This is a genomic window from Carnobacterium sp. GW821-FHT04C06, from assembly GCF_059420345.1.
The window spans coordinates 112,891-228,233 of sequence record NZ_JBWKTN010000003.1 but is presented as its reverse complement, the minus strand read 5'-3'; the positions used below and the strand labels follow the sequence as shown (position 1 = coordinate 228,233).

Sequence of the window (115,343 nt, the reverse complement as noted above, 5' to 3'; positions counted from 1 at the left end):
ATGCCTACTATTAATCAATTAGTACGTAAACCTCGTAAAGCAAAAATGGAAAAATCAGATTCTCCAGCTTTGAATAAAGGTTACAACAGCTTCAAAAAATCACAAACAAACACTAGCTCACCTCAAAAACGTGGTGTGTGTACTCGTGTAGGAACTATGACTCCTAAAAAACCTAACTCAGCGTTACGTAAATACGCGCGTGTACGTTTGTCAAACTTGCTTGAAGTAACAGCTTATATTCCAGGTATCGGACATAACTTACAAGAACACAGTGTGGTTCTTATTCGTGGTGGACGTGTAAAAGATTTACCAGGAGTTCGTTATCACGTTGTACGTGGTGCTTTAGATACTGCCGGTGTTACAGATCGTAAACAAAGCCGTTCTAAATATGGAGCTAAAAAACCAAAAGCTTAAACTAAAACTTATGAACTATAAAATGACTATTATCGAAAGGAGGAATTTGGATGCCTCGTAAAGGTCCTATTACTAAACGTGATGTGTTACCTGATCCAATGTATAATTCAAAATTAGTAACTCGTTTAATTAACCGTTTAATGGTTGATGGTAAACGTGGAAAAGCTGCTACTATTCTTTATAGCTCTTTTGATGTTATTAAAGAACAAACTGGCAATGATCCTATGGAAGTTTTCGAACAAGCAATGAAAAACATCATGCCTGTTCTTGAAGTTAAAGCTCGTCGTGTTGGGGGTTCTAACTATCAAGTCCCTGTCGAAGTTCGTAGCGATCGTCGTACTACTTTAGGTTTACGTTGGTTAGTAAACTACTCTCGCTTACGCGGAGAAGATACTATGGAACAACGTCTTGCTAAAGAAATCATGGATGCAGCTAACAATACTGGTGCTGCAGTTAAAAAACGTGAAGATACTCATAAAATGGCAGAAGCGAACAAAGCGTTTGCTCACTACCGTTGGTAAAATTTTCTCTTTAAAAGGTCTCTGCTATTGTAGTAGAAGGCCTTTGATTGAGAATTTTATAACATTATCGAGTCTTCCTTCTTATCAAGTTACTAAGATATAGAGAGGAGTTAAAAATAATTATGGCAAATAGAGAATTTTCTCTAGAAAAAACTCGTAATATCGGTATCATGGCTCACGTTGATGCAGGTAAAACTACAACAACAGAGCGTATTTTATACTATACTGGTAAAATCCATAAAATTGGTGAAACGCATGAAGGTGCATCACAAATGGACTGGATGGAACAAGAGCAAGAACGTGGTATTACAATTACATCTGCTGCAACAACAGCTGAATGGAAAAATTACCGTGTAAACATTATCGATACTCCTGGACACGTGGATTTCACAATTGAAGTTCAACGTTCTCTACGCGTATTAGATGGTGCTGTAACTGTTCTTGACTCACAATCAGGAGTAGAGCCTCAAACTGAAACAGTTTGGCGTCAAGCAACTGATTATAAAGTTCCACGTATTGTTTTCTGTAACAAGATGGATAAAATTGGTGCAGATTTCTTATATTCAGTAAATTCATTACACGAACGTTTACAAGCCAATGCACATCCAATTCAATTGCCAATCGGCGCTGAAGACGATTTCACTGGTATTATCGACTTAGTTAAAATGAAAGCTGAAATCTACACAAATGACTTAGGAACAGATATCCAAGAAACAGATATCCCTGAAGAATATGTAGAAGCCGCTACTGAATGGCGTAAAAAATTAATCGAAGCAGTTGTTGAAACTGATGAAGAATTAATGATGAAATATCTTGACGGTGAAGAAATCACTGAAGAAGAATTAAAAGCGGGTATCCGCCAAGCAACAATTAACGTTGAATTCTTCCCAGTAATGGCTGGTTCTGCCTTTAAAAATAAAGGGGTTCAATTAATGCTTGATGCAGTTCTTGATTACCTACCATCACCACTTGATGTTGATGCTATTAAAGGAATTGATGTTAAAACAGAAGAGGAAACGACTCGTCCTGCTGACGACTCAGCTCCATTTGCTTCATTAGCATTTAAAGTAATGACAGACCCATTTGTTGGTCGTCTAACTTTCTTCCGCGTGTACTCTGGTGTTCTTGAAAGTGGTTCATATGTTTTGAACGCTTCTAAAAATAAAAAAGAACGTGTTGGTCGTATTCTACAAATGCATGCAAATACACGTAAAGAAATCGATAAAGTTTATTCAGGAGATATCGCTGCTGCTGTTGGTCTTAAAGACACAACAACTGGTGATACATTATGTGCGTTAGAAGCGCCAGTTATTCTTGAATCTATCGAATTCCCAGAACCAGTTATCCAAGTTGCTGTTGAGCCTAAATCAAAAGCTGACCAAGATAAAATGGGTATTGCATTACAAAAACTTGCAGAAGAAGATCCTTCATTCCGCGTTGAAACAAACGCTGAAACTGGTGAAACTGTTATCTCGGGTATGGGTGAATTACATTTAGATGTATTAGTAGACCGTATGCGTCGTGAGTTTAATGTGGATGCTAGCGTAGGTGCTCCTCAAGTATCTTACCGTGAAACATTCCGTGGTTCTACAAAAGCAGAAGGTAAGTTCGTTCGTCAATCGGGTGGTAAAGGTCAATACGGTCACGTATGGATTGAATTTACACCGAATGAAGAAGGAGCAGGCTTCGAATTTGAAAACGCAATTGTCGGAGGGGTTGTTCCTCGTGAATACATTCCTGCTGTTAAAGCTGGTTTGGAAGGTTCATTAGACAATGGGGTTCTTGCTGGATATCCATTAGTAGATATTAAAGCAAAACTTTATGATGGTTCTTACCATGATGTCGATTCAAATGAAACTGCCTTTAAAGTTGCCGCATCAATGGCCTTAAAAGCAGCTGCTAAAAAAGCAAATCCTGTAATTCTTGAACCAATGATGAAAGTAATTGTTACAGTACCAGAAGATTACCTAGGTGATATTATGGGACACATTACTGCTCGTCGTGGACGTGTTGAAGGTATGGAAGCTCATGGTAACTCACAAATCGTTAATGCGATTGTTCCTTTAGCTAACATGTTTGGATATGCGACAACATTGCGTTCATCAACACAAGGACGTGGAACATTCATGATGGTATTTGATCATTATGAAGATCTACCAAAATCAATTCAAGAAGAAATCATCAGCAAAAACGGTGGCAACTAAGCTCTGCTTAGTCTTTCGTTTCTAACGGTTGATTTTCTTTGAAACAACCTATATAATTTCTTATAAACAGTGAAAAGAGTTTGCTCTATTTGTTGTTTATAACAAAAATAAAAATCTATAACTCAATACGAGGAGGAAATATTAAAATGGCAAAAGAAACCTTTGATCGCTCAAAAGCCCATGTTAACATCGGTACTATCGGACACGTTGACCATGGTAAAACAACTTTAACAGCTGCAATTGCAACTGTATTATCAAAACACGGTGGCGGTTCAGCGCAAAACTACGCTGATATCGATAACGCTCCTGAAGAAAAAGAACGTGGTATTACAATTAATACTTCACACATCGAGTATGAAACTGAAACTCGTCACTACGCACACGTAGATTGCCCAGGACACGCGGATTATGTTAAAAACATGATCACTGGTGCTGCACAAATGGATGGAGCTATCTTAGTAGTATCTGCTGCTGATGGTCCAATGCCACAAACTCGTGAGCACATCTTACTTTCTCGTCAAGTTGGTGTTCCATACATCGTTGTTTTCTTAAACAAAGTTGACATGGTTGATGACGAAGAATTATTAGAATTAGTAGAAATGGAAGTTCGTGATCTATTAACAGAATACGATTTCCCAGGTGATGACACTCCAGTTATCGCTGGTTCAGCACTTAAAGCTCTAGAAGGCGACGCTTCATACGAAGAAAAAGTTCTAGAATTGATGGCTGCTGTTGATGAGTATATTCCTACTCCACAACGTGATACTGAAAAACCATTCATGATGCCAGTTGAGGATGTATTCTCAATCACTGGACGTGGTACTGTTGCTACAGGCCGTGTTGAACGTGGTGAAGTACGTGTTGGTGAAGAAGTTGAAATCGTTGGTATCACTGAAGCACCTACTAAAACAACTGTTACAGGTGTTGAAATGTTCCGTAAATTATTAGATTACGCACAAGCTGGAGATAACATTGGCGCATTACTACGTGGTGTTGCTCGTGAAGATATCGAACGTGGTCAAGTATTATCTAAACCAGGTACAATCACTCCACATACTAAATTTAAAGCTGAAATTTATGTATTATCAAAAGAAGAGGGTGGACGTCACACTCCATTCTTCACTAACTACCGTCCACAGTTCTACTTCCGTACAACTGACGTTACTGGTGTTTGTGAATTACCTGAAGGCGTTGAAATGGTAATGCCTGGAGATAACGTTACTATCGACGTTACTCTTATCAACCCAATCGCTATCGAAGCAGGAACTAACTTCTCAATCCGTGAAGGCGGACGTACAGTTGGAGCCGGCGTTGTAGCTGAAATCGAAGCATAGTCAAAACTTAAGCAATTAAGTTTTCAAAATAAGATGAATCAAACATCTCGAAAAATACTCTAGTCATTGCCTTTGTGCAATGCGTGCCCATCCGAGAAAAAGACCTGCTATTGTATAAATAGCAGGTCTTTTTATTTTTAAATTAAAATAGTTCACATTTAAATTTCATTTATTTGTCATAAATGTGATAAACTGGTACATAGAACAAACAACTAGGGGGATAAGATATGAATGAAGCGAAAATTGATTGGGATAATTTAGGATTTAACTATATCAAAACAGATGAACGCTACTTGTCTTATTGGAAAGATGGTCAGTGGGATAATGGCAAGCTAGTGACAGACAACCAAGTCCATATTAGTGAAGGTTCAACAGCTTTACATTATGGTCAAACATGCTTTGAAGGCTTGAAGGCATATCGATGCAGAGATGGATCAATCAATTTATTTCGACCAGACGAAAATGCGAAACGAATGCAAGCGAGTTGTAGAAGATTGTTGATGCCAGAAATCCCTGTAGAAACATTTATAAATGCGTGTAAGCAAGTTGTTAAAGCAAATGAACATTTTGTACCTCCTTATGGAAGTGGAGGTACATTATATTTAAGACCATATATGATAGGGATAGGGGATAATATTGGAGTACATGCAGCACCGGAATATTTATTTTCAATATTTTGTATGCCGGTGGGGGCTTATTTTAAAGGGGGCATTGTTCCGACTAATTTTATTGTTTCAACGTATGATCGAGCTGCTGGAAACGGGACGGGAGCTGCTAAGGTTGGTGGGAACTATGGTGGAAGTTTACTACCAGGTAAAGAAGCCCATGATCGGGAATTTAGTGATTGTATCTATTTAGACCCTCAAACACATACAAAAATTGAAGAAGTCGGCTCAGCTAACTTTTTTGGAATAACAAAAGAAAATCAATTTGTCACACCTATTTCTCCGTCGATTTTGCCAAGCATTACAAAATATTCATTGCTTTATTTAGCGGAAAACAGACTAGGTTTAGAGGCGATAGAAGGAGACGTGTATTTAGATCAGTTAAATCAATTTAAAGAAGCAGGAGCATGTGGGACAGCAGCGGTGATTTCTCCGATTGCGGGTATCCAAGCAGGAGCTGATTTCCATGTTTTTTACAGTGAAACAGAAGTTGGCCCTGTAACTCAACGATTATACGAAGAGTTGACGGGGATACAATTTGGTGATATCGAAAGTCCGGCAGGTTGGGTAATGAAGGTATAAAAGTTAGAATTAGCAAAGAAGTTTTCTTTGCTAATTCTTTTATTTAATAAAAGGTTTGTGGAAGCTTAAGTAAATTTAAAGAGTTTTACTTGTATAATACATAAGATGAACAAACAAGGAGGCTTCTTTATGGTAAATAAAAAATGGATTTATCGATTAATGGTTCTTTTATTCTTTTCTCTCGTTTATTTTACGGAAAATAGGTATCAATTTTTAATCTTAAATGTGGGGCTTGCTTATATCCCGCTTGAAATCGCTTGGCTATATGCTAAAAATAAACAAAAAATGGTTTCAATTGTTTTGCTTATTAGTTGGCTCTTATTTTATCCAAATGCATTTTATATGCTGACAGATTTCTTTCATCTGTCAGCAGTGGGGATGACAATTAGTAGTCCGGATGTCTATTTTCATTTTTCATTATTAACAGCTGGAATCATGTTAGGCGTTTTTATGGGATTTGAAAGTTTAACAGCTGTTGCTACGAAATTAAAAGAAACTATATTTGGAAATAACCTTCTTCTTTTGAGTGGCTTTTACGTTATTATATCTCTATTAAGTGCTTATGCTATTTATTTAGGGCGATTTTTACGCATCCATACTGTTTACTTGCTTACAGATTTTATAGGTACAATGCGGACTGTCGCTGAAACAGTGGATTCAGAAATGATTCATTTTGTTGGTGTCTTTACGCTGTTGCATTTATTTGTTTTATTTTTATACCAGATGGCAAAAATAACTCCTTCTAAAAAAGGGGAATAACATTCCAAGTGGAACCCTTTTCAAAATGAGGAATAAAGAAATTAGAAAAAACCTAGATAAATCAACAGAAAAAGCTTGTAATTTATGTGTGTTCTTTGTATAATGATAAAGGTGCTGAATTTGTAGAGCAAATCGCACTGAGGTAATTCGAAAGAATACCTGCGGCTATGAAACGAGAGGTTGTGACACACCCGGCCGCTTTGTCACGGAAGGGCGTGCCAGAAATTTTCGTGGAGCAATGTCTAATTTCTTAAGAATAGGCGAAGGAGGGAAAACAAAAATGGCAAAACAAAAGATTCGTATCCGTTTAAAAGCGTATGAACACCGTATTTTAGATCAATCAGCGGATAAAATTGTAGAAACAGCAAAAAGAACTGGTGCTAGCGTGTCTGGTCCAATTCCATTGCCAACTGAAAGAACACTCTACACTGTTATTCGTGCGACTCATAAATACAAAGATTCTCGCGAACAATTCGAAATGCGTACTCACAAACGTTTAATCGATATCGTTAATCCAACACCAAAAACTGTTGATGCATTAATGAAACTTGATTTACCAAGTGGCGTAGACATCGAAATTAAACTGTAATACCCCGCAAGACAAAAAACTAAACTAATTATAATGGAGGTGTACTCATGACCAAAGGAATCTTAGGAAGAAAAGTAGGAATGACGCAAGTCTTCACTGAAAATGGTGAATTAATCCCAGTAACAGTAATCGAATCTACTCCAAACGTTGTTTTACAATTAAAAACAATGGAAAACGATGGATACGAAGCAGTTCAAGTGGGTTACCAAGATAAACGTGAAGTATTGTCAAACAAACCTGCTAAAGGTCATGTAGCAAAAGCAAATGCTACTCCTAAGCGCTTCATTCGTGAATTTAACGATGTAGAGCTTGGAGAATACGAAGTAGGACAAGAAATTAAAGTTGATGTATTTGAAGCAGGAGACATCGTTGATGTCACAGGGACTTCTAAAGGTAAAGGTTTCCAAGGCGTTATCAAACGTCACGGACAAAGCCGCGGCCCAATGGCCCACGGTTCTCGTTACCATCGTCGTCCTGGTTCAATGGGTCCAGTTGCTCCTAATAGAGTATTTAAACGTAAATTATTACCAGGTCGTATGGGTGGAAATCGTATTACGATTCAAAACCTTGAAATCGTCCGTGTTGACGTAGAAAAAAATGTTATCTTAATTAAAGGTAATGTTCCTGGAGCTAAAAAATCGTTAATCCAAATCAGAACTGCTCTTAAATCAGCAGCTAAATAATAGAGAAGAGAGGAGGAACTAAGGAATGGCTAATGTAGCATTATTTAAGCAAGACGGTACACAAAACGGCGAAGTTACTTTAAACGACGCGATTTTCGGTATCGAACCAAACGAAAACGTTGTTTTTGATGCAATCATCATGCAACGCGCTTCATTAAGACAAGGAAATCACTCGGTTAAAAACCGTAGTGCTGTCCGCGGTGGTGGACGTAAACCATGGCGTCAAAAAGGAACTGGTCGTGCTCGTCAAGGGTCAATCAGATCTCCACAATGGCGTGGCGGTGGCGTTGTCTTCGGACCAACACCTCGTTCATACAGCTATAAACTTCCTAAAAAAGTTCGTCGTTTAGCGATTAAATCTGTTCTTTCTACTAAAGTAGCAGAACAAGACCTAATCGTTGTTGACGCATTGAACTTTGATGCACCAAAAACAAAAGAATTTGCACAAGTGTTAAAAAATCTTAACGTTGATTCAAAAGTATTAGTTGTTGTTGAAGACACTAACGACTTTGCAACATTATCAGCACGTAACATTCCAGGAGTTACAGTAGTAGCTCATGACAACGTTACTGTACTAGATGTTGTTTCAAACAAAAAAATGATTTTAACACAGACTGCTCTTACTAAGGTAGAGGAGGCTCTTCAATAATGAATGTACGTGACATAATTTTACGCCCAATCATCACTGAGAAATCAATGCTTGTTACAGATGACAAGAAATACACTTTCGAAGTAGATGTTCGCGCTAATAAAACGTTAGTAAAACAAGCAGTTGAAGAAATTTTCGATGTTAAAGTTGAAAACGTAAATATCATGAATGTACGTGGGAAATTAAAACGTATGGGTAAATACGCTGGATACACTAAAAAACGTCGTAAAGCTATCGTAACTTTAACAGCTGAATCTAAAGAAATTCAATTTTTTGAAGCTTAATTAAAAGCTTAAAAATAAATATCGGGAGGGAAAACACTTGGGAATTAGAAAGTATAAACCTACCACAAACGGTCGTCGTAATATGACTGGTTCAGATTTCGCTGAAATCACTTCAACAACGCCTGAAAAGACTTTGTTAGAATCAACTAAAAAAACTGCTGGCCGTAACAATAATGGTAGAATTACTGTTCGTCATCATGGTGGTGGTCACAAACGCCAATACCGTGTGATTGACTTCAAACGTAACAAAGACGATATCGCTGGTATCGTAAAAACAGTTGAATATGATCCAAACCGTTCAGCTAACATTGCCCTAATTCACTATACTGATGGTATTAAAACTTATATCATTGCACCAAAAGGAATTGAAGTAGGTCAACGTGTCTTCTCTGGTAAAGACGCAGATATCAAAATCGGAAACGCATTACCATTGGAAAATATTCCAGTAGGTACTGTTATCCACAATATTGAAATGAAACCTGGTAAAGGTGGACAATTAGTTCGTTCAGCTGGAACAAGTGCTCAAGTACTTGGTAAAGAAGGCAAATACGTATTAGTTCGCTTAAACTCTGGTGAAGTTCGCATGATCTTAGCAACATGCCGTGCAACAATCGGTTCTGTTGGTAACGAACAACATGAACTAATCAATATTGGTAAAGCAGGTCGTTCACGTTGGATGGGCAAACGTCCTACAGTTCGTGGATCTGTAATGAACCCTAACGATCACCCACACGGTGGTGGTGAAGGTAAAGCTCCAATCGGACGTAAAGCTCCAGTTTCTCCTTGGGGTCAACCAGCTCTTGGTTACAAAACTCGTAACAAAAAAGCTAAATCAGATAAATTTATCGTTCGTCGTCGTAAAACTAAATAAAAATAATGTTAACTGGCGACAAGCCAGTTAGCAACCGAATAGAAGGAGGTTCAACCATGGGACGTAGTTTAAAAAAAGGACCTTTTATTGATGAGCACCTAATGAAAAAAATGGATGCTCTCGCTGAAAGTGAAAAAAAACACGTTGTTAAAACTTGGTCACGCCGTTCAACAATTTTTCCAAGCTTTGTTGGATACACTATTGCAGTATATGATGGACGTAAACATGTGCCAGTATATATTCAAGAAGATATGGTAGGCCACAAACTAGGTGAATTTGCACCAACAAGAACATACCGCGGACATGCTGCGGATGACAAAAAAACTAGACGTTAATATCGAGGGGAGGATTACTCATGTCAGAACAAATTACAGCAGCTAAAGCAACTGCAAATACTGTTCGCATTTCAGCTCGAAAAGTTCGTTTAGTTATCGATCTTATCAGAGGAAAAAGCATAGGAGAAGCAATTTCAATCTTGAAATTCACTCCAAATGGTGCTTCAGTACCTGTTGAGAAAGTACTAATGTCAGCAGTAGCTAATGCAGAACACAACTACGATTTAGACGTAGAAAACTTAGTGATTAGCGAAGCTTATGCAAACGAAGGACCAACAATGAAACGCTTCCGTCCACGTGCAAAAGGTTCAGCTTCACCAATTATGAAACGTACAAGCCACATTACAATCGTGGTATCAGAAAAAAAGGAGGGGTAATCAGTGGGTCAAAAAATTAATCCAATAGGTTTGCGTGTTGGCGTTATCCGTGATTGGGATGCTAAATGGTATGCAGAAAAAGAATATGCTAACTATTTACACGAAGATTTACGTATCCGTAAATACATTGCTAAAAACCTAAGCGATGCAGCTGTTTCAACCGTTGAGATTGAACGTGCCGCTAACCGCGTAAACGTATCAGTACACACTGCTAAACCAGGAATGGTTATCGGTAAAGGTGGTTCTGAAGTTGAATCGTTACGTAAAAACTTAAACCAATTAACAGGTAAACGAGTTCACATCAACATCGTTGAAATCAAAAAACCTGATTTAGATGCTAAATTAGTAGGCGAAGGAATTGCACGTCAATTAGAAAACCGTGTAGCATTTCGTCGTGCTCAAAAACAAGCAATTCAACGCACAATGCGTTCTGGCGCTAAAGGGATCAAAACGCAAGTTTCTGGTCGTTTAAACGGAGCAGACATCGCACGTGCGGAAAGCTATTCTGAAGGAACTGTACCTCTTCATACATTGCGTGCCGATATCGATTACGCATGGGAAGAAGCAGACACTACTTACGGTAAACTAGGCGTTAAAGTTTGGATTCACCGTGGAGAAGTACTTCCTACAAAAAAGAACGCTGAGAAAGGAGGGAAATAATCATGTTAGTACCTAAACGTGTTAAACACCGTCGTGAGTTTAGAGGTAAAATGCGTGGTGAAGCAAAAGGTGGAAAAGAAGTAACTTTTGGTGAATGGGGTTTACAAGCTGTAGATTCACATTGGATTACTAACCGTCAAATCGAAGCAGCCCGTATTGCCATGACTCGTTATATGAAACGTGGTGGGAAAGTATGGATTAAAATCTTCCCTCATAAATCATATACTGCAAAAGCAATCGGAGTTCGTATGGGTTCTGGTAAAGGAGCACCTGAAGGTTGGGTAGCACCAGTAAAACGCGGCAAGATCATGTTTGAAATTGACGGCGTATCAGAAGAAGTGGCTCGCGAAGCATTACGCTTAGCATCTCACAAATTACCAGTTAAAACTAAGATTGTAAAACGTAAAGAAATTGGTGGTGAATCGAATGAAGGCTAATGAACTTAAAGAGTTATCCACTGCTGAAATGGTTGAAAAAGAGAAAGAATATAAAGAAGAATTATTCAATCTACGATTCCAATTAGCGACTGGTCAATTAGAAAATACTGCTCGCTTAAGTGAAGTTCGCAAATCGATTGCACGCATTAAAACTGCGTTACGTCAAAGTGAATTACAAAAATAGTTGAGACTAGTAAGCAAAGGAGGCCACATCTAAATGAGTGAAGAACGTAACCAACGTAAAGTTTACCAAGGACGTGTTGTTTCTGACAAAATGGATAAAACCATCGTTGTTGAAATTGCAACTTATAAAAAACACGGCATCTATGGTAAACGTGTAAAATACTCTAAGAAATTTAAAGCGCATGATGAAAATAACGCTGCAAAAACTGGAGATATCGTAAAAATTATGGAAACTCGTCCATTATCAGCTACAAAACGTTTCCGTTTAGTAGAAATTGTTGAAGAAGCAGTAGTTATCTAAAACAAATTTTGATGAGACAAAGAGATTTCTAATTCCGAAAGGAGGATACTGAAGTGATCCAACAAGAAAGTCGTTTAAAAGTTGCTGATAACTCAGGCGCTCGTGAAGTCTTAACTATTAAAGTTTTAGGCGGATCTGGCCGTAAGACTGCGAACATTGGTGATGTAATCGTGTGTACTGTTAAACACGCTACACCAGGTGGCGTTGTCAAAAAAGGTGAAGTTGTACGTGCAGTAATCGTTCGTACTAAAACAGGAGCTCGTCGTGCAGACGGTTCTTACATTAAATTTGATGAAAATGCTTGTGTTATCATCCGTGATGACAAGAGCCCACGTGGAACACGTATCTTTGGACCTGTTGCTCGCGAATTACGTGACAACAACTTCATGAAGATCGTTTCACTAGCTCCAGAAGTTCTTTAATATACAACCATCCATGAAGGAGGTGCGAGAAAAACATGATCGTAAAAACTGGTGACAAAGTTAAAGTTATTACTGGTAAAGACAAAGGTAAAGAAGGCGTAATTTTAAAAGCTTTCCCTAAAAAAGATCGCGTGATCGTTGAAGGAATCAACATGATGAAAAAACATCAAAAACCGAATTCAGCAAATCCACAAGGTGGAATTCTTGAAACGGAAGCTCCTATCCACGTATCAAACGTAATGCTTATTGACCCTAAAACAAATGAACCAACTCGTGTTGGCTTTAAAGTTGAAGACGGCAAAAAAGTACGTGTTTCTAAAAAAACCGGTGAAGTTCTAGATAAATAATACTATTAGGAAGGAGGTACTAACTTCATGAACCGCCTTAAAGAAAAATATATCAAAGAAATTACTCCATCAATGATGGAAAAATTTAGTTACAAATCAGTAATGCAAGCTCCTAAAGTTGATAAAATCGTTATTAACATGGGTGTGGGTGATGCTGTTTCAAACGCTAAAAACTTAGACAAAGCTGTTGACGAATTAACTGTAATCTCTGGTCAAAAACCATTGATCACTAAAGCTAAGAAATCAATCGCTGGATTCCGTTTACGTGAAGGAATGCCAATCGGCACTAAAGTAACTTTACGTGGCGAAAGAATGTATGAATTCTTAGACAAATTAGTTTCAGTTTCATTACCTCGTGTACGTGACTTCCACGGAGTTTCTAAAAAAGCTTTCGATGGACGCGGTAACTACACGTTAGGAATCAAAGAACAATTAATCTTCCCAGAAGTTGACTACGATATGGTAGACAAAGTCCGCGGAATGGATATTGTTATTGTAACAACTGCAAACACAGACGAAGAATCACGCGAACTTTTAACACAACTTGGAATGCCATTCCAAAAATAAAAAAAGGAGGCGAACTACGTGGCTAAAAAATCAATGATTGCTAAGAATAAACGCCCTGCAAAATTCTCAACACAAGCATACACACGTTGCGAACGTTGCGGTCGTCCACATTCAGTTTATCGTAAATTTAAACTTTGCCGTATTTGCTTCCGCGAACTTGCCTATAAAGGACAAATTCCCGGCGTGAAGAAAGCAAGCTGGTAAAACGATACTTGCAAAAAGGAGGTAATAAGTACAATGGTCATGACAGATCCGATTGCAGATTTTCTAACGCGCATTCGTAACGCCAACATGGTGCGTCACGAATCACTAGAATTGCCTGCTTCAAGAATAAAAAAAGATATCGCTGAAATTTTAAAACGTGAAGGTTTTATTAAAGATGTTGAGTATATTGAAGATGACAAACAAGGTGTTATCCGTGTTTTCTTAAAATATGGAAAAAACAACGAACGTGTTATCACTGGATTGAAACGTATTTCTAAACCTGGTTTACGTGTTTACGCTAAAACTGGTGAAGTTCCTAAAGTTCTTAACGGACTAGGAATTGCGATCGTTTCAACTTCTGAAGGTGTTATCACTGATAAAGAAGCAAGAGCTAAAAACATTGGTGGCGAAATCGTCGCTTACGTTTGGTAATATTTAAGATTAAACAAGGAGGTGCATTGCTGTGAGCCGTATTGGTAAAAAACCAATCACAATTCCTGCAGGAGTAACTGTTACTGAAAATGGTAACGATATTACTGTTAAAGGACCTAAAGGTGAATTAACTCGCTCTTTCAGCCCTAACATTACAATGCATGTGGAAGGTAACGAAATTACTTTTACTCGTCCAAACGACGATAAAGAAAACCGTGCTTTACACGGAACAATGCGCGCTAACCTAAATAACATGGTTATCGGAGTAACAGAAGGATTTGAAAAAGCTTTAGAATTAATCGGGGTTGGGTACCGTGCACAATTACAAGGTAAAAAACTTGTATTGAACGTTGGTTACTCACATCCAGTTGAATTTACACCAGAAGAAGGAATTACTGTTGAAGTTCCTTCAAATACTAGTGTAATTATCAAAGGAGCTAACAAAGAACGCGTTGGCGAATTAGCTGCTAACATCCGCGGAGTACGTCCTCCAGAGCCTTATAAAGGCAAAGGGATTCGTTACGTTGGAGAACACGTTCGTCGTAAAGAAGGTAAAACAGGTAAATAATCGCCTGCGAATAGCCTAAATAAACTATTAAAGAGGTGACAATTGTGATTACGAAACTAGATAAAAACAAAATGCGTCAAAAGAGACACGCACGAGTTCGCTCTAAGATTTCAGGTACTGCAGAGTGCCCACGCTTGAACATTTTCCGTTCAAACAAAAACATCTACGCTCAATTAATTGATGACGTAGCGGGTGTAACGCTAGCAAGTGCATCTACATTAGATAAAGAAGTATCAGGCGAAACTAAAGTTGAACTAGCATCTGCTGTGGGAGCTTTAGTAGCTAAACGCGCTGTTGAAAAAGGCGTTAAAGAAGTAGTCTTTGACCGTGGTGGTTACCTTTACCATGGCCGTGTACAAGCTTTAGCTGAAGCTGCTCGCGAAAATGGACTAGAATTTTAATAAAAGGAGGAATACCATTCATGGTTTATATCGATCCAACACATTTGGAATTAGAAGACCGTGTCGTTGCTATCAACCGTGTTACTAAAGTTGTTAAAGGTGGACGTCGTTTACGTTTTGCTGCTTTAGTAGTTGTAGGAGATAGAAATGGTCACGTAGGTTTCGGTACTGGGAAAGCCCAAGAAGTACCTGAAGCTATCCGTAAAGCAATTGAAGATGCTAAGAAGAATCTTGTTGAAGTACCAATGGTAGATTCAACAATTCCTCATGAAGTTATCGGACGCTTTGGCGGCGGAAACATCTTAATGAAACCAGCCGTAGCCGGTTCTGGAGTCAGTGCTGGAGGTCCCGTTCGTTCGGTCCTTGAGTTAGCAGGTGTTGCTGATATTACAAGTAAATCATTAGGCTCAAGCACTCCAATTAACGTTGTTCGTGCAACAGTTGACGGTTTAAAACAATTGAAACGTGTTGAAGAAGTTGCAAAACTTCGCGGCAAATCAGTTGAAGAAATTACAGGTTAAGGAGGACAATAAGAAATGGCTAATTTAGAAATTACTTTAAAACGTAGCGTTATCGGACGTCCTCAAAATCAAAAAGATACTGCGAAAGCTCTAGGTTTAAACAAACTGAACAGCACTGTCGTGAAACCAGCTAATGAAGCAATCAAAGGTATGGTTAACACAATTTCGCATTTAGTGGACGTAAAAGAAGTTTAAAAAAAGAATGAGACTTATTATTGAAGGAGGTGCCCAATCTATATGAAACTTCATGAATTAAAACCTGCTGAAGGTTCTCGTAAAGTGCGTAACCGCGTTGGACGTGGAACTTCATCTGGTAATGGTAAAACTTCAGGTCGCGGTCAAAAAGGACAAAACTCACGTTCAGGCGGTGGAGTACGTTTAGGCTTTGAAGGTGGACAAACACCTTTATTCCGTCGTTTACCAAAACGTGGTTTTACTAACATTAACCGCAAAGAGTTTGCAATCGTTAATTTAGAAACATTAAATCGCTTCGAAGACGGAACAGTAGTTACACCAGCATTGTTGGTGGAATCTGGTATCGTTAAAAATGAAAAATCAGGGATTAAAGTTTTGGGTAATGGTCAAGTTGAACGTAAACTGACTGTTAAAGCAAGCAAATTCTCCGAAGCAGCAGAAAAAGCAATCGTTGCTGCTGGTGGTTCAATCGAGGTGATCTAATGATCAAATTACTGAGTAGTGCAATCAAAGTAAAAGACATTAGAAACAAAATATTATTCACTTTAGGTGTTTTAATCGTTTTTCGCCTAGGAACTCATTTAACAGTTCCGGGCATTAACGCTAAAGCCGTTTCTAACATTTCAGATTCTGGAATTTTCGGCTTGCTGAATACCTTTGGTGGTGGCGCGTTAAGTCAATACTCCATCTTTGCGATGGGTGTATCGCCTTATATCACGTCTTCAATCGTTGTTCAATTACTTCAAATGGACATTGTTCCTAAGTTTGTTGAGTGGTCGAAGCAAGGGGAAGTTGGTCGTAAAAAATTAAATCAAGTAACAAGATATTTAACGATTATTATGGCATTTGTCCAATCAATCGGTATCTCTTACGGGTTTAACGCTTTATCTGGATTTGGCTTAGTTAAAAATCCAGGGACAATGACTTACCTAAGTATTGCATTGATGTTAACAGCAGGTACAATGTTAGTTATGTGGATGGGTGAACAAATCACTGTTAAGGGATTTGGGAACGGCGTCTCTATGATTATCTTTTCAGGTATTGTGGCTCGTGTACCAGATGGGATTATGTCCTATTACAATACACAAATCAAAAATGCGGGATCAGAACTTTGGAAAGCAATCTTGTTTACTGTTGCTTTAGTTGTTGCAATTCTTGCAGTAGTTTTACTAGTTGTGTTTTTTGAAACAGCAAAACGAAAAATTAAAATTCAATATTCTAAGCGTGCGACTGGTTCCGACCAAAGCTCGTTCTTACCGTTAAAAGTTAACTCTGCTGGTGTTATCCCAGTTATCTTTGCAAGTTCATTTATTGTAACTCCGCAAACGATTATGGGATTCTTCGCTAAGACACATGCTGACGATCAATGGTATATCATTATGAATAATATTTTTAATTATCAAAAACCAGCAGGTGCGGTTTTATACACATTGTTAATTGTTCTTTTCACATTCTTCTATGCATTCATTCAAGTGAATCCAGAAAAAGTTTCAGAAAATTTACAAAAACAAGGTGGATATATTCCAAGTGTGCGTCCTGGTAAAGGGACAGAAGATTATATCTCAGGCGTATTAATGCGTTTAAGTACAGTCGGTGCAGTTTACTTAGGTTTAATTGCAATCTTACCTATTATCGCGCAAAACTTATGGAACCTACCTCAGTCTATTGGTCTTGGTGGAACAAGCTTACTTATCGTAGTAGGTGTTGCATTAGAATCAACTAGACAATTAGAAGGCCAAATGATTAAGCGTAACTATCTAGGCTTTATACAATAAGAACAGTAGTGTTGAGGGATTTCCTTCAGCACTCATTCTTACATTTAAGGAGGAAAAACATGAATCTCATTTTAATGGGTCTTCCTGGTGCAGGTAAAGGCACACAAGCTGAACAAATTGTGGATACTTATAAAATTCCACATATTTCAACTGGTGATATGTTCCGAGCTGCTATCAAAAATGAAACAGCCTTAGGTTTAAAAGCTAAATCCTTTATGGATAAAGGCGAACTCGTACCAGACGAAGTGACAAACGGGATTGTAAAAGAACGTTTAGCTGAAGCTGATACAAAAGAAGGATTTTTATTAGATGGTTTCCCAAGAACGCTTAACCAAGCGGAAGCCTTGGAAACAATCCTTAATGATCTGGGAAAAAAAATCGATGCCGTTATCAACATTCATGTGGATAAAGACATCTTAATGGAACGTTTAACTGGGAGAATCATTTGCCGCACTTGTGGGGCTACTTATCATAAAGTATTTAATCCTCCAACAGTTGAAGGAACTTGTGATCGCTGTGGCGGACATGATTTCTATCAAAGAGATGATGACAAACCTGAAACAGTTGAAAACAGAATCAATATTAATCTAGAGTTAACAGAACCTTTGTTAGACTTTTATGAAACGCGCCATGTTTTGAACACTGTTAAAGGTGATCAAGACATTCACGATGTTTTCAAAGAAGTAAAAGCAATTATTGAAAAATAAAAGCTTAGTTCTTTAATGACGAAAATGAAGCCTCGTTTTATCCAAATTGTTGAACGAGGAAAAGCGGTAGTCTCATGAGGGGCTTGTCACTATTTTAATTCTATGGTACAATATTCGGGGTCTTGACTTTTCAATGCGTCTATATTGTGATAGAATTAATAGGTTAAGATGAAACAGAATGGTGGGGGCCAAGGTTCTCGCTAAGTTTATCGCATTGATTTGCGAAACAATTTTAAGGAGGTACTAGGCGTGGCTAAAGACGATGTCATTGAAATTGAAGGAACAGTCGTTGAAACTTTGCCGAATGCAATGTTTAAAGTGGAACTTGAAAATGGGCATGTTGTATTGGCTCATGTTTCAGGAAAAATCCGTATGCACTACATTCGTATTTTACCTGGAGACAAAGTAACAGTAGAATTGTCACCGTATGATTTAACTCGCGGTCGCATTACCTATCGCTTTAAATAATTGTACTCCGTCAATAAAATGGGAGGTATAGTTCATGAAAGTAAGACCATCAGTAAAACCAATTTGTGAAAAATGCAAAGTTATCCGTCGTAACGGACGTGTTATGGTAATTTGTGAAAATCCAAAACACAAACAGCGTCAAGGATAATAACTAAAAATATACAGGAGGTGTAATTGTAATGGCTCGTATTGCAGGTGTAGATATTCCACGTGATAAACGTGTAGTAATCTCTTTAACTTATATTTATGGAATCGGTAAAAACACAGCTATCGAAGTTTTGAAAGCTGCAGACGTATCAGAAGAAATTCGTGTACGTGAATTAACAAATGATCAATTAGATCGCATCCGCGCTGAAATTGACTCGTTGAAAGTTGAGGGTGACTTACGTCGTGAAGTTAACCTAAACATCAAACGTTTAATGGAAATCGGATCATACCGAGGCATGCGTCACCGCCGTGGTTTACCAACTCGTGGACAAAACACGAAAAACAACGCGCGTACTCGTAAAGGCCCAGCTAGAACAGTTGCAGGCAAGAAAAAATAATTAATTAAGTTAGGAGGTAACTCTTCATGGCAGGAAAAAAAGTCGTTCGTAAACGTCGTGTGAAAAAGAATATTGAATCTGGTGTAGCACATATCCGTTCAACATTCAACAATACTATTGTAATGATTACTGATACTCATGGGAATGCAATTTCATGGTCATCAGCTGGATCATTAGGCTACCGTGGATCTAAAAAATCAACTCCATTCGCAGCTCAAATGGCAGCAGAAGTTGCAGCTAAAGCGTGTATGGAACATGGTATGAAAACTGTAGAAGTTGCTGTAAAAGGTCCTGGTTCAGGACGTGAAGCTGCAATTCGTTCATTACAAGCTACTGGTTTAGAAGTTACAGGTATTCGTGATGTAACTCCAGTTCCTCATAATGGATGCCGCCCTCCAAAACGCCGTCGTGTTTAATTGAGAGCTGCTACATTGAACTTGTTTGCACTCAGTAACATGAACTTAACGTTTTGAAAGGGGTATGTATAGAATGATCGAAATTGAAAAACCAAGAATTGAAACGATTGAGATCAGCGATGATGCCAAGTTTGGTAAATTCGTTGTAGAACCACTTGAACGTGGTTATGGTACAACGCTAGGGAATTCTCTACGTCGTATATTGTTGTCATCTCTTCCAGGTGCAGCAGTAACTACTATCCAAATTGATGGTGTTTTACATGAATTTTCAACCGTTGATGGCGTTGTTGAGGATGTAACTTCAATCATTTTGAATATTAAAAAACTTGCACTCAAGTTATATTCTGGTGAAGATAAAACGATTGAAATCGATGTAAAAGGTCCAGCAGTTGTAACAGCAGCCGATATCACTTATGATAGCGATGTTGAAATCTTAAATCCTGACTTGTACATTTGTACAGTAGCTGAAGGCGCACGTTTCCACGTTCGTTTAACTGCAAAATCAGGAAGAGGTTATGCAAGAGCTGAACATAATAAACACGATGATATGCCTATTGGTGTATTACCAGTCGACTCGATTTACACCCCAGTTAGTCGTGTGAACTATCAAGTAGAAAATACTCGAGTGGGTCAAAAAGATAACTTTGACAAATTAACGCTTGATGTATGGGCAGATGGTTCTATTAGCCCAGAAGAGGCTGTGAGTTTAGCAGCTAAAATTCTTACAGAGCATTTAAATATCTTCGTAAATCTAACTGATGAAGCCCGTAAAGCTGAAATCATGGTAGAAAAAGAAGAAACGCATAAAGAAAAAATGCTTGAGATGACAATTGAAGAACTAGATTTATCTGTACGTTCATACAACTGTTTGAAACGTGCTGGTATTAACTCCGTTCAAGAATTGACAGACAAATCTGAAGCAGAAATGATTAAGGTGCGTAATCTTGGTCGTAAATCACTTGAAGAAGTGAAATTTAAACTAGCAGAATTAAGTTTAGGTCTACGTCAAGACGACTAGTACCGTATCAAGGGAGGAAAATCACAATGGGTTACCGTAAATTAGGACGTACAAGTTCACAACGTAAAGCAATGTTGCGCGATTTAACGACTGATTTAATCATTAACGAACGTATTGTAACAACTGAGGCTCGTGCTAAAGAAGTTCGCTCTACAACTGAAAAAATGATTACTTTAGGTAAACGTGGCGATTTGCACGCTCGTCGTCAGGCAGCTGCATTTGTTCGTAACGAAGTTGCTTCTGTTAAAGAAGATGGCGAAAAAATTGTTACTGAATCAGCTTTACAAAAATTATTTGGCGATGTAGCACCTCGTTACGCTGAGCGTCAAGGTGGATACACTCGTATCATGAAAACTGAACCTCGCCGCGGAGACGCTGCACCAATGGTTATCATTGAATTGGTTTAATTTCAATTTAAACATTACAAATGCTTCACTTTATCGATGTTTGTAAAGAGTGTTACGATGATGGAAGTTTACTTCCAAGTCTAGCTCGAAACTTCCCCTGAATGTTTTCAGGGGAGGTAAATTCATCAAAGGTGATTATTTTTTTTGTTTTCTAGCAGTTTTTACGAAACTCTTTTGAAAGAGCTCGTAAAAACTGTTTTTTTATTTGGATTAGAATCGTAAACTAACGCTTGTTTTAAAATAAGGTTGCAATTCAAATGGTTCTTTTGTATACTATTGTAAATCAGAATATTCTGACAATAATACGAAATGGGGAATGTTTATGTCGCAAATGTTAGCTTTTACTTTATTGATGGGAATTTTATACATAGGAGATATTATATCTGCTAAAACGAAAGCTTGGGTATCCTCTGTCTTTGTTTGTGCAGTCTTGTTTATTATTGGGTATTGGACTATTTTTCCAACGAATATTGTTGAAGTCGCAGGTATTCCAAGTGTCGTAGCTACGTTACTGATGTACTTGCTAATTACCAATATGGGAACATTACTTTCTGTGAAGGAGCTAATCAATCAGTGGAAAACGATTGTCATCACACTGTCAGGAATTGCTGGAATTGTTGTCTTACTTTTAACAGTTGGGATGTTGTTTTTTGATTTACAAACGATTTTAGTAGCGATCCCTCCATTGGTGGGTGGAGTTGTTTCCTCTTTGATTATGTCTGAAGCAGCACAACAGGCTGGTTTGATGTCATTATCCGTGCTTGCAATTTTGATCTATGTGATGCAAGGTTTTGCAGGGTATCCTTTGACATCGATTATGTTGAAAAAGGAAGGCAAACGAATGCTAGCCAACTATCGAAGTGGCGAATGGATTCCTACAAATGAGCAAGAACAGCAAAAAGCAATAAAAGAAGAGGATGAAGAAATTCCTAAATTATTTGCCAAAGTTCCAAAACGATATCATACAAATTTTTCTAGATTTTTTAGATTGTCCATTGTTGGAATGTTCGCTTATTATGTTTCTGTTTGGTTGGCTCCATTTGTTTCAGTTAGCCCGTTTGTTTTGTGTTTATTATTTGGAGTTATAGCTTCAAGTAGTGGTTTCTTAGAAAAACAACCACTTCAAAAAGCAAATGGTTTTGGTTTTGCAATTTTAGGCTTGATGTTGTTTATCTTTGATGGATTAAAAAATGCGACACCAGAAATGCTAAAAGAATTATTGTTGCCGATGGTAGGAATTATTGTCATTGGAGTATTTGGAATGTATGTATTTTCAGCAATTATAGGAAGGCTACTAGGTGTGAGTAAAGAAATGGCTTTTGCAGTTTCGCTAACAGCGCTCTATGGTTTCCCAGCAGATTATATTATTACCAATGAAGTGATCCAAGCTTTGACAGAAGACAAGAAAGAGCAAGAAGCATTAACAAGTCATATGCTGCCTCCGATGCTAGTAGCAGGCTTTATCACGGTTACAATCGTATCTGTTGTTTTAGCAGGTATTTTTTCAAGCATTTTATCAAATTTATAGAAATGAGGTCTTAATTGATGGGGAATTTAAAAGCTAGTGTTAAAAAATACGAAGAAGAAATGATTGCATTTAGACGAGATTTACATCAACACCCAGAATTGCAATGGGAAGAATTTCGTACGACTCAAAAAGTAGCAGATGAAATGGATAAGTTAGGAATTCCTTATAGAAAAACAGTTCCTACTGGTTTGATTGCAGAGTTAGTAGGAGGGAAACCTGGTAAGACAGTAGCGTTACGTGCTGACATGGATGCATTACCTGTTCAAGAATTAAATGAAGGATTAGCTTATAAATCTTTAGAAGACGGTAAAATGCATGCCTGTGGACACGATGCCCATACAGCGATGCTGGTAACGGCTGCTAAAGCTTTAAAAGAGATTCAATCTGATATTAAAGGAACGATACGATTTATTTTTCAACCGTCTGAAGAAAATGCAAAAGGGGCTAAAGCGATGGTGGAGCAAGGTGCTGTCGAAGAGGTAGACAATGTTTTTGGCATTCACATTTGGTCACAAATGCCTTCGGGAAAAGTTTCTTGTGTAGTAGGTTCTTCATTTGCTTCTGCTGATATTTTCACAATTGATTTTACTGGACGAGGAGGTCATGGGGCGATGCCAGATGCATGTATTGATGCAACGATGGTGGCTTCTGCTTTTGTAATGAATGTTCAAGCAATCGTTTCAAGAGAGACACATCCGTTAGATCCAGTAGTAGTGACGATTGGTAGAATGGATGTTGGAACGCGATTCAATGTCATTGCGGAAAATGCACGTTTAGAAGGAACCGTTCGTTGCTTTAGTATTGAAACAAGAGAGCGAGTAAAAAAAGCGATTCAACGATATGCAGAACATACAGCGTTAATTTACGGAGCAACAGCAGCAGTTGATTACCAATACGGGACGCTTCCAGTTGTAAATGATGAAAAAGATGCCTTGTTTGCGCAAAAAATTATTCAAGATAGCTTTGGTGAGGACGCATTACTTCAAGAGCCACCAACTACTGGTGGGGAAGATTTTAGCTACTATACAGAATATACTCCAGGTTGCTTTGCTTTAGTGGGCTGTGGAAATCCAGATAAAGACACAGAATGGGCGCACCATCATGGGAAATTCAACGTTGATGAAGACGCAATGAAAATGGGAGCAGAGATGTATGCTCAGTACGCATATAACTATTTAAATAACTAATAAAAAAACTAGTCTAAGGGAAAATTTTAGGCTAGTTTTTGAATTTCAGAAACATTATAATAGAGGGAGTTAAAACAAATAATATTGCATAAGACTCTCTTTTTTGATAGTCTTATAGGGATTGAATTGAATCAATATGGAGGTTTCGTCAGTGGAGAAAATTATAACATTAAATGACATATCCTATAAATATCATCCAGATGCAGAAGGTTTAGCAATTGACGGTGTCTCACTTGATATTGAAGCAGGAGAATGGATCGCAATTATTGGACATAACGGTTCAGGAAAATCCACCTTAGCGAAAACCATTAATGGGTTACTAGCTCCAACTCAAGGAACGGTTACCGTTGGCGGACATCTTTTAACGGAAGAATCTGTTTGGGATATTCGAAAAATGGTTGGAATGGTCTTTCAAAATCCAGACAATCAATTTGTAGGTTCAACGGTTCAAGATGATGTAGCTTTTGGTTTAGAAAATATAGGTGTTCCCCGTGAAGAAATGATAGAACGCGTAAAAGACGCAATTGATAAAGTGAAAATGACAGATTATCTTGAAAAAGAGCCGGCCAGACTTTCAGGTGGACAAAAGCAACGAGTGGCCATTGCCGGTGTGGTGGCACTGCGTCCAGATATTATTATCTTAGATGAAGCAACAAGTATGCTTGATCCTCAAGGCCGAGAAGAAGTACTTGCGACTGTGCGAGCAATCAAAGAGACTGCTAATTTAACGGTGATTTCAATCACTCATGACATCAATGAAGCGGCTAGTGCAAATCGTGTGTTAGTGATGAAAGAGGGCAAGTTGATTAAAGAAGGGACTCCAGAAGAAATTTTCTCTTATGGGGATGAACTGATTGAAATGGGCTTAGATTTGCCATTTCCAGAAAAATTAAAGTCAGCATTGAAGGCTAGAAATATCACAGTACCAGAAGAGTATTTAACTGAGGAAGGGATGGTGGATTGGCTATGGACATTACTTTCGAAAAAGTAGGCTATACCTACCAAAAAGGCACTCCTTTTCAAAATCGCGCCTTATATGATATTGATTTAGAAATCAAATCAGGCAGTTTTACAGCGTTAGTGGGGCATACTGGTAGTGGAAAATCGACTGTATTACAACATTTAAATGCGCTAATGAAACCTACTGAAGGTGTTGTAACGATTGGCGATCGTGTGATTACACCTGAAACCAATAATAAGAACCTAAAAGGCATTCGTAAAAAAGTTGGTATTGTGTTTCAATTTCCAGAAGCGCAGCTTTTTGAAGAGACCATCGCAAAGGATATTGCATTTGGTCCTCGAAATTTTGGCGCAACGGAAGAAGAAGGCAAAGCGCTAGCAAAAGAAATGCTTGATTTGGTGGGCTTAGACGAATCTTATATGGAACGCTCACCATTTGATCTATCCGGTGGCCAGATGCGCCGTGTGGCGATTGCAGGTGTCTTAGCGATGGAGCCAGATGTCTTGGTCTTAGATGAACCAACAGCAGGCTTAGATCCAAAAGGACGTCTAGATATGATGGAAATGTTTCACTATCTCTATAAAGAAAAGGGACTGACAATCGTTTTAGTAACCCATCAAATGGATGACGTGGCAGATTATGCGGATCAAATGGTTGTTTTAGAAGGTGGCACAATTGTGAAAAAAGGATTGCCAAGTGAGATTTTTAAAGAATCCGATTGGTTAAAGGAAAAACAATTAGGAGTGCCAACGGCGGTTGCTTTCAGTAACTATTTTGAAGCACGAACAGGTGTTGACTTAGGCGAATTGCCATTAACGACAGAGGCTTTAGCTGATTTGCTTGTGACGAAAATTCAAGACAAAGCAGGTGACGGCAAATGATGGACAAACTGATTTTTGGTCGTTATATACCTGGGGATTCGATTATTCATCGTTTAGACCCGCGAGCAAAATTACTAGCAAGTTTTTACTTTATTGGTATTATCTTTTTAGCAAACAATTGGCAAACATATTTATTTTTATTTGCCTTTACAATGGCAACAATCGCTCTTTCTAAAATCAAGTATAAGTTTTTTATTAACGGCGTAAAACCACTAATTTGGTTAATCTTGTTTACCGTTGTCTTACAAGTTTTATTTAGCCGAGGTGGCGAGGTCTACTTTGAGTGGGGACCAATCGTCATCTCACAATTTGGGTTGTTAAACGGTGTATTTATCTTCTGTCGTTTTGTGTTGATTATTTTTATGTCGACCTTATTGACGTTAACTACGGCGCCTTTAGCATTAACCGATGCGATTGAATTTTTATTACGCCCATTAAATGTAGTTAAATTTCCAGTGCATGAAATTGCGTTAATGCTATCGATAGCATTGCGATTTGTTCCGACATTGATGGATGAAACGGAAAAAATTATGAACGCTCAACGGGCTCGTGGAGTTGATTTTGGTGAAGGCAATGTCTTCCAACAAATGAAATCCATCGTCCCATTACTAGTCCCGCTTTTTGTCAGTTCCTTTAACCGCGCGGAAGAGCTTGCAACAGCAATGGAGGCTCGAGGCTATCAAGGTGGGGAAGGTCGAACCAAGTATCGCTTACTAAAATGGAAACGCAATGATACACTCGTCATTTTAGTATACGCAGTGGTAACTGTTTTACTTGTATATTTAAGAACTTAAACAACTTGAAGGACTATTTCTAATTGAAATAGTCTTTTCTATTAGCAGAAACAAGGAGAAATCGAATGAAAACAACACGCTATAAAGTAACTCTTCAATATGATGGCACGCATTTTGCTGGTTTTCAGATTCAACCAAAGTGTCGAACGGTTCAAGGAGAAATCGAAAAAGCTTTAAAAACCATGACGAAAGGCACTGTCATCAAAATCCAAGCGTCGGGTAGAACAGATGCTGGTGTCCATGCATTAGGGCAGGTGATTCACTTTGACTATCCTAGTGAGATTCCACCAGCTAATATGCTTCGGGCTTTAAATAGCTTAACAACAGATGAAATTGCCTTTATAGAAGCAGAGATTGTGGACGATCAGTTTCATGCCCGCTACTTTACAAATGGTAAAAGATACCAGTATCGAGTCAATATCAGCAAAGTTGCTGATCCATTTTTAAGAGATTATACGTTACACCATCCCTACCCCATTCATATGGAGTATTTAGAAGCAGCGTTAAAGGACATTGTAGGAACTCATGATTTCACAAGTTTTTGTGCGGTGAAAAGTGGACGTGAAAATAAAGTTAGAACAATCTATGAAGCAACCGTAACGAAAGATGAAACGCGTGATGAATTGATTTTTGAATTTTATGGCAATGGTTTTTTATACAATATGGTTCGGATTTTAATAGGGACGTTGATGCAAATTGCAAACGGACGTCGACCTGTCACCGATATGAAACGCATCATTGAAGCAAAAGACCGACAACAAGCAGGACCGACAGCCTTGCCCCATGGACTCTATTTAAAAAAAGTATATTATTTGAATGCTGCTGAAATCGCTGAAAAAATTGCTGAAAAGGAAGCTTGGGATCGACAAAAGGAGCTGAGTGAAAATGGAGATTAGATTAAGTTTAGTAGAAGATTATCCCGGAATGGTAGCCATTGAAAATAGTATTTGGAATGATTTAAACACGCCATCTGTGACGACCTATAATAGTGTTGCTGAATTTCAACTGCGCTATCCTGCAGGTTCACATTTAGTTGCAGTTGAAAACGGAGAAGTTTTAGGCTTGTTAGGCTTTCATCCCCCAACAGGCTTAGCAGCGCATCAAAGAACCTTGTTATTAGACATTGGCGTTTTGCCAAGCGCACAAGGTAGAGGTGTAGGGAATTTGCTGGTGTCAAAGCTTAAAGAGCTTGCTAAAGAACGCGGTATTCATAAATTATCACTACGGGTATTAGGGACGAACGAAGGAGCAATTCGTTTTTATAAACGCCATGGATTTGTTAAAGAGGGCGTTTTAAAAGATGAATTTTGGATCAAGGATCGATATGTAGAGGATGTCTTTATGGGGTATTTACTAAACAAATAAATTCTGGTAAAAGTTTGAAATAAGATTGACAAAATCGATAAAAAACGGTAATATGTTAGATGGTATTGTTTGCCCCCACGATGAGCCCCGGAAACTTATTGTGCATTCAAACAAACAGATAAGAATATGGAGGAAATTAACGTGCGTACAACTTATATGGCTAAAACAAACGAAGTAGACCGTAAATGGTACGTAGTAGACGCAACTGATATTCCATTGGGACGTCTATCTACAGCAGTAGCAACTATTTTACGTGGTAAAAATAAACCAACTTTCACACCTCATGTAGATACAGGGGATTTCGTGATCGTAATCAATGCAGACAAAATTAAATTAACTGGTAAAAAAGCAACTGACAAAATCTATTATCACCATAGTGGATTCCAAGGTGGTTTGAAACAAGTATCAGCTGGCGAATTACGTGCGAACAATTCTCGTAAATTAGTTGAATTATCAGTAAAAGGTATGTTACCAAAGACTTCTTTAGGTCGCAAACAATTTACTAAATTAAACGTTTACGGTGGAACTGAACATGAACACCAAGCACAACAACCAGTATTATTGGACATCAACAACCTAATTTAAGGAGGGAATTTCATTGGCACAAGTACAATATATCGGCACAGGCCGTCGTAAAAACTCAACTGCTCGCGTACGTTTAGTACCAGGAACAGGTAAAATCATCATGAACAAAAAAGATATCGTTGAATACATTCCATTTCCATACCTACACGAGGTAGTAAAACAACCTCTTGCAGCTACAGAAACTCTAGGAAGCTACGATATCCACGTTAACGTAAATGGCGGAGGATTCACTGGACAAGCAGGCGCTGCTCGTCACGGAATCGCTCGTGCATTGTTACAAGTTGACCCAGAATTCCGCGCACCATTAAAAGCGGCTGGACTATTAACTCGTGACCCACGTATGAAAGAACGTAAAAAACCAGGTCTTAAAAAAGCTCGTAAAGCTTCACAATTCTCAAAACGTTAAAACCTTGTTATCAAGGTATTTACAAGACTCTCAGATATTTTATCTGGGAGTCTTTTTTTTGAATCCCCATCTATTCCCCACCGCTACATTCAGAAATATTATCAAAGATGTAATCTGCAGGCGTAATCCTAACAGTAGGCTTTATATTAATATAAATTTTCGTTGTTTCTTGGTCACTATGAGTCAAAGCCTCCATAATATCGTCTAACGACATTCCGTGCTTACTAGCTAAACTTGCTGAAGTGGGTCGAAGTTTATGGGGTGAGGCATGTGTGAGCTCAGGGTGTCGTTTTTCGACTACTTTCATTCTGTAATTTAAATAATCCGTGTGAACCCGTTTGTTAATATTTCCTTGACTATCACAGAAAGTGAAGAGGAACTGATTAGGGTCTTGAGAAATTCCAAATTGTTTCAGCTCTCTTTTCTGTTGCTCATTCCAAGCGATTAAAATAGCTTTTAAATTTTCTGATATTTTAATCGTTGTTTTCTTGCGTCCTTTAGTAGCTTTTACAGTTCCTTTTTTATCCAATGTTTGATCTAAATGAATACAATTATGTTCAAAATCAATATGTTTCCATTGAAGTGCATAGCATTCACTTTTCCTACAACTCAAAAAGAATGTTGTCCAAAATAGCGTATATTCTTGTGTAGTTAAATCGCCATTTTTGTAGTCTTCATTAATTGCTTTGAAGCAGTAATTCAATTCATTTTCGTTTAGATACTTGTCTTCATCAAGTTTGCTTTCTGCTAGCTGAATCTTTTTCAAAGCTTTTATTTTTTTAAGTGGTTCAGCAACCCTGTTGTATTCAATATATTTATAGTGAACAGCTAAATCAAAAACCTGATTCACGTAACACCTTAGAACTTTAAAATTAGCGTATTCTTTAGCTTTCTCAGTCATTCTAGGTGTAACAAATTCAGGGTGGTTATTTAAAAAGTTTAATGTCTGTTCTCCGAGCATTGGCAAGATATGAAGTCTAAACATATCTTTAGTGTTCTGTATAGCAGGTGGGTTGGGTAGGATAAGAACTTGTTGAACCATTGATATAAGCATCATACCAATATTTGATACAAAAATCCTCAAATATCATATTTCCACCAAGCTCAAACTCATTCATATGTTGTCTCCTTCGTATTTCTTGAATATAATTATCAAAATCTAAATCAGCTTGTTTTGCTTGTTGTAGAGTTTTAAACGTTTTGTCATAGTATGGATGTTTCAGGTTACAAAGTTATTATTGACAGTAGGGAATGGAATTAGCTATTCCTCAATATATAGCTGACTGGCTAAAAAAACATCTGAAAAGCAAATCAAAATTTTTTGGTGTACAGACCCGTCCACCTATACTTGGTTCGTTAATTGAGAGGACTATAGGTTTTAAAACGGAAGGACAATTACAATTCTATAATACAAAAGCTTACGAATGGAGTAAACTTTACGGAATCATAGAATTTTGTAATGAACTTGAAAATGACTTGGTAGTATTAGTTGACAGTCTTGTGGAAAGAATGACTAAGGGAGTAGAATTACCCAGTAATTTGAAAACTGTTTTACCGTCAGATGCGACATTGACTATTGAAGATTTAAAATTAATTGATAGCTTGTAATTTATATGCTTTAGGAAAACTATATGTATGTAATTAACTATTATATCTCAATATTAAAAGCACTTCTTATTTGTAGGGTGCTTTTTTATTGTCTTGAGAAAAAATTCACAATAAGGTAAGATGTATATATATTCTAAAGTTTGGAGGAGTTTCAGAGTGAGAATTAAAACTGTGTATATTGAAAATTTTAGAGGTTATAAAAATAGGGTGGATATTGATTTTGAAACTCTAACAACTTTTGTTGGTAGAAATGATGCAGGAAAATCAACTGTGCTTGAAGCATTGGATATTTTTTTTAATGAAGGAAAAAACATTATAAAGATTGAAAAAGACGATGCTTGTATTTATGGAGATTCTGATGTTTTTACAATAGGAGTATGTTTTGACAATTATCCTTCCAAAATTATAGTTGATAGTACAGTGGAAACGTCTTTGGAAGAAGAATTTTTATTAAATAATGAAAGTATGTTAGAAATAAAAAAACAATTTAAAAATGGTAAAAAAACTGGTACTTTTATTGTTGCTAATTATCCGGTATCTTCTGAATTACAAGATATTCATTTAAAATCGATTGCTGATTTAAAAGAAATATTAGAGAGTCATAATTTGGAAGTAGAGGATTACAGAAAATCATCATTAATTAGGAAAAAAATTTTTAACAGTGTAGAAAATGAAGGTTTAACAATAAAAGAAATTCCTATTGATGTACAGGGAGCAAAACAAATTTGGTCTAGTTTAGAACAATACATGCCACTTTATGAATTGTTTCAATCAGATAGAAAAAACTTAGATCAAGATGATGAGGTACAAAGTCCAGTAAAATTACTTATAAAAGAAATACTGAAACAAGATGAAATGGAAGAAAGATTAAATGAAATATTTAATGAAATACAGACAAAAACTAAAATATTAACTGATAGAACAGTTTCAAAAATATCAGAAATGAATCCAGAAATTGCAAGTGAACTAATATCAGAATTTTCTAAACCAAACTGGAGTAGTGTATTTAAGTTTTCTCTTGATACTGATCAAGGAATATCATTGAATAAAAGAGGTAGTGGTGTTAGAAGATTAATATTATTAAATTTTTTCCGAGCAGAAGCAGAAAGACGAAGTTCAGAACGAAAAGTACCAACAATAATATATGCATTTGAGGAACCTGAAACATCACAACATCCAGAACATCAAAAAATGTTAATTGAAGCTTTTAAAGAATTGGCTCAAAGTGAGGTTAACCAGGTGATATTAACTACTCATAGCCCTGCTACAGTAAAAATGCTTCCTACTAATAACTTGCGTTTTATAACTAAAAACGAAGATAATGAAACTGTTATTTTTACTGCTTCAGAACATAGTGATATTCTTAGAGAAATTTCATTGGATTTAGGAATTTTACCAAGTATTGAGCCGTTTGATATGAATAGAGTAAAATTAGCTGTTTGTGTTGAAGGAAAAAATGATATAGAATTTCTAAAAAATATAAATAGAGCCATACCTATGTTAAAACAGATAATTGATTTGGAAAGTGATCAGATTATTTTTATTCCTATGGGAGGAAGTACTTTACAATTTTGGGTTAATGAAGATTATTTAGGAAAGCTTAACTTGGCTCAATTTCATCTTTATGATAGTGATATTGGTTCTCGAAGAGAACATAAATATATAGATAGTATTAACACTATTAACACTAGAGGTAATTGTATCGGACTTGAAACTACAATGAGAGAATTTGAGAATTATATACCCATGAATACTTTAAAAAGATTTTATGAATCTCAAGTGCTAAACAGCATAGAGGAATGGGGAACATGTGATATTCCAGAATCAATCGCTAAGAGTATTCATAATTCAGCAGAATCCAGGACATGTGATTGGGATGATGTTACTGATAAAAAGAAAAAAGATAAAGTGGGTAGAGTAAAAAATAAATTTAATACTGAATATATATTGGCAACAACAGAAGAAGACTTCCAAGGGCATGAATTCTTGCTAGATGAGATTATAATGTGGCATGAGCGAATTATGTCATTACTTGAAGCATAAATTGTGTCGATAATCAGGGACGAAGCATTTAAAATAAGTATTAATAAAATCAAATTATAGCAATCGGGTAAGTAAACAAAGTAATAAAAATAAACAAAATCAATTGATTTAGATTTGCTCTATATCAAACCAGGTCTTAAAAAAGCCCGTAAAGCTTAACAATTCTCAAAACGTTAATCTTTGGTATATCAAGGATTTCAAGACACTTTCCAGTTTTTGGAAGGTGTCTTTTTTATTGTAATACAGACTGTAATATTACATTAAATACTATAATAAAACTCGAATTCATCAAAAATTAGGCTATAAATCACCGATAGAATATCGGGAATTTATAGCCTAACAAGCGCTTTTTTTGATTATGTTCCATTCAATGGGGTTAGTTCCAAATGGAAGGGACTCTTTTTGTCTATTTATTTTGATATTGATGAACTCTCCGTAAAGTACTAGTTAAGATGATCATTATAGGTCGCTGATATTTTTATCTGCTAGATGTTGTCTAACGTTTGTTGTTGCTTCTCAAAGACTTCAGTTACTTTCGTTCCAAACTGTCCTTTAATTGAACTTTCTAATGTTTTTGAAGAGGAATCAAGTGCCTTTTTCGCACTCTTTATCGCTGTTTCCCCTTGTTTTTGGGCATCCTGTTTACTTGTATAAGACTTTTGTATTTTTGCTCCTCCAATTGCTAGAACACTTATTTTTTCTAAATTCTTTTGCAAATCTTTTAATAAATTCTTTGTGAATTCTTCCAATTTGTCAACTCCTTATTCTTTATTTACTTTCTGAAGGTCATTTCGATACCTTCGTTCAGCTTCTTCTTGTTGCTGATAGACTTGTTTTTTTGCTCTTGCTATTTCCTCATAGTAGTCATGCTCTAAGCGCGTAATAGACTGTCTCGCCTTATCAAAAGGTTCACTGTTTACAGCAGATTCTTGAACTGTTCGGTAGATATCAGACAACGTTTCTTGTATCAACTGTTCTCCTTTTTGTTGAGCATTTTTTAATCTATCTTCATCTGCTTCCAATTCACGACGTTTTCGTTGATAGTCTGCAAGGATTTGTTCTTCTTTCATTTTCTAATCCCCCTTACGACCTTAACTGTTGTGCTAATTCTTTATCTCTTTGAATGAGCTCATCAATTTTATTTTTTATTTCTTTAGATAAGTTCTCAAATTTTTCATCCATCGTTTTTGTCTTATTGATTTTTTTTTGAAAATATTCTGTTGGCTCATCCACCATTCGTTGCTGGGTCGCTCCTACAACTGCTAGACTATCTTTTATTTCATTTTCGGACAGTAACTCTGTTTGTCTACGTGATTCTCTCAGTGTCTCTTGCCAGCTATCTTCTGCGTCTGTCATCCCTTTTTGATACGCTCTTATTGCGTTTGCCATTGCATTTTGATAGGCAAAACGCCCTGTATTTACTGCTATCAGTGCTTGTTGGTCATCTAAATAGAGCTGTTCATTCTTCGAAAGTCCGCCACCACTTGCCGTTAGTTTTATTTTTAGTTAATCTAGCGCTGTCAAGTGGGCAGAAAATTCACGCATAATATAATGACTTGCTTGTATCATGGCTCCTTCTGAGTTACCTGAGCTATTCGGAATTTTTAATTGTCCAGTTTTTTCATCAAAATCCCAACTGTCTAATTTATGGCTACTGCCATCTATCCACACAATCGTTCCAAAATCGTCACTGTTTCCCCAACTTGAATTAAAATCATTCCACTTAGTGACATCATCATTCTTTTGACGGTAGTTCAAAAATAAATGTGGATTATTTTTCATAAAGGTTTCTTCTTCTTTTGACAAAGAACGATATTGAAACCAACCACTAAATACTGTTGTTGGTATTTTAAAATGAGCACCAGCTTTCAATATGTACGCAGATTGAGAGTAGCCAGACAACTGCGTAATCGTCCAGTCAGGATTCTTGTCAATAAGGTTTCCAACATAGTCTACAGCTACATCTGCTTGGGGTGAACCGTTTGGAGACAGCCCTTTTAACGCAGCTTTAAAATCTATCCCATCATCAGGATATGTTCCAGCTGCCACAACTGTTACGTGTGATACATCAGCCACGCCGTTCACCAGTGGCGCTACTGCCATTCCTTGAAACCCATAATCACCATCTTTCACTGAAAGAACCTTAAATTTTTGATTCCCCGCCTTGACTATATTCCTCTCGTTACTCTTCAGTTGATTATCAGCTTTATCTGTATATTTAATTTCACTTTCCTTATAATCAGGGTCAACCTGGTAAACCCTATTGTTTAAATCTTTTAATTCTTTTTCTGTTGCCATTATAGACTCCCTTCTGTCTTATTAGAAAAAATAACTTTGACTTTATTTTCTGTCGAGCCTTCTAAAAGATTAGGGTCTACTCCATAAGATTCTAACTTTTTAGATTTATCATTCAAAGACATACTGACATCAAGTAATGAGGTCACCCCATAACTAGTTGTTATAGTCACATCCACTGATGTATAGCCAGTTAGTTTATTTTCACCATATTTTTCCGAAAACTTAATTTCCGTCACATTAGCAAAAGTATTTTTTATTTGTTTTGCATTTATTGTTTCCATCTTCACAATTTGTTGTTCTTTCCGTTGCGTCTCGTTTTGATTAAACACAAACAAGCTAACACCTCCAATTAGAATAAATATAAGAATCCCTACTAATACCCATGTTTTCTTTCGCAAAATCACACCTCATCTCAGTTCACTACTCATTAAGTAAGCTACTTTATTTTCTATTTTACCATATAAATAAAAAAAGCATGTTTTTTATTGTCTGATATTTTTCAAAATATCAGACAATTCCTATTTTTTAAATAGTTAATTGAATAGATTTTTTTACTAACTTGGGGCTCTCTATTAATTGTCTTACTATATCTAAGGATTTGATTGCTTCTGTAGAAAGTAATCAAAAAATAAATGCTACAGGGGCTATTATAAATATGCTCTCAAAAATTTCGTGTTGTTTTTACTTGCCTCGTTGTTTGTATCCACTAGGCGGACAATTTCAAAACGCATATTTTTATAATAGTGTTGCTTGCGTTTTGAATTATCATATTGATTTTGAGAGAATAATTTATCATAGTTTTTTTCTTGGGGGTAATAATTGTTTCGTAGTCATAAATTTCAATATACGTGGAAGTTTCGATGGTTTTTTTGATTGTAGCATTTCAAAAATCATTCATTCCTTTGTTGCGAAGCGTCTTTTTATTACACGAATCACCAATACTAGATTGACATAAGAGAGTGAGCAAGTGATAATAGTATTAAAGGTGGTAGAAGAAATGAACGCAAAAGAAAAAATGTTAGAAATCATTAAAAATAAACAATCTGGTGGCAGATCAAACCAAGTGACAGCGCCAAAAAATGACCGTAAAAACATGCGAAAAGGTCCGAAAATTTATAATAAATAATTATTTAAATGAGAATAGGGCGATTTAAAAACACTTTCCAAAAAATGGAGAGTCTTTTTTTTACCATTTTTTATCTAAAATAACGACTACATAGTAAAAAGCTTTTTCGCAAATCATCTTTAAAACAAAAAACACCTCCCATTTCTGGAAAGTGTTCAAAATGTGCAACCTATTAAATCAAAGAATCATTCTTGTTAAAATCAGTCAAAATCTGACGAACTTCATCTGTCGATTTGGTCGTCATTAATTTAACACGTAAATCGCTAGCACCAGGAAAGCCTTTTACATAAATTTTAAAGAAACGATGCAAGCCAACGATGGAGCGTGGAGCTAGCTCTGAATAGTGATCTTGTAAATCTAGTTGTAATTGTAGTAAACCAAGTAGCTCTTTTGAAGAATGCTCTTGAGGTTCTTTTTCAAAGGCGTAAGGATTTTTAAAGATCCCTCGACCAATCATAATCCCGTCCACTCCATATTTTTCAGCAAGCATCAAACCTGTTTGACGATCAGGAATATCGCCGTTGATTGTGATAAGTGTGTCAGGTGCGATGCGATCGCGAATCGCCATAATTTGAGGAATAATCTCCCAATGGGCATCCACCTTACTCATTTCTTCTCGTGTTCGTAAGTGAATGGACAAGTTGGCAATGTCTTGTTTCAGCAAGTGAGTAATCCAGTCTTCCATTTCAGCCATTTCCTTGTATCCGATACGGGTTTTGACGCTAACGGGTAAGCCACCTGCTTTGGCAGCTTCAATCAACTCTGCAGCTACATCTGGGCGTAAAATTAGGCCACTGCCTTTTCCGCGACCAGCGACATTTGGAACCGGGCAGCCCATGTTAATATCAACGCCTTTAAAGCCCATTTCGGCTAATCCAATACTCATTTCTCTAAAAAATTCTGGTTTATCTCCCCATATATGAGCGACAATCGGCTGCTCGTCTTCGGTGAAAACTAAACGGCCACGTACGCTTTCGATTCCATCTGGATGGCAATAGCTATCCGAGTTTGTGAATTCCGTAAAAAAGACGTCAGGCGAGCCGGCTTCTTTAATCACATGGCGAAAGACGACATCCGTCACATCCTCCATTGGTGCTAAAATAAAAAAGGGCTTTGGTAAATCTGCCCAAAAATTAGTTGTCATATAGCTAAACTCCATTCTATTTCGCGCAATTACTTTTCCAAAAGGCACAATTATTATACTAAGAATAGGCGAAAGAATCAAAGGAAAGATTTGCCAATCCTCATTGAGTGATTTGTCTTTCTATATTGTTGCAAATACAACAATATTAATTTATACTGAAGGTAACCAATAATAGGGAGATAGGATATGACAGACATTCTTAGAGATATCGGGATTATAAGTAGAGCATTGGATTCAATTGCAAATATAGAATTTAAAGAATACGATCTAGCCAAAGGGCAATACCTCTACCTTGTGAGGATTGTTGAAAATCCAGGTGTTATTCAAGATCGGTTGGCAGAGATGATAAAAGTAGATCGAACGACTGCGGCAAGAGCGATTAAAAAGCTTGAAGCAAAAGGGTTTATTGAAAAAAAAATGGACAACACTAATAAGAAAATAAAAAAACTTTTTCCAACTGAAAAAGGTCAAAAGACGTTTCCGTTTATTATTAAAGAACATCACTATTCCAATGAAGTAGCTCTAAAAGGCTTAACCAATCAAGAAAAAGAACAGATTGCGAGTTTATTGAAGAGAGTCAAAGAAAATATCGAAGACGATTGGAACGATGTAAAAAAAGGAAAAAAACGCACATATTAAAAAAGGAAAGAAGGAATTAGATGACCTTGGAATTTTGTATTTGTAAAGAGAGTGATTTACAGGCGTTACAAAAAATGAGTATTGAAACATTTAGCGATACATTCAAAGACCAAAACACAACGGAAAATCTAACAACTTATTTAGAGCAAGCGTACCATACAGAACAATTAAGAAATGAATTAAACAATCCAGATTCAACCTTTCTTTTTTTGAAGGACAAGCAAGAAATTGTTGGATATTTGAAGGTTAATGTAAACACTGCTCAGTCAGAAAATATCGCAGAGGAAGCTTTAGAAGTTGAACGAATTTATATTAAGAAAATAGCTAAAGGTCAAGGGTATGGACGAAAAATGATTGTTAAAGCAGAAGAATTAGCAAATCAAAAAAAGAAAAAGCTAATTTGGCTTGGAGTATGGGAACACAATAGCCATGCGCGGGACTTTTATAAACACTTAGGATTTGTAGAAACAAGCGAACATTCATTTTATATGGGAAGCGAAAAACAACTAGATATTATTATGACAAAAAAAGTAACGACAATGGAGGCGTAATAATGAACAAAATGATTGTAGAACCTGCTTTCTGGGAAGTTTTTCCAGAAGGACAACTCAATATACTGATTGTTAAAGGCATTGATAATCACAAAACGGAAGTGAATGAAGCCTATTTTGCTGATTTATTAACGAACGCAATGCAAGAAGCAAAAGGGTTTTTGAAAGATGAAATTTTTAGCCAAAATGAAGTAATTGCTGAATGGAGAGAGGCTTTTTCAAAGTTTAAAACTAAAAAAGGAGCACGTTCCTCAATAGAAGCATTGCTAAAACGAGTGAGCCAAGAAAAAAGCTTTACCCCGATTAATCCTCTAGTAGATTGTTACAACAGCATATCTTTAAAATATGGAGTTCCTTGCGGCGGTGAAGATAGTGCTTCAATTAATGGGGCGTTGCGTCTTGGAATAGCAACTGGCGGAGAAGCTTTTCGTCCTTTAGGAGCAGATAAAGATGCGCCAGCGTTAGCAGGAGAATTTATTTATTATGACAATGAAGGTGCAATTTGTCGCTGCTTGAATTGGCGTGAAGCACAACGTACCCTATTGACAGAAGAAACTAAAGATGCAATTTTAGTGATAGAATCAATCAATGAAAATCAATCAAAACGTGCTAATCAAGCAATGAATGAATTACAAAAAGAAATTCAAACTTATTTTGGTGCTGAAGCTACTTCCTTTACGCTAGTAAAAGAAAAATCAGAAATCGCAATTTAAAAAATAGGGTAGAAGGACACGTAACAGTTTTTTTAAGTGTTCTTTTTTTCTTATAGAGTTTTAAATTGTCTTGACAATGTAAGGGCAATCATTTAAACTGATTATGAAATCGATACCATAAAGGAGTTATTGAAAATGGCGACGATTAAAGATGTAGCAAAAAGGGCTGATCTTTCAGTTTCCACCGTTTCAAGGTATTTAAACCAACATCCTTATATCTCTGACGACAAGAAAAAGCGAATTAAAGAAGCAATGGAGGAGCTAAATTATACCCCTAGCTCAATCGCTACTCAGCTACGTTCAAAAAAAGGAACAATGATTGGTATTTTAGTATCCAGAATTACCAACCCATTTTTTTCTTATTTGGTGGATGCCATAGAAAAGCAAGCAAAGGAGCATGGCTATAATGTTTTGATTATGCAAACCTATGATGATTCAGATGCAGAAATGAAGATGCTGGAAATGTTGAAGCAGAGTGTTATTAATGGATTGATTATGTGCTCAGTTGAAGGCGATGCAAAAATGATAGAAGATTATCAAACTTTTGGTCCCATTGTTTTTTGCAATGAACAACTACCAGAAGCAGCAGTACCTCAGGTCATAACCAATCAAGAGCAAGCGACATATGAAGCGATTCAATTTTTGATTAAAAAAAATTATCAGAAAATTGCCTATTGTACAGGTGGAACATTAACAACAAAGGGACATGGAAAAACGCGGACGCAAGGCTTTGAACGTGCGATGCTTGAGCAAAAATTAGCTATTAAGAAAGAATGGATTTTTCAACAAGTACACACAATTGAAGATGGCCATCAAGTTGCAAAGCAACTAATCGAGTTGCCTGAGAGCAATCGACCAGATGCTATTTTTACAAATAGTGATGAGGTAGCGATGGGGATTTTAGAATACACTCTTCAGCAAAAGCTTCAAGTTCCTGAAGATATAGCAATCATGGGCTTTGATAACCAGCCATTTACTTCACTGCTGGCCGTTCCACTAACAACGATTAATCAACCTGTTGCCGCATTAGGTGCAGAATCCACGAAGTTATTGATTTCGCTCATTGAAGAAACAACGTACCAAGTAGATCAATCACAACTTGAATTAACATTAGTTCAAAGAAAATCCGTTTAAACATATACGGGTTTTCTTATATCTTTAATATGATATCGATACCATAAAATGGAAAGAGGTATAAAAAATGAAAGAGAGCAAAACAACAAAAGATTGGTGGAAAGAAGAAGTTATTTACCAAGTCTATCCCAAGAGTTTTAAAGATTCAAATAATGATGGTGTAGGAGACATCAAAGGAATCAAAGAAAAGTTACCCTATCTAAAAGAATTAGGCATCACAACTCTTTGGATCTGCCCAATTTTTACCTCACCAATGGTTGACAATGGCTATGATATTGCAGATTTTGAAGGCATTAACCCTGAATTTGGAACAATGGAAGAGTTTGATGAATTAGTAGCAGAAGCAAAAAAACTAGAGATTAAGCTGATGCTAGATCTTGTCATCAATCATACCTCAGACGAACACACTTGGTTTCAGCAAGCATTGGCCGACAAAAAAAGTAAATATCGAGAATATTACATCTTTAAAGAAGGGAAGGAACGTCCGAATAATTGGCGTTCGATTTTTGGAGGATCTGTTTGGGAAAAAGTTCCAGGAGAAGAGTGCTACTACCTGCATGTCTTTGATAAAAAGCAGCCCGATTTAAATTGGGAAAATCCAGAGCTACGCCAAGAGTTGTATCAGATGATTAATCGTTGGCTTGAAAAGGGAATTGCAGGGTTTCGTATTGATTCGATTACGTTTATCAAGAAGGATCAGAACTATGAAAGTCTACCTGCGGATGGTGTAGACGGTCTCGTGTCTTGCAAGCATAAGACTAGAAATCAACCAGGCATCGAATTGTTCCTAAATGAATTAAAGAAAGAGACTTTTGAGAAATACAATTGTGTAACTGTTGGAGAAGCTCCAGGAGTGGCTTACGATGAATTTTCAGATTTTATTGGAGAAGAGGGTTATTTTTCAATGATTTTTGATTTCCATTATGCAGATATTGATGTGGAATCTGGATCTGACTGGTTTAAACGAACCCACTGGACTACAAAAGAATTTAAAGAATTAATAATTCAATCTCAGGAAGCGCTACAAAATGCAGGTTGGGGAGCCAATTTTATTGAAAATCACGATCAACCAAGAGCATTGTCTAAGCTTGTTAAGAAAGAATTTCAAACAGCTGAAGCTGCTAAGGGAATTGGTGCAATGTATTTCTTTTTAAGAGGAACGCCATTCATCTATCAAGGTCAAGAATTAGGGATGATTAATGCCGAGCGACATCATATGAAACAATTTGATGATATCTCAAGCATTGATAATTTTTACCGCGCAATACAAGAGGGAATTTCTGAAAAAGAGGCACTTAATTTTGTTAACTTGAGAAGTCGTGATAACTCTCGGACACCGATGCCATGGGACAATAGCCAATATGGTGGTTTTTCAAATCATCAACCATGGTTAGCGATGACTGAAGAATATCCAACGATTAACGCTGCGAAAAATACAGTGTTAGAATTTTATAAAAAAATGATTGAGTTGAGACAAAACTCGCCAATAAGTCCAATTTTAAAAACTGGCGCTATTCATTTCTTGAAGGAATTGCCAGATTCTATTATTGGGTATTATCGAGAATTAGGAGGAGAAAAGATATACTCTTTTACCAATTTGAGTCCTGTGTCAGAAACGCTGATAGTAGAAAAAGAAGTGGAAGTGCTTTATTTAACATCTCACTCGACGCAGCTACTAGGCAAAGAAATCAAACTTGCACCGTATCAAAGTATTTTAGTAAAATAGAAAATTTTGGAGGGAACAACATGGCGACAGATTATAAAAAGATAGGCGAAGACATTCTTGCAGTAGTTGGCGAAGGAAATATTCTATCGATAACACATTGTGCAACTCGTTTACGACTAGAAGTTAAGGACCGGATGCTGATTGAGGACCAAGAGATAGAAAAAATTGATCAAGTCAAAGGGGTCTTTTTTAATGCTGGACAGTACCAAATTATTTTAGGAACTGGAATTGTAAATAAAGTATACGAGTCGATTATTCAAAATAATCCTGTCTTTCAAGACAAGGTTACCAATTTAGAAGAAATCAAAAAAGAAGGCAATCCAATCAAACGAGGGATTCGTACGTTAGCGGATATCTTCATTCCAATTATTCCAGGAATTGTTGCAACGGGTCTATTTCTCGGACTAAAAGGTGTTGTGTTAAATGATACAGTCTTGGGATTTTTCGGAACTTCAGCCGACCATATACCTGCGTATATGTTAACGTTGATGAGTGTTTTAACCGACACTGTTTTTGCTTTTTTACCAGCATTAATTTGTTGGTCTGCATTTAAAAAATTTGGAGGAACACCAATTATTGGATTTGTCATAGGATTGATGTTAGTGTCGCCAATGCTTCCTAATGCATATTCTGTAGCAGATATTAACAGTGGCGTTAATCCAATTATTGCATTTGGCTTTATACCAATTGTGGGATATCAAGGAAGTGTTTTGACGGCATTAGTCATTGGGATTTTAGGCGCAAAATTAGAGCGGATTTTACGGAAAAGAATGCCAGATTCACTAGATTTAATGTTCACCCCTTTTGTCGTTATTTTTGTAATGATGCTAACAGGATTACTTATATTGGGACCACTGTTGCACTTTGTTGAAAATGGTTTAGTTTACGTAGTTGAAGGCTTGATTCATGTTCCTTTTGGAATTGGCGGATTGATTATTGGTTTTTTATATCCGTTAGCCGTAATGACGGGAATGCATCATTTATTTATTATGATTGAAACGACATTATTAGCGTCAACAGGTTTCAATCCTTTGATTACTCTATGTGCGATGTATGGATTTGCGAATGCAGCAGTTTGTTTTGCAATTAGTACTAAAGCCAAAAATAAAAATATCAAGGTGATTGGAACAAGTGCAGGAATCACACAATTGTTAGGTGTTAGCGAACCAGCATTATTTGGAATTACTCTCCGATATGGAATGAAACCGTTATCAGTGATGCTGATTTGTTCAGCCGTTGGTGGAGCATTGCTTTCTATTTTAGGCATTCAAGCGAACTCCTATGGGCTAGCCGTGATTTTATCTCCCTTGATGTATATTTATGATCCTTATCAATTAATTACCTATATCTTAGTTGGAGTGTTAACATTTGCTGTTGCTTTTGTTTTAACGTATCTATTTGCAGTTCCACAAGAATTGATGATAAGTGAAGAACGCTAAGAAGAAGAGTTCTATTTTCATTGAGATTCAAAAATAGTTAGACAAATCGATAAAAAAACTAGAGTGATGGTTTAAAAAGTCAAACAGATCTATGAGATACTTTCCTATTTTTGGAAGGTATCTTTTTTATTGTTCAGTTTGAAATGAAGATAATAAATGTTATTAAATCAGATGGAAAATGTGTGTGTGTTTAAAGTTGATGGTTTGCGAAATCTTGATAGGGAAGATTCGAACATAATCGCTGTAGGTAAAGTGAACAGTAGATTAGATCGAATGTGAGGAGATATAAAATAATCATGATTCCTTATTTTTATTTTTATAAATTACTTGAAAAAGAGAAAAAATAAAAAAATCGTTTGTTATTTTGTTTGATATAATGTTTTGATAGTGGGTGGTTTATATATATATATAAAAATCAGTTATTTTGATACTTTCAATATAGAATGTAATATGTTTAAAAAATCGATTATTTTAGTGTAGGGGGGAAGAAAAAAATGAAAAAATTAATCAATATTTTATTACTTTGTCTGTTGTTGGTAAGCTTGGGAGCTTGTCAGAATCATAAAAATAAAGAAAGTTCACCAGAAAAAAGTGAAGTTTCTAGTGAGATAACGGAAGAAAAACTAGAGCAGAAAACCAATCCAGCAACTGTTACAGTCGTAGATGAAGATAAAAAAAATGAGGAATGATCGGTATTTAAATCTGAAAGGAGTAGGATAAAAAATGAAAAAAAGCAAATTAATTCATTGGTTATTGACTTTGAGCATGTTTATTCAAGTCGTTGCAACAGCAACCACAAGTGTCAAAGCATTTGCTGACGGGGTTAATAATCAAATTGAAGATTTATATTTTACAAATGAAGCGGGAGAGAAACTAGACCAAGCTTCTATTTTATTGGGAGAAAAATTAACGACAGTTATCAAATCTGATAATCCATCGGATCAGCAATTATCAGTTACGATTTTGCCAGGGTTAGAGTTAGATCAAGAAGCAACGAATAGTGCAAATCAAGAGAACCAAGTGACAGTGGCGTATAGTAAAGAAGCTGGGAATATTTTAGTGAACTGGGTAACGTCACCAACAGTAGAAACGAATGAAACGCAAGAAGAGGTTCAACAAGAAGCAACGACACTTGCAGAAAAAGCAGGATTACTTTCTAAAGAAGAAGCTGAAGTTGCTTCTAAAATAGAAAATACACCACCCGTTGAAGAAAAAGAACAAAAACCTAAAAAAGTTTTATTGGTGTTTAAAGGAGTAGAGTCAGGAAGTCATAATATTACAGTTCAAACCACGAGAGATGGACAAACCTATACTGCACGACCGCTAACGGTTGTTGTAAATAAAGAAGAAAAAGTAGAAAATTCAAAGGAATCAGAGAACCTAGAAAAAACAAAACAAGTTAAATCTGCAGATGTAAAAACAAGTTTCGCAGTGATTGATGAAAGTGGAAATGAAATAACGAATCCTACACTAGCGACTCCAAGTGATTATAAAAAAGAAGTCCGATTTAGAATGACGATTACAAGTGAAGAAGACTTCAATGAGTTAAGATTTGATAACAATTTGGGGTTGGATTCATTTTGGACAGATACTGGGATTACAACCCCTATAGATATTACGTATACAGATTCTTCTGGAAACTCAAATGATGCATATTATGATTTTTATGAAGATATGGAGGATGGATTTATAGGAGATAATCTTCCTGCGGGTACGTATACTTATGATTTTTCCTTGCTTTTAAAACTTGGAGTTAATTACGATTCAATTTTTAATTTACATTCAGGGTTTAATGATTTTAAACCGAATTTTGATATCTACTATGAAACCTCTAATAAAAAAAGTGTTTCTTCTTCAGAATTCATACTGAAAGGGACTTATCCTCAAGCAACAAAGGTTGTCACGAAAGATAGCTTATCAGGAATGACAATCCCTAATGTTAAACTAGGTGTGAAAAATGTCCTAGCAGATGATGAAATTTATACTATTTATACAGATGATAAAGGTGTAGCTTATTTACCTTTAAGAGAGAACAAAGACGCATCAAAATATTCTATTATGATATTAGAGGCATCTGGATATTTAATAACAGGAGATAACGGTGAACAATATAAGTTTGAATTTGAAGGAGAGGCCAACAGAATTAGTAATGCTAGTGAAGGAAACCCAAATGAATTAGGGTTAATTGCGCGTGCTCCAATTATTGAAAATAAAGTAACAGCAGATATAATTGAAGGTTATTATGGAGATAAGGTAACATTCAGACAAGAAATGATTTATACAGATGGAACAGATGCCGTCAAAGCACACTTCATTTCCATTCCTTCAGATGCAGGTATTCCACAAGCTAGTGCACGTGGTTTAAGGAAGTTGCCTAATCCAGTTCTAATTAGATATAAAGATAATGTTGAAGTTGATCGAATTTCTTTGAATGATGACGATGTTTGGCAAATGCAAGGCAGTGTTGAAGAAGGCTATATTTTGGACTATCAAATAGACTTAACAGATGAAAATAATGGATTTACTATAAAAGAACCTTTAGGAGCAGGAGAAAAATTAGAATTAGTAACAGAATGGATTATGACTCCTAGAGATTCAAAAGCATTTATGCAGATGTACACCATGTCTATTAATGGTATGGGGATTGATAAAAATGGAAAAGCATCTATAAAATTTGCAAATAAAGCTGAAGTAATGGCTCACCCTAAAAAAGCAATTAGTTTAAAGGTTGATAAAACCGTAGAAGTTCTTGAAAAATCAAAAGAACAGACAGAAAAATGGGTCACTACAGATATTAAAGACAATAAAGCAACTATTATCGGAAGTAATAAGTTGCGTTACGATATACAAATTACGGCAATAGGTGAGCTCTATAGTCAAATTAAACCTACTGATATTATTGACACATTACCAGCTGGAATTAATGTAAGTGACCCATCTAAAATTAAAGTTTCTATTGATGGGAAGCCACCAATTAATTCAAAATTATTTGAGTTAAACGGAAATGAACTATCAATTGCAGTATCTAGAATTGCTAGAAATAAATTGTTAAGTATTACAAACGATCCTAAGGATGCGAGAATGTTAATTACAATTGAAGTAGAATTAACTCCGGATGCTAGTGGGATTCTAGAAAATACGGCATTAGTAAAAGGACAAGTAAGAGAGAATGATTTTGTTGACAATTCATGGGGAGCGTCTATTGACTACACGTCAAATTCAGTAGAAAACTACATTGAACCTAACGTTAACATTAAAAAAATGGCTAATTCGGTAGGTTATGTTGGAGAACCCTTTGAATACAGGTTGGTTGTCACCTTAGATGAAGAATCCGGAGCACTTCATAATGGAGTCATAACCGATATCTTGCCAGCAGGTTTAAAACCACTAGGAGACGCTACGATTATAATTGATACAAAACCCACTACAAAGTTAATAACAGATCCAGCTTTGAAAAGAGAATTTCGTAATGTGACTTCTTCATGGAGCCAAAATACAGAAGGACGAGATGTTTTAACCATTAGTGATTTAACCATGAACCGTACCCAACAGGCAGTCATTGCCTTTAAGGTGATTCCAGATGTGTCAATTGCTGGGGAAATCTTGAAAAATGAGGCCGAAGTTAGTGGGACCGACAAAGATAAACTTTTTAAAACAACTGATAAAGACAAAGTAGACACAAGATTCGTTTTCCAACCAGGAGAACTAGAATCAGAGAAATCTGTCTTTCCAATTGTGGATGGTACTGTTGGCGAATCTAATGACGGTGAAAATGTAGCTGTTGGAGACATTATTCAGTACCAAATTGTTGTTTGGAATCCATTAGATGAAAATACGGCGGTTCGAGATATCGAAATCAAAGATGTTATACCAGAAGGTTTAGAATATATGCAAGGTACGTTAACGGTTACTAGATCAGGAAAAGTTGTTGCAGATGCAGAAATGAATACAGCAGATCCCATGCATCCTATTTTAACTGTTAAGATTAAGAATTTACAAGGAACCAATCAAGAACTAGACAAGCGAACAGTCGTTACATTTAATGTTAGAGTGACGAAACAAGCAAGTGGAACATTGAAAAATGAAGCGCAAGTAGTTGGATTTATTGATAAAACACCGTCACAGCCGGATATTTCTTTAAACCCTCCCAACTCAAGTACAACCACAGTAGTTGATCCAGATCCAACAATCACAAAGTCAATTGATCGTAAGTTTGCTTTTAAAGATGACGTTTTAAATTACGAACTTGTAATAAGCAATACAAAAAAAGCCGGTTTATTAGTAAATGGCAAAGTAACAGATCAGCTACCAGATGAAGTGGCCTATGAAACAGGTAGCACAGTTATTATCGATCAAAATGGCGTTATTCATGAAGGCGCTCAAAATGACAAGTATTGGAATGAGCGTAATTTCTCCTTATCAGGACTAACTTTAAAAGAGGGAGAAACCATTACCATCCAATACCAAGTTAAAGTGATAGAGGCTGTATTTGAAAAACCCATTATTAATTATGCGAAAATTACGGGAACAAGTAATGAAGGAAAGGATTCCAAAAATTACGAAAAGGATGCTGAGGCAGAATTTGAACTTGTTCCAAGTCCAGGTAAACTCGCAGCAACGAAAGAAGTTTATAGCTTAACGGAAGATGGCTCGCTAGATAGCACGATCAACAATGGAAATGTTCAAGTTAATGATACAATTGCTTATCAAATTAGCGTAGCCAATACAGGCGATAGAGCAACTGAAGTGAAAAACGTTCACTTACAGGATCAGTTGCCAAAAGGATTGGCTTATGTGCCCAATAGTTTGGAGTTAACAATTGGAGACACCGTCACTGCTCTAAAAGATGAAGACACTATCAACATTGAAAAGCAAGCCATTGATGCTTTAGTTGGGACGCTCAAAGGCGGTGAATTTGCTACACTAACATTCAAAGTGACGGTTACAAAAGAAGCGAGTGGTGAAATAACGAATATTGCAACCTCAAAAGGAAATGTCATTACCGAACCAACGGATCCTAAGTTACCTGAAGAGGACAAACCAACAAAACCTGCTGAGACACATGATTCAGACCGCGTTCAAAATCATGTGCCTCCAAAACCAACGATCAAAAAAGAAGTGGGCCGTAATGTAGGTGAGGAGATACGTAACGCAAAAGAAAATGAAAATTTGCAAACTTTTAATGAAGATACATTGACTTATACCTTAACAGTTGCCAATGGGAAAAATGCAGGAGTTCTTTTTAATGGCGAAATTGAGGATAAAAAATTACCAGATGAAGTAAGTTATATTGCAGAAAGTACAGAGATTCATTACGAAGACGGAAAAATTGAAAAGTTAAAAGATCAAGATGTGTGGATAGAAGGAAAGTTAAGAATTTCAGGATTTACCTTGGCAGAAAACGAATCCTTCAAAGTTCTCTTTAAAGTAAAAGTGAAATCAGAACAGTTGAAAACAGATATCGTAAATAAAGTTTCAATTAAAGGAACAGACAAAGATAAAAAAGAAGTTATCGGCAACACAGCCGAAGCAAAATTTGATATTGTTGCTTCACCAGGGGTACTGTCCGCGACAAAAGCTGTATATTCTACAGGGAAAATTGCAACCAATATCAATGGAGAAAAACTTCAAGTTGGCGATCAAATTCAATACAGAATTGTAGTGAAAAACGAAGGCAAGTCACTTTCAACTATTAAAAATATAACAGTAAGTGACCTGTTACCAAGTAGCGTTTATTATGTTGATAATACGTTGAAAGTAGTGGGGGATAATACTGCGATTGCGAAAGTAACAAAAAATGATCAAGGGGAAGAAACTCTTTCTGTTGAACTAAAAGAATTGACAGGTGGTAAGTCAATTGAAATTTTATTAGATGTTATCGTACTTGATTCGGCTAGTGGAGAATTCACGAATACAGCCCAATCCGAAGGGGAAGTAGCCTTGCAACCAGATGATTTGACCATTACCAAACCATCAAAAGCAGAAACTGAAACCGTTAAAAATAGCGTTCCAATTGCACCATCCATTACAAAATCGTTGGATAATCAAGGTGTTGCATTCAATGACGATGAATTTTACTATACCTTAGTCATCAAAAATGAAAAAAACGCAGGTAAATTGTATTTTGGAGAAGTTGAAGATCGTTTACCAGTCGGAATTACCTATGTGGAGGGCTCGACAGAAATCGATGGCAAAAAAGTAAATGATGACAATTGGAAAGACAATATCTTTAATAAAAGAGATATTGAGTTAATCGAGAATCAAGAAATGACCATTCGTTTTAAAGTTAAAATAAAAGTCAAAGAACTTCAAACAATTACCAATACAGCCAGCTTCCTAGGTAAAGATGTCAATGGCGAAGGTACTAAGAAGGTTGAAGCCAAAGTTCCTGTTAAAGTGATTAGCAATACAGGCGAGTTAGAAGCCAAAAAAGCAGTCTATAACCAAGCGGGTGAATCAATTAATGATGGGAAAGTTAGTGTGTCAGACACAATTCGTTACGAAATTATTGTGTCAAATACAACTGAAGCACCTCTTTCCGAAGTTCGAGAGGTTCACTTGAAAGATGAAATTCCATTTGGTTTAACTTATGTAGCAGGTTCGTTAACCTTAGATGGAGTATTGCAAAAAGATGATGCTATTACATTAGATTCAAAAACTGGAATCTACCATTTAAATCTACCAATCGGTACATTAGGAAGTTTAGCAACAGCAACGGTATCCTTTGAAGTAGTCGTTTCTAAAAATGCGAGTGGAACATTAAAAAATATTGCAATCGCAAATGGAACAACAAATCAGACACCAACTGAAACAGATACGCCGACTGGTGATAAAACAACACCACCAGTAAATAATCTGATTCAACCTGAACCAACCATTAGAAAGTCAGTAAAAGCTGTGGGCACAACAAATGAAACAACTCATGAGATGGTACCACTACCTGCATTTAACGAAGACGAGTTAATCTACACGTTAATTGTAACGAATCAAACAGGAGCAGGGTTACTAAAAAATGGTGTGGTAGAAGATTCCTTGCCACAGGGTCTTGTTTACAAACCGAAATCAACCTTTATTGATGGGAAGTCAGTAGGAGATGAAAATTGGCAAGGAAATACTTTCAAAAAAGAAAATATTGAATTAGTTAGTGGACAAGAAATGAAGATTAGTTTTACCGTTAAAGTAGCAGCAACTGCAGTTCCAATGAACATCCTCAATGAAGCAACAGTTGTGGGTGAAGACGGTGACGGAAACAAGCTACCGCCTAAAAAAGACGATGTGACGGTTACAATTATCAACAGTCCCGGCAAACTAGAAGCCAAAAAAGCGGTCTATGGGAAAGATGGCACAGATATCAATAATCATAAGGTTAAAGTTGGCGAGACAATTCGCTATGAAATTAGTGTCTCGAACATTACTGAGACTCCTTTTTCTGAAGTACGTGATGTGATTGTAAAAGATGCTATTCCAACAGGTCTAAAATATGTGAAAAATACATTAACTGTCAATAATCAATTAATGTCAAATGACGACGAACTTATTTTTGAAAACCCTGCTAGTCCAGGAAATCAGCTGCTTGAAGTTTCAATTGGACATTTAGCCAGCAAGGAACAAACGGTTATTTCTTTTGAGGTTGAAGTTATGTCAAATGCGAGTGGGAAATTAACTAATATTGCTGTAGCCAATGGGGTAATTACACCTAAACCAAACGAGCCAGCTGAACCAGATAGTAGTCAAACACCACCAGTAGTGAACGAAGCTAAACCAAAACCAAGTATTGAAAAATCAGTTAGCCAAGAGAATAACTTTAATGGAGACACAGTAGTCTACACCTTAATTGTACGCAATGAAGAGGGAAGTGGACACCTTTATAACGGGGTTGTAACAGATAAATTGCCAGATGGCGTTATTTATCAAGAAGGAACTACTCAAATAAATGGGCAAGATGCTGAAAAAAACTATTGGAATGGCAACAATTTTAGATTTGATCAAATTGAATTAGCTTCAGGTGAATTTATGACGATTACATTTAAAGCTAAAATAACCGTTGCTAAAGCAACGGCAGGAATTGTAAATAAAGCAACCTTTAATGGTACCGATAAAGACAATCTACCATCCGAAGAAGCTTCAGATTCCGCTAAATTAAACGTAGTTCCACGACCAGGTAAGATTGAACCCGTCAAAGCGGTCTACAATAAAGCTGGTGAGCCAATTGAAAATCAAGTAGTTAAGATTGGCGATACTTTATGCTATGAAATTATCGTAACCAATACAGAGCTAGATATTTCTGAAGTACGCGACATTGTAGTGACAGATGCAATTCCAGTGGGGTTAAATTATATCAAAGGTACCACAACCGTCAATGGAAAAACCGTAGCAGATAACGTAATTACAGATTCAAATGGAAACGACTATTTAAACTTAGCGATAGGACATCTGTTAAGTGGTGAAAAAGCGATTATTCGCTTTGAAGTAACCGTGGATAAAAAGGCGGATGGACTATTAACCAATATAGCTTTAGTTAACGGGGTTGTGACACCAACCCCCTCAGATCCACAAGATCCAAATCGTGAAAATTTAGAAATTGGAGAAACTCCAACGAATTCAGTTAAAAATGAAGTTCATCCAAAACCAAGCATTAAAAAATCTGTTACCGAAGAAAATGCGATAAATAAAACAGTAGTATTTAATGAGAGTATCCTAATCTACACACTCGTTTTGCATAATGAAGTAGGTGCGAGTGTGTTGAAAAACGGAACGGTTGAAGACAACTTACCAAAAGAAGTACAGTACCAACCTGGAACAACCACAATAAATGGCGTTTCTATCGAAGATAATACTGATCAACTTAGTTGGACAAACAATCAATTCAAATTAAGTAATATTGAATTGGCTGGTGGCGAAATGATGGAAATCAAATTCAAAGTAAAAGTAGCTGTTCCGCAAGTAGTTACAGATATTTTAAATACTGCTTATATGAACGGAACAGACAGTTACAATAATCCAATAACGGAACAAAAAGACAGTGCAAAATTTGATGTTATTGCGGATCCAGGTGAAATTGATGCGATTAAATCCGTTTATGCCGTTCATGCAGATGGATCAGATGGTGACAACATTCATAACACAGTAGTTAATGTTAATGACACCATTCGCTATAAAGTGATAGTAGAAAATACAAGCGAGAAAAAACTTTCAGAAGTACATGATGTTATTGTTGAAGATTTACTTCCAAGCGGAGTATCCTATTTGCCAAATACTCTTTATTTAGAAAAAGATAACCAATTGATTCAACAAAGTGATGATGCCGTTAATCAAGAGAAACAATTCTTATCATTGAACATTGGTACCTTGAAATCAAGAGAAAAAGCAGTGGTGATATTTGATGTGAAAATAACCAATAAAGCAAGTGGAATTATTGCAAATATTGCAACAGCAAAAGGAATGACCGCTGTCAATTCAGAAGAACCTGAAAAAGAAACGGAATTAAAAGAAACACCTAATGTTTTAAATAATGCGCAACCAGAACCAAACATTATAAAAACAGTTACAGACGGAACACCTCAATTCAATGGGCATTCTTTTACCAATACTATTTTGACGTACCGCTTGGTTGTTAGCAATGCCAAAAATGCAGGTTTCTTACAAGATGGTGTAGTGACGGATACGTTACCAGCAGGAGTTCGTTACCAACCAAATACGACTAAAATTGCAAATAAAGACATTGCAGATGCAGGTATTTGGAAAAATAATTCGTTAACAATCAAAGACATTAAGCTAGCAGAAAATGAAGAATTAACCATTGAATTCAAGGTTCTAGTAACCTCTCTTGAGTTTGATAAAGCGATTGTTAATAAAGCAACATTTATTGGTGCAAATGGGGACGGAGTTCTAACGGAGCCAGTAGAAGATGAAACAGAATTTATTCTACAGGCTGGTCCAGGAAAATTAAATTCTACTAAGAAAGCTTACCAAGGAACAGAAGATGTCAGTGGAAAAGCAGTAAAAGTAGGGGATAAATTACGCTATGAAATTGTGATTGAAAATATCAGCACGGGACCAGCAAACGTCAATCAAGTTGTTATGCAAGATCAATTGCCAAACGGCTTGAGTTATATCAAAGGAACCCTACATTTAAACTCAGAACGGTTAGGGGATGAACATGTTGTTGGCCAAACGATTACAGTTGAGGTAGGCAGATTGCTTAGTGGTGAAAAAGCTGTTATTTCCTTTGAGGTGCTGATTGGACAAAAAGTAGCTGAGAACACTACTATCTTGAATACAGCAGATGTTACTGGTACGGCAGTTCAAGTAGCTGGTCAACCTGAAACACGAATTGAACAACATCCGTCCGTAGACAATAAAATAGCCTCTGAAATATCAATTTTAAAAGTGGTCGATCAAAAAAATGCCACAGTTGGGGAGGTATTAACCTATGAATTAGTCGTGAAAAATGGACCCAATGGCGGTCTGTGGTCTGGTCAAGTTACAGATACTATACCAGAGCATACTGCCTATCTTCCAGACAGCACAACAGTTACTAATACAACAGGTGAAAGCATTAAGTTGGCAGATGATACTATTTGGCAAGGACGTCACCTTTCTGTGATGATTGAAGGATTACGAGGGAATCAAAGTGTGACTATTCGATTCCAAGTGAAGATTACAGATATTCCCAGTGAGACAACAACCATTTCAAATATTGCCTCTCTTGTTTCGGATGATCCATCTATAACAGAAGGTCAAGACTTAGATAGTAATGAGGTTCAAACGATTGTCACTAAGCCGATAGTACCTCAAACTAACACGCAACCTAGTCCTTTGCCGCCAATGAATCCAACACCGCCAGTGAATCAAAAAATGCCACAAACTGGGGAAGATGAGAGGAATCAACTGATTCAACAAGTAGGAGTATTATTATTAGGCTTGTCTACGTTATACTTTACGCATAAACGTCGAACAAGAATAGTTAGATAATCAAAAAATCAGTTCTTAGAGAAATCATTTCTAAGAACTGATTTTTATTTAATTCAAGAATAGATAAATTGAATATGTTATAATTAATAAAAAGAAGAAGACTTAAAGGGAGGGAAATAAGTGGGAAAGTCAAAGAAAATCATCGTATTTCTTTTTATGGTATTTTTATTGGTAGGTTGTACTAGAATGAAAAAAGAGTCAAATACTATTGAGAATGCCTTTAATTATGATAAGTTTTACAAATTAAATAAAACCGTTACTGGAGAAACTTTTGAATTGCAGCTTACAGGCTATAAAGTAGTTCGGGATAACGAAGCATTACCAGCAGTGCTTATTTATTATACATTTAAAAACAATAGTGAAGAAGAGATGTCTGCTAATGATACTTATTTAGACATTAGCCAAGCATCCGCTATGCCAGATGGAGATACGTACATTTCGCAAGCCTACTTTGAGTATGCTAGTTTAACAGACACTGATAATGAGTTGATTCAAAATGCGGATAAATATGTTGGGCAATCAGAAACAATTGATTGCATTGATGGCTGGAAACTAAGAAATAATGTCAATCCAGTCAACCTAATCTTTTTTGATGAAAATGATGAAGTAATCGATACAGTTATGATTGATGTTGAAAAAGGGTTGCCAGCAGGAACCGATCACTTATAAATAAACTGCTAAATGTTTCCTTAAAAGAGAGGGCAACATTTAGTTGTTTTATTTTTTTGTGGCGAAAGGTTGTTAGAACAAGTTAAAACAAGCAGCAACTAAAAAATAAAGGGAAACGCAGTAGAAATTGATTGCTTTTTTCCTGTAAATTAGACTATAATAAGGTTTCCTTAAGAAAAAAACAAACGCTATATATAGTATTGTTAAATAAAAATGAAGATTTAGGTACAATATATTGTGTTTCTTTCTCGGGTAGCCTATAATAGAATTTGTTGAATAAATTAATTAATTTTTTACGTAACTGGAGGAATTGAAAATGAGTAAAATTCATGTATATAGTAAACCAAATTGTCCACAATGTGATATGACAAAGTTCTTATTAAAGAACGAAAATATTGAATTTCATGAAAGAAATATTATGGAAGATGAAGATCATCTTAATTTCTTAAAAGAAAAAGGGTTTATGAGTGTTCCTGTTGTTTTAGTGGAAGGAATTGAGCCAATCGTTGGATTTCAGCCTGAACGTCTAAAAGAACTGAAAGCAATATGAAAATCGTTTACTTTTCATTGACTGGACAAACAAGAAGATTTGTCAAAAAGCTAGGGTTAGATAGCTATGAAGTCAATGCAACGAATCCTTTTCAACCAATTGAAGAAGATTATATTGTAGTTGCACCGACATATGACATCGAAGTCACTGAGATTATCAATGATTTTATTGAATATGGCGATAACCAACAACACTTAAAGGGTGTTGCAGGTGGTGGAAATCGTAATTTTGCGGACTTGTTTGTTTTCACAGCAAAAGATTTAGCCAAACTTTACAACGTTCCGATGATTTTTGAATTTGAATTCAGTGGAACAGACCAAGATGTCATTAATTTTAAGAAAGAGGTTGAGCAGATTGAACGTTTATGATATTCCAAAAGAACAACACAACCCGAGCTACTTCAAGTTAAACAACCAATTAAATATTCCTGTAGATGGTAAAATCCAACTACATAAAGATAAAGAAGCGGTTCGTGCTTATTTTCTAGAGCATGTAAACCCAAACACTGTTTTTTTTCATTCCTTAAAAGAGAAAATTGATTATTTGGTTGAAAATGATTATGTAGAAGAAGCGTTTTTAAGCAATTATTCATTTGAATTTATCAAGAAATTATTCCAACAAGTTTATGACAAAAAATTCCGTTTCCGTTCATTTATGGGAGCTCATAAATTTTATACTCAATATGCGTTAAAAACCAACGACAATATGCGCTATTTAGAACGTTACGAAGATCGTATCGCCTTTAATGCGTTGTACTTTGCAGATGGCAATGAACAATTGGCAATGGATTTAGCAGAAGAACTAATCAGCCAACGTTACCAGCCAGCGACACCTTCATTTTTAAATGCAGGTCGAAAACGTCGTGGGGAATTGGTATCTTGTTTCTTATTACAATTAACGGATGATATGAACAGTATCGGACGTGGAATTAATAGTGCTTTGCAATTATCAAGAATTGGTGGTGGAGTTGGGATTTCACTTTCTAACTTACGTGCTGCAGGTGACCCTATTAAAGGTTATGAAGGAGCTGCAAGTGGTGTAGTGCCTGTAATGAAATTGCTAGAGGATAGTTTTTCATATAGTAACCAACTAGGTCAACGTCAAGGTGCTGGAGCGGTTTATCTAAGTGTTTTCCATCCAGATGTGGTGTCTTTCTTAGCGACTAAAAAAGAAAATGCCGATGAAAAAGTTCGTGTGAAAACTCTATCTCTTGGGCTAGTGGTTCCAGATAAATTTTATGAGTTGGCAAAAAACGATGATTATATGTATTTATTTAGTCCATATGATGTGGAGCGCATTTATGGCGAGCCATTCTCTTATATCGACATCACAGCTAAATACGATGAACTAGTAAATAACCCTGAAATCAAAAAATCAAAAATTAAAGCCCGTGATTTAGAAATTGAAATCAGTAAATTGCAACAAGAATCAGGCTATCCTTACATTATTAACATTGATACTGCTAACCGTAGCAATCCAATTAGCGGTAAAATTCTAATGAGTAACTTGTGTTCAGAGATTTTACAAGTTCAAAAACCATCTGTGATTAATGACGATCAAAGCTATCAAGTGATTGGAACAGATATTAGTTGTAACTTAGGTTCAAGTAACATCGTGAACTTAATGGAATCACCAGACTTTGGGAAATCGGTTCGAGTGATGACGCGTGCATTGACATTTATTACAGATAGCTCATCAATTGGTGTGGTACCTTCAATTAAGCGCGGAAATGATGAAGCCCATACGATTGGTTTAGGCGCAATGGGTTTACACACGTATTTAGCGAAGAATCATATTCACTATGGTTCAACTGAATCGGTTGACTTCATCAATATCTATTTCTTACTGTTAAACTACTGGACGCTAGTAGAAAGCAATGCGATTGCTAAAGAACGTGGAGAAACCTTTGCTAGCTTTGCTGAATCTGATTATGCATCAGGCACTTACTTTGATAAATACATCAATGAAGCTTGGTTCCCTGAAACCGATAAAATCAAAGAATTATTTGAAGGCATTTTTATCCCAACACCAGAAGATTGGGAAAACTTACGTGAAAGTGTGAAAGCTCATGGTTTATACAATCAAAACCGTTTAGCAGTTGCTCCAAATGGATCGATTTCATATGTCAATGAAACAAGTGCAAGCTTGCACCCAATCACGCAAAGAATTGAAGAACGTCAAGAAAAGAAAACAGGTAAAACTTATTATCCAGCACCATTCTTATCGGATGATACAATTCCTTATTATACGTCAGCCTACGACATGGATATGCGTAAGGTCATCGATGTTTACGCTGCGGCACAACAACATATTGATCAAGGAATGAGCTTAACGCTATTCTTGCGTTCAACGATGCCAGAGGGTCTATATGAATGGAAAACTTCTGATAAACAAACAACTAGAGATTTAAGTATTTTGCGTAACTACGCCTTCCATAAAGGTGTAAAATCAATCTATTATATCCGCACATTTACTGACGATACGCAAGAAATTGGAAGTAATGCCTGTGAAAGTTGCTCGATTTAAATAAGAATAAACGAATGCACGCTTCAAAGTCGATGGTTCATTTTATCTAAAATGAGTCATTGATTTTGAATGCTGTTTGGATAAGAAGGGATTTTAGACGATGACAGAATCAGAAAACTATGCTGCGATAAATTGGAATAGCTTTGAAGATATAATTGATAAAAAAACTTGGGAAAAACTAACAGAACAATTTTGGTTAGATACACGTATTCCAATTTCAAATGATTTAGATGATTGGCGCAAGCTGTCTAGCATCGAAAAAACATTAGTAGAGCGTGTTTTTGGTGGCTTAACTTTACTAGATACACTACAATCACAAGATGGAATTGAAGCATTGAAAGCCGATGTTCGCTCTCCTCACGAAGAAGCTGTTTTTAATAATATTCAATTTATGGAATCGGTCCATGCTAAAAGCTATTCGTCTATTTTTAGCACGTTGAATACACCTAGAGAAATCGAAGAAATTTTTGATTGGACAAATACAAATGCTTTTCTTCAAGAAAAAGCACGTATTATCAATGATATTTACCAAAATGGATCGCCTTTACAAAAGAAAGTGGCCAGCGTTTTTCTTGAAACATTCTTGTTCTATTCAGGATTTTACACACCACTTTACTACTTGGGAATCAACAAACTACCAAACGTGGCAGAAATCATTAAATTGATTATTCGCGATGAATCAGTTCATGGTACGTACATTGGTTATAAGTTCCAATTAGGCTTCAATGAATTGCCAGAAGAAGAGCAGATGGCTCTTAAAGGTTGGACATATGAGTTGTTGTACAAACTGTATGAAAATGAAGTGAAGTATACAGAATTGTTATACGATACAGTGGGTTGGACAGAGGAAGTAAAAGTCTTCTTACGTTATAACGGAAACAAAGCGTTAATGAATTTAGGTATGGATGCGTTATTCCCTGATAATGCAGAGGACGTTAACCCAATCGTGATGAATGGGATTTCGGCTGGAACAAGTAATCATGATTTCTTCTCACAAGTGGGAAATGGTTATTTATTAGGCGTTGTAGAACCTATGCAAAAATCAGATTATGAATTTTAAAAACGAGTTGTTCAGTGGAGGCTGTGGTCTTTCTTGAACAACTTTTTTTATATAAAGTAAGGAAATTTAAAAAAACTGTGAAAATCGTTTACTGATTTTGAAAATATTTGATATCATCAAGAAATTAAGGTATGCTTTAGCTACTAATGTGAATAAGGAGTGCCAGCGTTTATGAAAAATATTGATCAAAAAAAATTGATTAGTCAATTAAGTTCAATCTATTCAATTTTAATTATTCTATTCTTAGGACTTTATTTCTTTACGAAGAATATGTTATTGGTTAAAATTTGTCTGTTTGGATTATTAGTCATTGCCATTATTTTCGCCGTATTATTAGTCATTAATTTAAAAAATCGAAAAAAAGAATAGCAAAAAGCCCTGAATTATTTTTAATTCAGGGCTTTTGTATTAGATTTTTCGGCGATTTAAGCTTAGTGAATTAATCAAGACACTTACAGAACTAAAAGCCATCGCCCCGCCTGCAACAATTGGATTTAATAAACCAAAAGCAGCAAAGGGAATGCCAATCGTATTGTAAATAAATGCCCAAAATAAGTTTTGCTTGATTTTACTTAAAGTGATTTTAGATAAATGAATGGTTTTTGGAATGCTGTTTAAGTCGCCATTCATTAAGGTAATATCAGAAGCTTCCATCGCAATGTCAGTTCCAGTGCCCATCGCAATTCCAACGTCAGCTGTGGCAAGTGCCGGAGCATCATTAATACCATCGCCAACCATAGCAACCAAAAGACCTTGCTTTTGTAGTTTCACAACGTGGTTTGCTTTGTCTTCAGGTAAGACTTCTGCAAAAATGTGATCAGCTGTTAAACCAACTTCACGACCAATACTTTCTGCAGTTAAGCGATTATCACCCGTTAGCATATACACATCTACATTGAGTTGTTTTAGTTTTTCAATGGCCTCTTTTGACGTGTCTTTAATTTGATCAGCTACAGCAATCATTGCTAAACATTGATCTTCTTTAGCAAAAAGCATTGCTGTTTTGCCACTTGCTTCTAACCTTTCGATATCTTTTTCAAAATAAGAAAAATCAATTCCTTTTTCAATCATTAAACGTTTGGCTCCCATATACATCGGCATTCCATTAATTGTTCCTGAAATACCAGATCCAACTAAGGCTTTGAAGTCATCGACTTTTGGAGTATCGATAGCTATTTTTTGTGCGCCATAATTGAAAATAGCTTTGCCAAGAGGGTGTTCTGAATTTTTTTCAAGTGCCATCATCCAAGAGAGAATTTCATTTTTATCAGTATTTGGACGTGTTTCATAATCGGTAACGTCAGGTTTTCCTTTTGTAATTGTACCCGTTTTGTCTAAAATAATCGCTTGGATTTTTGCAGCGGCTTCTAAGGATTCGCCCCCTTTGATTAATATTCCGTTTTTAGCACCAAGTCCCGTTCCAACCATAATTGCAGTTGGTGTAGCAAGTCCCAATGCACAAGGGCAGGCGATAACTAACACAGCTACACTATGAATCAAGGCTGTTTCCCAATTTTGAGTGAGAAATCCAGTGATGACTAAGGTTGCTAATGCAACTACGAGTACGATTGGCACGAAAATCGCTGAAATTCGATCGGCAATTTGTTGGATCGGAGCTTTGCTGCCTTGAGCTTCTTCTACCATTTGAATGATACGAGAAAGAGCAGTTTCGCTGCCAATTTTAGTCGCTTCAACCACTAAACGACCATTGGTATTGACAGTGCCACCAAATACATTGTCGCCTGTTGTCTTGTCAACAGGTAAGCTTTCACCTGTAAGCATACTTTCATCTAATGAGCTACTACCTTCGATAATGTTTCCGTCAACGGGAATTTTTTCACCAGGTTTAATACTTAATAGATCATGAGGTTGAACTTCTTCAATTGGAACAGTTATTTCTTTGCCATCTCGAATGACGACTGCAGATTTTGCTTGTAGCGCCATCAGTTGTTTAATCGCTGATCCGGTTTTATTTTTTGCATTATGCTCTAAATATTTTCCTAATAGAATCAATGTAATGATCACAGCACTACTTTCAAAGTAAAGCTCATGGCTATTCCCAGAAAAGAAACCGTTGTAGACACTAAGAGCATAGGCAGCAGAAGTTCCCATTGCAACTAAGACATCCATATTGGGAGATAGCGATTTAATAGCGTGATAGGCTCCTTTATAAAAGCGCCAACCAATGATAAATTGAACTGGAGTTGCTAGAATAAATTGAACAAGTGACTTTTCAAAAAAATTAATAACAGGGTTGTGGAAGCCAAGTAACATAAAAATCATCGCAAGAACCATAGGTGCACTAAGAAGCGCGCTTGCAATAAAGTCAACTTTTAACCGCTTGTTTTTCTTCTCTTTGATTCTAGCTACTTCAGCGCGATGTTCTTCGTCGTAACGAATAGCCCCATAACCTGTTTTTTCAATACTTGCAATTAATTGCTCCAAGGTAGTTGTGTGTGTATTGAAGGTGACGGTGGCTTTCTCAGTTGCTAAATTGACATTAGCGAACTCTACGCCTTCTTGTTGATTTAATGTTTTTTCAATTTTTTGTGCGCAGTTTGCACAGGTCATTCCAGTGAGTACGAGTGTATCCATGGCAATATTTTTATCTTGGCTCATATTAAATCACCTCGGCTTGATAGCCAGCTTCAGTAATTTTATTGATAATCGCTTCACTTGAAAGTTGTTCTTCGTTGTAATGTACTAAAGCAGTCTCTTTTTTTAAGTGAATTTTTATCTTTTTAAGACCATTTAGTTCTTGAACAGCAGTTTCAATATTTTTAACGCAATGTTGACAAGTCATTCCAGTGATTTTAAAAGTTTGTTTCATAATAGATTCCTTCTTTCTCTTTTTTTCGATTACAGAAGTAAACGTTTGTGATAATTGAAGTTTACACTTGTAATCGTTTTTTGTCAAGAAAAAGATAACAAGAGCAAAATAAAAAACAACTTCGATTAGAAGCTGTTTTTTAAACATAGTCATACAGAGGTATGTGGGTTTTGACAAGATAATTTTTGATTGTTCCTGTATAAATAGGTTTGAAAATAATAGAAGCTTGTAAATCTTGGGGAGTAACAAGGTTTGGAGATTTATCAAATTGATAAATCTGACACTCTTCTAATAGTGTTGCGATAAATTCAGAGCAAAAAAAAGCGTGATCTCGTTTGTAGTTTACATTGACAGCTAAAGCGAGTAAGCCAAGAAAATTGTAACGAAAGAAATCTTGTTGTTGATGATAGTAATCTAATTCTCTTTTTAGATGAGCATATTCTTTAGGTGATACTTCACACGTATAAATAGAGCATTGTGCGTCTAGAAAAAAAGCGTGGGAAATATCTTCTTTAACAAAGCCTCCAATAAATGGATTGTTAATGTCCTTTCGACCAAAGCTAGTTAAATCATTTAAGTCAGAGGAAAGAGCGATGGAGGCATGATTGTAATTTGCACCCGTATATAATTTAATTGTTTTTGAAAGTAAGCTACTTGTAGCTGTTAAAACTAGGTATATTTTCATTAGTTTATCCTTTTTGTATGTAATAGGTATTTTTAATAATTATACAAGAAATAAGTAGAGATAGATATAGACCTTTAGACTGAAATTCGTCTAAGCCTGAATTATCAAAAATTCTAAAAATTAGCCGGATTTAAATTTATCAATAATTAGAGAAATTCAGAAAAAAATAGAGAATTAGCAAAAAAAGATGGTATAAACTGCTTGAAATGAACTTAAATAAGCTTTTATCAACACAACTCATAGTATAAAAAGGGTGAGAGTTTTCTGTTAATAAAGACTAAAATATTTTAATTTCTTTTTTTATATGTTATCTTAATACCTGTAATAAACGAAAGTTAGACTGATTTTAAATAGTTTTTGTAACTATTCCAAAGGAATTAGTGTATCTATCTTTCTGTTATTTAACATTATGCAATCATTCAAAATTAAGATAGGAGTGGTTCAACATGAACCCATTAAAATTAAAATGTTTTATCGATATTATGCTGAATTTAATTGAAGACAACGAATGGGAACGGACTTGTGAACTACTAGGAATTGAAGATAAGGATGAATTTAGAATTATTAGTGAAATGCGTCAAGATAAAGAAAATAAATTTAGTGAAACGGCATCAGCTTATATGGATGTTTGTATGAAAAAACATGAAGAAATTGATTATGAGAATCCACACTTTAAAGAAATGAATTTGCATGAATGGATTAAAAATAACCGTCCATCGGTTCCTTTTACCTATGTGTGATTAAAATAAAAAAAGCCATTGACTTTATCTTTTAATAAAAGATAGAGTCAATGGCTTTTTTTTATTAGTCATCTTCAAAAAGCTTTGTTTTACGAATTCCAATTTTTTGAGACTCATAAATGCCAAAGTTTCCTGAAAAGAGATAGCTAATGACACAAACTAAAAATAAATAGGGCAGTGCTTTAGTTCCAAATAATTCTAGCCCCATTACAAAGCATGCGATTGGTGTATTTGTGGCACCAGCAAAGACGCCAATGAAACCAAGACCAGCAAGAAATGGGATTGCAACCCCCAGTATGGGAGCTAATGTACTTCCAAGTGTAGCTCCAATGACAAATAACGGAGTGACTTCGCCTCCTTGAAACCCTGTTCCTAAAGTAAAAGCAGTAAAAAATAACTTCAATAAAAATGCAAAGGGATGAGCTTCTCCATTAAAAGCTTGATCAATCAACGGCAAGCTTAGACCTAAATAATCTCTTGATCCAACGACAAAAACCATCAAAATAATTAGAGCGCCGCCGATAAAACTTCTTAAAGCAGGATTTAGAATCCATTTTTTAAAGAAGCTCTTCAAGAAGTCGGTTAGACGGCTAAATAAACGACCGGTTAAGCCAAAACACAAAGCCGCTAGCATAATTTTTGCTATTAAGCCAAAACTTGCAGCAGGAATAGTGCCCATTTGATAGGAATGATGAATGACTCCAAAAGATAGGGTCACCCAATTGGCAATCAATGCAGCCCATAAACTTGGAAATAGACCTTCTTCACGAAAAAAACCTAGAGCGAGCACTTCTAAAGCAAAAAGTGTTCCAGCAATAGGGGTTCCAAAAACAGAGCTAAAACCAGCACTCATACCACAAATAATTAAAATGCGTCGTTCTTTTGCGTTAATTTTAAAAAGAGCCCCAACAGCATCTGCAACTGAACCGCCCATTTGAACAGCGGTTCCTTCACGACCAGCAGAACCACCAAAAAGATGAGTAGCAAGTGTTCCAATTAATGTTAAAGGTATCAATCGTTTAGGGATAGTTTCTGAACCCCCATTTGCTTGCTCAATGACTAAATTATTACCTCGACCAGCATTTTTTCCAAACTTAAAATACAGATAGCTAATAAATGCTCCAGCAAATGGCAGTCCAAAAAGCAACCAGGGGTGAGCTAGCCGTTCAGCAGTTGCCATGTCTAAGGTCAAAAGAAAAAAAGCCGATAAACAGCCGACTAGAATTCCGACGACACCAGCATAAAAGCTCCATTTAATGAAATAAAAAATAATTTCTACAAATTCTAATTTCTTTAGTTTTTTTAATTGATGATTTAAAGTAATCAAGAAAAACGTCCTTTCTGATGTGCAAGTATAACCACATTTTACCACTTAAGGCATTAAATTAAAAACAAGCCTATCATCATTTCTGATTTAGTGCTTGTTTCGGATAAAAACAGAAGGTGGTTTGCCATAGTATTTTTTGAAAAGTTTACTAAAATAGTATGCATCATTATAGCCAACTAAGTTTGCAGCTTCTTTAACGGTAATGTCTTCTTGATTTTCTAGTAGCTCTTTTGCTCTAGTTAACCGGAGCTTGATTAAATAATTAATCGGAGATTCACCTGTTTCCTCCTTAAAAACACGAGAAATATAGGTAGGGCTGATGTACAAAGTTTGAGAAAGTGAAGATAGGCTGACGTCTTCTGTATGATGTTTTTCTAAATAATGAATAATATTGCTAACAATTGTTTGTTTTTCTTGTTCTTCATAGGATAGTTTTAACGCATTAATTTCTAAATGATTGGATTCAGCATCCCTTAAAATGTAAATAATCAACTTCATAACTAACGTCTTTAACATTAAGTCGTATCCTTCTTCGCCTTTTGCTTTTTCAACTAAAATTTCCTGACAGACTTCAAAAAATTCTTTTTTAAACTTGGTTAATTTTAGAATCGATGTTTTAAAAGGGAAATGATCTCTGGGGAAATCCGTTAAAGAAAAGTTGCGAAAACCAATATGAATCTGTGTACTTTCCATACCTGCTTCGTAATGTTCGTAGTGATGAATCCCTGGATTAAATAAAAGAATAGTCTCTTTTTCTAATAAAAAAGCTTTTTCATCAATTAAATATTCAACAGAACCATCGATAATAATCGACATCTCTAAAAAGTCATGGGCATGATTTTGTCCCGTAGTAGGGCCAACATTGGAATAGTCAAAAATATATAAAATTTCAGGGTTAAATGTTTTTGGATTTAGTTGTAACACGATTAAAACACCTCCTTAAGCGCTTTCTATTATACGTGAAATAGAAACTAGTGGCAACAGTATTTCAAGTGTTCGTCAAAGAAAGAAAAGGCATTCAAAAAATAAGCACTAACTTAGGAGCTTCTTTGTTATTAAATACCCCTTTGTGAAAAATAGAACTTTGAACAAAAATGGGACGAAATGGACTGGAAATAGAGAAAGGAAATTGCTTTTTTGATGTTATCTTATAAATATAACCTATCAAAATAAAAAGAAAGAAGCTGGTAATAAATTGGAACAGGATGGTTTTTTAGTAGAAAAAGAGAAGAAAAGAAAATACAGTATTATTAAAAGGTTATATGAGTCACCAAATGGATTAGTCTCTAAACGAGAACTAGTAAAGGAACTAGGGGTTACTCTAAAAACATTACGTGTAGTTGTTGACGAAATAGTAGAAAGTACTAAACTTCAAGAATTAGGTGTTCAAGTAACTTGGGAGCGTCAAAGCTCACTTATTCAAGCAGTCTTTTCTACAGAATTTTCTATGAAAAGACTAAAACATTATTTTTATCAAGAATCTCTTTTAATTAATTTGTTTTTTGCCTGTTTTGAAGAACTAGTTCCATCGATTACAGAATATGCAGACAATCAATATTTAAGTTACTCAGCAGTTTACCGAAGGATTCATTTGATTAACGAGCAATTTAGTCCACATTTTCAAATTCAAAGAAGTTCACCAGTTAAAATAATCGGAAATGAAGAAGTATTACGTCAGTACATTGCTATTTTGATGCTTGAAACAGATAATGAATATCAAGAACAACTAGATGAATTAAAAGAATCACTAGAAGATCTTTATCCTCTTCTTGAAGGGATTGAGTTACCACCTAAAAATTCCTATATTTACACAGTTCTGATTGCCTCTAAAATACGTTGGGAGCAAGGTAATTTTATTAAAGTAAAAAATCAAGATCGGGTTGAGGTTCCTGAATCGATTTTGATGTGGGTGTCTAATCATTTGCCACCAGATGTCAAGCCAAAGCAGATTTATATGGAGGCAAAATTTATTTGGTATCAGTTGATTGTTGGTTTAGAAGAAACAGTGCATCAAATTTTACCAAAGACTGAGGAAGTTTGCTTGTCAGAATTTGATGAACCCTATGAAAAAGTATTAAAAGATATTCATTCAATATTAGGTGTTACATTGAATGAAGAAAATCAAGATCGAATTCATTTAAAAATCAAAAAATGTATGATTTTAAGAAAATGCAATAGCTCAGTTGTGTTAAATTATTTTATTGGGATTAAGAAACAAAGTATGAATTACTATAAGTGTTTAAAATTGCTAAATCAAAGTCATTATCAAAATGATTATTTAAGCAATGAAGCGATTGCGTGGTGTTTGCAAGAGATTATTGAATTTGACAAAATAAAACTACATGTAGCAATTCATGGCTTTAATAGCCACAGTTTTAAAAGACAATTTTTAACATTAGAGCTACTAGATCATATTGAGGTGGTTGATTATTTAGATGAGCAAGTAGGCCTTGTAGTGACGGATCGCGAACTTCATAAATTTTCAAATAAGCACAAAAAATATGTGATAACAAATAATACCATGTATCAAAGAAGAGGTGATTTTTTAAATTGGATTACGGAAAACGTATAGACGATCAAAGGTCGGAGCAACTTGATATTTATGGGAATATAGAGTTAGTTAAGGCGTTGAATCGAGCTCAAAGTAATATTTTGTACTATGCACAATATTGTGATGAGTTGATTGATGAAGAAAAAGCCATTGAAAATATTCCACTAGAACTGATGATGACTGCGGCAGATGAGAGTGTTTTTATTATGAAGCAATACACGTTATTAGAAAAGCGATATACTAAGTTAGCTAAAACGATTAAAGAAACATTTAAATAATTTAAACCAGCAAGGATAGCTTGTAAAAGTTATCCTTGCTGGTTTTTAATTTGCAAAAGAACGATTGAAGAGGTGTTGCTGGATAAAATCAAAAAGACCTTTCCAAATGATAGAATTATGCATTTCTTCAATATAGAAATAATTTTCATTGGGGATAGCCCCTTCGTAGCAGTCAGAAATAACTAGAAAGGCTTGATCGATATCATCAATAAATCGAATGTTTGAGGTTCCGAAAATAGTATTGATTTTGTTTTTTTATGAGGTATTCTCCAGAAATATTATTAGAAAAGTGAACCAAAACGGGAATCGGTTCTAATTCAATGCTGTTGATAATAAAGTAGCTTAGCGAAAATGTAAGTTGTTTGGAAGAATCGCTTTGATTGAATGAATGGTTTTTTTTAATAAATTGAGAGTAAAATTTATTAAGACTGGCTTCTAATGATTTAGAAAGTTTGACAGGACTATTTAATTCCTTCAATTGAAAAGGATCATTTAAGTACTTAGCATGCTCAACCTTAATATAGCGCATGTACAGATGATATAAAATAACGTAGTAAAGATTAATCATCTTTTTTTGAGGTGTCATTTTTAAGTTGAAATAAAGCTGTAATTCGTCTAAAAAAGAAACACCATAATAGATGATTGAAGAATCTAAGGTTAGGAGATGCCTTGCAATGTCGGCCTTCATTTCATCACTATCAACGCTTGCCACAACTATCCGAGTAAAAAAATTAAAAAATAATTTTTCTTGAGTGACAATATTTTCTGGTAATTGAGTCCAAGTTGTCGCAATGGAGCTTGAAATATCATTGATTTCACAAATAGCTGTAAGAATTTCAGTTAAATCATTGTCTAATTGAATATATTCTTTTCTTGAGTTTACTCTCCAAAAAGTGATGGTCAATAGGTAACCAATTTGGGTTGCCTTAGCAGGAGCTAAATTTTCTTTTGGAAAATGTTTGTCAATTTCATTTTTATAATATAAATCATACATTGATTCAGGTAAGCGCTTGAAGGGCCATTCAATGCCTTTAAAAACAGACCAGTAGAAATAGACGAAAAAGAAGCGTAAATGAATCTCGCTACCTACAAAATTTGTCGATTGTTGTATGTCTGGCTTGAAATTGATTTTCAAATGAAAGTCATCTAAAAAAGTATAAATATCTTTGAGCTGTCGATATAAATAAGAAGGACTGACATAGAGATCATTAGCAACTTCATCAACTGAAGTGTAACGTTTTTTATAAAGAGCGAGGATGATTTTAAAACGAATCGAGCCTTTAACATAGTACAGATTCAGTCGATTCACAATCAAACTTTTATCAATCTGAGTTTCACTTTTATATGCGTACACGTTATTTTCATTGATAAGCAAAAAACTTTGAGGATCAAAAGTTAAAGCCAAATCTTCTTCTAGTTCTTTTAAATAACGAAAAAGTGTTGATTTTGAAAACTGTAATTGAGTTAGAATTTCCTTTACAGAAATTGGTTCGTCAGCAAAGAAAAGTAGTTTAAAGAGTGCTAATTTTTTTTCAGCCGTTTTGTCGATGAAAAATTCCATAAAAATGCTCCTTTGTCTTGCAAATATGTACACTAATTGTGAACCATTATGCCTTATTAAACAACTATTATGTCTCTTTTGCAAGAATTAATTAAAGAATTTTATCCATCAAAAATAAGAAAAATGACCATTCTTTTTTGTATCCGGATACATTAATCTGTTAGTAGTTAGTGAGACGTGAGGAGGAAGTGTGATGGAGAGTGTGAAGTGGGTTTGGCAATACGCCAAGCAGTATCGTTTGTTAACTGTAATTGCTATTTTTTTAGTTATTGTAACATCAGTTTTAAGTATTGTTTATCCATTATTAGGAGGGAAAATTGTTGATGTTGTAATTGATCAAGGAAAAACAAATTTACTGGTACCGATACTAGGTGTGATGATGGGCGTTGCTTTTTTAAGAACGGTGTTGCGATATTGCTATCAAATCATGTTTGAAAAAATTGGTCAAGATTCATTGTTTCGGATACGAGAAGATCTATATCAAAAATTGCAAGAATTAGATTTTAATTTTTTCAATCAAACGAGAGTGGGAGATATTATGGCTCGTATGACAGGTGATACAGATGCGATTCGTCACTTTATCTCCTGGGTATTTTATAATTTATTAGAGAATTTATTGTTATTTATTTGCGCAGTAGTTGTTATGGCGACGATTGATTGGCGCTTGATGTTGGCGCTAGTTGCTGTTACGCCAATCATTGGGATTTTAACAATGCGAATGGCCAATGAAGCACAACCTATTTTTTATGAAATTAGAGAAAGTTTTTCAAGATTGAATTCAATGGTAGAAGAAAATATTAGTGGCAATCGTGTGGTGAAAGCTTTTGCTAGAGAAGACTATGAAATTGATAAATTTAATAAACACAATGAGGATTTTAAGCAACGAAATATGGATTCAGCTGCAGTTTCAAAACGATACTTGCCAATTTTGGATTCCTTAGCAAGTAGCTTAACGATTATTACCTTTGTTTTTGGTGGGTATCTTGTGATTATCGAACAAATGACACTTGGAGATTTAGTCTCATTTACAGGTTTTTTATGGATGTTAAATATGCCGATGCGAATGAGCGGTTGGCTTATTAACGATGTGCAACGTTTTATTGCCTCTTCATTTAAAATTCGTGAAATGCTAGGAGCAAAATCAAGAATCCCAATTCATTCTGAAAATTCGGTGCCACATTTAGAAGGTTTTGTTGAGTTTGATCATGTGTCTTTCCATTTTGATGATGATCCAACCACAGAGGTTTTAAGTGATATTAGTTTAAAGGCAGCGCCAGGTCAGACGATTGGTATTTTAGGTGAAACAGGATCAGGTAAGTCGACGTTAGTTAATTTGATTGCTCGTTTTTATGACCCAACAGCTGGAAAAATTTTAATAGATGGAGTAGATGCTAGAAAATGGCATGTTCGTGAATTGCGTAATCATATTGCAATCGTCATGCAAGATATTTTTCTGTTTTCGGATACAATTGGGGACAATATTGCTTTTGGTGTACCGGATGCTGAGGATGCGGATATTCAACGAATGGCTCAAATTGCAGATGCCAATCATTTTATTGAAAAGATGCCAGAAGGATATGGCACAATTGTTGGGGAACGAGGTGTTGGGTTATCTGGTGGACAAAAGCAACGAATTTCTTTAGCAAGAGCATTGATGAAAAACCCAGCTATTTTGATATTAGATGATACGACGTCAGCAGTTGATATGGAAACAGAAACGAAGATTCAAGAGGAACTTGATGGAATTACCGGGAATAAGACAACATTTATTATTGCCCATCGCATTTCATCTGTGAAAGATGCGGATGAGATTTTGATCTTGGAGCAAGGTAAGATAATTGAACGAGGAACGCATGAATCTTTGTTAGCTAAAAAAGGCTATTATTATGATGTCTTTAATAAACAGCTAGGCAATTTTGATGAAAAGGAGGAAGCAAGTAATGGCGAGGAATAAATTTGATGTAGATGAAGAGTTGGCTCAGGAATTTAATAGAGAAGATTTTAAACGATTATTGTTTTATGTTAAACCTTATAAAAAGCCGATTTATCAAACGTTGTTTGTTATTTTAATTGCGAATATTGCAATGATGCTAGGACCATATTTAAGCAAAGTTGTCATTGATGATGTGCTTCCAACTAAAAATATGACTTTGTTGATATGGGTTGGTGTAGCTTTTCTAGCCTCTGTAATTGTAACGGGTTGGTGTATGTGGTATCGTATTCAGTCCATTACAGTAATTGGACAGGATATATTAAAGGATATGCGCTCAGCTATTTTTGAGCATTTGCAAAAGCTACCATTTTCTTATTTTGACAGTCGTCCTCATGGGAAAATATTGATTCGTGTGGTCAATTACATCAATACGTTGAGTGATTTATTATCGAACGGTTTAATTAACTTAATTTCAGATATTTTAAGTGTTGTAATCACGTTGATTTTTATGTTTGCTATTGATTGGAAGTTAACGTTATATAGTTTAGTTTTGTTGCCAGTATTGTTTGTCTTTGTTATGTTTATCAAAAATAAACAGCGTAAAGCTTATCAAGATTTAAGTAACAAGCAATCGAATATGAATGCGTATATTCATGAAAGCATTGCAGGCATTAAAGTTACGCAATCCTTTGCAAGAGAAAATGTAAATGATGAGATTTTTTCTGAAGTAAGTAAAAATTATCGAGCTTCATGGATGAAAGCTGTTAGTATTCAGTTTTTATTATGGCCAGGGGTACAAAATATTGCGGTGATTACGACTTCCTTAATTTATTATGTCGGGATTCGTGGAATTGGCGTAGATATTACTACGGGAACGTTGATTGCTTTTATTGGTTATGTGAATAATTTTTGGAATCCAGTCATTAATATTGGGAATTTTTATAATTCATTAATTACTGCAACGGCCTATCTTGAACGAATTTTTGAAACGTTGGACGTAGAACCAGATATTAAAGATAGTCCAACAGCGATTGAAATGCCACCTATCAAAGGAGATGTACTCTTTAGAAATGTGACTTTCCGCTATGAAGAGGGAAAAGATATCTTAAAAAATATCAATTTTCATGTAGAACCGGGTGAATCAATTGCGTTAGTTGGTCCAACTGGAGCCGGAAAGACAACAGTCATTAACTTATTGAGTCGTTTTTATGATATTAATGAGGGAGAAATTTTAATTGACGGCATCGACCTACGAAAAGTAACGTTGGAATCCTTACGTAAACAAATGGGTGTGATGCTGCAAGATACCTTTATTTTTTCAGGAACGATTATGGAAAATATTCGTTATGGGAAATTAGACGCCACAGAAGAAGAGGTCGTGGCAGCTGCTAAAATTGTCAGAGCACATGATTTTATTTCAGAATTAAAGGATGGTTATCATACAGCAGTGAAAGAAAGAGGCAGTACTCTTTCAGCCGGACAGCGTCAACTAATTTCATTCGCACGAACGTTATTGGCAAATCCTAAAATTTTGATTTTAGATGAGGCAACTTCTAGTATTGATACGAAAACGGAAACATTATTACAAAAAGGGTTAGAAAAATTACTAGAAGGTCGGACGTCATTTATTATTGCTCACCGTTTGTCCACGATCAAAAATAGCTCACGTATTTTCTATATCGATCAAGGGAGTGTTATGGAAGCAGGAAGCCATGAGGAATTGATGGTAGAAAAAGGTCCTTATTATGAACTGTATCAATCACAATTTGATTTATTACAAGAATTGTAAGAACTTTTTTATAACAAAGGTAAAAAGAAGGCGATGAATAAAATCATCGGCTTCTTTTTAGTTGTGTCTATTTTTAAAATATAACGAGAGTTTTAATCGTATTTCTATATTCTATTTACTAAAATAAACAGTTAAATAACTGATAGAAACGCTTTTTTAACAATCTTTTGTTCGATTTTGTTCAAATAACTTTGAGAAAATTGAGAAAAAAATGGACAAAAGCAATTTCATTTTTTGCTATTCTTGATAAGTAAGGGGGAACGCAATAAGTAATAAAATACGAAAGAAAGGAGGATACCAAAATGAAATTAAAACAAAATTATAAAATAGTGTTGAGCATCGTCGTGCTTCTTTCTTTAATTATTAGTGGCTTATCCATTCAACAACTAAAGAAAGATCCAAGTGTTAAAGCAACGGACGCAGCAAATGCTGAAACACAATATGTAAAAATAGAACAAGCAATACAATCTTCAATAGCTAACCAAGTCGATGTCTTAGTTACATTTAGTCCCTATTTAACAGAAGAGATTCGGATACCTGTACCTGAAGGACTAACCTATCAAGAAACATTAGCTTCCTTGCAAAGTGAGAATAAAGTGTCGTTGGATACAGAAAAAAAGGAATTGGTCATTCAACCATTTGAAAAAACAAACCAATCCAACCAAGGACAATCATCTGAATTAGCAACGAGTGAAAATGTACCAGTAGTTACTGAGTTCCAAGAACAATCTGTACTTGTTAGCTTTACAGTGAACCAGACTGGAGAGTATACCTTAAAAGCGGTCACCTCTTACGAAGATTCAGTCATTCATTCAGATGAGTTGACTTTAAAGCTACCTACAACTAGTAATCCAGAATCAACAAAACCAGAGACTGACCCAAACCAATCATCAAAAGAGCAATCAACGAACTCTCAAGCAAATGAAGCAGACGTACCAGTTGCTGTTCAATCAAGAATGATGGCACGAGCAGCGGGTGAAGTTGAAGTAAGCACATGGGCAGAATTTAAAGCAGCTTATGATGAGCCTACAACAACTAAGATCATAATGAAAAATGAAATTACAGCAAGTAGTGCAACTTCTTTTAGAACAACTCCCATTGAAATTGATGGAGGAGGCTTTCTTTTAGAGATGCGTAATTATGATTTAAGAGTCAATAATCCAAGTGTGGCAGGATCCGTTTTTCATATTCACGATATGATTATGAGCAACAACGCATACAATGAAGCGTTTGTGAATAGTGGCTATGGTTCAGCCAATACAAGAAACTGGAAATTCAGACTTGGAAATATTGTAACAAAAGCCAATGTGCAACGTGTTATCAGAGCCTATCATGCTGAGGTTACGATGTATGGAAATAATAATCTCGACACCAGAGCTGAAAACTTTTATGTGGGAAGTATGGTTATTGAACCGGGGACAAAATACATTGGAAACGTAAACTATTATAACTTCTCAGTTATTTGGTTTGTAGAGAATTCTAGTGCAGGTGAAACAGGAGCAAGTCAAGAATTTACAATTGGTGAAGGGGCCAATGTGAAATTAGGGCAAACTCAAACTGGAACAGCCTATCCAGCGGTTTATCAATATTATAAGAGTATGACAATTGGCGAGAATGCTGTTTTCAATGTAAATATGCCAGGAAATGCCGTTCGTTTTGACTTATCTGGCAGTACCTTTACTGCTAAAAAAGGGTCTATTACGAACTTAACTAGTAAATTAGCATCTGGTGCAGTAGTAAACTTTAATGCAAGCAATAGTGTATTTAAAGTTGAAGAAGGAGCCTATTTCTACACAATTGGTGTAAGTTCGGTACCACTAGTGAATATTGCTTCGGGTAGTAATAACGTATTTGATTTAAGTAAACCTGCCCAATACGATATTCGAAATTTAGGTACATCATCAGCGGTTGGAATAACAGGAGCGGCTAATAAGTTATCGATTTCAGATTCCGACATTGACTTATGGAATATGGGAGTAGATGTCTTAGGTCCGTCATCTTTAACGTATGCGTTAGTTGGCAATTTAACAGCAACAGGTCCAGCAAACACACAAGTCGTTACCTCAACAGAGCCTGCCTTACAAACGAACTTTAGAACCAATAAGTTTCGCCGTATTTCAGGGATGAATCAAAATCCAATTGTAGAGCTTTCACCGGTAACAGATGCCAACCTAACTGTAAAAGGTCGTGTACAAATTGGAACGGTTCCCGATAATAATGGTTCAGATGAGGATGGAAACATCACTTATATTCCTGTATATGCCTCAGCAGGTCAAGCCAAAGTTACAGTTACAGCGGATGATGGATCGCTTGTCCAAAAAGACTTAGTAACTGATAAAGATGGGTACATTAGTTACAAAGTTTCTAGTTTTTATAAGGCAGGAACGACACTATCTGCGACTGCAGTAAGAGGTCCTTACTTTAGCGAAGAACCTGGAACAACGGTTGTATCTGATGTAACGCCACCAAAGCCAGCAGAATTGACTGGGAAATTTACGATTGCAAGTAAAAAAATTAAGGGAATCAACGGGGAACCAGGTGCAACTGTAACCTATACAATTAATGGTGTAGATGCCAAAATTGATGGAACAATCATTTCAGCGATTGTTCAACCAGATGGGACGTGGGAAATTCCAACACCTGGACCTCGCTTAACAATAGGGGACAAGGTTCAGATTTTCTTAACCGATACGGTTGGAAATAAAAATCCAGTTACTCAAAAAACGCTCTATGATGCTATCTTCCCACCAGCAACAACAGTGACAGTGGCAGACGGGGAACTTTCGTTTATTAGTGCACCAAAGGATATTTCATTTGGTGAGGAACTGCCGCTAGGAGCTAAGACAACGCAATATCCTATAGCAGGTATGGATGGTGACTTAGTTGTTGAGGATACAAGAGCCGACAAGTTAAGTTGGACACTGACAGCTAAAATGGATCGAGTGTTAACCAGTGCAACGAATAAAACATTGCCACAGGCGGTAAGGTATTCAAAAGCCGGTAAGCAGCAAATATTGGGAACCTCTGCTATTACAATTTATGAAAATACAAATGTGGATGATGATCCTGTTTCAATCACCAATGGTTGGATCCCTAATGGAGATGGCCTATCCTTATCAATAGATGCAGGTGAAGCTTATCCAGAAGAGTATACAGGCTCTATCACTTGGACTTTACAAGATACCCCATAAGGAGGAAGAATATGAGCACTTTAAGAAAAAGTTTCATCTTTTCAGTTGTGATTCTGTTCAGTATTCTTCCCTTTAAAGAGGTACTTGCAGCATCAAATCAAGGTTATCAATCTACTGGTGAAATCAGTTTTTACGGGACCTATGAGTACCCAAGTGATAAACCAGATAGTAAGCCAATACCAGTAACACCTGTACCTAATGGCACTTTGCCAACAACTATTGGTACAACAACACCTCACTTAAACCGATTGCCACAAACAGGGGAGTCTTCAAGTCAACAGAGTTTGTTAGTGGGTTTTATCTTTTTAGTAGGTAGCATATTCATTTATAAAAAAACAATTTGGGGGAAATAAAAATGAAATTAACTAAACTAATCGCAACATCTGCAATCGTATTAACCGCATTAAGCACCACGTCAGTAGCTTTAGCAGCTGATGGAGGAGTATACAAATCAACGGGTTCAGTAGAATTTGTACCAAATGATGGCATTACACCACCAGTTGATCCAACAGATCCAGGAAAAGAAGTAACGCCAACTGATCCAGACGGTGAAAAACCAAATCCAGGAACAGCGGGACCATTAAGTATTGATTATGCTTCAAGCCTAAGCTTTGGTCAAAATAAAATCACCAACAAAGATGTGACTTACTTTGCTGAACCACAAAAATTAGATGATGGAACAACAAGAGAAAACTTTGTTCAAGTGACAGATACTCGTGGTACAAATGGTGGTTGGACGTTAACTGTGAAACAAGAAGGTCAATTAAAAAATGCAACAACAACGAATAAAGAATTAGTCGGAGCTGTTCTTTCGTTTACAAGTGGACGAGCAGTTAGTGCAGCAACAACTATCACTGCGCCAATCGTTAAAGATGTTGTATTAAACCCAACGGGAGAAGCTTCAACTGTAATGAGTGCAGCGCCAGGCGGGGGATCATTAACATGGTTAGATGTTTTTGGAACACTTGAGGATACAGAAGTTAATGGCGAAACCGTTCAAAAAAATAAAGCCATCACATTATCTATTCCAGGAACAACTCCAAAAGATGCTGTTAAATATTCAACAGACTTAACTTGGACATTAAGTGATGTTCCAGCAAATACACCAGAAGAAAATGCCTAATATTTTTATCAATTAAGCACTAAAAAAAATGAAACTAAAGGGGAAATAAAAATGAAAAAACAAACAATCTTAACTGCTGGGGCAGTAGCATTAGTAGCACTAACAATCGGAGGAACAGCATCAGCAGCAACTGCTGGTACCTATAAATCAAACGCTAAAGTAAAATTTGTGCAAGATACGTCAATTACCCCACCCGTTGATCCAACGAATCCAGGTAGTGAAGTAACGCCTGTTGACCCAGATGGTACAAACCCTGATCCAGGAACAGCTGGACCATTAAGTATTGACTTTGCGTCATCATTTGGATTTGATGAACAAAAAATTACAACTAAAGATGAAGTGTACAATGCAAAAGCACAAATTTTATCTGATGGAACATTCCGTCCAAATTATTTGCAAGTAACAGATAAGCGTGGGGGCGCGAATGGTTGGACTGTTCAAGTAAAACAAGATACACAATTTGCTTCAGCAAGCGGTACTCTAGACGGCGCTTTAATTTCTGTTAAAAATGGACAAGTTGATTCAATTTCAACTTCAACAGTTCCTTCATTAGTAAATAAAAGCTTTGATTTAACAATTGATGAAGACGGAGCAGGTGTTTCTCAAAATATCGTTGGAGCTAAAACAGGAGAAGGTGCTGGAACGTGGGTCTATCGTTTTGGTGATGATACAAATAAAGAAACAAGCGTAACGCTAGCTGTACCAGGAAGCACAACTAAATACGCAGAAGAATATACAACAGAATTAACATGGACATTAGCAGATGTTCCACATGTAGAAACACAACCATAAAAACTAAACTATCGTTGAATCGCATCGGCAAAAAATGTCGATGCTTTTCAACTAATGATTGAAAAGAGGTTTACTAATGATGAAAACAAAATTAATAACACTATTCATGCTGATTCCTATCCTAGCAACAAGTTTATTCCAGTTGCCAACAATCACCCACGCATCAGAGCTAAATTTTGCAGTGGAAGCCGTAATTCCAGAGAATCAAAGGGATAAAACAAAAACTTATTTTGATTTAAGAATGGAACCAAATACAGAACAAACGATTGAAGTGAACTTAAGAAATGATACAGATGCTGATGTAACAGTAGAACCAAGTGTAAATACAGCTACTACTAATTTAAATGGAGTTGTAGAGTATGGTGTTACAAAAGCAAAAAAAGACAGTACCTTACCTGTCAATTTAACCGATATCGTTACGGTACAAAAAGAAGTGACGATTCCTGCCAATGATTCAGTCAAAGTTCCTTTAACGATTAAAATGCCTGCTACAAAATTTGATGGTGTTTTAGCTGGAGGAATTACAATCAAAGAAAAAGATGTCGCAACAGATAAAAAAGAATCTGATAGCCAAGGGTTAGCGATTAATAATAAATATGCGTACGTGGTGGCTTTAATTTTAAATCAAACTGATAAAGAAGTTGCACCTAAATTAGTTTTAAATGATGTGAAGCCAGCGCAAGTTAATGCTAGAAATGTCATCAATGCAAATTTACAAAATACACAAGCAGCTTATGTAAATGCACTAGATGTGGTTGCTAAAGTAACAAAAAAAGGCAGCAGTGAAGTATTGTACGAAAGCTCTAAAAAGAATATGCAAATGGCACCAAATTCGAACTTTAATTACCCAATTTCATTAAACGGTCAAAAACTAGAAGCGGGAGACTACACTCTTTATTTAAAAGCTGATGCCAAAGAAGGAAATTGGTCATTTACTAAAAATTTTACTATCAAAGCAGAGGATGCCAAAAAATACAATCAATCTGATGTGTCGATTAAAAAAGACAATACTTGGATTTATCTTGTAATTGGACTTTTATTGTTAGTGATTGTGGCTTTGATTATTTTCTTTTTGATTCGTAATAAAAAGAAGAAAAAAGAAGAAGAAGAAAGACGTAAAAAAGCAGCACGTTTAAGAAAAAGAAAAGCTCAAAGAAAAAAACAAGCGAATCAAATCAAAAAAAATAAAGAATAGTTGATGGAATTCCCCACAAGGAAACGAGTGATTTGTTCAATAATAAGAGAAATAACTATCAAATAAGAAGGGAGTGGAAAAGGGGATGTCGATATTTTTATCAAAAGCAGATACCCGAAAACTACTCTTACTTCATATTATTGAAGAAAGTTTTCAACAACAAATTACAATTTCGGAACTAAAAAAAAGAATGGAAGTTTCTGAATTTATTGTAATTAGCGCATATGAAGAGTTAAAAGAAGACATTAAGAATTATCGTTTAAGCGATCAAATTGCCATTCAAAAATTCAATAAGATTCTTAAGATAAAAAGAACAATGAATTTTTCAAGTAAATCACTTAGAAGTATTTACATTCAACGTTCCTTGAATTTTCAAATTATTGAAGATATTTTTGAAGAAAAATTTAGCAATCCAAGCGATTACGCAGAGCGCTTTTACATTAGTCGGACAAAAGTATATACACAAATTACGGGGATAAAAAAACAATTAAAAAAATATGAGCTAACGTTATCCAGTCAATTTAAAATTTTAGGGAATGAACTAACGATTCGCATGTATTTTTACAATCTTTATCAATCTTGCTATGGAGGGCAAAAAATTCCTTTTCCAAAAAAAATAAGAAGCCAAATCGACTTGTTCCTTAAAGAGATTCAAAAAAGAAGTGCCATTCAGTTATCTCAAACGAGCATAGATAAACTGCGCTTCTTTATTGGTATTAGTTTACAACGTATACAGCGCAAAAAAGGAATTAAGCAACGAATGACTTTTACAACAATCATTGATTTTAAAGAAATGAATCAGGTTGTTTTAGAGGCTGCAGAAAAAGCATTTAGCGATAAAATGGGTGCAAGTGAAGTTGAAATATTAACCTATTTCATTTTGAATTTGGACGAATTCAGCCAATTTTTAGCATTAGAAAAAGGAAAATTAGATGACTTGACGGATTATTTTTTAACAGAATTTGAAGCCAGTTTTGAAAATCGCATGAACCAAAAATTAAGAGGACAAATCACTACTTATTTAAGAAGAATCCATTATATGATCTTGAATTTCAACTATTTACAAAACGAATTAGATCAGCCGATTCAAGCGCGATTTGTTGAAGAAAATTACCCAGAGGTGCTTATATTTTGTTCTTCTTTGATTCGGAATACACCGAATATTAAAAAATATCAATTGATTAAAGCCAATAATATTTTTTTGTTTAATCATTATATTTTCTTATTAATCGACATATTACCTCCTTCTTTTTTTGCTACACCAATTAAAGTCTGTGTCGATTTTTCATTAGGTGAAAATTACAATAAATTTATTACAAGAAACATTCAATCTTTTGACTTTATTAATATTGAAGTCACCAATCGTTTAACATCAGATACCGATATTTTATTATGTGACTACACAATCAATGACTCTAGAAATGAAGAAATGCAAGTGATTGTTTGGAACGCACCACCTACTACTAGCGATTGGGCGAATTTTGGAGATTGTATTTCAACTCTAAGAAGTGAAAAAAAACAAGAAGGGAAGTTTGAAGCATATGGAGTATCCTAAACAAAATAATTATTTGCGTTCATGCTTGCTTTTTGGTTCGTTGTTTTCTTTTAATGTCTTTTTAGATTTGAATGTACGTACGGAGGTTTTTGCAGAGACAGGTGTCTATTTGTATCAAGTTGATGGAATAAATCAAACAGTAAATCAAACTTTGCCAGTAGATCCAATGAATCCAAATAAAACGGTAGAACCCTTGCCGCCTGAATATTCGCCTAGAGTAGATCAGCAAAAAGACAAGGAAACAGAATACTTTTCGGTTTCACCACCGAATGGCAAAAAAGCAGTTCTGATTGATTCTTTAAAGGTACAAAATGTGAAACAAAAAACACCGTTAACAGAATTAAATCCATTGATTCTCAATGTTTCAAGTGAAGTGAATAATGGAGGGGGCTTTGGAGCAGATAATTCCAAACGTTCCTATTTATCCGAAATGTATCTATCATTAACCGGTTCACTGCTCTACGGGGAAGCAGTTGACTTTAAAAAGGAGTATTTATTATGAAAAAGATTGAAGATTATTGGAATGATGTGCTGATTTATTCCGTTGTATTTACTACCATAGAAGAAAGAATGATTAGTAAAATCTTAATTTTTCCAATGGATTACACCATGGAGGATATTCATACATCAATCATGACAAATTTTGAAAATATCAAGTGTGTCGATAGTGTTGATGAATATATGTTTGGAATGGCGTTGAAAAATAAAACAATAGGGAAATCTGCATGTTAAGAATCAATAAAAAAGTAACTATTTTTTTAGGATACAGTAGTAAAAAAAAATAAACCCATTCAAAGTATGTTGTACTTTGAATGGGTTTATTTTGAGTTAATAAAAGGATTTTTTTTGCTTCTTTTTTGTTTCTAAAAGGGAACTGAAAAGTACGATCAGGAAGACTTACTTAAACAAGATTGAAAAAATTAAATTTATAGAAAATCAATGACTAATTTAGCGAAATAGTCCCTATTTTTTGCAATATGTGATAGGCTAAAAGAAGAAATCAAATGGAAGCAAAGTGAGGATACAAAATGAGTGGACTAATTTATCAAAAAGAGCATCGAGTTAAATACTATGAGTGTGATGCAACCAAACAAATCAGCATTCCAATGTTGTTAAATATTATGCTCTATGTTTCAGGTGAGCAGAGTTACAAATTAGGCGTAGGAGATGCGGTTCTCTTAGAAAAGGGATTATCATGGATTATTTTACAAAATGATATTCACATTCAGCGCCTGCCTGAAGCAGGGGAAACCATCACGATTACAACACAAGCATTAAGTTACAACAAATTGTTTACCTATCGGGAATTCAAAGCATTTGATGAGACGGGTGAGCTATGTGTTCAAGTTCATTGTACGTTTGCTTTAATGGATTTTGCTGCTAGAAAAATGGCACGAATTGCAGAAGATGTTGTGGCACCTTATCAAGTAGAAGCCTCTAAAAAATTAATTCGAACGCCAAAACCTGAAAAAGTTGATTTAGAAAAAGCTGCAACAATTGATTATCGTGTGCGTTATTTAGATATTGATGCCAATCAACATGTAAATAATTCCAAGTATTTAGATTGGTTTTTAGATTCATTAGGGTTGGATTTTATCAAAACACATCGTATCAAATCATTAAATGTCAAATATGAAAAAGAAGTAGCCTATGGTAATATGGTGCAAAGCAAGGTTAGCCTTAGTACCCAAGAAGATGGCAGCATTATATCCGCACATCAAATCGTAAACCATGATGTTCTTTCATGTGAAGCAAGTATGGTATGGGAACCTCTAAACGAATAAATAAAGAAAGAAGGAAATAGCATGGCTCTTTTAGTAGTAGATATTGGCGGTTCAGCCGTAAAATACGCCGTTTGGGATCAAAATGAATTAAAAGAAAAAGATGAATTTCCCACACCGTTAACGCGAGGTAGTTTTTTTGATTTATTAAATGAAGCAAAAGATAAGCTAGCCAATACCTATTCTTTTGATGGTGTGGCTATCAGCACACCAGGTGATGTAGATGAAGAGGCGGGATTGATACGTGGAACGAGTGCAGTTCCTTTTCTACATTTAATTCCAATAAAAGAGTCACTTTCAGAGGCACTAGGTTTACCTGTAAGTATGGAAAATGACGCCAATTGTGCGGCAATTGCTGAAATGAAAGAAGGAATTGGCAAAGGCTATACACATCCACTTTTTGTTATTATTGGAACTGGCGTAGGAATTGCAATTGTTGAAAATGGCGAAGTTCTTCGTAAGCAAGAGCTTAAATTAGATGAGCTAGATAAAACCATCGCCCAACAGCTAGCAGCTCTTAAAACACCAAAAGCATCACCAGTTAGCTTAGGAAAAAGGGTCGCATTAAAGAAATTCCAAATGCCTTCTTCAATTGAAGGAAAGGAAGTTTTTGATTTAGCCAAAGAAGGCGATGAGGTAGCTGTCAATGAACTTCAAGCAATGTATGATAGCTTGGCTCAAATTATGGTGACTTTAAATAGTGCCTTTGAACCGGAATTTATTGGAATCGGTGGCGGAGTCAGTAACAATGATGAATTTGTGCCAGGAATTGAAAAAGCGATGGAAAAATTGGTTTCAGAAGACACGGAATTACTAGGATGGTTTCAAAGACTATTCAAAAAAGAGTCTTCGCAGGTAGGGGCAGCTATTCCAACTCTTAAAGTATGTGAATTTAAGAATGATGCGAACTTACTAGGAGCTGTAATTCACTATCAAGAAATGAATCCAGCAGAAAAATAAGATGAATTTAATCAATAAAAAAAGATCAATAACATACAGAGACTATCTGTCATGCTATTGATCTTTTTTTAAGTAATTCGTTCAATAAAATCTGTACCTGTTTCCTTAGCGTATTCAGTCATTACGTTCGTCCAAGCCTCACCTGTCGGATCGCCTGTTTGTTGAAAGATGGTTTTCATTTTTTCTTTTTGAGCCTCACTTATTTGAGCGTCGATGTTCTTTCCTTGCGCGGTTAAATAAATTCGCTTACTTCGTTTATCGGCTTCATTAGGCTTCGTTACAAGCCACTCTTTTTGTAAAAGTTCTTGCATAGGCTTGTTTAATGCCTGTTTTGAAATATCTAATACAGTCAACAATTCATTGACTGTTAAACCTGGCATCCGAGCTACAAAAAATAGAATGCGACGGTGAACTTTACTAATGCCGTAGTTTTCTACTAAATCATCTGCCGTTTTGCTAAAAGCGCGATACGCAAAATAAAACAAAGCAAGATTTTTATCAAAGTTAATTGCTTCTTGATTCATCAAAAGCCTCCTTTACGTTATTCATTGTGGTTAGTATACCATAAGTTACTTGATTCATTTCGAAATCAATACATAAAAAATAACAGGAATTGGATTATAGGTCAATATAATTGACTTATAATCTATTGGAGAATATACTACAAGAGTAGAAATAAGAAGAGGATTTTTAGGAGGTAATAAGATGTACACAGTTGGAGATTATTTGTTAGAACGATTAAGTGAGTTAGGAATCAAAGAAATATTTGGTGTTCCTGGAGATTATAATTTAAAATTTTTAGATCATATTGTAGAGCATCCTAACTTAAAATGGATTGGAAATGCAAATGAATTAAATGCAGCCTATGCAGCAGATGGCTATGCACGAACTAAGGGAGTATCCGCACTGGTGACCACTTTTGGTGTGGGAGAATTAAGCGCGATTAATGGAATTGCAGGTAGCTATGCTGAAAAAGTTCCAGTGATTCAAATTGTTGGATCGCCAACAATGGCTGTTCAAAATGCGCACAAATTAGTCCATCATACATTAGGCGATGGAAAATTTGATCATTTTGAAAACATGCACGAGTCGGTAACAGAAGCAATTGGGAGCTTAACAAAAGAAAATGCTGTTACTGAAATTGATCGTGTATTGAGAGCTGCAGTTTTAAAACGACGTCCTGTTTACTTGAACTTACCTATTGATGTTGCCGAGATGGTGGTTGAAAAACCTAGTGAACCGCTATTACCAAAACAAGCAAGCCTCTCAGCAAGAGAAGTTAAGTTAGTACATGAATTAGAAAAAGCCTTACAACAAGCTAAAAATCCAGTAGTATTAGCAGGGAATGAACTTGCAAGTTTCCATTTAGAAACCTATTTAGCTGATTTTATTCATAAGTTTAATTTGCCAATCACAACCTTGCCTTTTGGAAAAGGGGTCTTTAATGAAGAAGATGAGCATTATTTAGGTGTTTATGCAGGAAGCCCGACAGAAGAAGGTTTGAGAAAACGAGTGGATACTGCTGATTTAGTAGTAGCGTTAGGGGCTAAGTTAACTGATTCCGCCACTTCAGGTTTTAGCTATGATTTTTCTGAAAAGCAATTGTTTTCTTTAGCGAGTGATGAAGTAATTGTTAAAGAAGAACATTTAGAAGGCATCCATTTACCAGCTGTAATGAAAGCTTTAACGGCTATTGATTATCAAGGATATCAAGGTGACATTCAACCAATGGCTCGTTTGAAATCCATTAAACCAACGAACCAAGTGTTAACACAACGCCATTTTTGGGAAGCAATTGAAGGCTTTTTAGAAAAAGGAGATACAGCAGTAGCAGAACAAGGAACCTCATTTTTTGGTCTATCAACGGTGCCACTAAAATCAGAAATGAGCTTTATTGGACAACCTTTATGGGGCTCCATTGGCTACACTTTTCCAGCGATGCTAGGAAGTCAGCTAGCAAATCCAAGTAGTCGTCATTTGCTGTTTATTGGAGATGGTTCCTTGCAATTAACAATCCAAGAATTAGGAATGGCACTAAGAGAAAAATTAACACCTATCGTTTTTGTGATTAATAATAACGGCTACACTGTGGAACGTGAAATTCACGGACCAAATGAAATTTACAACGATATTCCCATGTGGGACTACCAAAAATTGCCTTTGGTCTTTGGTGGTAGCGAGCAATCCGTCATAACGTACAAAGTGACAACGGAACTTGAATTGGCCAATGCACTGAAAGCAGCACGATTAGACAATAATCGATTGCAGTGGATTGAAGTAGTGATGGATCAAACGGATGCTCCAGAGTTGCTTATGAAATTGGGGAAAATCTTTGCAAAACAAAATTCTTAATCGGTAAAAAAGGACAGAACTTCATTCTGTCCTTTTTTACTATATTTATAGTAAAATAAATGAAGAAGATAAAGAGGGGGAATAAACATGAACATTGCCAGTAGACAAGCTTTTTTAACTGCTGAGGGAAAAAAGTTAGCAGGAGCAAAGGTTGCCTTAAAGGAAGAATGGGGTTCAATGGCCTTTACCGTTGGAGATAAATTATTTGCATTGATGGGTGAAAATAAAGATGGAAAAGAAATTATTACAGTTAAGGGTTTGCCAGAAGACAATGAAAGACTTCGAGAAGACTTTCATTCAGTTACATATGGGTACTATATGAATAAAACCCATTGGACTTCGATTGATTTATCAACAACTGAGTTGGAAGATGGGCATATTTTAGTCCTGTTGAAAAAATCCTATCATTTGATAGTAGAAAAGTTACCTAAAAAAATACAGCAAGAACTTCAGAATACTAAAGAAATGAATTAAATAAAATGCAATAAATACCAAAAACCCACCCAAGATTCTCTTTTTCTTGAGTGGGTTTTACTATTTTCAATTATTAGAAATAATTTTTGATAGAATCAAGGTCTTTATATTTCGTTAAAGCGACCATTAACTTAATTCGAGCTTTAGGTCCGTTCAAGCCATTCGTGAAAATGACCCCCATTTCTTTTAATCGTTTTCCACCACCAGCATAATCATACACGTCTTGAGCGACACCGTTAAAGCAACGGGAAACTAAAACGACTGGAACACCACGGTTTAATAGGTTTTCTAGTGCAGGTAAAGTGTGTGGTGGAAGATTCCCTGCACCTAACGCTTCAATCACTAAGCCATCTGTAGAGGGATTATCAAGGGCTTGCAATAAACTGCCATCCATTCCAGCATAAGCTTTTAGTAGGTAGACATTTTGATTGATTGCATTTACTTCAAATTTTTCTTCAGCAATTAGTTCTTGGAAAAATAAGACTTTGTTTTTAGCAATTAAACCAATTGGTCCAAACGTAGGCGTTCTAAACGTTGCTACATTAGTGGTGTGAGTTTTAGTAACATAGCGAGCGGTATGAATTTCATCATTCATTACGACTAAAACACCCTTGTCTTTGGCTTCTTCACATGTTGCAACCCATACGGCACTTTGAAAATTATACAGACCATCTGAACCGATTTCATTACTAGAACGCATGGCACCAGTTACAACAATTGGAATATTGTGATCTAATGTAATGTCTAAAAAGTAAGCTGTTTCTTCTAATGTATCTGTTCCATGAGTCACAATTACTCCATCAATTCCTTCATGGGTAATCGCTTTTTCAATGCGGTTTTTTAAAATCAGCATTTCAACAGGCGTCACGTGAGGAGAAGGCAGTTGGAAGAGATCCTCTACAACTAAATGTGCCAAATTTTCAAATAAATGCCCTTGATTTAATAAAGGGTTTTCTGAACTAGGAGCTACTTTTCCAGTAGTTTGATCTTCACTCATGGCTATGGTCCCACCAGTGTGTAATACTAAAATATTTTTCACAGCAATTTCCTCCTTGAACAATTTCATATCAGCTTATTTTAGCATAATTTATTTGGAAATACTTCGAAATAAGAAAAAAGTAAGAGGAATCAATTGAATTTTAATAAAAAATAACCCTAAACAAAAGAGTTATTTTGTTTAGGGTTATTTCCTGGGAAATTTTTTTGTTTTTACATAAAAGAATGAGATGCCAACTAGTGTAGTAAACGTAATACCATACGCTATCTTAGTGAGTAGAGTAGGAACGTAATCGATAGAAATGGTCCCACTGTGAGTAGATTTAGTATTGATTTGTACGGTATGATCGTTACTTTCACTAACCGGATAGCTTTTACTTTCCGTACCGTCTTCTTGAATAATTTTATAACGATAGCCATAATAATAAACTAAAGGAACATCAATTTTTTGTTCCTTCATATTGAGAAAATAATCAAACGATAAGTTGTTTTTTTTCTTTGTAACACGATCCACTAATAAAATATTTCCATCATGTTTAAAAACAACTCCACGATTTAAAAACATTCGTTTAGAGGTTCCTTTTGGTAAATATTCTCCTGCGCCAATGGCACTATGAAGATTCGGTTTATCAAAATAATGTTCATCAAATGTAATCACTTCTCTTTGGTAAGGAAACTGGAATGTATAAAAGCCAACATAACCAAAAACGCCAAGGATAATGGCTGTTAAGGCAAAGTGTTTTGTTTGTACGGTACGCTCTTGAAAGAAAAGCTGGTACAAAATAGCGGCGCCTCCTAAGGCAAGAAGTGGCGTTGCCAACATATTAAAACGCCAAGGAAACTGAATTTGATTAAAGAAAGGTAGGATCGGTAAAATAAGTGTCCAAAAGAAAGACTTTAATGTTAGGAAGAAGAAGCAATAGCCTAAAATTAAACTCGTTTTCATAAAAGCGGATAATTTGATGCGATAAATCCAGGCAAATAAACCAATACTAATTAAAACAAATCCAACAGAATAAGGCGTGTCGATGGTTTGATTAACCATTTTTGTATCAAATAGACTTGCAAGTTCAAATCCTCTTGAATTGATATTAGCAATACTTGTATTCAAAGAAAAACGTGAATGGAACATCTGCTCAAACATTGGGATCCAATAAAAGGCAGACAATAGCAGAGTGACACCAATTGCTTTCAAGGAGTTCAAAATACGATATTTTTCATGCCATAAAAGTTTGATTCGAATCAGATAACTGATAACTAAATAGATGGCTAAAAGCAAACTAGCCAACACATGAGACAAGAAAATCCCTGACATTCCAATCGCTAAATACGACCATTTTTTTCCATCACCATAAAGCATTTCATGAACGCCAAGAATGGCAAAGGGTAAGAAGATAAAGACTAAGGTTTCGCCAATCGCACCACGATAAATGGTATCGATAATTTTGTAGTGACTTGTTGTATAAAGAATGGTTGCGATTAAAGCAAAATATTTTTTAGCAGTTATTTTATAAGCCGCAAAATACATAGAAGCTGTTGCAGCAAAACCACAACCAACTAAAAATAGTTTAAACGAAGTAACAGTAGAAAAGCCAATTACTTTTAGAAATGCTGCTGGATAAATAAATAAAGGGCAATAAAAAAAGCCAATACCGTAGCCATAATTATTTAAATAATGAGGCGCAATTTTTAAGGGAAAAATCCCTTGGATTAGCGCATCTTTAGTTGACTCAATTCGAAGCATATCAAAATAAATATCATCCATTCTATAAAAAGTTGAATTGAATAAAGGCAAAAAAGAAAAAAGCGTTACAATAGCTAATAAAATAACTATATTTAAATTTTTATTGTTTCTAAATGACATGAAATTTCACCACCTGTAAGTATTTATTTTGTTGAATAAATTTAATTTGATTAGAAAAATAACGAACCTCATGTTTTTTTATAATTAAAAATAGTGTATCGATTTTTAGACTATCCGTCAAATATTCCTACTTGAAGTCAGACTGATTTAATAGGATTCTAATCAATACTAATTTGTGAATTCATCATTTTTTAAGAGAGTGCGTTTGCATTTGTTTTTTTAATAGTTAATATTATTAATCATTATTTTAATTAATAGAATAAATAAGCTATACTACAGGAGAAGGTAATCCAAGAGAAACAAATAAAAATTTAACTAAAAGGATGATACGAATGAAAAACTTTTTAAAGAAAATACCGATTCCAATGTGTGGCTTGATTTTAGCCATTGTGTCATTAGGCAACTTGTTAAAATTAGTTCAATTTAAGACGGCAGGAAATTTGATAGGATTAGTGGGAATTATCTTAGTAGTGATTATTATGATAAAAATAGTCATTACATTTGAACACACAAAATTAGATTTAAAAAATCCAATTATTGCTTCAGTTGCACCAACCTTTACAATGGCAACAATGGTTGTCGCTACCTATTTAAATGAATTTGCGAAGCTTCATCTACTTGCAACTATCATTTGGTTGAGTGCACTTAGTTGCCATATTCTATTAATGCTGTATTTTACACATTATTTTGCTAAAAAATCGACGATTCATTCAGTCTACCCAAGTTGGTTCATTGTATATGTAGGAATTGGTGTAGGCTCAGTGACAAGTCATGCCTTTTCACCCTTGATTGGTCAAATCGCATTTTGGTCAGCATTATTTATGTACGTGGTGCTACTACCAATTATTATAAAAAAAGTCTACTTTATTAAAAATATGCATGAATCTACAATGCCGTTAATTACGATTATTGCGGCACCGGGCTCATTGTGTTTAGCGGGATATTTAAATGCCTTTGCAAATCCTAATGTGGTGGGGGTTACGGTACTGCTAATTTTTTCACAGCTGATTTATTGTTTTGTATTGTGTCAATTGCCAAAATTATTGACGATTCAATTTTATCCTAGCTATGCAGCCTTTACTTTTCCTTTAGTGATTACCGCAATGGCAGCAACTTTAAGCGATCAATTTTATACAAAAAATAACTATATTGTGCCTATGATTCATGATTTAGCGATATATGAAACTATTTTTGCAGCGATAATTGTTACCTTTGTTTTTATCAAATATATGCACCACTTAGCAACCAAATAAGAGAAACGACAAGGAGGGAAAAAGATGTTCAAACAATTGAAAACTTTTAAATGTGTTTACGAATCGCAAAGCTTTTCAAAAGCGTCGAAAAAAATGTACATTTCACAACCCGCTGTTAGTTCACAAATTAGTTATTTAGAAGAAAAATTAGGTGGAGTAAGACTTTTTAACCGCAATGGTCGAAAGGAAATTACAATCACACCAAGTGGAGACTTACTCTATCAAAAAACATTAGATTTATTAGATTTATGGCAAGATACAAAAGAACAAGTTTCGGCTCTTAACCAAGAAAATCAAGCCCATTGTCTTTGTAAAATTGGAGCTTCGCAAACTGTTGCCAGTACTATATTTCCTCAAATTTTACCGTGGTTACAAGAAGAGTTTCCTGCAGTAGAATTTGAAGTGATGGTAGCTAACTCGGAAGTGATTTTAGAAAAAGTTGAAAATCGATTTCTACATTTTGGTTTTATTGAAAAAGCGATGTCTACGACGACGTTGTCACGAAGAGAAGTGATGACAGACGAATTAGTTTTAGCTGGAGATCCTTCAAGCTCACTATGGCTATTAAGAGAAGAACATTCAGGTAGTTTTTATTACGCAAATCAGTATTTAGAAAATCAGAATATTACACCAGATAAAAAAGTTGTTCTAGCTAGTAACGAGCTGATTGTGGATTATTTAAAAAAAGGAATGGGGCAAGCGATTATCTCCAAACGTTACATGACAGAGAAGATTCCGTATACTACGTTAAATCAGAACTATGTACGAAATTTTTATTTAGTGAATCGGAAACTTTTTTCAAATGACAGTTATCTAAGTATTCATAATTATTTACTCAAAATTTTAGAAGGCTTAGAAAAAGTATCACTTGAAAAAGACATCGTTTTGGAAAATAGTTCAACTAAATAAAGGATAATTGAACTATCACTCGCTTAAAAATGCTATAATAAACCAATCAACGAATTGAAAGAGGTTATTATGGAAAAAGCGACATTTTCAGATTATGAAATAAGTACAGATATCGTCAAGGCATTGAGCGGCTTAGGCTACGCAGTTCCAACAAAAGTTCAAAAAGAAGTCATTCCACTAGCATTAGCAGGAATGGATGTTATTGTAACGTCTCAAACAGGAAGTGGAAAGACAGCAAGTTTTGGCATTCCATTGTGTGAGAAAGTATTATGGGAAGAAAATAAACCTCAAGCTTTAGTGCTGGTGCCAACAAGAGAACTAGCCTTGCAAGTTAAAGAAGATATTACAAATATTGGTCGTTTCAAACGAATTAAAGCAACGGCTGTTTTCGGGAAAGCTTCTTTTGTTACCCAAAAATCAGAATTAAAACAAAAAAGTCATATTGTAGTAGGTACGCCGGGGCGTGTGTTGGATCATTTAGAAAAAGGCACATTAGCTGTGGATAAGTTACAATATTTAGTTTTAGATGAAGCAGATGAAATGTTAAATATGGGCTTTATCGATCAAGTAGAAGCGATTATTGACTTTCTACCAAAAGCAAATCGTCAAACGCTATTGTTTTCAGCAACAATGCCTAATGATATTCAACGTCTAGCAAGCTCGTATATGTCTGCTGATGCTACATCCGTGACGATTGAAACGACGGCAGCGTCCCAACCTAAAATTTTACAGTCTTATATTGTAGTGGAAGAAGATAAAAAACCGCAACAATTATTAGATTTATTAACTGTGGAAAACCCAGATACGTGTATGATTTTCTGTAATACACAAGAACATGTGAATAACTTATACCAATTTTTAAATAAAGAAGGCTTACCTGTGGATAAAATTCACGGTGGTATGGTACAAGAAGATCGCTTTGAAGTAATGGATGACTTTAGACGCGGAAAATTCCGCTACTTAGTAGCAACAGACGTTGCAGCAAGAGGAATTGATGTGGATAGCGTAACTCACGTCATCAACTATGATGTACCTGTTGAAAAGGAAAGTTTTGTCCACAGAACAGGCAGAACTGGACGGGCTGGGAAGACCGGAATCGCATTGACGTTAGTATTGCCAAAAGAGAAAAACTGGTGGCGTGAGATTCGTGACTATGTAACGGGCGAAATTTTAGAAATTACGCCTCCTAGTCCAAGATTTGTGCTGCGTCATAAAGCGGCATTTGATAAAAAAATCAGCGAACGCCCTCGTTTGAAAAAAGATAAAGGGTTAGCATTAAGCGAAGATATTTTAAAACTTTATTTTAACGGTGGAAAAAAGAAAAAAATTCGTGCAGTTGATTTTGTCGGAACCTTAACAAGTATTCCTGGAATCACTTCTGAAGACATCGGAATTATTACCATCCAAGAAAATGTGAGTTATGTTGATATTTTAAATGGTAAAGGCAGGATTGTTTTAGACGCGATGAGAAATAAAACCGTTAAAGGTAAGCAATTAAAAGTACACGAAGCTAGAAAATAAATCATGATTAAAAGAGTAAAGGGCCTCTATGTTGAAGGCTTCTTTACTCTTTTTCTATGTAGTAATAGTCATCATTAAAGCACGACTAGTTAGAAATATGGTACACTAATTAGTAGAAAACAGAGAAGATGAAAGGAACTGCTTATGAATCGTTTAAAATTAAATTGGCGTACAATTGCGACTTTTTTTCAAAGTGCAAAAGAGTCTTCTAAAAATGTGTTGATTGTCCATGGATTTATCTTAATTGTGATGATTCCATTAGTTACAGGTCTAACAAAAATGATTTTAAAAGGAGGAAATATTGCGTACTTATCTTTCGACAATATTTTTCCAATTATCAAAAGTCATCCCTTTGTTTTGTTAGGGTTACTGTTGATGATGTGTTTGATGGCATTAATGATTTTTTTCGAATTTACATTTTTATTGCTAAGTATTTATTTTATTCGTAAAAAAGAACCGCTTCATTTAAGGACGCTTTTGAGACTGACCTTTCAACAGTTTAAGCATGTTTTTGGGAGCGAGATCTTATTTTTACTCTTTTATTTCTTTTTGATTTTACCTTTTGCGGGAATTGGATTTAAAACAGCCTTATTAGCAAAAATAAAAATTCCAGTCTTTATTATGGATTACCTTTTTGAATACCGCTTAATTTTTGTTCCATTATTGGGGTTAGGCTATTTAATTTGTGTCTATATAGGCATTCGTTTGTTGTTGGTCTTGCCGATGATGATCCTGTATCATTTACCACTAAAAGAAGCCATTAGACGTAGTTGGAAGTTGACGAAGGATCAGTTTTGGACGTTGATTCGAAAATTGATTTTATTAACGGTTGCACTGTCAATAATGGTAGGGGGAAGTTATCTTGTGATTTTCTTTTTACAAGATTTGATTGAAACCCACTACGCGTCTGCTGCATTAGTAAGTGGGGTTGTTTCATTAACGCTTCTTCAAGTGCTGATTGCAGTAAGAAATATTTTAGCGATGATTATCCTGTTTTACTTGATCGTGGATTTATTAGACAAAACAACGACAAGTAGCCATGAGACGTTTAACATCCAGCCAAAGTTAACACCGGTTAAAGGCAATCGCTTTTTAATCCTATTTGGAAACCTGGTCATCGGTAGTTCGGTACTGATTATGATTACGGGGATGAGCCTCTATAACTACGATTACTTATCAAATCGGTCAATTTCAGAACCTCTCTTTATTTCTCATCGAGGCGTTACTAATAAAAATGGGGCACAAAATACAATTGAGGCATTAGAAAAAACGGCTAAAGAAAAGCCCGACTATGTAGAAATGGATATTTTGGAAACAAAGGATCATCAGTTTGTTGTAATGCATGATGTAAAGTTAAAGAATTTAACAGGAAAAAATAAAAAAGTGTATGAGTTAACACTTGCTGAATTACAAAAACTAACTGTTTCAGAGAATGGTCATGAAGCTAAAATTCCTAGTTTTGATGAGTATTTGAAAAAAGCCAATGAATTGAATCAAAAATTATTGATTGAAGTAAAAGTAACTAAGCAAGATTCAAAAGAAATGGTTGAAAATTTTATCCAACGTTATCAAGAGTCTATTTTAGAAAACAATCATATTATCCACAGTATCAGCTATGATGTTGTGGAAGAATTAAAAGAAAAAGCGCCACAGCTTTATGTAGGATATGTAATGCCATTTAATTTAATTGGACCACCGAAAACAAAAGCAGATTTTTATTCCGCTGAATATTCTACCCTCACCAGTGATTTTGTCGATGAAGTTCATGAACAGGATAAAAAACTTTTTGCATGGGATATCAATGAAGAAAATAGCGCAAAAAGAATGCTGTTTTTTGGAGCTGACGGATTAATAACGGATCATTTGGTGACAATTAAGGAACTTGTTCATCATGATCTAACCAACGAATTATCATATTCCGATATGTTATTGAACTATTTATTAGGATTGGATTCATAAAAATCAAAATTTGATAACTAATCAAAGCCACTTGCTATAAGTGGTTTTTTTTATTTTTTCAAATAGATGTGTAAATAATTATCTATTGATTTTTTGTTATTTATTTGAGAAGATATTCAAGTTGTGCAACTAATTATCTAAAGTGTTAGTTAGCTTAAACTAAATGCTTTTGTTATTTAAAAGTATGTAATAGATATCAAAATAATTAACCTAGGGTTGTGAAAAAACCCAGTTAATTATCTTTTTTTGCTGGGTTTTAATGAAAATAACGATAGAAATAATGAAAATGCAGTACTAAAAACAAAAAAGGATGTGTCATGGATGATAAAACGAACAAATAAAGGATTCTCGCTATTTTTGATTTTTGCATTAGTATTTCCGATGATTATTGGAGGACTAACAGCTGTAACAACGGTCGCCAATGCAACTGAATTAGGTAGAAGTAAGCTAGTGGATAGTGTTAAGCTAGAAAAAACGGAATTATACAATGGCGAGCGTATTGGCATTTCGGTTACTTTTTCCGAAAAACCAGGAGTGAAAATTAAAAATGGCGATACCATTACAATGAGTTTGCCACCTGAATTAGTTGGAATTGTTTCATCGGCAGAATTGAAAGATCCGGCAACTGGTAGGGTCTTTGGTGAAGCGAAAATTGTAAAAGATCAAGTTATTTGTACGTTTAATCAAACCGCAGAAGAGTTAATCAACGTTAAAGGCTATTTCTTTTTTAACATTCGTGTCGATAGTCAAACAGAGGGGACGATTTCTAAAACCAACGATTTTGGCTTAGATGTTGATTCTATTGATTATACTGTAACAAATGAAAAAGGCGATCCTGGAGTAGTGGAAGATGATCGCTATCCATTCTTTAATAAGTACGGCTACATGTCAGAAGATGGCAGCAATGTAATCACATGGCAAGTGTTCGTTAATCAACCTAAAAAAGAATTAGCTCAAAATATTGGAATGGATAAAATGGTTATAATTGAAGATACATCTGCAAATGACCAAACCTTACTAGCAGATAGTTTTAGATATTTTGTCGAAGACCGAGCTAAAAATTTCCACTGGTTAACGAAAGAAGAATTTCAACAATATGGAACGTTGGAAATTGATTCAACCAACCAAAATCATTTTTCAGTAAAATTACATGCTAAAGAACTTTCAGCGAAAAAATTTGGAATTGTCTATGATACGAAAGTGAATGACCTAGGTAAGTTAGAATACAAAAATGATTATAAAGTAAACTATCAAATAACAGGAGAAGAGCAAATCATTGAGGAAGGAACGTCTGCTGCAGAAAATATTAATGCAGGAGCTGGCGGGTCAGGCGACTTACCAGAAAAGGGAAGTGCCCGTCTTGTTAAGTCACTAGAAAATAATGATAGTACCTTCTTATCAGGAATTACATTTGAACTATTTAATAGCCAAAATCAATCCCTAGGTGAATATCAAACAGATGAAAATGGTCAAATCAATGTTAAAGACATGGCATTAGGAAGCTATTATTTTAAAGAAAAAAATGCTCCTGACCAATTTCAATTTGATGAAACTAAGCAATACTCATTTGAGATTAAAGAAAATAGTTCCACCGGTGAGTTAGTAAACGTCAGTAATGGGATAAAGAAAACAAGCTTAAATTTAAAAAAAGTGTGGATTGGACCTGAAAGCGATCAGATTGAGGTTAAAATTTACGCTGATGGGCGGGATATAAATCGACAAGTTACCTTATCGAAAGAGTATAACTGGGAATTACTTGTTACAAATCTAGATAAATATAATTTAGATGGTTCAACCATTCAATATACCGTTAAAGAAGTCAATGTACCAGCAGGGTTTGAATCTATTGTGACGGGAGACGCTACTAATGGATTTACGATTACCAATAAAAACACCGAAACAATCTCAATTCCAGTTAGTAAAAAATGGGTTGGTAAGCCACTAGATTCAGTAACTGTTTATTTAAAAAGAAATAATAAGGTGACATCAGAAGCGATCAAACTGTCTGCTGAAAATAATTGGCAAGCTTCATTTCAGAATTTGTCAAAATATGATAGAGCAGGAAATAAAATTGATTACTCTGTCATTGAAGCAAATGTAACAGACTTTTCAGCCTTTTATGAAGGAAATGCGGAAAGTGGCTATACGATTACAAATATCAGAACAGCATCCATTTCGATACCAGTTTCTAAAAAATGGATAGGACCAAAGGGCAAGCCTGTGACGCTTGAATTAATGATGAATGGCAAAGAAACAGGTCGTTTCGTTAAATTAGGCCATTCAAATAGCTGGAACAGTCAATTTACTAATTTGCCACAGTACGATCAAGCTGGAAATGAAATTAATTATACGATTTTAGAAAAAGATATACCAGATCATTATACGAGTGCCATTACAGGTGATCCATTAAATGGATTTGTCGTTACGAATACAAATACTGAAAAGATAACAATTCCAATCACTAAAAAATGGGTAGGACCAATTGGTGAAAAAGCGACAATTCATTTATATCAAGATGGCAAGGATACTTTGAAATCAGTAACTTTAACGAGTCAAGAAAACTGGCAAGCTTCTTTTTCGGATTTAGCAAAATACGCAGCAGATGGACATGAAATCAATTATACAATTAAAGAAGACCCTGTTAAAAACTATGAAACCACTATTAAAGGGGATGCTAAACAGGGATTTACTGTTACTAATATGAATATGGAAGAAGTTCAAATTCCGGTTACAAAAAAATGGAATGGAGATAAGCAGAAATCTGTCAAAATATATGCGAAAGCAGATGGCATACTATTAAAAGATCGTTTCGTTGAACTTTCTGAAAGCAATTATTGGCAAGAAACAATTAAGCACCTTCCTAAGTTCAATCCAGATGGGTCAGAAATCAACTACACAGTCGTTGAACAACAATTAGATGGTTATGCTACGACATACGAAGGAGACCCCTCTCTTGGGTTCACAGTCACAAATACAAGAACAGAATCGATTACCATACCAATTACTAAAAAATGGGTAGGACCAATTGGCAAAGATGTGACAATTAACTTACTTTCAAATGGGAAACAAACGGGTCGATCTGCAGTAGTAAAGGCCGATCAACATTGGAAAGCAAAATTTACCAATTTACCAAAATACGATGAATTAGGTCAACCTATCCAATACACCATTAATGAAGACGCTCAAAAAAATTATGACGGCTCGATTACCGGTGATGCGGAAACAGGATTTATTGTGACAAATACCAATAATGAAGAAGTAAGTATCCCCGTTGCAAAACAGTGGAATGGTCCGATAAAAGAGTCCGTGACCATCCTTTTATACGATAATCAAAATGTAAAATTGAAAGAACTAACCCTTAACAAGGGGACTAACTGGCAGGGGAAATTTGATCATTTACCGAAATATCAAAAAGATGGCTCCCTTATCAATTACTTTGTTCGTGAAGAAGCTGTTGAAAATTACCGTCCAACGATTACAGGTAGTATTGAACAGGGCTATTTGATTACTAATACCAACACTGAGAAAGTTTCAGTAGAGGTCACTAAAAAATGGGTAGGACCAATTGCCGGTCGTGTTCAGATCAATCTTTTAAAAGACGGTGAAATGGTAAATCGATTTGTTAATTTAGATAAGAGCAACCAATGGAAAGCTAAGTTTGATAATTTAGATAAATACAATCAAGACGGAACGGAAATCCAGTACTCAATCGTTGAAACGGTAGGCTATAAAAACTACGATGAAAAAATTGAGAAGCTAGCGAAAAATCAATTTGTTGTGACGAATACGAACAATGAAAAAGTCACAATTCCAGTTCATAAAAAGTGGATAGGACCAATTGGTCAAGCTGTAACCATTCAGCTAGAACAAAATGGAAAAGAATTGAAACAGTTGGAATTGACCCCAGATAACAACTGGAGCAGTTCTTTTAAAGACTTACCTAAATACGATCAAGCAGGCGATGACTATCGTTATGAAGTCAAAGAAGTCATGATGGAAAACTATGAAGCAACAATTAGTGGAGATAGTCAAAATGGTTTTACAATCACCAATCGAAACACTGAAAAAATTGAGATTCCCGTTATCAAAAAATGGATTGGCCCAGCTAGCAAAGAAGTTACCATTCATCTTGAACAAAATGGTATTGAGCTAAAAAATGAGCTAACTTTAAGTAAATCAACTGATTGGCAAGGTTCCTTTAAAAATCTTCCAAAGTATGATGCATCAGGTCAAGAATACCAGTATTTAATTTCCGAAGAAAAGGATGACGATTATCAAGCTACAATCACTGGCAATCAGCAAAATGGCTTTGTAGTAACGAATCGCAATCTTGAAACGCTAACGATACCAGTTGTGAAAAAATGGCATGGAATAAAAGCTAACCAGGTTGTGATTCACTTGGAACAAAATGGAACTCATTTTGGCGTTCCACTTATTTTAAATGAAGGTAGCAATTGGCAAGGTGCATTTAAAAACTTACCAAAGTATGACGAAATAGGAGAACTTTATCAGTACTCTATTTCAGAAGAAGCGTTGGCAGATTACCAAGAAGAAATAACAGGCAATAGTCAAGATGGCTTTGTGGTAACCAACACGTTTATTTCAGGCAAAGAAATTGAGGAAAAGCCAGACCCAATCGAACCTAATAATCCTAATGAATCACTTCCTTCTCTTCTTCCGAAACTTGAGCAGAAATCAGAAAAAGTAACAGATTCAACTGATGAAGCAACATTGCCACAGACGGGTGAAGTTCAAAATATTTGGATGCTAGTTGTAGGGATTTGGCTAGTTAGTATCGGATTTGGAATTAGCTGTATGAGAGTTAGAAACGAATAGTAAAAAAGTGACTTTAGACGACTTATTTTCTGTGTGGGTAGATCTGATTACAAGTTAAGCAGATGCAGCAGATTCATAGCGGATTTATGTATCAGCAGTGATACATTTAGAGGAAATAAAGTATCTCTTACTCAAAAAATCAATAATCTAAAAAGTCATCCAGCTGAATTTATTATTCAATAATTAATTCAGTTGAACGGCTATGACACAACGTTACCATTTTAGTGATAACTCCTATCTTAGGAAATACAACTTTAATAAGTAAAACCCCCATGTTGTCTTCAACATGGGGGTTTTACTTATTTTTAAATAGATGAAATTAGTTTTGGATAGGCTCTTTTGTTTTACTTCGCGTAAAGCGCAGCAACTTGTTCTTGAACATTTTTATCTTCTAAGAAATTATCATAAGTGGTTTCTGAACGATCCACAACACCATTTGGTGAAATTTCAATAATACGATTTGCAATTGTTTGAATAAATTGGTGATCGTGAGAACCGAATAGAAGTGAACCTTTAAACGCAATTAAACCATCGTTTAATGCCGTGATTGATTCTAAGTCTAAATGGTTGGTAGGGTCATCTAAAACAAGGACGTTTGATTTGCTTAACATCATTTTAGATAACATACAACGAACTTTTTCGCCTCCGGAAAGAACGGAAACTTTCTTCAATACATCTTCACCAGAGAACAACATACGACCTAAGAAGCTACGTAAGAAAGTATTGTCGCTTTCTTCTTTAGAAGCAAATTGACGCAACCAATCAACGATGGTTAAATCACCATTTTCAAAGTCTGCACTGTTGTCTTTTGGTAAATAAGATTGAGAAGTCGTAACGCCCCATTTAACAGAGCCTGTATCAGGTTCCATTTCTCCCATTAAAATTTTAAAGAGAACGGTTATGGCGATATCATTTTGACTGATAAAGGCCGCTTTGTCATCTTTGTTTAATGAGAAGCTGATATTGTCTAAGATTTTAATGCCATCAATGGTTTTTGAAACATTTTCAACACGGATTAAATCATTTCCGATTTCACGATCTGGTGTAAACCCAACGAATGGATAACGACGTGAAGAAGGTTGAATATCATCTAATGTGATTTTTTCAAGCATTTTTTTACGTGACGTTGCTTGTTTTGATTTAGAAGCATTCGCACTAAATCGAGCAATAAAGTCTTGTAATTCTTTAATTTGTTCTTCTTTTTTAGAATTTGAATCGGCCATTAAACGTGAAGCCAATTGACTAGATTCTAACCAGAAGTCATAGTTCCCAACATAAAGTTTGATTTTACCAAAGTCAACGTCAGCCATGTGTGTACATACTTTGTTTAAGAAATGACGGTCATGGGAAACAACGATAACGGTATTAGGGAAATTGATTAAGAATTCTTCTAGCCATTCGATTGATTTTTTGTCTAAACCATTGGTAGGCTCATCAAGTAAAAGAACATCAGGCTTGCCAAATAGTGCTTGTGCCAATAACACTTTCACTTTTTGTCCACCAGTTAATTCGCTCATTGTTTTATTTTGCAGAGTCTCATCAATGCCAAGACCTTGTAATAAAACAGCAGCTTCTGGTTCTGCTTCCCAACCATCTAGCTCAGCGAATTCGCCTTCTAGTTCAGCGGCACGAATCCCGTCTTCATCAGAAAAATCTTCTTTCATATAGATGGAATCTTTTTCTTTCATAATGTCATAAAGACGTTTGTGACCCATAATAACTGTTTCTAACACATTGAATTCTTCGAAATCATAATGATTTTGTTTTAAGACAGTTAAACGTTCACCACTTGACATCGAAACGTCCCCTGTTGAAGGTTGGATTTCACCTGAAAGAATTTTAAGGAAGGTTGATTTACCAGCACCATTTGCACCAATAAGACCATAGCAATTGCCGGGAATGAATTTAATATTAACATCTTCAAATAATTTACGATCTGAAAATAACAGACTAACGTTACTTACTGTAATCATTTATTTTTTTACCTCTTTTCAAATTTGTATCTTATCTATTTTAGCATACTGAGGGGGTAAAAGCGATAAGTTAAGTTGTTTTGTTAAGAAAACGTTCATTTTTATCAAAGTTGAATTCTATAGGAAGAAAAATTTTGATGGCAGATAGTCAACTTTCGCTTGACTGAATATAGAAGTTCGTCTATATTCTAGATAGATACATATCTATGTTAAGGAGGATATTATGGATTACGAAGAATTATCAAAGGTTTTAAAAGCAATTTCAGATCCCAAAAGAATGAAAATCATCGATTTGTTGTCATGTGGTAGTCTGTGTGCATGTGACGTTTTAGATCATTTTGACTTTACGCAACCAACGCTTTCCCATCATATGAAAGTACTGGAAAAGGCTGGGATTGTATCTGTCGAAAAAAAAAGCCAGTGGCATTATTATACGTTAAAAGAGGATAGAGTAGACTCCTTTAGGGCATCCCTGACGGAGTTGTTTGCTAGCACTGAAACCTGTATTTGTATGAAAGAAGAAAGTAGTAGTGATTAAAAAAATTACGATTTTGTAATTAAAAACGATAGTTGGAGTTGAATGAAATGAATAGTGTAACTAAAAAATTATCCTTATTAGACCGGTATTTAACTTTTTGGATTTTTTTGGCAATGGCAGTCGGAATTGGATTAGGTTTCTTATTTCCAAGTGTCCCTAAGATAATTGACCATTTATCTATCGGAACAACATCCATTCCGATAGCAGTTGGACTAATCTTGATGATGTACCCTCCGCTTGCCAAGGTGAAGTATGAAGAAATGTGGCGTGTCTTTAAGGACTGGAAAGTATTAGTCTTATCTCTCATTCAAAATTGGGTGATTGGTCCAATTTTAATGTTTGGTTTAGCAGTTATTTTTTTACGTGATTACCCGGAGTATATGGTAGGGCTGATTATGATTGGTCTTGCGAGATGTATTGCAATGGTGCTGGTTTGGAGTGAGCTTGCACAAGGGGATAATGAATATACGGCAGGCTTAGTGGCTTTTAACTCTGTTTTTCAAATTGTATTTTACTCTGTATTCGCTTATATATTTGTGACGGTCTTACCTAACTGGTTGGGACTTGAAACACATACCGTCGCAATTACGATGGGCGAAATTGCTAAAAGTGTTTTTATTTATTTAGGGATTCCGTTTATAGCAGGATTTTTATCTCGCGTTCTTTTAATAAGATATAAAGGGAAAAAATGGTTTGAAGACATCTATTTACCAAAAATTAGTGGCATTACGTTAGTAGCGTTATTGTTTACTATTGTGGTAATGTTCTCAGTTAAAGGTGAGAAAGTGATAGAGCTTCCTTTTGACGTGGTTAGAATTGCAATCCCATTGTTGTTTTATTTTGTTATTATGTTTTTTATTTCATTTTTTATTTCCAAAAAAATGGGGACCAGTTATCCAATTGCAGCCTCACTTTCTTTTACAGCAGCCAGCAATAATTTTGAGCTAGCGATAGCCGTTGCAGTAGGTGTTTTTGGAATTAACTCTGGGGAAGCTTTTGCGGCTGTAATCGGTCCGTTAGTCGAAGTTCCCGTTTTAATTGGTTTAGTCAATGTTGCATTAAGATTCAAACAAAAATATTTTGATACTAAAGGAGCAAAAGGATGAAGAAAATTTATTTTTTATGTACAGGGAACTCTTGTCGGAGTCAAATAGCTGAAGGATTTGCAAAAAAATATTTCCCTTCTCAGTGGGAAGTAAGAAGTGCAGGAATCGAGACCCATGGCTTAAATCCTAAAGCCGTTGCAACAATGAAAGAAGCAGGAATCGACATTACGACACAAACGTCAGATTTGATTGATCCAGACTTTTTTCAACAAGCAGATTTCATCGTAACCTTATGTGGAGATGCAGCGGATAACTGTCCAATCATTCCAACGACAACCCAATATGAACACTGGGATTTAAGTGATCCAGGTAAGGCAACAGGGACAGATCAAGAAATAGCAGCAGCTTTTTCTAGCACTAGAGAGGATATAAAAGAGCGAATGATGCAATTAGTTAAACGATTAGCTTAAAATAAAAAGAATCCCCTCTAACTATCTGTTTTTTGGATAGCTAGAAGGGGATTTTTAATTACTAGTCAAAGGTTGTAGTGCGGATAACGTTTTGGTACCAGTTAAAGGACTTTTTCTTTATACGAGTGAAGGTCCCTGTTCCGTCATCGTTTTTATCAACATAGATGAAGCCGTATCGTTTTTTCATTTCGCCAGTAGTTGCGCTAACTAAGTCGATAGGCCCCCATGTTAAATAACCAAAACACTCTACATAATCTTCAACAATGGCTTTTTTTACTTGTTCAATATGTTGTTCGATATACTCGATGCGATAGTCGTCTTGAATCGTTTCGTCAGTTTCAAGATGATCAATGGCACCTAATCCATTTTCAGTAATGATAATGGGCAGGCTATAGCGACGATAAAGGTAATTTAAAAGATAGCGCAAACCTGTTGGATCAATTGCCCAGCCCCATTTGCTTTGTTGTAAATAAGGATTTTGAACGCCTCCAAATAAAGTTTCTTCGTTTTCATGGTCTCCTTCATAATGAGCAACACTAGAAGAATAATAATTTAAGCCGATAAAATCAATTTTACCTTGGGCAAAAGCGAGTTCATCTTCTTGAGAAATCGTTAAATCGATTCCAGCCTTTGCATACTCTTTTAATTTGTAAGCAGGGAATTTACCCGTACACATGGCGTCGATTTGGTAAAATTCACGATCTGTTTCTTTAAAGGAATTCAGTACATTTTCTGGATTGCAATTTAGTGGATAGGCAGGAGTTAAGCCAAAAACACATCCAATTTCAAAGTTTGAATCAATGTCATGGGCTAACTTCACTGCTTTAACGCTGGCTAAGGTCATATGGTAACTGATCGTAGCTAAGGTTTGTTTTTTATTTTTAAGATCAGAGTATTTTAAACCTGAAATAATGTACGTAAAGATATCAGAAGCCTCTGTTTGAGGGTCAATATGATTCATTTCATTGAAAGTCGCCCAGTAACGAACTTTTCCTTTCAAGGCTTTAAACATGGTTTCGCAGTAATTTAAATAGAACTTAATTACTTTTCGATTGGTCCAAGAACCATAGTTGTTCACTAAATGAACAGGCATTTCGAAGTGATAGAGTGTAACGATAGGTTCAATACCATATTTTAAGAGCTCGTCTACGACGTTTTGATAAAATTGGACACCTAATAAATTAGGCGCTTGCTCGTCTCCTAACGGATAGATGCGAGACCAATCAATTGAGATACGCAAAGCTTTAAATCCCATTTCAGCAAATAAAGCAATATCTTCCTTGTAGTGATGATAAAAATCAATTCCCTCATGAGAAGGATACTTTTTTCCTGCTTCAATTTTAGTACAAATTTCCCGCGGTTGTTCATAGGTTCCCTGTGTGACTAAATCCATAATGGCAATGCCTTTGCCATCTTGATCCCAAGCCCCTTCACATTGGTGAGCAGCGATACTGCCGCCCCATAAAAAATCCGTTTTTTTCATTGGAAAGACCTCCCTTAAAATGTTATTAAATAGAAAAAATTTTATAAACTGTTTTTCTTTCCAAAAAGCTAGAACACGATTGTAACCATCTCATCATTAAGCATTAATTTTTCATGAATAGCAGGGATTACATCCAAATAGTCCGTTGTATTCGTAATAACGACAATAATTGTTGTATCATAGCCTTCTTTTTTTAACCCATCAAAATCAACTGTAGCTAATAGTTGTCCTGCTTTAACTTTGTCTCCAGGTTGAACGATTGTATCAAAATAGGTTCCATCAAGTTCAACAGTATCAACCCCGATGTGAATTAAAATTTCAACCCCTTCTTTTGTTTGAATCCCAATAGCATGTTTAGTAGGAAAGACTACTGTAACTTCACCGTCAACTGGAGAAATGACTTCCGACGTAGAAGGAATAATTCCAATTCCTTTGCCTAATGCCCCAGTTGAAAAGGCTTGATCTTTTATGTCAGCTAACTGAACAAGTTCCCCTTTAGCAACTGGTTGTAGCGTTAATTTTTTTGCAAAGGTGCTTTCTTTTTCTAGAGCAGTTTCTTCCGAGAAGGTTTCTTCTTCGTTTTTAGCAGTGTTCGTTTCTGGAATTCCAAGAATATAAGCCGAAACAGCAGCACCGATAAAAGCAATTAGAACCGCAATCACCATAAATATCAAATTAGAAAAATCTTGATTTTGAGCGTATGAAGGCAGTCCCATTAACCCCCAAACAATCGAATAGGTTTTTACGTTCATTAAGCCAGCAAACAATCCACCAAGACCGCCGCCAATCATCACGGCAATAAAAGGTCTACGATATTTAATAAATGCACCGTAAATTGCAGGTTCTGTTACGCCCATCAAGGCGCTAAAGCTTACCGTTCCAAATAATTGTTTTTGTTTTGATTCTTTTGCTCTTAAAAAATACCCTAGCATTGCTCCAGCAACGGCCAAATCAGAAATGGTTGCAGCTGCTAAGAAAATCGGATCATAACCCATTTCATTCACAAAATTCAGTGCAAGTGGCATCATGAAATTACCAGCACCCAGCATAATTAAGAAAGGTTGGAAAGCAGCGTAAAGCATTACAACAATCCAACTACCGAAAGTGTCCATTAGTAGTTTAAATAATAAGCCGATGCCGTCTCCAATCCAAATGCCGATTGGTCCAAATAAAAGCAATGTCACTGGTAAACAAATCACCATAATTAGAACAGGATTCAAAAAATAATGTAAAAATTTTGGAATGTATTTGTTTAAAAAGGTGGTTAAATGTCCCATAAACCAAACTGCTAAAATAATTGGGATAAAAGAATTAGCATACGTTGTTTGAGGCAAAGAGATACCGAAAATACTAAGTCCTGCAACGCCGTTAATTGACGTTGAAACGAGAGTAGCAGCTAAAGCAACCGCTAAATAAGGGCTTGCTTTTAAACGTTTTGCACAAGACATCGCAATTAAGATTGGCAAGAAAAAGAAAACTGCTTCGCGAATTGAATTTAACAAAATGTACGTGGGACTTTCTTCTGAAAGAACCCCAGTAATTGTAAACAACGACAAAAATCCAGCAAGTAGACCTGATGCAATAATGGGTTCAATGACAGGAGTCATTGTTTCAGAGACTAAATCGAGCATTGCTTTTAAGGGGTGCTTTTTTTCTTTAGTAGCTTGGTTGGAATCGGTAGTAGGGTTGATTCCTAACATGCTTACTAATTCAGCATGCACCTCGTTTACGTGGGTTCCAATAATAACTTGATAAGCAACGTTGTTTGATACAACATCAATGACGCCATCTACGTTTTTTAACTCTTCTGTTTTTGCTTTTGAACGATCCTTTAAAGTGAATCTCAAGCGCGTCATGCAGTGAACAACCGCTTGAATATTTTCTTTTCCGCCTACTAGTTGGATAATGGTTTCATTAAGTTTTTGATAAATCATTTTTAGGACTCCTTTTTACTTCGATTGGTTACGCGATGGATATGAAGCATAAGGTACGTCTCCTCATCAATTGAAATCACACACTCATATTTTTCTTGGATATAAACTTTGATTTTTTGGATGCAATCATAGGCATCTGTATAAAGCATTTTGATTTGAGTGTTCAATACTAAGTCACTTTCATCATAGATTTTATCGGTTTGAACGCGTTGGATAAAATATTGCAAATGAGTCATTAAGCGCATATAGTTCATCGATTTTTCATCTAGTTTAATTTGAAAGTGATACTGAATAATTGATAAAATATCCCTCAGACTTTCCATTGAGCGTATAGTTGAATCTAAATTGTTTTTATCCTCTTGCAAATTAACAAAATGCAACGCAATTGAAACGGCTTCATCTTCTGGAAAATGAAGATTGAACTGCTGATTGATCAGGTTCAATGCATAAAGTCCGATATCGAAATGCTGTGGATAGAATTTTTTGACTTCCCACGTTAAGGGACTTCGAATAAATTGTCCTTTGGCAGCACGTTTTAGTGCAAATTCAATATGATCCAGTAAGGTCAAACTTAAATAATCATTTGATTTTTCAGTTAGCTGTTTTTCACCAAAATCAATAATTTGATTGACGAGTGTAATATGGTTAGGGTCCGAATTAGCTAGCAGATAACTGAAGTGCTCCAACATATCATTTGAATCTAATACATAGGTCTTTTCAATTTCAGTTTCTTTAATGGTTTGTCCAACTTTTTTTCTAAAAGCTAACCCTTTCGCATAAACAATTACTTCATTTTTCCCCCTGCTAACGATTGCTACATTGTTGTTTAAAATTTGACTTACTCTCATTTTTTTACTCCTTTCCAGAAAAAAAACTCAAATTACCTAGAAAAGGACTGCTTCTAGGTAATTTGAGTTCTGCCTGCGTTAATCAGTAACATACTCTATAAAATGGCTACGTCGCCATAATTGTTTTTTTTCTTAATTTCAGTATAGTTCATGAAACAAGGATAGTCAACGCTTACATTTACATTTCCATATGATTTAAATTTTTAATCATTTTTTTGAAGGTTACGACGTTTCTAATAATGTAAAAATATAAAGAGTCAATTCTTTATCTTGCAATAAATGCAGTTGATTTTTATAGTAAATACTCCGATCATAAACACGCCATTTCATCACTTTAGGCAATTGTAAGAAAGGGCTCATTTTCCAGCGAATAAGCAAATGACTTTCTGTTTCGGAGACGCTTAAATCTTGGGGGGATTGGTTGAAGGATTTATTTAAGCGAGAAGGCATTTTTTTAATAAAAATTTCCTTTGAACGGTATTGAAAGTCTTGGTTTAATTTGCGATTTTTTGTTTCATAAGAAAATAACTGTCCTTCATTTTGTTTTTGTTTTTCTAAAGAGAGAGGCAAAGGAAACTCTTTAATAAACCGACCCACTTGTTGAAGTTTTGGTTCGGCAGGTTGAATCGAAACTAAATGAAGCTGTTTTTTTATTTTACCAAAAGTTAGAAAAAAACTTTCTTTTAAAGGATTTTCACCATATTGAATCAAATCATTTCCAGACCATTCGCTAGAACTTGCAAAGCTGGCGTTAAGGAGATAAATACCAGTATGAGGTATTTTTGCAGTGTTTTGCAGTGTCCATTTTTTAGTAGCATCATATTCAAATAACCCATTTTCACCAGCAGATAAAGCGATTCTACCATTTTTTGAAACTGAAATATGTTGAACGGGTTCATCCCATAAGGTAAGTTTAGTTGCATGGGGATCCAGCAACGAATAGGCATAAAATCCAGTGATGTCTGAATAATAAAGGGTATGCTTGAAAATGGCGCTATCTAGTATCGGAAAATTAAACTGAAGTGTTTTTTCTAAGAAAGGTTCTAAATCTGCTAGTGAACTATGAAGATACTCTGTTGAACGAGGCTCATAATAAACGACACGTTCAACTTTATTTAGTGATTTCATCCATTTATTCCAGTCATAAATGGCTAAATTATTTTGGTCATTCCATAAATAAAGATGTCCACTATATAATTGGCAGTCTTGAAAGTGACCGTCTATCGTGATTTTGGTTGTGAGAATTTGTTCCATTTCCATTTAGTTCAGCGTCCTTTCTTCTCGTGAGGCTTTCTGTAATTCTATTTTAACATTTATATAGAAGAAAATGGGAAAGGAAACAACTTAAAGTGAAACTCCAACTATAATATGTTACCCTTTCGCTATAATTTGTTCCTTTTTAATGAAAAGAGCAGAGGCTATAATGAAAGAGTAATGAAAACGTTTACTAAATCAAGTTTTAAGAAAGGAGAACAGATGAAAAAGAAAGGTTTTTGGTATCATTTCAATAAAAATAAAATGCTTTTATTAATGGCTCTTCCAGGTGCATTATGGCTTATTTTCTTCTTTTACATTCCGGTTTTAGGGAATGTCGTGGCGTTTAAAAACTTTACTTATTCTGATGGTGGATTTTTTAAGAGTTTGCAAGAAAGTCCGTGGGTGGGATTTGATAACTTTAAATTCCTATTTAGCTCGTCGAATGCGTATATTATTACGAGAAATACCGTTCTTTATAATGTGGTCTTTATTATTAGCGGGCTGGTCGTAGCCGTTATGTTTGCCATTATCTTAAGTGAGATTCGTTCGAAAAAGATGGTGAAGGTGTATCAAACATCCATGCTATTGCCGTATTTCTTATCATGGGTTATCATCAGTTATTTCGTTTATTCCTTCTTAAGCCCAGACAAAGGCTTAGTGAATTCGATTTTAGCAGGTCAAGCAGGGGATGGGATCAACTGGTACAATGAACCGAAATATTGGCCATTCATTTTAGTCTTTATGGGGATTTGGAAAGGTGTCGGTTATAGTAGTATTATCTACTTTGCTTCAATTATGGGGATTGACCCGACATATTATGAAGCAGCAATGATTGATGGTGCAACAAAATGGCAACAAATCAAAAATGTAACCTTGCCTCAATTAGCACCGTTAATGACTATTTTAACGATTTTAGCCGTAGGTAATATTTTTAGAGCTGACTTTGGTCTGTTTTATCAAGTTCCACGAAACTCAGGAGCCTTATACGAGGTAACTTCTGTTTTAGATACGTATATTTATAATGGGTTAACAAGTAGTGGAGATATCGGAATGGCTTCAGCAGCCGGCTTGTATCAATCGGTTGTGGGTTGTATTTTAGTTATTGGCACGAACTTATTGGTTCGCAAATATGACGAGGAATCAGCGCTATTCTAGGAGAGGAGAATCGAAAACATGGAAGAAAAACGTAAAAAGAAAAAAATAAATACAGTAAAGGTGCAAACCTTTGGAAAAAAAGCGGATATTTTCTTTAACATTATTATCGCGCTCTTCGCTTTCTCCTGTATCTTCCCATTTATTTTTGTTATTATTATTTCATTTACAAGTGAAACGTCACTAATAACAGAAGGGTATCGAATCATACCTTCTTCATGGAGTTTTGATGGGTATCGATACCTTTACGAAATGAAAGATCAAATTTTACAAGCGCTATTTATTACGGTTTTTGTAACGGTTGTAGGGACTTTAGTGAACGTGACGTTTACCTCTACGTATGCCTATGCTATTTCAAGAAATTCGTTTCGTTACCGTAAATTTTTTACCGTTTTTGCCTTAGTCACAATGTTATTTAGTGCAGGAATGGTACCAAACTATATCGTAATGACAACGTTATTAAACTTAAAAGATACTGTTTGGGCATTGATTTTGCCAATGGCGTTAAGTCCCTTTAATATCATCGTGATGCGCACCTTCTTTAAACGCTCTGTACCAGATGCGATTATTGAATCAGCAAAAATCGATGGAGCAGGTGAATTACGCGTCTTTATGCAAATCGTATTGCCACTAGCAGTCCCTGGAATTGCAACAATCAGCTTGTTTGCAGCTTTAGGTTATTGGAATGATTGGTTTAATGCATTGCTTTATATTCAAAGTGATAATTTAGTTCCTTTACAATATTTATTAATGAAAATTCAAAGCAATATTGAATATATGTCCCAAAATGCCAACATGAGTTCAGCATTAAGCGGTGGGGCAGCAGCAATTCCAAAAGAAGCAACAAGAATGGCGATGGTTGTTATTTCAACAGTTCCAATCGCATGTAGTTATCCATTTTTCCAAAAATATTTTATCAGTGGTTTGACAATTGGCGGAGTTAAAGAATAATCATAAATGGAGGGTTTAAAATGAACAAAACGTTCAAAAAAATGTTGGTCTCAGGTGCAGCATTTGCACTTCTTGGAGGCGTGTTGGCAGGTTGTGGTGGCTTAAAAGGGGATGCTGGAAAAGCCACAAAAGATGATGATGGCAAAACTTTATTGATGTATCAAATTGGAGACAAGCCAGAAAATTACGATCAATTGATGGAAGTTGCGAATAAGCGTATCAAAGATAAGATTGGCTATAAAGTGAATTTACAATACATTGGTTGGGGCGATTATGAAAAGAAAATGTCAGTGATTACCTCATCAGGTGAAAACTATGATATTGCATTAGCTAAAAACTATGTAGCAAACGCTCAAAAAGGGGCCTATGCTGATTTAACAGATATGCTACCTAAGTATGCGAAAGAAAGTTACGACATGTTAGATGAAGCCTATATTCAAGGAAATACTGTGAATGGGAAGCTTTACGCAATGCCGGTTAATGGAAACGTGTATGCACAACAAGTTTTATCATTTAACTCAACGTTCCTAGATAAATACAACTTAGATGTTTCAAATGTAAAAACATTGGCAGATATGGAACCAATGTTAAAAGTAATCAAAGAGAAAGAACCGAATGTCGTTCCTGTAGCAGCCGGCTCTGGTTGGAGAGTCATTCGTGATATTGAATACGTCATGGATGATAAAGTTCCATTAGCAGTAGATATTCATGGGGATACAACAAAAATCATTAACCCATATGAAACTGGGGATGGCGTGATTCCAGACCTAAAAACAATGCACAAATTCTATGAGTTAGGTTATGTGGCGAAAGATGCCGCAACAAGCAACACAGACTATAATTTAGAATCAGACACATGGTTTGCTCGTATTGAAACACAAGGCCCATACGATTACGGCGATACATTACTAACAAGAGCGGCTCAAAAACCAATCGTATCTAGACCGATTACAAGTCCAATCAAAAATACTGCCAATGCACGTATGGCAAACTTCGTAGTATCAAATAATTCTAAAAACAAAGAAAAATCAGTTGAACTTTTAAACCTATTAAACTCAGATCCTGAATTATTAAATGGTTTGGTTTACGGAATTGAAGACGAAACTTGGAAAAAATTAGACAATGATCGTGTTGAACTATTAAAAGCATACGGACCAAAAAATCATATGTCTGCATGGAATACAGGAAACAATGAAATTGTTTACCTTGAAAAATCAATTACAGATGAACAAATCGAGAAAAGAAAAGAAAGTATTGAAAATGCTGAAAAATCACCATTACTTGGCTTTAATTTTGTAACGGATAATGTGAAAACAGAATTAACCAATATCAACAATGTCATGAGTCAATATTTAGATGGATTGCACACCGGAACATTGGATCCTGATAAAGCTCTACCAGAAATGAATCAAAAATTAAACGGTGCTGGGCTTGAAAAAGTAAGAGCAGAAATGCAAAAACAATTTGATGAATTTAACAAATCAAAAAAATAAGAACATGCAAAAGAGCACCTGTCAGTTATTGATGGGTCTCTTTGCATTTTATTAGAGGGAGTATATAAACATGATAGCAAAAGGACTAGAAACAGGTTTTAACAGAGTGTACTATTTAATTAAATTGAGCTTGTACTTCTGGGGGTTAAGCTTAAGCGGCTTAATTGTATTTGGTTTTGTGCCAGCGCTCTTGACCTTAACGGAGACTCATCAAGAAGCAGCTTGGAATTATAAAGAATTAACTTGGAAAAAAAGTTGGGCGCTATTTAAAGCGTATATTATTAGAGGAAATCAAATGATGTTGATTTTTGGAAGTACTATTTTATTTTTGTTATTAAATTTATATCTATCAGTTCAAACACAGGGATTTATCTTTGTGGTAATTGACTTTTTGATTATAGCTGTCTTATTTTTAATGATAAATGTCTTTATTTTAAGTATACTGATAACGGTTACGTATGAAATCAATCTGTCTAATACTTTAAAATTAGCATTTATCACATTTTTTACAAGTTTAAAAGAATGCCTAGTTGCAGGAATTTGTTTAGTTGTGATTTGGACGATTACTTATCGTTATCCTGGACTTATTTTATTTATTAGTGTCGGCTTAAGCGTTGCGGTTGTCAATCAAGTAACAACTAAAATTTTTAATCGTTTAAAGATCGAATCCATTTAATGGCGAAAGGAGAAGTGTGATGAAAAGCAAACAGAATCAAATCTATTCACTATTAAAAATATACTCAATGATTTTGATTGTTGGCGTCACTGTCTTCTCTTTAGTCGTTAGTTATACCATTTCCAAGAAGAACAACGAAGAAGCCAAACAGGTAACAGTAGATATTTCAAATCGAATCGATGCCATTTTAGTTGAAGATGAAAAAAAGGCAGCGCGTATGGCGACAGAGTTGACATCCAATCCTTTGCGCATTGAGAACTTATATCGCTATTTCCAACTGGATTATCAACAGTATCTTAGTTATACCTTAGACATCAGTCAAGACTATAACATGTATATTTACCTACCCAAAGAAATTGAACACATGTATTACTTAGACGAATCCATTCAATCTGTCGCCATTTCGTTAAATGAATTTAAGGAAGTTTATTCATCAACTTTGACTAACAAGCAAGGCATTAAACTGGAGGAATTTCCAAAAGACACTGGAGTAATGATTCCAAAATTATTAAACAATCCAGATACATCAAAATATATCGGTACGTTTTATTTATCATTGAGTGTAGAGGAATTTAACAAAGCTGTTACAAATAATAGTCAACAAACAGAATCGGAAACCTTTATTTTTTCAAACACGAATCGCTTGATCTACTCAAGAAAAACAAAAGAAAAGGGTTCCCCACTAGAATCAGAATTAGTTCAACAAATGAACGATCATTCAAAAATTCAACCCTCGAAACTAAAAGAATCGTATTTTATGACACAATTAAAAACAAAAGAAGGGTATCAAATATATACTTTTGTCCCTAAAAAATCAGTATTTTTAAAGTCAGCTAAAAGCTTTATGTGGTTGTTTTTATTTAGCTTGATTATTGATAGTATTTTACTGCTAACTCTTTTTAAATTATTTGGAAAGTATGTTCGACAAGTAGAAGATATTTTACTATCAATCAATGAAATCACCAAAGGTAAAATTGAGAATCGGATTGAAGTCAATCATAAGCAAGCTGAAATGAAACAAATCTCGATTGGAATTAACCAGATGTTAGATAGCATTCAAAACTATTTAAAGGATATCTATGAGCTGGAAATCAAACAAAAAGACGCGGACATGCGAGCGTTACAATCGCAAATCAATCCCCATTTTTTGTATAATACGTTAGAATACATTCGGATGTCTGCAGTCAGTGAAGGCGCAGATGAACTGGCAGAGGTCGTATACAATTTTGCAGCCTTGTTACGCAATAATATTTCACAAGAAAAAACAGTCACATTAGAAAATGAATTGAAATTTTGTGAAAAATACGTTTACCTTTACCAAATGCGCTACCCAGATAGCATTGCCTATTCTTTTTCAATCGAAGAATCTATTAAAAGCTTACCTATTCCAAAATTTGCGATTCAACCTTTAATTGAAAACTATTTCCAACATGGCATCGATTATTTAAAAATGGAAAATGCAATAGGAGTGAAGGCCTATCGTGAAAACGAGGAGATCGTAATTAAAATCAGTGACAACGGTTTAGGAATGTCTGAAATCCAGTATGGAGCAATCAATGAAGCCTTAGCTTTTAATCATGAGGTAAAAGTCAATTCAGTAGGCATTCACAATGTAAACACACGCCTAAGACTGTATTACGGCTCTTCCTATCATATGAAGTATTCCTCAACAGAAAATGGAGGAACAACGATTGTCATACGTTTTAAAGACAAAGAAGAACAAACTTAAAGGAGCTTGCTTATGTATAAAGTGTTGATTGTAGACGATGAGTATATGATTTTGATGGGACTACAAAAACTAATTGACTGGGAAAGTTTAAATTTGACCATCGTAGGTACTGCTAAAAATGGTCAAGAGGCACTTGATTTTGTAGTTGCCAATTCAGTGGATATCGTCCTAACGGATGTGACCATGCCACTTTTATCAGGGATAGAATTTATTAAAGAAGCCCAACGCTTAAATCAACAATTTAAAACAATTATTCTTTCAGGCTACCAAGAATTTGATTATATTAAGGAGGGCATGCAACTGGGAGCTGCTAATTATTTAGTGAAACCAGTGGATAAAATCGAACTAAAAGAGACCTTGTTAAAACTCATTAATGAACTTGATTCTCAAAAAGAAAATTTTCAAAATGAAGACTTATTGTATCGGAGCATGCTAAATGATTGGTTACTAAATACCGTTGATTACGACGCCTTAAATAGGTGGGCTACTTCAAGCGGAAAAACAATCGTTAGCCAGAACTATCAAGTGGTACTTTTTAAAATTAAACGAGAAGAACAAGAGCGTTTAAAAAAAGAATTGGCTTCAAACAG

Annotated in this window: 114 protein-coding genes (1 of these 114 running past the window's edge); 93 read left to right on the top strand and 21 right to left on the bottom strand. The window is 35.4% G+C overall.

The window, feature by feature from the left end:
* From rpsL to rpsI, 44 genes are all read left to right on the top strand, one after another.
* Complete coding sequence (rpsL, locus tag AC07SW_RS06475; RefSeq protein ID WP_034572150.1) at positions 1–414, top strand: 30S ribosomal protein S12; 414 nt, start codon at positions 1–3, stop codon at positions 412–414.
* A gap of 50 nt (positions 415–464) precedes the next feature.
* On the top strand, positions 465–935 hold the full coding sequence (gene rpsG / locus AC07SW_RS06470; protein WP_034572147.1) for a 30S ribosomal protein S7: 471 nt from the start codon (positions 465–467) through the stop codon (positions 933–935).
* A gap of 122 nt (positions 936–1,057) precedes the next feature.
* On the top strand, positions 1,058–3,139 hold the full coding sequence (fusA, locus tag AC07SW_RS06465) for an elongation factor G (protein WP_034572145.1): 2,082 nt from the start codon (positions 1,058–1,060) through the stop codon (positions 3,137–3,139).
* Between the two features lie 146 nt (positions 3,140–3,285).
* Positions 3,286–4,473: an elongation factor Tu gene (tuf, locus tag AC07SW_RS06460; RefSeq protein ID WP_034572142.1), complete on the top strand. Its 1,188-nt coding sequence runs from the start codon at positions 3,286–3,288 to the stop codon at positions 4,471–4,473.
* A gap of 227 nt (positions 4,474–4,700) precedes the next feature.
* Positions 4,701–5,720 (top strand): branched-chain amino acid aminotransferase, encoded by a 1,020-nt coding sequence (locus AC07SW_RS06455; RefSeq protein ID WP_119907485.1) that lies wholly within the window; start codon positions 4,701–4,703, stop codon positions 5,718–5,720.
* Positions 5,721–5,849: 129 nt separating this feature from the next.
* Positions 5,850–6,479, top strand: a complete 630-nt coding sequence (locus tag AC07SW_RS06450) for a DUF1361 domain-containing protein (protein WP_034572136.1) — start codon at positions 5,850–5,852, stop codon at positions 6,477–6,479.
* A gap of 280 nt (positions 6,480–6,759) precedes the next feature.
* Positions 6,760–7,068, top strand: coding sequence for a 30S ribosomal protein S10 (gene rpsJ / locus AC07SW_RS06445; RefSeq protein ID WP_010052046.1), 309 nt, complete (start codon positions 6,760–6,762; stop codon positions 7,066–7,068).
* 47 nt (positions 7,069–7,115) lie between these two features.
* Positions 7,116–7,751 (top strand): 50S ribosomal protein L3, encoded by a 636-nt coding sequence (rplC, locus tag AC07SW_RS06440; protein WP_034572134.1) that lies wholly within the window; start codon positions 7,116–7,118, stop codon positions 7,749–7,751.
* A 25-nt stretch (positions 7,752–7,776) separates the two neighbouring features.
* Positions 7,777–8,400: a 50S ribosomal protein L4 gene (rplD, locus tag AC07SW_RS06435; protein ID WP_034572132.1), complete on the top strand. Its 624-nt coding sequence runs from the start codon at positions 7,777–7,779 to the stop codon at positions 8,398–8,400.
* Positions 8,400–8,684 (top strand): 50S ribosomal protein L23, encoded by a 285-nt coding sequence (gene rplW / locus AC07SW_RS06430; protein ID WP_034572128.1) that lies wholly within the window; start codon positions 8,400–8,402, stop codon positions 8,682–8,684. The genes rplD and rplW overlap by 1 nt, the downstream gene beginning before the upstream one ends.
* A gap of 37 nt (positions 8,685–8,721) precedes the next feature.
* Complete coding sequence (gene rplB, locus AC07SW_RS06425) at positions 8,722–9,555, top strand: 50S ribosomal protein L2 (protein ID WP_034572125.1); 834 nt, start codon at positions 8,722–8,724, stop codon at positions 9,553–9,555.
* Between the two features lie 56 nt (positions 9,556–9,611).
* Complete coding sequence (rpsS, locus tag AC07SW_RS06420; RefSeq protein WP_034572123.1) at positions 9,612–9,890, top strand: 30S ribosomal protein S19; 279 nt, start codon at positions 9,612–9,614, stop codon at positions 9,888–9,890.
* Between the two features lie 20 nt (positions 9,891–9,910).
* Positions 9,911–10,267 carry a 50S ribosomal protein L22 gene (gene rplV / locus AC07SW_RS06415; protein WP_034572121.1) on the top strand — a complete coding sequence of 119 codons (357 nt, stop codon included), beginning with the start codon at positions 9,911–9,913 and terminating at the stop codon, positions 10,265–10,267.
* 3 nt (positions 10,268–10,270) lie between these two features.
* Positions 10,271–10,927, top strand: a complete 657-nt coding sequence (rpsC, locus tag AC07SW_RS06410; RefSeq protein ID WP_034572119.1) for a 30S ribosomal protein S3 — start codon at positions 10,271–10,273, stop codon at positions 10,925–10,927.
* Between the two features lie 2 nt (positions 10,928–10,929).
* Positions 10,930–11,364, top strand: coding sequence for a 50S ribosomal protein L16 (rplP, locus tag AC07SW_RS06405; RefSeq protein ID WP_034572116.1), 435 nt, complete (start codon positions 10,930–10,932; stop codon positions 11,362–11,364).
* Positions 11,354–11,548: a 50S ribosomal protein L29 gene (gene rpmC / locus AC07SW_RS06400; protein ID WP_034572113.1), complete on the top strand. Its 195-nt coding sequence runs from the start codon at positions 11,354–11,356 to the stop codon at positions 11,546–11,548. Before rplP ends, rpmC begins: the two co-directional genes overlap by 11 nt.
* A gap of 33 nt (positions 11,549–11,581) precedes the next feature.
* Positions 11,582–11,848: a 30S ribosomal protein S17 gene (rpsQ, locus tag AC07SW_RS06395; RefSeq protein WP_034572110.1), complete on the top strand. Its 267-nt coding sequence runs from the start codon at positions 11,582–11,584 to the stop codon at positions 11,846–11,848.
* Positions 11,849–11,901: 53 nt separating this feature from the next.
* Entirely contained in the window at positions 11,902–12,270 is a 369-nt protein-coding gene (rplN, locus tag AC07SW_RS06390) for a 50S ribosomal protein L14 (RefSeq protein ID WP_034562452.1), read from the top strand.
* Between the two features lie 35 nt (positions 12,271–12,305).
* Positions 12,306–12,617: a 50S ribosomal protein L24 gene (gene rplX / locus AC07SW_RS06385; protein ID WP_034572108.1), complete on the top strand. Its 312-nt coding sequence runs from the start codon at positions 12,306–12,308 to the stop codon at positions 12,615–12,617.
* A gap of 27 nt (positions 12,618–12,644) precedes the next feature.
* Complete coding sequence (gene rplE / locus AC07SW_RS06380; RefSeq protein WP_034572106.1) at positions 12,645–13,184, top strand: 50S ribosomal protein L5; 540 nt, start codon at positions 12,645–12,647, stop codon at positions 13,182–13,184.
* Between the two features lie 18 nt (positions 13,185–13,202).
* Positions 13,203–13,388 (top strand): type Z 30S ribosomal protein S14, encoded by a 186-nt coding sequence (locus tag AC07SW_RS06375; RefSeq protein ID WP_010052071.1) that lies wholly within the window; start codon positions 13,203–13,205, stop codon positions 13,386–13,388.
* A 33-nt stretch (positions 13,389–13,421) separates the two neighbouring features.
* Positions 13,422–13,820 (top strand): 30S ribosomal protein S8, encoded by a 399-nt coding sequence (gene rpsH / locus AC07SW_RS06370; RefSeq protein WP_034572100.1) that lies wholly within the window; start codon positions 13,422–13,424, stop codon positions 13,818–13,820.
* A 31-nt stretch (positions 13,821–13,851) separates the two neighbouring features.
* Positions 13,852–14,388, top strand: a complete 537-nt coding sequence (gene rplF, locus AC07SW_RS06365; RefSeq protein WP_034572097.1) for a 50S ribosomal protein L6 — start codon at positions 13,852–13,854, stop codon at positions 14,386–14,388.
* A 44-nt stretch (positions 14,389–14,432) separates the two neighbouring features.
* On the top strand, positions 14,433–14,789 hold the full coding sequence (rplR, locus tag AC07SW_RS06360) for a 50S ribosomal protein L18 (protein WP_034572095.1): 357 nt from the start codon (positions 14,433–14,435) through the stop codon (positions 14,787–14,789).
* 20 nt (positions 14,790–14,809) lie between these two features.
* Positions 14,810–15,310 carry a 30S ribosomal protein S5 gene (rpsE, locus tag AC07SW_RS06355; protein ID WP_034572093.1) on the top strand — a complete coding sequence of 167 codons (501 nt, stop codon included), beginning with the start codon at positions 14,810–14,812 and terminating at the stop codon, positions 15,308–15,310.
* A gap of 15 nt (positions 15,311–15,325) precedes the next feature.
* Positions 15,326–15,505, top strand: coding sequence for a 50S ribosomal protein L30 (gene rpmD / locus AC07SW_RS06350; RefSeq protein ID WP_034572091.1), 180 nt, complete (start codon positions 15,326–15,328; stop codon positions 15,503–15,505).
* 42 nt (positions 15,506–15,547) lie between these two features.
* Complete coding sequence (gene rplO / locus AC07SW_RS06345; RefSeq protein ID WP_034572090.1) at positions 15,548–15,988, top strand: 50S ribosomal protein L15; 441 nt, start codon at positions 15,548–15,550, stop codon at positions 15,986–15,988.
* Positions 15,988–17,280, top strand: a complete 1,293-nt coding sequence (gene secY, locus AC07SW_RS06340; RefSeq protein WP_034572088.1) for a preprotein translocase subunit SecY — start codon at positions 15,988–15,990, stop codon at positions 17,278–17,280. The genes rplO and secY overlap by 1 nt, the downstream gene beginning before the upstream one ends.
* Before the next feature lie 59 nt (positions 17,281–17,339).
* Positions 17,340–17,987, top strand: a complete 648-nt coding sequence (locus AC07SW_RS06335) for an adenylate kinase (RefSeq protein WP_034572086.1) — start codon at positions 17,340–17,342, stop codon at positions 17,985–17,987.
* Between the two features lie 249 nt (positions 17,988–18,236).
* Positions 18,237–18,455, top strand: coding sequence for a translation initiation factor IF-1 (gene infA / locus AC07SW_RS06330; protein WP_010052088.1), 219 nt, complete (start codon positions 18,237–18,239; stop codon positions 18,453–18,455).
* Positions 18,456–18,489: 34 nt separating this feature from the next.
* Entirely contained in the window at positions 18,490–18,603 is a 114-nt protein-coding gene (gene rpmJ, locus AC07SW_RS06325; RefSeq protein ID WP_010052089.1) for a 50S ribosomal protein L36, read from the top strand.
* 31 nt (positions 18,604–18,634) lie between these two features.
* Positions 18,635–19,000 carry a 30S ribosomal protein S13 gene (gene rpsM / locus AC07SW_RS06320; RefSeq protein ID WP_034572084.1) on the top strand — a complete coding sequence of 122 codons (366 nt, stop codon included), beginning with the start codon at positions 18,635–18,637 and terminating at the stop codon, positions 18,998–19,000.
* A gap of 26 nt (positions 19,001–19,026) precedes the next feature.
* Complete coding sequence (rpsK, locus tag AC07SW_RS06315) at positions 19,027–19,416, top strand: 30S ribosomal protein S11 (RefSeq protein ID WP_034572082.1); 390 nt, start codon at positions 19,027–19,029, stop codon at positions 19,414–19,416.
* Between the two features lie 73 nt (positions 19,417–19,489).
* A complete protein-coding gene (locus AC07SW_RS06310; protein WP_034572079.1) occupies positions 19,490–20,434 on the top strand; it encodes a DNA-directed RNA polymerase subunit alpha in 945 nt (314 codons plus the stop codon).
* 26 nt (positions 20,435–20,460) lie between these two features.
* Positions 20,461–20,841 (top strand): 50S ribosomal protein L17, encoded by a 381-nt coding sequence (gene rplQ / locus AC07SW_RS06305; protein ID WP_034572077.1) that lies wholly within the window; start codon positions 20,461–20,463, stop codon positions 20,839–20,841.
* Between the two features lie 322 nt (positions 20,842–21,163).
* Complete coding sequence (locus AC07SW_RS06300; protein WP_494632476.1) at positions 21,164–22,369, top strand: hypothetical protein; 1,206 nt, start codon at positions 21,164–21,166, stop codon at positions 22,367–22,369.
* A 17-nt stretch (positions 22,370–22,386) separates the two neighbouring features.
* Positions 22,387–23,556 (top strand): M20 family metallopeptidase, encoded by a 1,170-nt coding sequence (locus AC07SW_RS06295; RefSeq protein ID WP_162919128.1) that lies wholly within the window; start codon positions 22,387–22,389, stop codon positions 23,554–23,556.
* A 151-nt stretch (positions 23,557–23,707) separates the two neighbouring features.
* Positions 23,708–24,547 (top strand): energy-coupling factor ABC transporter ATP-binding protein, encoded by an 840-nt coding sequence (locus tag AC07SW_RS06290; RefSeq protein WP_074402182.1) that lies wholly within the window; start codon positions 23,708–23,710, stop codon positions 24,545–24,547.
* Positions 24,523–25,398, top strand: a complete 876-nt coding sequence (locus AC07SW_RS06285; protein ID WP_119907487.1) for an energy-coupling factor ABC transporter ATP-binding protein — start codon at positions 24,523–24,525, stop codon at positions 25,396–25,398. Before AC07SW_RS06290 ends, AC07SW_RS06285 begins: the two co-directional genes overlap by 25 nt.
* A complete protein-coding gene (locus AC07SW_RS06280; RefSeq protein WP_034572066.1) occupies positions 25,395–26,192 on the top strand; it encodes an energy-coupling factor transporter transmembrane component T family protein in 798 nt (265 codons plus the stop codon). The genes AC07SW_RS06285 and AC07SW_RS06280 overlap by 4 nt, the downstream gene beginning before the upstream one ends.
* 65 nt (positions 26,193–26,257) lie before the next feature.
* On the top strand, positions 26,258–27,088 hold the full coding sequence (gene truA, locus AC07SW_RS06275; RefSeq protein ID WP_034572063.1) for a tRNA pseudouridine(38-40) synthase TruA: 831 nt from the start codon (positions 26,258–26,260) through the stop codon (positions 27,086–27,088).
* Complete coding sequence (locus tag AC07SW_RS06270) at positions 27,078–27,557, top strand: GNAT family N-acetyltransferase (protein ID WP_238328646.1); 480 nt, start codon at positions 27,078–27,080, stop codon at positions 27,555–27,557. The genes truA and AC07SW_RS06270 overlap by 11 nt, the downstream gene beginning before the upstream one ends.
* A gap of 141 nt (positions 27,558–27,698) precedes the next feature.
* Positions 27,699–28,142: a 50S ribosomal protein L13 gene (rplM, locus tag AC07SW_RS06265; RefSeq protein ID WP_057002217.1), complete on the top strand. Its 444-nt coding sequence runs from the start codon at positions 27,699–27,701 to the stop codon at positions 28,140–28,142.
* Positions 28,143–28,155: 13 nt separating this feature from the next.
* Positions 28,156–28,548, top strand: coding sequence for a 30S ribosomal protein S9 (gene rpsI / locus AC07SW_RS06260; protein WP_034572058.1), 393 nt, complete (start codon positions 28,156–28,158; stop codon positions 28,546–28,548).
* A gap of 70 nt (positions 28,549–28,618) precedes the next feature.
* Here the strand turns inward: rpsI and AC07SW_RS06255 are convergent, their stop codons facing one another.
* Entirely contained in the window at positions 28,619–29,590 is a 972-nt protein-coding gene (locus AC07SW_RS06255; protein ID WP_167736636.1) for a tyrosine-type recombinase/integrase, read from the bottom strand.
* Between the two features lie 209 nt (positions 29,591–29,799).
* Between AC07SW_RS06255 and AC07SW_RS06250 the strand changes: the two genes are divergently transcribed.
* The 3 genes from AC07SW_RS06250 to AC07SW_RS06240 all read left to right on the top strand — a co-directional run bounded on the left by AC07SW_RS06250 (position 29,800) and on the right by AC07SW_RS06240 (position 32,539).
* The gene (locus tag AC07SW_RS06250) at positions 29,800–30,156 is read left to right on the top strand and encodes a hypothetical protein (RefSeq protein ID WP_135022720.1); all 357 of its coding nucleotides are present in this window, start codon (positions 29,800–29,802) and stop codon (positions 30,154–30,156) included.
* A 156-nt stretch (positions 30,157–30,312) separates the two neighbouring features.
* Positions 30,313–32,199 carry an ATP-binding protein gene (locus AC07SW_RS06245; protein ID WP_238328647.1) on the top strand — a complete coding sequence of 629 codons (1,887 nt, stop codon included), beginning with the start codon at positions 30,313–30,315 and terminating at the stop codon, positions 32,197–32,199.
* 259 nt (positions 32,200–32,458) lie between these two features.
* Complete coding sequence (locus tag AC07SW_RS06240) at positions 32,459–32,539, top strand: IS3 family transposase (RefSeq protein WP_135022732.1); 81 nt, start codon at positions 32,459–32,461, stop codon at positions 32,537–32,539.
* A gap of 145 nt (positions 32,540–32,684) precedes the next feature.
* Here AC07SW_RS06240 and AC07SW_RS06235 read toward each other — a convergent pair whose 3' ends face one another.
* The 5 genes from AC07SW_RS06235 to AC07SW_RS06215 form a co-directional block, all read right to left on the bottom strand.
* The gene (locus AC07SW_RS06235; protein ID WP_135022722.1) at positions 32,685–32,948 is read right to left on the bottom strand and encodes a hypothetical protein; all 264 of its coding nucleotides are present in this window, start codon (positions 32,946–32,948) and stop codon (positions 32,685–32,687) included.
* Positions 32,949–32,960: 12 nt separating this feature from the next.
* On the bottom strand, positions 32,961–33,269 hold the full coding sequence (locus AC07SW_RS06230; RefSeq protein WP_135022723.1) for a hypothetical protein: 309 nt from the start codon (positions 33,267–33,269) through the stop codon (positions 32,961–32,963).
* Positions 33,270–33,282: 13 nt separating this feature from the next.
* Positions 33,283–33,555: a hypothetical protein gene (locus AC07SW_RS06225; protein ID WP_494632472.1), complete on the bottom strand. Its 273-nt coding sequence runs from the start codon at positions 33,553–33,555 to the stop codon at positions 33,283–33,285.
* Positions 33,556–33,705: 150 nt separating this feature from the next.
* Positions 33,706–34,332 (bottom strand): hypothetical protein, encoded by a 627-nt coding sequence (locus tag AC07SW_RS06220; RefSeq protein ID WP_238328649.1) that lies wholly within the window; start codon positions 34,330–34,332, stop codon positions 33,706–33,708.
* A gap of 164 nt (positions 34,333–34,496) precedes the next feature.
* Positions 34,497–34,901, bottom strand: a complete 405-nt coding sequence (locus AC07SW_RS06215; RefSeq protein ID WP_238328650.1) for a hypothetical protein — start codon at positions 34,899–34,901, stop codon at positions 34,497–34,499.
* A gap of 563 nt (positions 34,902–35,464) precedes the next feature.
* Between AC07SW_RS06215 and AC07SW_RS06210 the strand changes: the two genes are divergently transcribed.
* Entirely contained in the window at positions 35,465–35,623 is a 159-nt protein-coding gene (locus AC07SW_RS06210; protein WP_167593910.1) for a hypothetical protein, read from the top strand.
* A 172-nt stretch (positions 35,624–35,795) separates the two neighbouring features.
* Here AC07SW_RS06210 and AC07SW_RS06205 read toward each other — a convergent pair whose 3' ends face one another.
* Positions 35,796–36,767: a tRNA dihydrouridine synthase gene (locus AC07SW_RS06205; RefSeq protein WP_034572048.1), complete on the bottom strand. Its 972-nt coding sequence runs from the start codon at positions 36,765–36,767 to the stop codon at positions 35,796–35,798.
* A 186-nt stretch (positions 36,768–36,953) separates the two neighbouring features.
* Between AC07SW_RS06205 and AC07SW_RS06200 the strand changes: the two genes are divergently transcribed.
* The 14 genes from AC07SW_RS06200 (at position 36,954) to AC07SW_RS06135 (ending at position 59,117) form a co-directional block, all read left to right on the top strand.
* Positions 36,954–37,406, top strand: coding sequence for a MarR family winged helix-turn-helix transcriptional regulator (locus tag AC07SW_RS06200; RefSeq protein WP_135022725.1), 453 nt, complete (start codon positions 36,954–36,956; stop codon positions 37,404–37,406).
* Between the two features lie 20 nt (positions 37,407–37,426).
* Entirely contained in the window at positions 37,427–37,957 is a 531-nt protein-coding gene (locus tag AC07SW_RS06195; protein WP_494632470.1) for a GNAT family N-acetyltransferase, read from the top strand.
* A 2-nt stretch (positions 37,958–37,959) separates the two neighbouring features.
* Entirely contained in the window at positions 37,960–38,670 is a 711-nt protein-coding gene (locus AC07SW_RS06190; RefSeq protein ID WP_119907492.1) for a B3/B4 domain-containing protein, read from the top strand.
* A 135-nt stretch (positions 38,671–38,805) separates the two neighbouring features.
* The gene (locus AC07SW_RS06185) at positions 38,806–39,804 is read left to right on the top strand and encodes a LacI family DNA-binding transcriptional regulator (RefSeq protein WP_135017872.1); all 999 of its coding nucleotides are present in this window, start codon (positions 38,806–38,808) and stop codon (positions 39,802–39,804) included.
* A gap of 67 nt (positions 39,805–39,871) precedes the next feature.
* Positions 39,872–41,530 carry an alpha-glucosidase gene (locus tag AC07SW_RS06180; RefSeq protein ID WP_119907494.1) on the top strand — a complete coding sequence of 553 codons (1,659 nt, stop codon included), beginning with the start codon at positions 39,872–39,874 and terminating at the stop codon, positions 41,528–41,530.
* A 20-nt stretch (positions 41,531–41,550) separates the two neighbouring features.
* On the top strand, positions 41,551–42,969 hold the full coding sequence (locus AC07SW_RS06175) for a PTS transporter subunit EIIC (RefSeq protein WP_494632468.1): 1,419 nt from the start codon (positions 41,551–41,553) through the stop codon (positions 42,967–42,969).
* Between the two features lie 494 nt (positions 42,970–43,463).
* Positions 43,464–43,658 carry a hypothetical protein gene (locus AC07SW_RS06170; protein ID WP_034572029.1) on the top strand — a complete coding sequence of 65 codons (195 nt, stop codon included), beginning with the start codon at positions 43,464–43,466 and terminating at the stop codon, positions 43,656–43,658.
* Positions 43,659–43,692: 34 nt separating this feature from the next.
* Positions 43,693–53,943 (top strand): isopeptide-forming domain-containing fimbrial protein, encoded by a 10,251-nt coding sequence (locus AC07SW_RS06165; RefSeq protein WP_494632466.1) that lies wholly within the window; start codon positions 43,693–43,695, stop codon positions 53,941–53,943.
* A gap of 120 nt (positions 53,944–54,063) precedes the next feature.
* A complete protein-coding gene (locus AC07SW_RS06160) occupies positions 54,064–54,612 on the top strand; it encodes a DUF5067 domain-containing protein (RefSeq protein WP_034572023.1) in 549 nt (182 codons plus the stop codon).
* Positions 54,613–54,928: 316 nt separating this feature from the next.
* On the top strand, positions 54,929–55,162 hold the full coding sequence (locus tag AC07SW_RS06155) for a glutaredoxin family protein (protein ID WP_034572020.1): 234 nt from the start codon (positions 54,929–54,931) through the stop codon (positions 55,160–55,162).
* The gene (nrdI, locus tag AC07SW_RS06150) at positions 55,159–55,530 is read left to right on the top strand and encodes a class Ib ribonucleoside-diphosphate reductase assembly flavoprotein NrdI (protein WP_034572017.1); all 372 of its coding nucleotides are present in this window, start codon (positions 55,159–55,161) and stop codon (positions 55,528–55,530) included. Before AC07SW_RS06155 ends, nrdI begins: the two co-directional genes overlap by 4 nt.
* 1 nt (position 55,531) lies before the next feature.
* Positions 55,532–57,688 (top strand): class 1b ribonucleoside-diphosphate reductase subunit alpha, encoded by a 2,157-nt coding sequence (nrdE, locus tag AC07SW_RS06145; protein ID WP_311908505.1) that lies wholly within the window; start codon positions 55,532–55,534, stop codon positions 57,686–57,688.
* 100 nt (positions 57,689–57,788) lie between these two features.
* Complete coding sequence (nrdF, locus tag AC07SW_RS06140; RefSeq protein WP_034572013.1) at positions 57,789–58,748, top strand: class 1b ribonucleoside-diphosphate reductase subunit beta; 960 nt, start codon at positions 57,789–57,791, stop codon at positions 58,746–58,748.
* A gap of 171 nt (positions 58,749–58,919) precedes the next feature.
* Complete coding sequence (locus tag AC07SW_RS06135) at positions 58,920–59,117, top strand: hypothetical protein (RefSeq protein ID WP_034572010.1); 198 nt, start codon at positions 58,920–58,922, stop codon at positions 59,115–59,117.
* 39 nt (positions 59,118–59,156) lie between these two features.
* Here AC07SW_RS06135 and AC07SW_RS06130 read toward each other — a convergent pair whose 3' ends face one another.
* From AC07SW_RS06130 to AC07SW_RS06120, 3 genes are all read right to left on the bottom strand, one after another.
* A complete protein-coding gene (locus tag AC07SW_RS06130) occupies positions 59,157–61,367 on the bottom strand; it encodes a heavy metal translocating P-type ATPase (protein ID WP_494632464.1) in 2,211 nt (736 codons plus the stop codon).
* Position 61,368: 1 nt separating this feature from the next.
* Complete coding sequence (gene copZ / locus AC07SW_RS06125; RefSeq protein ID WP_034572004.1) at positions 61,369–61,578, bottom strand: copper chaperone CopZ; 210 nt, start codon at positions 61,576–61,578, stop codon at positions 61,369–61,371.
* 139 nt (positions 61,579–61,717) lie between these two features.
* Positions 61,718–62,263: a hypothetical protein gene (locus tag AC07SW_RS06120; protein WP_034572001.1), complete on the bottom strand. Its 546-nt coding sequence runs from the start codon at positions 62,261–62,263 to the stop codon at positions 61,718–61,720.
* A 446-nt stretch (positions 62,264–62,709) separates the two neighbouring features.
* On the opposite strand from AC07SW_RS06120, the gene AC07SW_RS06115 reads away from it, so the two are divergent.
* The gene (locus tag AC07SW_RS06115; RefSeq protein ID WP_034571997.1) at positions 62,710–63,003 is read left to right on the top strand and encodes a hypothetical protein; all 294 of its coding nucleotides are present in this window, start codon (positions 62,710–62,712) and stop codon (positions 63,001–63,003) included.
* Positions 63,004–63,067: 64 nt separating this feature from the next.
* On the opposite strand, the gene AC07SW_RS06110 is transcribed toward AC07SW_RS06115, so the two are convergent.
* Together AC07SW_RS06110 and AC07SW_RS06105 are read right to left on the bottom strand one after the other, a co-directional pair.
* Positions 63,068–64,327 carry a voltage-gated chloride channel family protein gene (locus tag AC07SW_RS06110; protein ID WP_494632546.1) on the bottom strand — a complete coding sequence of 420 codons (1,260 nt, stop codon included), beginning with the start codon at positions 64,325–64,327 and terminating at the stop codon, positions 63,068–63,070.
* 90 nt (positions 64,328–64,417) lie between these two features.
* Positions 64,418–65,254: an AraC family transcriptional regulator gene (locus AC07SW_RS06105; protein ID WP_034571994.1), complete on the bottom strand. Its 837-nt coding sequence runs from the start codon at positions 65,252–65,254 to the stop codon at positions 64,418–64,420.
* Between the two features lie 271 nt (positions 65,255–65,525).
* Here AC07SW_RS06105 and AC07SW_RS06100 point away from each other — a divergent pair, with 271 nt between their 5' ends.
* The gene (locus AC07SW_RS06100) at positions 65,526–66,902 is read left to right on the top strand and encodes a helix-turn-helix domain-containing protein (RefSeq protein WP_494632463.1); all 1,377 of its coding nucleotides are present in this window, start codon (positions 65,526–65,528) and stop codon (positions 66,900–66,902) included.
* A complete protein-coding gene (locus AC07SW_RS06095; RefSeq protein WP_494632462.1) occupies positions 66,881–67,159 on the top strand; it encodes a hypothetical protein in 279 nt (92 codons plus the stop codon). The genes AC07SW_RS06100 and AC07SW_RS06095 overlap by 22 nt, the downstream gene beginning before the upstream one ends.
* 205 nt (positions 67,160–67,364) lie before the next feature.
* Here AC07SW_RS06095 and AC07SW_RS06090 read toward each other — a convergent pair whose 3' ends face one another.
* Entirely contained in the window at positions 67,365–68,720 is a 1,356-nt protein-coding gene (locus AC07SW_RS06090; protein ID WP_494632461.1) for a helix-turn-helix domain-containing protein, read from the bottom strand.
* A 193-nt stretch (positions 68,721–68,913) separates the two neighbouring features.
* Between AC07SW_RS06090 and AC07SW_RS06085 the strand changes: the two genes are divergently transcribed.
* From AC07SW_RS06085 to AC07SW_RS06030, 12 genes are all read left to right on the top strand, one after another.
* The gene (locus AC07SW_RS06085; protein ID WP_494632460.1) at positions 68,914–70,674 is read left to right on the top strand and encodes an ABC transporter ATP-binding protein; all 1,761 of its coding nucleotides are present in this window, start codon (positions 68,914–68,916) and stop codon (positions 70,672–70,674) included.
* Positions 70,661–72,442: an ABC transporter ATP-binding protein gene (locus AC07SW_RS06080; RefSeq protein ID WP_135022737.1), complete on the top strand. Its 1,782-nt coding sequence runs from the start codon at positions 70,661–70,663 to the stop codon at positions 72,440–72,442. The genes AC07SW_RS06085 and AC07SW_RS06080 overlap by 14 nt, the downstream gene beginning before the upstream one ends.
* A 302-nt stretch (positions 72,443–72,744) precedes the next feature.
* Complete coding sequence (locus tag AC07SW_RS06075; RefSeq protein ID WP_494632459.1) at positions 72,745–75,633, top strand: pectate lyase-like adhesive domain-containing protein; 2,889 nt, start codon at positions 72,745–72,747, stop codon at positions 75,631–75,633.
* Positions 75,634–75,644: 11 nt separating this feature from the next.
* A complete protein-coding gene (locus AC07SW_RS06070; RefSeq protein ID WP_494632458.1) occupies positions 75,645–75,986 on the top strand; it encodes an LPXTG cell wall anchor domain-containing protein in 342 nt (113 codons plus the stop codon).
* A gap of 2 nt (positions 75,987–75,988) precedes the next feature.
* Positions 75,989–76,756 (top strand): WxL domain-containing protein, encoded by a 768-nt coding sequence (locus AC07SW_RS06065; protein WP_119907507.1) that lies wholly within the window; start codon positions 75,989–75,991, stop codon positions 76,754–76,756.
* 51 nt (positions 76,757–76,807) lie between these two features.
* Positions 76,808–77,548 carry a WxL domain-containing protein gene (locus AC07SW_RS06060; RefSeq protein WP_034571964.1) on the top strand — a complete coding sequence of 247 codons (741 nt, stop codon included), beginning with the start codon at positions 76,808–76,810 and terminating at the stop codon, positions 77,546–77,548.
* Positions 77,549–77,627: 79 nt separating this feature from the next.
* On the top strand, positions 77,628–78,743 hold the full coding sequence (locus AC07SW_RS06055; RefSeq protein WP_135022801.1) for a WxLIP family cell surface protein: 1,116 nt from the start codon (positions 77,628–77,630) through the stop codon (positions 78,741–78,743).
* An 85-nt stretch (positions 78,744–78,828) separates the two neighbouring features.
* Complete coding sequence (locus AC07SW_RS06050) at positions 78,829–80,298, top strand: AcpB/EbpR/MafR family transcriptional regulator (RefSeq protein WP_034571957.1); 1,470 nt, start codon at positions 78,829–78,831, stop codon at positions 80,296–80,298.
* Positions 80,285–80,800, top strand: coding sequence for a hypothetical protein (locus AC07SW_RS06045; RefSeq protein WP_119907508.1), 516 nt, complete (start codon positions 80,285–80,287; stop codon positions 80,798–80,800). Before AC07SW_RS06050 ends, AC07SW_RS06045 begins: the two co-directional genes overlap by 14 nt.
* Positions 80,797–81,030 carry a hypothetical protein gene (locus tag AC07SW_RS06040; protein WP_034571952.1) on the top strand — a complete coding sequence of 78 codons (234 nt, stop codon included), beginning with the start codon at positions 80,797–80,799 and terminating at the stop codon, positions 81,028–81,030. Before AC07SW_RS06045 ends, AC07SW_RS06040 begins: the two co-directional genes overlap by 4 nt.
* A 296-nt stretch (positions 81,031–81,326) precedes the next feature.
* A complete protein-coding gene (locus AC07SW_RS06035) occupies positions 81,327–82,082 on the top strand; it encodes an acyl-[acyl-carrier-protein] thioesterase (protein ID WP_074402234.1) in 756 nt (251 codons plus the stop codon).
* A gap of 21 nt (positions 82,083–82,103) precedes the next feature.
* On the top strand, positions 82,104–83,039 hold the full coding sequence (locus AC07SW_RS06030) for an ROK family protein (protein WP_034571944.1): 936 nt from the start codon (positions 82,104–82,106) through the stop codon (positions 83,037–83,039).
* Between the two features lie 68 nt (positions 83,040–83,107).
* Here the strand turns inward: AC07SW_RS06030 and AC07SW_RS06025 are convergent, their stop codons facing one another.
* Positions 83,108–83,563 (bottom strand): MarR family winged helix-turn-helix transcriptional regulator, encoded by a 456-nt coding sequence (locus AC07SW_RS06025; protein WP_034571943.1) that lies wholly within the window; start codon positions 83,561–83,563, stop codon positions 83,108–83,110.
* A 181-nt stretch (positions 83,564–83,744) separates the two neighbouring features.
* On the opposite strand from AC07SW_RS06025, the gene AC07SW_RS06020 reads away from it, so the two are divergent.
* A complete protein-coding gene (locus AC07SW_RS06020; protein WP_135022740.1) occupies positions 83,745–85,391 on the top strand; it encodes an alpha-keto acid decarboxylase family protein in 1,647 nt (548 codons plus the stop codon).
* 87 nt (positions 85,392–85,478) lie between these two features.
* A complete protein-coding gene (locus tag AC07SW_RS06015; protein ID WP_494632455.1) occupies positions 85,479–85,865 on the top strand; it encodes an MmcQ/YjbR family DNA-binding protein in 387 nt (128 codons plus the stop codon).
* A 73-nt stretch (positions 85,866–85,938) separates the two neighbouring features.
* On the opposite strand, the gene AC07SW_RS06010 is transcribed toward AC07SW_RS06015, so the two are convergent.
* Positions 85,939–86,904: an asparaginase gene (locus AC07SW_RS06010; RefSeq protein ID WP_494632453.1), complete on the bottom strand. Its 966-nt coding sequence runs from the start codon at positions 86,902–86,904 to the stop codon at positions 85,939–85,941.
* A 144-nt stretch (positions 86,905–87,048) separates the two neighbouring features.
* Entirely contained in the window at positions 87,049–88,725 is a 1,677-nt protein-coding gene (locus AC07SW_RS06005) for a 6-pyruvoyl-tetrahydropterin synthase-related protein (RefSeq protein WP_119907511.1), read from the bottom strand.
* Positions 88,726–89,057: 332 nt separating this feature from the next.
* Here AC07SW_RS06005 and AC07SW_RS06000 point away from each other — a divergent pair, with 332 nt between their 5' ends.
* From AC07SW_RS06000 to AC07SW_RS05980, 5 genes are all read left to right on the top strand, one after another.
* The gene (locus tag AC07SW_RS06000; protein ID WP_034573804.1) at positions 89,058–89,978 is read left to right on the top strand and encodes a TDT family transporter; all 921 of its coding nucleotides are present in this window, start codon (positions 89,058–89,060) and stop codon (positions 89,976–89,978) included.
* 24 nt (positions 89,979–90,002) lie between these two features.
* A complete protein-coding gene (locus AC07SW_RS05995; protein WP_485402170.1) occupies positions 90,003–90,887 on the top strand; it encodes a LysR family transcriptional regulator in 885 nt (294 codons plus the stop codon).
* 69 nt (positions 90,888–90,956) lie between these two features.
* Positions 90,957–92,408 carry a DEAD/DEAH box helicase gene (locus tag AC07SW_RS05990; protein ID WP_485402169.1) on the top strand — a complete coding sequence of 484 codons (1,452 nt, stop codon included), beginning with the start codon at positions 90,957–90,959 and terminating at the stop codon, positions 92,406–92,408.
* Between the two features lie 144 nt (positions 92,409–92,552).
* Positions 92,553–94,367 (top strand): glycerophosphoryl diester phosphodiesterase membrane domain-containing protein, encoded by a 1,815-nt coding sequence (locus tag AC07SW_RS05985; RefSeq protein ID WP_494632451.1) that lies wholly within the window; start codon positions 92,553–92,555, stop codon positions 94,365–94,367.
* A gap of 321 nt (positions 94,368–94,688) precedes the next feature.
* Positions 94,689–99,203 (top strand): Cna B-type domain-containing protein, encoded by a 4,515-nt coding sequence (locus AC07SW_RS05980; RefSeq protein ID WP_119907513.1) that lies wholly within the window; start codon positions 94,689–94,691, stop codon positions 99,201–99,203.
* Between the two features lie 344 nt (positions 99,204–99,547).
* Here AC07SW_RS05980 and AC07SW_RS05975 read toward each other — a convergent pair whose 3' ends face one another.
* Positions 99,548–101,176: an ABC-F family ATP-binding cassette domain-containing protein gene (locus AC07SW_RS05975; protein ID WP_034571860.1), complete on the bottom strand. Its 1,629-nt coding sequence runs from the start codon at positions 101,174–101,176 to the stop codon at positions 99,548–99,550.
* A 223-nt stretch (positions 101,177–101,399) separates the two neighbouring features.
* Here AC07SW_RS05975 and AC07SW_RS05970 point away from each other — a divergent pair, with 223 nt between their 5' ends.
* From AC07SW_RS05970 to arsC, 3 genes are read left to right on the top strand one after another with little or no spacing between them, the layout of a single operon-like run.
* Entirely contained in the window at positions 101,400–101,714 is a 315-nt protein-coding gene (locus AC07SW_RS05970) for an ArsR/SmtB family transcription factor (RefSeq protein ID WP_034571857.1), read from the top strand.
* A gap of 47 nt (positions 101,715–101,761) precedes the next feature.
* Positions 101,762–102,820, top strand: a complete 1,059-nt coding sequence (gene arsB, locus AC07SW_RS05965; RefSeq protein ID WP_119907514.1) for an ACR3 family arsenite efflux transporter — start codon at positions 101,762–101,764, stop codon at positions 102,818–102,820.
* Positions 102,817–103,230, top strand: a complete 414-nt coding sequence (gene arsC / locus AC07SW_RS05960; protein WP_119907515.1) for an arsenate reductase (thioredoxin) — start codon at positions 102,817–102,819, stop codon at positions 103,228–103,230. The genes arsB and arsC overlap by 4 nt, the downstream gene beginning before the upstream one ends.
* A gap of 61 nt (positions 103,231–103,291) precedes the next feature.
* Here the strand turns inward: arsC and AC07SW_RS05955 are convergent, their stop codons facing one another.
* The 4 genes from AC07SW_RS05955 to AC07SW_RS05940 all read right to left on the bottom strand — a co-directional run bounded on the left by AC07SW_RS05955 (position 103,292) and on the right by AC07SW_RS05940 (position 108,755).
* On the bottom strand, positions 103,292–104,713 hold the full coding sequence (locus AC07SW_RS05955; protein WP_119907516.1) for a family 1 glycosylhydrolase: 1,422 nt from the start codon (positions 104,711–104,713) through the stop codon (positions 103,292–103,294).
* A gap of 68 nt (positions 104,714–104,781) precedes the next feature.
* Positions 104,782–106,647, bottom strand: coding sequence for a beta-glucoside-specific PTS transporter subunit IIABC (locus tag AC07SW_RS05950; RefSeq protein WP_494632447.1), 1,866 nt, complete (start codon positions 106,645–106,647; stop codon positions 104,782–104,784).
* 2 nt (positions 106,648–106,649) lie between these two features.
* Positions 106,650–107,495 (bottom strand): PRD domain-containing protein, encoded by an 846-nt coding sequence (locus tag AC07SW_RS05945; RefSeq protein WP_494632446.1) that lies wholly within the window; start codon positions 107,493–107,495, stop codon positions 106,650–106,652.
* Positions 107,496–107,717: 222 nt separating this feature from the next.
* A complete protein-coding gene (locus AC07SW_RS05940) occupies positions 107,718–108,755 on the bottom strand; it encodes a hypothetical protein (protein WP_119907518.1) in 1,038 nt (345 codons plus the stop codon).
* A gap of 216 nt (positions 108,756–108,971) precedes the next feature.
* Between AC07SW_RS05940 and AC07SW_RS05935 the strand changes: the two genes are divergently transcribed.
* From AC07SW_RS05935 to AC07SW_RS05910, 6 genes are all read left to right on the top strand, one after another.
* Entirely contained in the window at positions 108,972–109,907 is a 936-nt protein-coding gene (locus tag AC07SW_RS05935; protein WP_034571837.1) for an ABC transporter permease, read from the top strand.
* Positions 109,908–109,925: 18 nt separating this feature from the next.
* Positions 109,926–110,855 carry a carbohydrate ABC transporter permease gene (locus AC07SW_RS05930; protein WP_034571834.1) on the top strand — a complete coding sequence of 310 codons (930 nt, stop codon included), beginning with the start codon at positions 109,926–109,928 and terminating at the stop codon, positions 110,853–110,855.
* A 20-nt stretch (positions 110,856–110,875) separates the two neighbouring features.
* Entirely contained in the window at positions 110,876–112,348 is a 1,473-nt protein-coding gene (locus AC07SW_RS05925; protein WP_119907519.1) for an ABC transporter substrate-binding protein, read from the top strand.
* 70 nt (positions 112,349–112,418) lie between these two features.
* A complete protein-coding gene (locus tag AC07SW_RS05920) occupies positions 112,419–113,024 on the top strand; it encodes a DUF624 domain-containing protein (protein WP_119907520.1) in 606 nt (201 codons plus the stop codon).
* A 19-nt stretch (positions 113,025–113,043) separates the two neighbouring features.
* Positions 113,044–114,753 (top strand): sensor histidine kinase, encoded by a 1,710-nt coding sequence (locus AC07SW_RS05915; protein WP_135022754.1) that lies wholly within the window; start codon positions 113,044–113,046, stop codon positions 114,751–114,753.
* A 12-nt stretch (positions 114,754–114,765) separates the two neighbouring features.
* Positions 114,766–115,343: the beginning of a response regulator gene (locus AC07SW_RS05910; protein WP_463685126.1), read on the top strand. 874 nt of this gene lie beyond the right edge of the window; only the first 578 of its 1,452 coding nucleotides appear in the window; it begins with the start codon at positions 114,766–114,768; the stop codon falls past the right edge of the window.

Coding starts and splice junctions, on each gene's coding strand:
- AC07SW_RS06030 (WP_034571944.1), top strand. CDS start 82,104: ATGGCTCTTTTAGTAGTAGATATTGGCGGTTCAGCCGTAAAATACGCC.
- AC07SW_RS05945 (WP_494632446.1), bottom strand. CDS start 107,495: ATGAGAGTAAGTCAAATTTTAAACAACAATGTAGCAATCGTTAGCAGG.
- rpsL (WP_034572150.1), top strand. CDS start 1: ATGCCTACTATTAATCAATTAGTACGTAAACCTCGTAAAGCAAAAATG.
- AC07SW_RS05920 (WP_119907520.1), top strand. CDS start 112,419: ATGATAGCAAAAGGACTAGAAACAGGTTTTAACAGAGTGTACTATTTA.
- AC07SW_RS05940 (WP_119907518.1), bottom strand. CDS start 108,755: ATGGAAATGGAACAAATTCTCACAACCAAAATCACGATAGACGGTCAC.
- AC07SW_RS06050 (WP_034571957.1), top strand. CDS start 78,829: ATGTCGATATTTTTATCAAAAGCAGATACCCGAAAACTACTCTTACTT.
- secY (WP_034572088.1), top strand. CDS start 15,988: ATGATCAAATTACTGAGTAGTGCAATCAAAGTAAAAGACATTAGAAAC.
- truA (WP_034572063.1), top strand. CDS start 26,258: ATGAAAACAACACGCTATAAAGTAACTCTTCAATATGATGGCACGCAT.
- AC07SW_RS05915 (WP_135022754.1), top strand. CDS start 113,044: ATGAAAAGCAAACAGAATCAAATCTATTCACTATTAAAAATATACTCA.
- AC07SW_RS06025 (WP_034571943.1), bottom strand. CDS start 83,563: ATGAATCAAGAAGCAATTAACTTTGATAAAAATCTTGCTTTGTTTTAT.
- AC07SW_RS06450 (WP_034572136.1), top strand. CDS start 5,850: ATGGTAAATAAAAAATGGATTTATCGATTAATGGTTCTTTTATTCTTT.
- copZ (WP_034572004.1), bottom strand. CDS start 61,578: ATGAAACAAACTTTTAAAATCACTGGAATGACTTGTCAACATTGCGTT.
- AC07SW_RS06190 (WP_119907492.1), top strand. CDS start 37,960: ATGAACAAAATGATTGTAGAACCTGCTTTCTGGGAAGTTTTTCCAGAA.
- AC07SW_RS05980 (WP_119907513.1), top strand. CDS start 94,689: ATGATAAAACGAACAAATAAAGGATTCTCGCTATTTTTGATTTTTGCA.
- AC07SW_RS06250 (WP_135022720.1), top strand. CDS start 29,800: ATGGAATTAGCTATTCCTCAATATATAGCTGACTGGCTAAAAAAACAT.
- rplX (WP_034572108.1), top strand. CDS start 12,306: ATGATCGTAAAAACTGGTGACAAAGTTAAAGTTATTACTGGTAAAGAC.
- AC07SW_RS05970 (WP_034571857.1), top strand. CDS start 101,400: ATGGATTACGAAGAATTATCAAAGGTTTTAAAAGCAATTTCAGATCCC.
- AC07SW_RS06055 (WP_135022801.1), top strand. CDS start 77,628: ATGAAAACAAAATTAATAACACTATTCATGCTGATTCCTATCCTAGCA.
- AC07SW_RS05955 (WP_119907516.1), bottom strand. CDS start 104,713: ATGAAAAAAACGGATTTTTTATGGGGCGGCAGTATCGCTGCTCACCAA.
- rpmJ (WP_010052089.1), top strand. CDS start 18,490: ATGAAAGTAAGACCATCAGTAAAACCAATTTGTGAAAAATGCAAAGTT.
- AC07SW_RS06045 (WP_119907508.1), top strand. CDS start 80,285: ATGGAGTATCCTAAACAAAATAATTATTTGCGTTCATGCTTGCTTTTT.
- AC07SW_RS06170 (WP_034572029.1), top strand. CDS start 43,464: ATGAAAAAATTAATCAATATTTTATTACTTTGTCTGTTGTTGGTAAGC.
- fusA (WP_034572145.1), top strand. CDS start 1,058: ATGGCAAATAGAGAATTTTCTCTAGAAAAAACTCGTAATATCGGTATC.
- AC07SW_RS06120 (WP_034572001.1), bottom strand. CDS start 62,263: ATGAAAATATACCTAGTTTTAACAGCTACAAGTAGCTTACTTTCAAAA.
- AC07SW_RS06175 (WP_494632468.1), top strand. CDS start 41,551: ATGGCGACAGATTATAAAAAGATAGGCGAAGACATTCTTGCAGTAGTT.
- AC07SW_RS06230 (WP_135022723.1), bottom strand. CDS start 33,269: ATGAAAGAAGAACAAATCCTTGCAGACTATCAACGAAAACGTCGTGAA.
- AC07SW_RS05930 (WP_034571834.1), top strand. CDS start 109,926: ATGGAAGAAAAACGTAAAAAGAAAAAAATAAATACAGTAAAGGTGCAA.
- AC07SW_RS06155 (WP_034572020.1), top strand. CDS start 54,929: ATGAGTAAAATTCATGTATATAGTAAACCAAATTGTCCACAATGTGAT.
- AC07SW_RS06130 (WP_494632464.1), bottom strand. CDS start 61,367: ATGAGCCAAGATAAAAATATTGCCATGGATACACTCGTACTCACTGGA.
- AC07SW_RS06070 (WP_494632458.1), top strand. CDS start 75,645: ATGAGCACTTTAAGAAAAAGTTTCATCTTTTCAGTTGTGATTCTGTTC.
- rpsM (WP_034572084.1), top strand. CDS start 18,635: ATGGCTCGTATTGCAGGTGTAGATATTCCACGTGATAAACGTGTAGTA.
- rpsJ (WP_010052046.1), top strand. CDS start 6,760: ATGGCAAAACAAAAGATTCGTATCCGTTTAAAAGCGTATGAACACCGT.
- nrdF (WP_034572013.1), top strand. CDS start 57,789: ATGACAGAATCAGAAAACTATGCTGCGATAAATTGGAATAGCTTTGAA.
- tuf (WP_034572142.1), top strand. CDS start 3,286: ATGGCAAAAGAAACCTTTGATCGCTCAAAAGCCCATGTTAACATCGGT.
- AC07SW_RS05925 (WP_119907519.1), top strand. CDS start 110,876: ATGAACAAAACGTTCAAAAAAATGTTGGTCTCAGGTGCAGCATTTGCA.
- rpsH (WP_034572100.1), top strand. CDS start 13,422: ATGGTCATGACAGATCCGATTGCAGATTTTCTAACGCGCATTCGTAAC.
- AC07SW_RS06115 (WP_034571997.1), top strand. CDS start 62,710: ATGAACCCATTAAAATTAAAATGTTTTATCGATATTATGCTGAATTTA.
- rplE (WP_034572106.1), top strand. CDS start 12,645: ATGAACCGCCTTAAAGAAAAATATATCAAAGAAATTACTCCATCAATG.
- AC07SW_RS06085 (WP_494632460.1), top strand. CDS start 68,914: ATGGAGAGTGTGAAGTGGGTTTGGCAATACGCCAAGCAGTATCGTTTG.
- AC07SW_RS06205 (WP_034572048.1), bottom strand. CDS start 36,767: ATGACAACTAATTTTTGGGCAGATTTACCAAAGCCCTTTTTTATTTTA.
- AC07SW_RS05985 (WP_494632451.1), top strand. CDS start 92,553: ATGAATCGTTTAAAATTAAATTGGCGTACAATTGCGACTTTTTTTCAA.
- rpsS (WP_034572123.1), top strand. CDS start 9,612: ATGGGACGTAGTTTAAAAAAAGGACCTTTTATTGATGAGCACCTAATG.
- rpsG (WP_034572147.1), top strand. CDS start 465: ATGCCTCGTAAAGGTCCTATTACTAAACGTGATGTGTTACCTGATCCA.
- rplW (WP_034572128.1), top strand. CDS start 8,400: ATGAATGTACGTGACATAATTTTACGCCCAATCATCACTGAGAAATCA.
- arsC (WP_119907515.1), top strand. CDS start 102,817: ATGAAGAAAATTTATTTTTTATGTACAGGGAACTCTTGTCGGAGTCAA.
- rpsE (WP_034572093.1), top strand. CDS start 14,810: ATGGTTTATATCGATCCAACACATTTGGAATTAGAAGACCGTGTCGTT.
- AC07SW_RS06270 (WP_238328646.1), top strand. CDS start 27,078: ATGGAGATTAGATTAAGTTTAGTAGAAGATTATCCCGGAATGGTAGCC.
- AC07SW_RS06335 (WP_034572086.1), top strand. CDS start 17,340: ATGAATCTCATTTTAATGGGTCTTCCTGGTGCAGGTAAAGGCACACAA.
- AC07SW_RS06180 (WP_119907494.1), top strand. CDS start 39,872: ATGAAAGAGAGCAAAACAACAAAAGATTGGTGGAAAGAAGAAGTTATT.
- AC07SW_RS05935 (WP_034571837.1), top strand. CDS start 108,972: ATGAAAAAGAAAGGTTTTTGGTATCATTTCAATAAAAATAAAATGCTT.
- rpmD (WP_034572091.1), top strand. CDS start 15,326: ATGGCTAATTTAGAAATTACTTTAAAACGTAGCGTTATCGGACGTCCT.
- AC07SW_RS06285 (WP_119907487.1), top strand. CDS start 24,523: ATGGACATTACTTTCGAAAAAGTAGGCTATACCTACCAAAAAGGCACT.
- AC07SW_RS06005 (WP_119907511.1), bottom strand. CDS start 88,725: ATGTCATTTAGAAACAATAAAAATTTAAATATAGTTATTTTATTAGCT.
- rplO (WP_034572090.1), top strand. CDS start 15,548: ATGAAACTTCATGAATTAAAACCTGCTGAAGGTTCTCGTAAAGTGCGT.
- AC07SW_RS06280 (WP_034572066.1), top strand. CDS start 25,395: ATGATGGACAAACTGATTTTTGGTCGTTATATACCTGGGGATTCGATT.
- nrdI (WP_034572017.1), top strand. CDS start 55,159: ATGAAAATCGTTTACTTTTCATTGACTGGACAAACAAGAAGATTTGTC.
- AC07SW_RS06015 (WP_494632455.1), top strand. CDS start 85,479: ATGAACATTGCCAGTAGACAAGCTTTTTTAACTGCTGAGGGAAAAAAG.
- rplQ (WP_034572077.1), top strand. CDS start 20,461: ATGGGTTACCGTAAATTAGGACGTACAAGTTCACAACGTAAAGCAATG.
- AC07SW_RS06000 (WP_034573804.1), top strand. CDS start 89,058: ATGAAAAACTTTTTAAAGAAAATACCGATTCCAATGTGTGGCTTGATT.
- arsB (WP_119907514.1), top strand. CDS start 101,762: ATGAATAGTGTAACTAAAAAATTATCCTTATTAGACCGGTATTTAACT.
- AC07SW_RS06455 (WP_119907485.1), top strand. CDS start 4,701: ATGAATGAAGCGAAAATTGATTGGGATAATTTAGGATTTAACTATATC.
- AC07SW_RS06165 (WP_494632466.1), top strand. CDS start 43,693: ATGAAAAAAAGCAAATTAATTCATTGGTTATTGACTTTGAGCATGTTT.
- AC07SW_RS06300 (WP_494632476.1), top strand. CDS start 21,164: ATGTCGCAAATGTTAGCTTTTACTTTATTGATGGGAATTTTATACATA.
- AC07SW_RS06255 (WP_167736636.1), bottom strand. CDS start 29,590: ATGGTTCAACAAGTTCTTATCCTACCCAACCCACCTGCTATACAGAAC.
- AC07SW_RS06310 (WP_034572079.1), top strand. CDS start 19,490: ATGATCGAAATTGAAAAACCAAGAATTGAAACGATTGAGATCAGCGAT.
- AC07SW_RS06040 (WP_034571952.1), top strand. CDS start 80,797: ATGAAAAAGATTGAAGATTATTGGAATGATGTGCTGATTTATTCCGTT.
- rplP (WP_034572116.1), top strand. CDS start 10,930: ATGTTAGTACCTAAACGTGTTAAACACCGTCGTGAGTTTAGAGGTAAA.
- AC07SW_RS06200 (WP_135022725.1), top strand. CDS start 36,954: ATGACAGACATTCTTAGAGATATCGGGATTATAAGTAGAGCATTGGAT.
- AC07SW_RS06135 (WP_034572010.1), top strand. CDS start 58,920: ATGAAAAATATTGATCAAAAAAAATTGATTAGTCAATTAAGTTCAATC.
- AC07SW_RS06020 (WP_135022740.1), top strand. CDS start 83,745: ATGTACACAGTTGGAGATTATTTGTTAGAACGATTAAGTGAGTTAGGA.
- AC07SW_RS06065 (WP_119907507.1), top strand. CDS start 75,989: ATGAAATTAACTAAACTAATCGCAACATCTGCAATCGTATTAACCGCA.
- AC07SW_RS06090 (WP_494632461.1), bottom strand. CDS start 68,720: ATGGAATTTTTCATCGACAAAACGGCTGAAAAAAAATTAGCACTCTTT.
- rplC (WP_034572134.1), top strand. CDS start 7,116: ATGACCAAAGGAATCTTAGGAAGAAAAGTAGGAATGACGCAAGTCTTC.
- rplD (WP_034572132.1), top strand. CDS start 7,777: ATGGCTAATGTAGCATTATTTAAGCAAGACGGTACACAAAACGGCGAA.
- AC07SW_RS06080 (WP_135022737.1), top strand. CDS start 70,661: ATGGCGAGGAATAAATTTGATGTAGATGAAGAGTTGGCTCAGGAATTT.
- AC07SW_RS05990 (WP_485402169.1), top strand. CDS start 90,957: ATGGAAAAAGCGACATTTTCAGATTATGAAATAAGTACAGATATCGTC.
- AC07SW_RS06035 (WP_074402234.1), top strand. CDS start 81,327: ATGAGTGGACTAATTTATCAAAAAGAGCATCGAGTTAAATACTATGAG.
- AC07SW_RS06185 (WP_135017872.1), top strand. CDS start 38,806: ATGGCGACGATTAAAGATGTAGCAAAAAGGGCTGATCTTTCAGTTTCC.
- AC07SW_RS06225 (WP_494632472.1), bottom strand. CDS start 33,555: ATGACAGACGCAGAAGATAGCTGGCAAGAGACACTGAGAGAATCACGT.
- AC07SW_RS05950 (WP_494632447.1), bottom strand. CDS start 106,647: ATGATTTATCAAAAACTTAATGAAACCATTATCCAACTAGTAGGCGGA.
- rpmC (WP_034572113.1), top strand. CDS start 11,354: ATGAAGGCTAATGAACTTAAAGAGTTATCCACTGCTGAAATGGTTGAA.
- rpsK (WP_034572082.1), top strand. CDS start 19,027: ATGGCAGGAAAAAAAGTCGTTCGTAAACGTCGTGTGAAAAAGAATATT.
- AC07SW_RS06060 (WP_034571964.1), top strand. CDS start 76,808: ATGAAAAAACAAACAATCTTAACTGCTGGGGCAGTAGCATTAGTAGCA.
- AC07SW_RS05975 (WP_034571860.1), bottom strand. CDS start 101,176: ATGATTACAGTAAGTAACGTTAGTCTGTTATTTTCAGATCGTAAATTA.
- rpsQ (WP_034572110.1), top strand. CDS start 11,582: ATGAGTGAAGAACGTAACCAACGTAAAGTTTACCAAGGACGTGTTGTT.
- AC07SW_RS06075 (WP_494632459.1), top strand. CDS start 72,745: ATGAAATTAAAACAAAATTATAAAATAGTGTTGAGCATCGTCGTGCTT.
- AC07SW_RS06295 (WP_162919128.1), top strand. CDS start 22,387: ATGGGGAATTTAAAAGCTAGTGTTAAAAAATACGAAGAAGAAATGATT.
- AC07SW_RS06195 (WP_494632470.1), top strand. CDS start 37,427: ATGACCTTGGAATTTTGTATTTGTAAAGAGAGTGATTTACAGGCGTTA.
- AC07SW_RS05995 (WP_485402170.1), top strand. CDS start 90,003: ATGTTCAAACAATTGAAAACTTTTAAATGTGTTTACGAATCGCAAAGC.
- rplV (WP_034572121.1), top strand. CDS start 9,911: ATGTCAGAACAAATTACAGCAGCTAAAGCAACTGCAAATACTGTTCGC.